An 80,985-nucleotide genomic window follows, 5' to 3' on the forward strand; every position below is an offset into this window, starting at 1 on the left:
GCCGATTTCTGCTGATTCGGGAGCGCGAGGGTCAGCAAGGAACCGAGCTTTCGGGCTACTGGGTTGCGCTCAAGGAAGAACGCGCCATGGGCCAGCCCTACCTGCAGTCCTTCGATGCTTGGGCTGGAGGCAAGGGTGAAACCACCGCCGTCTCCTACGCCGCGAATGAACTTGCCCTTTTCCTCCATCGAGCCGCGCTTCATGCGGAGGCCGAACCCCTTTATCGGCGCGCCCTCAAGATCGATGAAACGAGCTACGGGGAGAACCATCCGAACGTCGCCGCTAGCCTCAACAACCTGGCGGTTTTGCTCCAGGTCACCAACCGGCTCGCGGAGGCCGAACCCCTGATGCGCCGCGCCCTCAAGATCGATGAGCAGAGCTACGGGGAGAACCATCCGGACGTCGCCGCTAGCCTCAACAACCTGGCTCAGTTGCTTAAGGCCACCAACCGGCTCGCGGAGGCCGAACCCCTCATGCGGCGCGCCCTCAAGATCGATGAAACGAGCTACGGGGAGAACCATCCGGACGTCGCCATTCGCCTCAACAACTTGGCGGGGTTGCTTCATACCACCAACCGGTTCGCGGAGGCCGAACCCCTGATGCGGCGCGCCCTCAAGATCGATGAGCAGAGCTACGGGGAGAACCATCCGGACGTCGCCAGAGACCTCAACTACCTGGCGGCTTTGCTCCAGGTCACCAACCGGCTCGCGGAGGCCGAACCCCTGATGCGCCGCGCCCTCAAGATCAATGAGCAAAGCTACGGGGAGAACCATCCGAACGTCGCCGCTAGCCTCAACAACCTGGCTCGGTTGCTTGAGGCCACCAACCGGCTCGCGGAGGCCGAACCCCTTTATCGCCGCGCCCTCAAGATCGCTGAGCAGAGCTACGGGGAGAACCATCCGGACGTCGCCAGAGACCTCAACAACCTGGCTCAGTTGCTTCAGGCCACCAACCGGCTCGCGGAGGCCGAACCCCTCATGCGGCGCGCCCTCAAGATCGATGAAACGAGCTACGGGGAGAACCATCCGGACGTCGCCATTCGCCTCAACAACTTGGCGGGGTTGCTTCAGGCCACCAACCGGCTCGCGGAGGCCGAACCCCTGATGCGCCGCGCCCTCAAGATCGATGAGCAGAGCTACGGGGAGAACCATCCGGACGTCGCCAGAGACCTCAACAACCTGGCTCAGTTGCTTCAGGCCACCAACCGGCTCGCGGAGGCCGAACCCCTGATGCGCCGCGCCCTCAAGATCGATGAGCAGAGCTACGGGGAGAACCATCCGGACGTCGCCAGAGACCTCAACAACCTGGCTCAGTTGCTTAAGGCCACCAACCGGCTCGCGGAGGCCGAACCCCTGATGCGCCGCGCCCTCAAGATCGATGAGCAGAGCTACGGGGAGAACCATCCGGACGTCGCCAGAGACCTCAACAACCTGGCTCAGTTGCTTCAGGCCACCAACCGGCTCGCGGAGGCCGAACCCCTGATGCGCCGCGCCCTCAAGATCAATGAGCAAAGCTACGGGGAGAACCATCCGAACGTCGCCGCTAGCCTCAACAACCTGGCTCGGTTGCTTGAGGCCACCAACCGGCTCGCGGAGGCCGAACCCCTGATGCGGCGTAGCGTGGAGATCGTCCTCAACTTCACCCGTGCCACGGGCCATCCACACCCGCACTTGCGGGGCACGTTGGGCAACTACGCCAACCTACTTAAAGCGATGGGCAAGCCGGAGGACGAGATTCTATCCACAGTGGCAGAATTGACCGAGCGCTACGGGGTCGATCTTGGAGGAGCAGGCGAGCAGACCGGAAGCGGCCCCTCGCCCAAACTGCTCGCCGTGCTTAATGAGATCATGCGCGATCAGTCAAAGCTGCAGGAGATCGCCGCTCGACTCCAACGCGACGATCCGGCCCTGTTCCAGGAACTGCTCGCGTTCATCAAGAGCCAGCAGAATAGAAAAGGCCTTGTCGAAAGAAGGAGAAAATCATGAGCCTTTGGAGACACTTTATCGGGCGCAACGAACCGGACACGGCTACACCGCGTTCTAATCCGGCACCCGCCGATCCATCAACGCCGGCTTCAGCTCAATCCCTGTCCCCGGTTTCGCGCCCGGCCGCCGCCGCCGACCCGGGAGCGAAAGCCGCGGCCGCCAAGGACCGCGTCGTCCGCGTGTTTGTCTCCTCCACCTTCAAGGACATGGTCGAGGACCGCAACGAACTCATGGCCCGGGTCTGGCCGGCCCTGCGGAGGATCTGCCGAGGACGCGCAGTGGAATTCGTCGAGGTGGACCTGCGCTGGGGCGTGACCGAGGAGCAGTCGCAGCGCAATGAGACCCTGCGCCACTGCCTGGCGGAGATCAAGCGCTGCCGCCCCTTCTTCATCGGCCTGCTGGGCGAACGCTACGGCTGGACTCCCGGCCCGGAAGCCTTTCCCCCGGCGCTCCTTGATGAAGAAGATTGGCTGAAGAACGAGGTCGCCAAACACAGCGTCACCGAACTGGAAATCCTTCACGGCGTGCACAACGCCCCCGAGATGGCCGGGCGGGCCTTCTTCTACTTCCGCGACCCGCAACACGCCGCGTCCAAGGGCGGCGACTACCTATCAGAGGACACCACCCGGCCCACCCGCCAGGACGCGCTGAAACAGAAGGTCAAGGCGGTCTGCGCGGCCAAGCAAATCCCCCTGCGCGAGAACTACGCCGATCCCCGTGCCCTGGCGGACCTCGTGCTCACCGACCTCACAGCAGCCATTAACGCTGCGTTCCCGGCCGACCAGGTGCCCGACGTCTGGTCGCGTGAAGACCGCGATCACGAAGCATACGCCAAGAGCCGCCGCACTGACTTCTATGTCGGGCGCGATGCCTATTTCGACCGGCTGGACGCCTATGCCCGCGATGGCGCGCGAGGCTGCGCCCTGACCGTTCTGGGCGCGTCGGGCGGCGGCAAGTCCGCGCTGCTGGCCAACTGGGTAGCGCGCTGGCGCCAGGCGCGCCCCGGCGACTTCGTTTTCCAGCACTACATTGGCAGCTCCGCCATGAGCGCGGCTCACCTCGCCCTGATGCGCCGGCTGATGGTGGCCATCATCCGCTGGTGTGGTGCAGACGATCCATCCGGGGCACGAGTTTTGGAGGAAGAAGAAAGGAAGATTCCCGCCCATGCCGATGAGATCATCAAGGTCTTCCCCGACTACCTTGGTCGCCTTGCCGTAACAGCCAAGCAGAAAGGCGTTGGGGCTGTCCTTGTACTCGACGCACTCAACCAGCTCGAAGACCGCGACCGCGGCCGGCTGCTGGCCTGGCTGCCGCATCGCCTGCCCGGCGAACTGCGACTGATCGTCTCCACCCTGCCCGGCGACACCTTCGACGCCCTCCATCCGCGCGGCTGGCCCGCGTTCACCGTTGAGCCGCTCACCCCGGACGAACGCGTCGAGTTGATCGCGCGGTACCTCAAACACTTCGCCCAGGGCCTTTCCAATGATCGCGCGCGCAGGATTGCCGGCGTCGCGGCGGCCTCGAACCCGCTTTATATCAAGACCCTGCTTGACGATCTGCGCGTCACCGGCGACTACCAAAAGCTCGACCAGCAAATCGACTATTATCTCAAAGCCGCCGACATCCCCGCCTTGCTGGGCAAGATCCTAACCCGTTTCGAACACGACTACGAACGCGACCGCCCCGGGCTGGTCCGCGAGGCGCTGTCGCTGCTCTGGGCCGCCCGCCGCGGCCTGACTGAACCGGAACTGCTGGAGGCATTGAAACCGGCCGGACAGATGCAGCTGCCTGCGGCGCTCTGGTCGCCGTTACGCTGCGCGTTGGAGGATGGCCTGGTGGACCGCGACGGCGTTCTGGCCTTCGCGCACGAACACCTGCGCACGGCTGTGCAGCACAGGTACCTTTCCAAGCCCAAAACCGTGTGTGCCTTGCGCTTGCGTCTGGCGGACCTTTTTGAGGCCCGTCCAGTGGATATCCGTCAAGCCGACGAACTTCCCTGGCTGTTGTCGAAACTCGAAGCCAGAGATCGCCTGCGTACCTGCCTTCTCGATGTTGGCCGCTTCGTGCTTCTGTTTGACCTCAACGAAGACGAACTGCGACGCTACTGGACAGTAACCTTGCACGACGACAACACGCTCGCCCAGTCCTATGTTCACGCCTTCAACGTGTGGCTGAAAGCACCCAAGCCAACGGTCACGCGCGCTGCCTATGTGGCTAATCAACTTTCCCTGTTTCTGTCCTCTCTGGCGTTCCATGGGGAGGCGGAATTGTTGATGAGGACATCCCTGGAGGAGTACCGTCAAGAGTTCTCGCCAACGCACCCGAACGTCTCTCTGCGTTTGAACAATCTGGCGATCATCCTGCAGGATGCCGGTCGTCTAGCCGAGTCTGAGACGCTCATCAGACAGGCTTTGGCGATCGACGAGGTAAACTATGGCCCAGCACATCCAGCGGTTGCCAGGTGCGTCAGCAATCTCGCGATGTTGTTGCTGGAAATGGACCGCGCTTTGGATGCCGAACCATTGATGCGCCGGGCGTTGGAGATTGAGACCGCTTACTATGGCTTATCGCACCCCAACGTGGCGATCCGCCTCGACAACTTGGCCGGGGTACTTGCAGCCCTGAACCGAAGTGCGGACGCTGAGGATCTGTCGCGGCGTGCGCTGGCCATCAACGAAGTCTGTTGCGGCCCCGATCATCCTTCGGTCGCCACCGTGCTTGGCACGCTCGCCCAGTTGGCCCAAGATAATTTCCGCCTCACGGAGGCCGAAGCCATGATGGGACGCTCATTGCGGATCACGGAACGCAACTTCGGTACCGAGCATCCAAGAACCGCGGAAGACCTTCTTCGTCTCGCGACAATTCTTCAGGACATGAACCGTGGCCGGGACGTCGAGCCGCTCGTGCAGCGTGCGCTGGCGATCAATGAACGGTTCTACGGTTCCGACAGTCCCAAGCTTGCTGTCGCTCTTCTGAGGATGGCGGACCTCTTGCTTGAGGTGGATCGCGTCCAGGAGGCCGAGCGATTTGCTCAGTCGGCGTTGGCTGCCTTCAAAAAGACATACGGTGACGTCCATCCGCACGTCTCTCGCGCACTCAACACGATGGCACAGCTACACCAGCGCGCAGGCCATTTCCATGATGCCGAAACACTGTTGCGTCGTGCGCTCATGATCGATGCGGAGTCTGACAGGATCAACCGCACTGTCACTATTGGTGCGTTGTGCAATCTAGGCGTTCTCCTCAAGTTGGCAGGGCGTCTGGAAGAGGCGGAGCCCATGCAGAGGAAGTGCTTAGCGGTTCTCCAGACGCGCTTCGGCCCCATGCATCCGAAAGTTTCGATCATGCTCACCAACTTGGCGCAGCTGTTGCAGGCTACGAAACGCATTCCCGAGGCGGAGAAATTGATGCGCCAAGCCTTGTCGATCGACAGGCAGCGTCTGAACCCCAACCACCCCCAGACAGCGGTTTCCCTAAACAACCTGGGCCAACTTTTGAGGATGACTGACCGGGTCGTTGAAGCCGAGCCTCTCTTACGGCAATCGGCTGAGGTTTTGGAGAGTTGCTATGGGGCTGTGCATCCGAAAGTGGCCATCGCGTTAAACAATCTGGGCGCTGTGCTCATATCCCTGAACAGGATGCCGGAAGCTGAAGCGCTCATTCGGCGTGCCTTGAAGATGGACGAAAGCCAATCTCCGCCGAACCTGATGAACATGCCCTACAAGTTGCTGCCGCTTTCCTTTCTCCTGCACAAATCGGGACATACGCACGAATCCGAACTCTATGCTGAACGCGCCTTGTGCACCTCGTTGGAATTCTCACGTCAGGCACGGTGCTCTCATCCATGCACGAGATCGGCTGCTGATAACCTTGCCGGCATTCTTCATGCGAACGGCGTCTCAAGAGTCGACATCATTGAGAGGCTTCGTACGACATATGAGCGGTTTGGGTTAAATTTTGACGCCTAAGTCCGAGCAAAGGCCATCCGCAGGCGACCGTCTCCGTCCCTCACGCCCCTGCCAGCAGCGTCCCCAGCAACGCATCCACCCCTCCGGCGCGCCCGTATGTGGTTCAACTCGGGCTCGTGCAGCCGAGACGCGTCGCATATCTCATTCAAGCTGCCCGAGCGGGTGATCTGGCCATAGAGCAGGGCCAGCACGTGGATTGTGCAGGCGAACGACCTGATGTCCGCCTGCGCCTCCCGCGCGATCTGGTCGGGTAGCCCCACTGGACGATCTGCCACAGGGGGGTTAAAGCTCATCTCGCAGGCCTCGCGGTAGTGTGGTCACGCGCCTTGGTTTGTATTCTTGCGCCTGTAGGCTACAGGCAGACGGCACCGATGTCAGTACTCGTCTTTTGCGGATTGCGCGGGTTGACACTCAAGCCCCTACCGTGTACAATGATGGCCAACGATGTGATGTTGGAGTGGTTCCGCCATCGCCTATGGGACGCTAGTGAAAGAAGGCAGGTTGTCATGAGTGGCTTGCGGTGTGACAAATGCGGTTCGTCTGACCGGATCTCAGGGATTGAGAATGTACCGGAAGACATGAGGCCGTTTGTGCGCGGCGAAGTCGTAATCACGATGAATCCGCTGGGCATTTGTGGTGAATGCTACGCGGTCCTTTGTGGCAAATGTGCTGACCACGGTAAGTGTTCCGTGTGCGGCGCGCCCTATCCGCTCCTTGGAGCTTGTCCATCAACTGCACCAGACGATCCTGCGAAACGGGCAAAGTGGAGGAAAGTCCGCGACATGCAATTAGGCGGTATAGGACGCCCAGATGATTCCGAAAAGAAGTGGTGGCAGTTCTGGAAGTGAGAATGCTGTATAGCTTCAGTCGAAACAGGACCACAAGCGGATTTTGCATGAGGAAACTTTCCTGCTCGCGGTTATGTTGAAAGGCGGAACCAGAGGAAGTCACCTGAACTGGCTCTGCAGATTCAGCGCCAAAGTGAAGTACGGTATCATCAAGAAAGCGCATCAGCCTGGGGGCAGCATCGCGGAACTGTGCCGTCGACACGGCATTTCTGCCAGCACGATTTATCGCTGGGAGGCTCAGCTGCGAGCAAGAGCGAAGGACGGACTCGTGGACAGGAGCGGGGGCAAGGAGAGGGCCGCCGAAGCCGAAATTGAGCGGTTACAGGCCGAATAGGCCAAGAATAACGCGGCTGGACTGGCAGATGGCCGACCAGGGCGTGGCTCACCTGAGCGAGTCGGCCGTCTACCGCATCCTTGACTCGGAAAACCTGCTCAGCCGCTGAGCGGCCCCCTGTCGCGGTACGGGCGATGCCCCGCCACCGCCAACTGCGCCGCATCAGAGGTGGCACACCGACATCATGCACCTGCGTGTGGGCAATACCTGGTACTTTCTGGTGAGCTTCATTGATGCCTACAGCCGTTACATCGTGCACTGGCGTCTGCTGCCAAACATGACCGCCGAAGAAGTTGCTCTGGTGCAGCTTGAGGCACTGGAGAAGTACCCCGACGTCAAACCCCAGATTGTCAGTGACCACGGCAGCCAATACACGAGCCGTGAGTACCGGAAACTGCTTGAACGCTCCGAACTGGAGCATATTCTCTGTCGCGTTGCCCACCCACAGTCCAACGGCATCATTGAGCGTTACCACCGCAGCACCCGCGCGGCCCTGCGCGAAGAGTTGCCACCACACTATCTGGCAGCCCTGGACGTCATTGCCGCCTGGGTCGACGACTACAATGAACGCCGCCTGCACGCCGGTCTGCGTTATATTGAGCCTGCCGAGTACTTTCGTGGCGATCCCAAACGCCGCATGGCGGAACGGCGAGCAAAACTCGAACGCGGCCGATTGTACCGCCGCCAAATCAACCTGGCCCGGGAGGGCCATGGCGTCAGATCATTGAACAAGTCAGAGTTACCCGCAGTCGGAGCCGCCGCCTATGGATAACCCTCGTCGCGCGACCAGGAGGTCTCCTAATTCAAAATGAGCCACTGGTCCTATTTCACTTGAAGCGCTACAGATAGCTGAAGTGGACCCCAAGTCAAGGACAAAAACGAACAAATTATCAGTGGGCTCATGGATTCACGCAGGCATTTGGCTGCGAAGCCGCAGGTCGCATCTCCGCAGGAGAGCGGCTGAGCAGCCCTAAATTGAAGTCCGCCCCGCAGGGGGCGGAAGTGTGCCACTCGTCCGGCGTCTGGTAGCCGAGGGCCTCATGCAGGCGGCGTTGGTTGTAAAAGTCTATGTAGTTGGCCAAACTGGCTTTCATGCTGAAAACATCCTTGAACGAGTGCAGATACAGCCATTCGTACTTGAGGCTGCGCCAGAAGCGCTCTATGAAGATGTTGTCGAAGGCCCGCCCCCGGCCATCCATGCTGATGGCGACACCGCGCGCCTTCAGGGCGGCAATGAAGGCATCCGAGGTGAACTGGCTGCCCTGGTCGGTGTTGAAGATATCCGGCTTCCCGTGCTCCCTGAAAGCATCCTCCAAAGCGGCCACGCAGAAGTCGGCATTCATTGTGTTCGAGCAACGGTAGGCGAGCACCTTGCGGCTGTACCAGTCGATGATGGCAACCATATACATGGTGCCGGGCGCGTGTGGGAGGTAGGTGATGTCAGTGCTCCAGACCTGGTTCGGACGCGTCACGACGAGGTTTTTGAGCAGGTAGGGGTAGACTTGGTGTTCCGGGTGGGGCTTGCTGGTCATGATTCCGGGAGCAATGCCCATGATGCCCATGATGCGCATCAGGCGCTGAACATGCTTGCGATTGACCACATAGCCTTCGCGCTGGAGCTGAGCCGTGATTCGCCTGCTGCCGTAAAAAGGCGTCTTCGTATAGATACGGTCAATCTCGAATACCAACGTCTCGTCCGCGGCGGAAAGCATGGTTGAGGCTTTGATGCGCTGCTCGTAAAAGCTGGAACGGGGTACGCCAAGCAACTCGCATTTGCGTGTCAGAGGCAGCTGCGGTTCGGACTGCTCCCCCTTCATAAGCTCACCTCGTTCTCGGACAGCCCCAACTGCATCGACTTTTTTTTGGCTCTTCAGGAAACTTAGTGGGTAGATTTTTCGACGTTTTGTGCTTAGAATCACGACAACGCCTTGTCACATGGGGCAATAAAGCCATCTAATCGTACGCATAAAATAGTGTAACTAATTGATATTCAACGATCAATTAATGTTCAAATTATGATGCCCGCCCAGCTTTCCATGTCAATTTGTATGGAAGGCAGTCGGGGCAATCTTCCGCTTCGGTGTTTCTTGTTATTGCAAGAATGCCTTCACTTTTGTTGCACCCGATCATTTTTGTGTTTCATTACCTCATGGCCACGCAATGCCCAGTCAATCACCTGACCTCGTCATTCACATTGAGCCATGGGAGTCCGCCATGAACTTGGAATCGTTTTATCAACGCGTGATTAATCCGCCATCGCCCTGGACTGTCTCCAAGGTCGAAATTTCCGACGACAGTACCCGTGTTGACGTCTGGCTGATCCATCAGGAGCATTATCGCTTTTCGTGTCATGCCTGTCGCACCCCATCACCTACTTACGACCATGCTCCGGAAAGAACCTGGCAACATCTGGACACCTGCGAGTGCAAGACCTACCTTCATGCCCGTATTCCCCGAGTTCAATGCCCCAAGCATGGGATCGTCAACAGCGACTTTCCTCTGGCTGATTCACAGATCTCAATTACATACAAGATGGAAAGCAAGTGCATCAAGACCATGCAGGCCTCCAATTTGACCGATGCGTCCGGACTAACGAGGGTGTCTTGGGACAGGTTGGAAAGTATCCGCGATCGGGCCGTCAAGCGAGGGCTTGAGCGACGTGGCGATACGACGCCGGTCATCATGGGACTTGACGAGAAGCAGGTGTTTTCCAGACATCGCTATTTCACCATTATCACTGACATTGGCAATGGGAGCGTGTTTGACGTGGTGGACAAGCGGCGCATTGATGACATCAGCCCCTGGTTTGAAAAACGCAAGGAAAGTTTGCAAAACGTCCAGATCGCGGCCATGGACATGAGTGCGGGGTATGAGCGTATCGCGTCAAACTTCATGCCCAATGCCGAACTGTGTTTTGATCATTTCCATGTGATGCAGGTCGTCCAAAAGGCAGTGGACAGCACACGAAAGCAAGAACAGGCCACGATGAGCGATGAGGACAAGAAAAGCATGTTCGGAGCGCGCCATGATTTTCTGTATGGCAGGGAGAATCTTCCTGACAAAAACAAGGCCAGGTTCGAAAAAGTTAGACAGATTGCCATGAAAACGGCGCGGGCATGGGCAATCAAGGAAAACCTTCGCGACATGTGGACAACTTGCCCCGACAAAGAAGAGACACCGAAGTATTTCAAACACTGGTACTGGTGGGCGACGCATTCACAAATTCCGGACATGGCAAAAGCCGCCCATACGCTGAAAAACCACTTCTGTGGCATAGTGGCTGCAATCGAACATGGGGTCAGCAATGCCCCGACCGAGGGGCTGAACAGCAAAATTGAGGCTGTCAAAAGAAGTGCTTGTGGTTTCAAAAACAAGGAATCTTTACGCAATGCAATTCTGTTTCATTGCGGGAAACTTAACCTGCTGCCAGAGGCCGCCAACTAGCACCCGCACTCAGATTTGCAACCCACGGAATTGCCTGAAGCACCAAAATTATTTTAGCCAATAGGCATGCCGATTTTTCATAAAATCGTGGGCGGTGTATAACTTAAATATGCTAAAAATGTAAGCAAGAGAGTTATATTTCTAACAAGGTAATGAAATTAGGGGCTGTTCGAAAATTACGTTTACAACTATACCCAGGCACGTTGAAAGCGTGCAACATACCAGCCAGGGGTTGCGTTGTGTGGCACCCCCTGGAACACGTCTTCCTTATCGATGTTATACGAAAGGGTGCGACAGTGCAAGCAAGAAAAGTGAGTTCCATTGCCTCTTTGGCCCCAGTCAGCTTCGCCGACTGGGACCAAAGAGGCCGAGGAACACGAGCGATAATGGCGCGTTACCCAGGGCGGCGCACGCTTTCAGCGTGCTTGCCCTGGGCTGGTATGTTTCGCGCTTTCAGCGCTTCTGCCGCTTCGCGGCCAGGGATACTGGGGGGCGCTTGCCGCTTCGCGGCCAGGGATACCGGGGCGCGCTTGGCTCCGCCTGCTAGCCTCATGCGACGACGCGCTTGGCCTGGTTCAATTTTCGGGGGACACCATGCTTGGCGTCTTTGGGGCTTCCCATTCGACGTTAATACAGTCAGTGAAGGCGCCGCCTTCATCCCCGATCTCGCCGTGGTAAGGCAGTGACGCATCCTGGGTGTAGGTGTTGTTTTTGAAAACGACATCATCGCAGTACTGAAGTCGGATGAAGCGTTTTCCGTTGAGTCTGAAGTCATTATTGATGATGGTGATACCGCTGTGAAAGCCTTTTCCCGCGTAGGTCCCAATAGTCGTCTTGTTAGAGATGACGGGGCCGCCTGTATACGCGCTATTGTGAAACCTGTTGTTGCGGATGAGCAGTTCGCGAACCGGACCGCTTTCGAAGTAGTTGATTGTTTCCCCAGTTAGCACAATAGCGCTCGACATATTGAAGAACGTGCAATTTTCCACAATCGCCCTTGGCGTGGCAATCAGAAATCCGCGTGGGCGGTTGTTGCCGGTTACACAGTCGTGAATATGCAGAAACGGCATCCGTGAGCGGTCTTCGAGCAGGACATCCTCAACACCCTCCGGCAACCCTTCTGCAAACTCCAGTTTGAGGTGATGTTGATCGGCTTGCGTTACGTGCGTGAGCATGTTGGCAGCGATCGGCACCAGGGTCTGACGGTTGATCAAGAGGATGGTGTCCCCCGGGTGATAGAACCGCAGGGCCTTCTTCGCGGGATAGTCAAATCTCACCAGGAGCGTGCGGGCATCGATTTTCCGCTCAACGACGGCATACACGCCATGCACATTCACGGCATCGTCGATCATGTTCATGAACGTGCAGTTGGCTATCTCAACTGTGCCACTGCAATTCACGAGGTGAACCGCATCGTCTTTCACCGCAAGCATACGCCCGGAGCCGTTGCGCACGACGGAGTTCACGTCATCGATGATGAGATTGTTCACGCCAATCCCCACAATGCCCATTGCAGTGGTGTTGTACAGATCGATATTGCGCAATTGAACGTCGGTTGAATGCCAAAGGAAGATGCCGCTATTTTTGCGGCTGGCGTGGGCGCAGACCCAATAGTTGCCGGCGGTGTGGGGGAGTCGGCCTACACTTCCTTTCAGGCGAATGGTCTTCTCGTTGATCTGTTCCGGTTCGAGCTGGCACATCATCCTGTAAAGGAAGCTGTTCTTGTCCGGTTCATTGAGGCAGGCGAAGTAGGGATTTTTTTGCGTGGGGGCGCCATCGGGTGAAAATTCCGTGACCAACGGGGCGCTCACGATGTTTTCCCAGCCGTCGGCCTCGCTGTAGAAAACAAAATTATTGTCGCTGATCCGGCAGAAGAACTCTTTCTGATCGAAGGTGATCTCGAACCAGTCATCCCCGACTGCACTGATGAGCGCCTGAGCGTAGAGTGGATACTCATAGTCAACGGAGAAATTGCGGAGGACGACTCCCTCGCTGTTCTCTATCGAGATCGGGGCAACATCGCCGTGGAAGATGAGGTCCGCCCCTTCGCCGTCGATGGTCAGATCTTTCTTGTTTTCAATTGAGATAATGGTGTACTTCTGTTCTTGCCCATAGAAAGGGTAATACCAGTCACGACGAGCGGCATGTTCCTGGTGAAAATCGATACGGCCGCCGCCCAGATACAAGGTGTCCCCCGCCTGACACGCGTGGAGTGCCTGGTTCATTGCCAGCGTGGGATTGCCGCAAGACAAGTAATCTTTCAGATAGACATTCATCGAAATCCTCCAAGCGGGATGGGTGTGGACAATGGACATTGCGCTCAGTGTTGTTCGTGGGTCCGGCCTGCAGAGCCGACTGCGGGCAGCATGGCAAGGCACCCTCAGGATGACAGTAGCTTATGACCTCCCTGAAGGCATTCAGGATGAAGCTCTCCGTAGCTGCAAAAGATATCTTCAGGCAATGTCGATCAATGCGCTGCGCTGCAATCCCTGCTGGACAACATCAGCGTGTCGCGCTAGGCAGGGTGAGAAGCAATCACCGGTGACACTATACCTCCTGAAGATGCCTTATGGTTGACGCCTTCTGCACATTTGCCGTGGCAAATTTTAACGGGGGGGGGGGCGGCCAAGGCGGTCAATCCAGGAGAAATTGATCAAAATTATCTGGTGTGAGAATATTGGTTACGGCGCTCGGATAGGCCTTCAGAAAAGAGTGTGGAACACGGGCCTTGCTATTTGTCCGCAACTTGATTTCCCAGGCATGTAGCTTCCCCTGCGCTACTTCGAGATAGTCGCTTCGCGGCGGTGAAAAACCTACCCGCGCGCTTGTCGGCGCAGGCGAGGCGCCAACTAGTGGTCAAAAGCATCTGCGGATAGCGCGGCTTACAGACGATGTCTGGCGTGGACCGCGCTGGGTGCCGCGTCCGTTTTGGCTATTGCCGCTGTCCCCGTGCCGTCTGCCTGCAGTTGAGCCAGAAAAGCGCGGACAGCCTCTTCGTGTTCGGGCGGAATCGCCATGGTCACGTTGTGGGTACCTGCCGCGGTTTTGCCCAACGACGCGTAGAAATCAATGACAGCGTGGTCAAGAATGAGGTCATCGGGCATGATTGGCCGGTCAACGCGCAGCGTTTGCAGCCGTCGGCAGCGTGACAAGGCCGTATAGAGCTGACCGTGGGCAAAACAGCCGGCGCCGAGGCGCAAATCGACGCAATCCAGGCTCAGTCCCTGCGCCTTATGGATGGTCACAGCGTAGGCGAGTTTCAGTGGAATCTGCACAAAAGTGCCTATTTCGCGCTGGCGGATGCGGCGCTGGCCACCCGCATGGTCAGCATCAATGACATATTCGTAGTTCGACCACGTATTGAGGCCGACGGTCACCGTCACGCCTTTATCGAGCTTGACCGTGACCGCCGGGCTGTCAAGCTGGCTGATTGCCATGATCACGCCGACATCGCCATTGACGTATTCGAACTCGCCGTCAGGCAGGTGTTTATTGCACAGCACCATCACTCGTGCGCCGGGTTTGAGATCTAGCAGCGCTTCAGTCGGAAAATCGGACTCGTTGAATCTGCCGGTGACCACGGCCTTGAACAGCGAGCTATTGCCCGCGAGACGCGCTTTCATGGCGCTGTTGATGGTCGCGGCTTCGCGATTGGTCGTGCAGAGACAAATGGGCGCGCCTGGCAGGCGATTGTTGCCCACGCAGCAACGGTTGAGAATCGCCAAAGCACTCTGCGGCTCGTTGGCGCCATCAACGACGATATCAGGCTCGCTGGGGCGGCCGTGGCGAATGTTGTTGAGCAGGTCCAGAAACAGCCGATCGTCTTGCTGACGATGGGCCGTGTGCAAGCAGATATTTTGGAAATCCGCTTGTCGCCACAGCTGCGTCTGAAAGGCGTAAGCGCCGCCGAGGCAGGACTGGAGGTAATCGCGTTCCGTCTCATTCTTGATGACCGGCGGCAGCTGGAAGAAATCGCCGACCAGGATCATTTGCTTCCCGCCGAAGGGCTTGAGGCTGTCGTTGCCCTGGGCGACTGAGCGCAGGCGGCTGTCAATGGCGGCAAAGACATCGCTACGCAACATGGAGACCTCGTCAACGACAATGGTCTTGACGCCGCGCAGCAGCGCCTTGCGCCGGGGGCTGCCGATGCGTCCCAAGTTGTCTGGCGTCAGCAGCCCCGGCTTCAGAAGAAAGAAACTATGCAGGGTGGTGCCATTGATGTTGATGGCCGCAACGCCCGTCGGCGCCAAAAAGACGCAGTCCCGCCCGCACTGCTGGCGGAATTCCCGCAGAATAGTCGATTTGCCGGTGCCAGCCTCGCCGGTCAGGAAAATGTTGCGTCCGGCCAGCATCAGGTCGAGGGCGGCTTGCTGTTCATCGTTCAGCTGAATCATGGTATCCCTCCTCCGGGCTTGTCCGGCTACCGGACAGAAAATCGGTTCAGGCGGCATGGTTTCAGGCCGCCAGCGCCTGGCGTCTTCCTTCGCCTGGGCTGCTAGCCGGCCATGTCCGCTTTGGTAATCCGGTCCCGTTTGTCCTTTGTTGGCGGTAGCGTTGTCAGTCCTTATTGCCGAGGGCGGCGAGTCGTTCGTCCTGACGTTGGAGGACATTATCGAGCGCACGACTGGCTTCTTCCCAAGCCCAGGCGGCGTTATCCATTTCGCGTTTGATGTCGGTCAGGCGTTTATTGAGGGCTTCGAAGTCGGTCCCGGGCTCGGCTTTGGCGAGGGTTTCATAGAGACCGTTCTGTTCTTCTTCGAGGGCCGTGATAGTGCCTTCCTGGAGGGCGACGGCCTCTTCCCAGCGACGGCGGTCCTTGCTGAAGAAGGCGCGGACTTGCGCCTCTTCGCGTTTACGGTCGCGGCGATTCAGGGTCGGCGCGGCAGCGAGCGCCGGGTCGGCGACGCTGGTAGCGCCGCTGTTGACCGCCTTTGCCAGCGTGGCAGTCTTAGCCTGCGCGGCCGCGGCCGCGGCGACGGCGGCCTGCTGTTTTTCGGCGGCGTCTTGTTCAGCGAGTTTCTGGCGGTAGTAATCGTAGTTGCCGAAGAAACGGGTGACGGCGCCGGGCGTGAGGGCGAAGATGGTGGTCGCCAGATTGCGCACGAAAGTGATGTCGTGGCTGACGAGGCACAGCGTGCCCTGGTAATTACGCAAGGCGTCTTCGAGAGCCTCGCGGGCATAGATGTCCAAGTGCGTGGTCGGCTCGTCAAGAAGGAGGAAGTTATTGGGACGCAGGAGCAGCCTGGCCAGCGCCAGCCGCACTTTTTCGCCGCCGCTGAGGACCTGCACCTGCTTTTCAATGGCGTCGCCTGGGAAGCCGAAGCCGCCGAGCATGCTGCGCAGTTCGCCTTCGCTGCGATCGGCGGAGACGGCCCGGACCGTCTCGTACACTGTCCGCTGCGGATCCATGGTTTCCGCGTAATCCTGCGACTGATAGCCGATGGTGACATTGTGGCCGATGACCAGTTTGCCGCTGCCTAGGGGCATTTGACCGGCGATGAGCCGCAACAGCGTCGTCTTGCCCATGCCATTGAGGCCGACAAAGGCCGCCTTCTCGCCACGGTCCAGGTGCAAATCGACATTATCGAGCACCTTGGTCTTGCCATCGTAGGAATAACAGGCATTTTCCAGGCGCACGACTTCCTGGCCGGAGCGCGGCGGCAACGGCAGGATAATGCGCGGCGGCTTCACCGTGATCTGCGGAATATCCACATCTTCCAGCTTATCAAGCATCTTCTGGCGGCTCTGCGCCTGGGCGGCCTTGGTGGCCTTGGCCTTGAAACGATCCACGAAGCGTTCGAGCTGTTCCTTGCGCCGGTCGAGGTTGCGTTTTTGAGCAATGAGCTGGTCGTGTCGCGATTCGCGATCCTGGACGTACTGCGCATAGTTGCCCGGGTAGCGCGTCACCCGCCCACCCATGACTTCCAGCGTCACCGAGGTCAGCGAATTAAGCAGATAGCGGTCGTGGGAAATCAGCAGCAGCGTGCCCGGGTAGTTCTTCAGGTAGTCCCGCAGCCATTCCACGGCCGGGACGTCAAGATAGTTTGTCGGCTCGTCCAGCAGCAGCACGTCGGGGCGCGACACTAGGATGCGCGCCAGCTCGGAGCGGATCTTCCAGCCGCCGCTGAAGGACGCGAAGGGGTCGTCAAAGCGGGACACCGCGAAGCCCAGGCCTGACAGCGTCGCCTCGGCGCGGTTGCGCAGTTCGTAGCCGCCGAGATGCTCGAATTCGGTCTGCAGATTCCCCAGGCGGTTGAGAATGCGCGTCTGTTCGTCACCGGTCGCTCCGGTCAATGCGTGTTCGAGGCGCGACATCTCGTCGTGCATCACATTCAGCTCCGGCAAGGCGTTCTCAGTGTAGTTGATCAGCGAGATGCCGGCGGGGACGTCATGGACCTGCTGATGTACGTAGCCCAAGCGCAGGCTGGACGGATAGCTCACATCGCCCTTGTCCGGAACCACGTTGCCGGAAAGCATCTCGAAAAGCGTACTTTTGCCGGCGCCGTTGGGACCGACCACGCCCACGCGTTCGCCGGGATGGATGGTAAAGGTCGCTTCTTGAATAACCTGCTGGGTTCCGAAGGCCTTGCTTACTTGGGTAAATTGTATCATGATTGGTCGTGTTCAGTCATAGCATTGACGCGGTAGCCGCGCTGGTAGCGGAGTTCAGTAAATGGTCGCGTTCCCTGGCTGTCGTGCTCGGCCCTTGCCCTGCCCTTGCCAGTATGAGGGCAGCCAGCAGCGCCTGTAAGCCTTAACGTTTCCTGATTGTCGGCGCCTAACACGCCGGCTCGACCAGGTCCACCAGTGGCGGGACAGTTGGAGCGGACTATGTAAATGGGCGAAACGCCTAATATAAGTAATCGGTCAGTGATTGATATCGGATGCACGACATTCCCCTCTCCGGCGCGGTGAGATTGGACATGCTAGCCAATGTGGCGCCCTCCGGGCGCAATTCTATGTTATTGTCATACCCCGGGTTGCGGCGCCCTCCGGGCGCCTCACCCGGGGCTATGCATAGTACGGCCCTCCGGGCCGAACTTGGCCGACCTGACGACTTGCTTTGTCAGGTTCGGGCCGAAAACTACCATCATTCACTATCCATGTTTTTGCGCCGTAGGCGCTTAACCATGCTTAACCCCAGGCTTTAGCCTGGGGACGCAGCCTGCCAACAGACAGTGCCTCGTAGAGGCACCACAGTATTGGTTATCAATGACTCCTATGAAACACGCTGCCGCAAAGGTCGGCGGAAATCAAGGTCGGATGGCTGGGCGGCGACTGGCCGTGGGTTTCCTGCAAATTGTCCCAGCGAAGCGCCGGGGTGTACACTGACCGATTACTAATATAAGTCTATTTATGCTCAGTGCACCTTGTTTTTTTACCCCCGGGCGGCAAATTAACACGGCTTGACGAGGGAAGTGGGCGGGACCGCCAGCACTATTGCCGCACTCGCCCAATTTTATTCAGCGAAGCGCCCAAGCCCGGGCATTGTCCCCTGCCCTCAGCCATGACAACACCAGCCGGCAACGACAGCCATCACCCCCCAGACGCACATGCCGTTGCGGGCCTTGACAAAGCAAGGCTGCTAGCCAACGCGGTCATGATCAAGGCTGCGCGCTCCATCGGCGACGCCGATGTCTACCGCGCGGAACAGCCCGGTGCCACGTCGTTACTGGTCAAGAGCTACCGCCAACGGCCCCTGTTTATTCGCTGGCTCTTCGCCCGTCGCTGCTTGCGCAACGAGTACCACAAGCTCGCATTTCTTCGCGACCTGGGGATCGTACGCGTGCCGCAGCCCGTCGCTCTGCCTGACAAGGACACGCTGGCCATGGAATTCCTGACCGATGCCGTGCCCTTGAACACCACTTGGCGTACAGACAGACAGCCGCCGCAGGAGTTCTTCAGTAAACTGAACGACATCATCACAGAACTGCATCGCCGTGGCTTTGCCCATGGCGATTTCCGCAGCACCAACGTCATGGTCACCCACGATGGGGAGCCCTGCCTAATCGATTTCGCCACCGCTGTCTGCCGCAACCCAGGTTGCTCCTGCGTGGAGCAGGCCCTCTTCCCCTTCTTCCGGCGAACCGATCTCTTCGCCATGGCGAAAATAATCGCCAAATTCCATCCGGAGATGCTCAGCGGACCACAAACCCAGCGTCTGGGTTCACCACCGTGGTATCTGCGCCTCGGGCGCTTCCTGCGCAAAAATGTCTATCGCCGCTACCTCAAGCAGAGCTTCGAAGGCTGAGTACGCCACCACGACACGTACCCAGCGCTTAGTCCAGCGTCTTATTTGCGCAGATACCACTTCTTGATGGCCGGCAGGGGCGCCGGTGGCAGGTCGTCCATCAGGCGTTTGTGAGCGGGTTTCTTGCTCTTATCGCTGGCATTTTCCGGTTTGTGGGCGTCCTTGCCGGCGCTATCAGGGCGTCGTGGGGCGGCGCCATGGGCGGCATGATCAACGTGCCCTTCTGTGGCGTGGTCGCGTTTCTTGGGCGGCCAATATTCAGCCGGAAGCTTCGGGCGTTGTGGGGGGCGAGTGGTGCCGGCAGGCGCCCTGTCCTCCCGCTGCGGGGCGGCGCCGTGGTCAGCGGCTTGCGGACGCGGTGCCTGCTCGTGAGCCGACGCTGGCCGCATAGCGCCATCGCGGCGCCCACCACTGCGTTCGCCGCCAGCGGCGAAGCGTTCGGCATCTCGCGGGTGGAACCTGCCAGTGCGGTTGTCCGGTCGGCGTGGGGAGCCGCCGTAACGGCCGCTGCGGCCACCGCGTTGTTCGCGAGGCTGAGGGGCCAAGATTCTGTCCAGGCGCTGCCCCGCAATGCCGATATGCTCCGGGCCGAGATCACCGCCACCGGCCAGCTGCCGGCTGAGCAGTTTCGCCAGCAGAACCAACAGGTCCTGGTTGGTGCTCAGGGTTTGGACCTGGTTGAGAATATCCACATCCAGTTCTTCCTCCAGCAGATCGCGGAAAATCGTCTTGAGGCGGCGGGAGGTGACTTCGGTCCGCGTTGGAATCAGGCGGTTTTCCAGCTGCGCGCCGACATTCGTCCGGATCGCCTCCAGCTGTCGCATCTCCCGGGGGGTAACCAGGGTAATCGCCGTGCCGGCGCGACCGGCGCGGCCGGTCCGGCCGATGCGGTGCACGTAGCCACGGGAATCAAAGGGCATATGGAAGTTGAACACGTGCGTAACGTCGTCCACGTCCAAGCCGCGGGCGGCGACATCCGTCGCCACCAGGATGTCAATTTCGCTGCGGCGAAACGCCATCATGACCCGGTTGCGAGCCGCCTGTTCCATGTCGCCATGGAGGCAGTTCACACTGAAACCACGTCCACCGAGGACGATATTCAGCGAGTCGGTTTCCTCGCGTGTCCGACAGAAGATGATTGCCTTGCGCACATTTTCCGCATCAATCAGACGGATGATGGCATTGACGCGCTCGCTGTCTTCAATCACGCAGAACAGCTGCTCAATGTCGTTGTTCGCAGTTTCATTCACCCCCATGGTGATATTGACTGGATTAATTAAGACGGTCTGCGCCAGATTCACCACCGGTCGCGGCATGGTCGCGGAGAACAGCATGGTCTGCCGCGGCCCCGGGAACGCTTCGAAAATCTTCTTGACGTCATCCAAAAAGCCCATGTCGAGCATTTCGTCGGCTTCATCCACCACGACGAACTGGGGATTGACGCCCTTAAAATGCCCCGATTCAAGCAGATCAATCAAGCGTCCGGGCGTCGCCACCAGCATATTGATGCCTTGCGCCAGCATCTGCTCCTGCCGGGTGTAGGATTGACCACCTGTGAAAGCCGCGGTCTTGACGCCCGTATAGCGTCCTAGACGATACAATTCCGAACTGACCTGAGCGGCCAGCTCGCGGGTCGGCACCAGCACCAGCAGCTGCAGGCCCTTCTGGCCGCGGATCTTCTCCATCGCCGGCAAACCAAAAGCCGCCGTTTTGCCCGTGCCCGTCAACGCCTGGCCAATCAAGTCACGACCGGCAAGCAACTCGGGAATGGCCTTCGCCTGAATCGGCGTCGCCACGCTGAAACCCGCTTCGCGAACGCCGCGCATCAGCTCGTCACAAAAACCAAAACGCGCAAAACCGTCCTCGGGAACAGCCGCAACCGCCACCTCTTCGCCGGTGGCAGCGTCTTCGTCCACGACGGCTCCGGCCGCAACGGCCTCGCCACTTTGCACAACCACAGTCCCGGCAGACGCAAGCTCAGCATCAGTTTCGCTCACAACATCGGCAGACGCAGTCGGTTCAGACATCGTCTTCTCATCTTTTTCGTCAATCGCCACCAGGGCCTCGCTTTCATCCAAAACAACTGCACTCGCTGCAACCTCAACCGCTGACGCGGCCTTCGCTGTCGTCGCCAAAGCCGGGTCCTCCGCAAAGGCATCCGGCACATCAATGATTAGTTCGGCGGGATTCCCCGCCATCTTCACACTATCAGCCATTCTTTCACCAGTCGTTGTCTGCGCCATACGCTCCTCTACTACTTCATTTTCTCGGCGCATCACCCCTCACAGGCAGAACGCCACGGCCACTTTATCCCTTAAAAATGTTTTATAATCTACTTGACAAACAAGAAATAGCAAGGAAAGAATACGTAAAGAGATGACAGGATATGACAAACAGCATGCGAACCCACACCTTTTTCCCAAGCCACGCACTTGCATGCGGCCAGCATGGCGGTATTGTATCGCCGTTTCGCTTCATTGGAACAGAGGGCGGCGGGTATTGGTGCAAGAAGCAACTGTGGGTGAGAACGCAACCAGAAGAGGATTTACACCGTGATTTTACCTATTCGCAACGTGTTGACTGTGGCGGCTGCCCTGGTCCTATCCCTGCCGGTTTTGGCAGATCGGGTGTACGACCTGGACGACGGTCTGAAGTTGAGTCTTGGCGGCGATGTGCGCCTGCGCTGGGAGATCATTGATCGCAATGTTCCGCGGCCAAATGTCCATGACGACGGCCCCGACATTCAGTATTTACGAGTTCGGCCGCGCGTGTGGGGCAGTCTTGAATTGCTTGATCCGCATGTCAAGTTGAATTTGCGTTTAACGAACCGGATGCATTTCACGTCCAGTCGTCCAGGCGACAATGAAAACGGCGCCGCGCACTGGGAGTTTCCGGATGAAGTCGTGCTTGACATGGCCAATATTGAGTTGATTGACATTCTTGGTGACAACAGCTGCTTGAAGATCGGCCGGCAGGATTTGGGGTTTGGTTACGGCATGATTCTCTCCGAGGGCACGCCATTTGACCAGGGGCGCACGGTCTATCACGACGGCATCACCTACCGCTACACGCATGAGAAGCACAAGGTCACGCTATTTTCTTTCTACGATTCCTGGAAGGACCACTCGGTCTTCATCAATGATCAGAACCGCCGTCTGGCGATTGGCGACATTTTCACGGCCGGCGCCTATTACACCTACAGCCACGATCCGAAACTGAATCTCGACCTGTACTACATGTACAACGATGTGGACGATGACTATCCGACGCAAGCCATTAACAGCTGGCCGACGGACAGCAACCTGAGCCTGCACACCATCGGCACCCGCCTGTTCGGCCAAGCCATGCCGCAACTCGGCTACAGCGTGGAAATGGCCAAACAGGGTGGTTACAACAATCTCGGCGAGGACAATCAGGGCTTCATGTTCGACGCCCGCATTACCCTCAGTGCCCCCAAAGACACGCCGATGAAACCCGCCATCGGGCTGGAATACATGTTCCTCAGCGGCGACCGCAATGACAGCGGCAAAAACGAAGGCTGGTTCCCGCTCATGAGCGCCGCGCCGCTCTGGGGTGATGACCTCCTGGCAATCCAATACAACGGCTTCTGGAGCAATATGCACATGGCCTCCAGCGAGCTTATCTTCTTCCCCATTGAGGACCTCAAGGTGCAAATTGGCGCCGCCTTCTATCAGGCCGACACCACCAAGTCCACCCTCGCCACCCACGATCCTACCAATGACGGCGACAACATCGGCATGAGGCTTTTCGCCTTCGCCTACTACACGGTAAACAAACACCTCAGCTTCGCCACTGAAATCGCCCATTTCGATCCCGGCGACTACCACCACAATGGCCATAAGAGTCTCTGGGCGCGTTTCCAAACCGTCCTGACCTTCTAAACGGCGCAAACACATCCGCCAGTAAAAGAGCGCCGTAATCGTTCCGTGATTGATAACCGCCGGTCCCAGGAGACGCCTGAGACCGGCGGAACCCCTTCTAGCGACGCGCCTGGGAGCCCACCTTGATCGGACGGATCGGACGGATCCGTCTGATTGATCCGTCCGATCGGTCCGATCGGTCCGAAAAAGCCATTCAGTGCCGCAAAGGAGTCCCCACGATCCCGTGCGTCCCCTATATGCGGCTTTTTTCCATCACTCCTATGAAACACGCTGCCGCAAAGGTCGGCGGAAATCAAGGTCGAATGGCTGGGCGGCGGCGGGCCGTGGGTTTCCTGCAAATTGTCCCAGCGAAGCGCCGGGGTGTACACTGACCAATTACAAACGCCCGGCTTTTTTCCTTCTACGTGGTTGCGTAGGAGAGGAAAAACGATATAGTATGGAGCTTTTTCGCGTTGCAACGCCTGCATTGGTCAGGCAAGCACCCGTTCCCGGGCCGTGGCGCGAACACTCAACGGCATGACGTTTCGAATCCAGCTGGGGAACAGCCCGTATAGGCGGCGGCTGGTGGGTAAAGCGTCAGGTAACACAAGAAAGGATCTGGTTCCGTGGCAAACATTAACATCACTGATCTGTTGGAAGCCGGCGTGCATTTCGGTCACAAAACCAAGCGCTGGAATCCCAAGATGAAGCCGTACATCTACGGTACTCGCAATGGCATCACCATTTTTGACCTGACCATCACCATGAAGCAGCTGTCAGCGGCTTGCGATTACCTACACGACATCGCTGCCCAGGGCGGCCAGATCCTTTTCGTGGGTGCCAAACGCCAGGCACAGGAATGCGTCCGTGAAATCGCTGAAAACCTCAACATGCCCTTTATGTGTGACCGCTGGCTGGGTGGCACCCTCACCAACCAGAAAGTCGTTCTCAGCCGCGTCAGCTATATGAAAAAACTGCAAACACAGGATGCCGACGGCAGCCTGGACAGCCTGCCCAAGAAGGAAGTCGCCGGCCTGCGCCGCGAACTGGGCAAGCTGCAGACCGCCCTTGGCGGCATCGCCAACATGAAGGGCCTGCCCAACGCCGTCGTCGTCATTGACGTCGACCGCGAGCACATTGCCGTGCAGGAAGCCGCCAAGCTCGGCATTCCCGTCGTCGCCCTCGTCGACTCCAGCTGCAATCCCGACCAAGTCGAATACGTCATCCCCGGCAACGACGACGCACTGCGCTCCATCAAGGTCATTATGGACGCCATTGCCACCGCCGTCGCCGATGGTCTCAGCGTGAGCAACAAAAAACGCGAGAACAAGGCCACCAAAGAGGCCGCACCGGTCGCCAAGGAAGGCGATGATGACGAGGATAGCGCCGACAAGGCCTGAGGCGGAACCCCATGCCGCCCTGCCCGTGCCGCACAATGAGCCGCACGGGCCGTCCACGACCTACAGCACAGCATATGAAGGAGTTTTCCAATGGCCAACATTTCCGCATCACAAGTCAATGAGCTGCGCCAGAAAACCGGCGTTGGCATGATGGATTGCAAAAAAGCCCTTGTCGCCTGCGACGGCGACATGGAAGGCGCCATTGAGCACCTGCGCAAGACCGGCATGGCGAAAGCCGAGAAGAAGGCCGGCCGCAGCGCCACCCAGGGCATCTTCGTGTCACTGGTCAAAGGCAACGTCGGCACCATTATTGAGCTCCTCTGCGAAACCGACTTCGTCGCCAAAACCGATGCCTTCAAGGCCTTCGGCGCCGGCGTCGCCGAAAAGGTCATCAATGAGTTCGCCGACAACGGCGATATTTCCGAGAAGTTGGCCACCACCATGCAGAACGAACTCAAGGAACTCATTGCCAAGATTGGCGAGAACATGCATCTGCGCCGCGCGGTCCGCTGGGTCAGCAACGGCAAAATCGGCAGCTATCTGCACACCGGCGTTGCCTACGGCGTGATGGTCGATGTCGAAGGCGAATGCGACGACGAATTGCTCTCCAGCATCTGCATGCACGTCACGGCCTTCTCGCCCCGCTACATCGTGCCGGCGGATGTCCCCGCGGACATCGTCGCCAAAGAACGCGAGATTGCCGCCGCCCAGTTGGCCGGCAAGCCCGCCAACATGATTGAGAACATCGTCAACGGCAAGATCAACAAGTGGTACAGCGAAGTCTGCCTGACCAAGCAGCCCTGGATCAACGACCAGAAGACCTCCCTCGAGAAGGTCGCGCCGAAACTCACCGTGAAGCGCATGGTTCGTTGGCAGGTCGGCGAGGAAATCTGACCACGCTGTCATTACCGGCAACAGCCACAGCCGGTCTGACAACTGGCTGACTCATGCCTCTCAGGGCAATTGCACGAGCATTGACAGCTCAGCAATTGCCCTTATTTTTGCCCGCATCAGGCCAAGACCGCCCGCAAGGACGCACGCGGCCGATAGTAGTTAATGTTTTCGTGCGGCCGTCCGCCCGCCTCAGCGCAACGCATCACAGCATGGAGAGAGACAATGACATCCCAACCGCACTTCCGGCGTATTCTGCTCAAACTCAGTGGCGAAATGCTCAAGGGCCCATCCGGTTTCGGTATTGACAGCACTGCCACCATGGCCGCCGCCAGCCGCATCAAGGAGGCCGTCGCCTCCGGCAGCCAGGTCGCCATCATCATCGGCGCCGGCAATCTCTTCCGCGGCCAGGCCGGCAGTCGCCAGGGCATGGACCGCTCCTGCGCCGACAACATCGGCATGCTCGCCACCTGCATGAACGCCCTGGCCATGCGCGACGCCCTTGAGGGCATCGGCGTCCGCGCCGAAGTGCAATCCGCCATGGCCATCACCGGCGTGCTTGATCCCTTCGACCAGCGCCGGGCGGACCAGCTGCTCAACGCGGGCGTCGTCGTCCTCTTCGCCGCCGGCACCGGCCATCCCTACTTCACTACCGATACTTGCGCCGCCCTGCGCGCCTGCGAAATCCACGCCGATGCCGTTTTCAAGGGCACAAAAGTCAACGGCGTCTACTCCGCCGACCCCATGAAAGACCCCACGGCCACCCGCTACGAACGCGTCAGCTTCCAAACCGTACTGGCCAAGCGCCTGCAGGTCATGGACGCCACCGCATTCTCGCTCTGCCAAGACAACCGCCTGCCAATTGTCGTGTTTAAATTTGGCGAAGAGGGCGTTTTGAACGATATTATGCGCGGCAATTTCAGCGCCGCCACACTCGTCAGCGTGGACGACTGAGTCCTGCTAGAGCTGTCATTCACCAACCACCAACCTGGAGGACATCCGCTATGGCTAAAAGCAAACCGGCCAGCAACGCCACCCCGGCCATCACCAGCATTGTCGAAGACACCAAGGCCACCATGCAGCAGGCGTTGGACATCATGCAGAAGGCCTTCGGCACCGTGCGCACAGGCAAAGCCTCACCGGCTCTGGCCGAGGGCATCATCGTCGAGTACTATGGCACCCAGACCCGCTTGAAAGACATCGCCAGCATCACCGCGCCGGAGCCGCGCATGCTAGTCATTCAGCCGTGGGATCAGGGCGCAGTCAAGAGCATTGAAAAGGCCATTCAGGGCTCCGAACTCGGCATCAGCCCTGTCAGCGACGGCCGCATTATCCGCCTGCCCATACCCGAACTGAGCGAAGAACGCCGCAAGGACATGACCAAGCTCGTCAAAAAACGCGCAGAAGAATGCCGCATCGAAATCCGCAATGCTCGCCGCGATGCCAACGAAGCCATCAAGAAGGCCCAGAAGGCCTCTGAAATCACCGAAGACGATCAGAAAGTCATGACTGACGACGTCCAGAAACTCACCGACAAAATGATTGAGCAGGTCAACAAGCTGCTCGAAGTCAAGGAAGCCGAACTCATGGCCGTCTGATTACCCCCTGCCCCACTCCCACAGCGCCAGCGCCAGGCTCAACCTCACTTGGCGTTATGGCGGCTGTGATACCACGAAGAGCCACCGGCACGCTTCTGCGCCACCGGTGGCTCTTCGTTTGTGGATATCGTAGTGTGGCGCAACGCCGACAGCGGCAATGTTCAGCGCAGGAGTTCGCGGCGGTAGTAGCGCAGTTCGGCGATGGACTCGCGGATATCGTCCAGCGCGCGGTGTTTTTCCTGCTTGCTGAAGCCGCCCATGATTTGCGGTGCCCAGCGTTCTGCGAGGATCTTGAGGGTGCTGACATCGAGATTCCGGTAGTGGAAATAGGCCTCAAGCATCGGCATGTACTGGTAGAGAAAGCGCCGGTCCTGCCCAATGCTGTTCCCACAGATGGGGCTCTTGCCCGCAGGGACGTACTGGCTGACAAAAGCCAGCGTCTGCGCCTCGGCCTCGGCTTCGCTGACGCCGCTCTGGCGCACCCGTTCCAGCAGCCCCGACTGGCTGTGGTGGGTCTGATTCCACTCGTCCATCGCCGCCAGCACCTCTTCCGGCTGGCGCACGGCCAGGACGGGGCCCTCGGCAACGACGTTCAGGTCGTTATCCGTGATCAGCGTGGCGATCTCAATGATGCGATCGCGCTCGGGGCGCAACCCCGTCATCTCCAGATCAATCCAAATCAGGTTCTTTTCATCAAGCATTGACTCACTCCCTACTCACTGCGACACAAACGAACGCGCCGGCCCGGGGTGGCGCCGGCGCAGTAATAACAATGAAGACGGTTTATTCCAGGCGGATAGTCCCGGCCTGCTCCACGCGCCAGGTCTGCGCGCCGGTGCCGGCCCACTGCAGCCACTGGCGCTTCTCGCGCCGGAACACGCCGATATTGAAACGAATGTCCGTGCCGGCGGCGGTCGGAATGGCCACGGCTGCCAGCGGTACCGTCCATTCCGCAGTCCAGCCTTGGTCATTCACTGTGGCGCGGAAAGACACCGCCGCGGCGAGCTTTGTCGACGCGGCTTCCGGCGCGCCGGCCTCAGTAGAACTTTCGCAGCCGCCGTCGGGAAAGCCATGAAGAACGAAGGTCGGGTGCTGCGCGTTGTTGTCAGCGTCCGCAAAACAGAGTTCGACGCCGTCGGTCTTGGTCCATTGACTCGGACCGTCCAACTGCGGCGCCTTGGTCAAGGGCACGTCGATTTTCACGCGCAGGACGCCATCGTGATGCGCCAACCAGGCCCGCGCGGGGGCGCCATCGGCCTTGCTGCGATCCTGGTTCTCCTGCACCAGCTCGGCTGCGGCCGGGAAGCCTTGGGGCAGCGACTTCACCAACAGGGGCGTCGTGCGCCGGGGCAACGGCGGGCGCTTTGGCGGCGTCGCCGCCACTGGCACCAGCCCCGGCCGGCGCGGCTCCATGCCCTTGACGATGCCGGCGAAGCTCACGTCGTCCACAAAGGCCTTGCCAGCACCGCTCTTGGTGATGGCGATGCGGTGCGCGCCGGGAGCGTCCGGGCTGCGATAGCGCAGGAACAGCTGCCGCCACACGCCATCAGCGCGGGCCTCGTCAGCCTGGGCAATGAGCTTGCCGTCTTCGTAGAGGGCGATGTTCAGCTTGGCACCGTCAACGAGTTTGAGCCAAGTGATGTATTCGTAGTCCTGATTGGGCCGCAGCGCCGGCAGCGCCTGTTCGACGCCGCTGGGCTCGTCGCCGGCAAGCTCCATGCCGGCGCCAACGATGGTGTCGCGAGTCGTGTAACTTTCGGTAATACCGCCCGGCCCCCAGATAATCTTGGCGGTCTTGGCGCCCGTCAGCTCCCATGGGCCGAGCTTGCCGTGGTAACGGCTCCACTGGAACGAGCCGTGCGCGACCAGATTGCGCAGGGGCGTGTCCGCCAAGCGGTATTCTGGATTCGGCGGATTGGCAAAGTCGTGACCGGCACGCCAGGTATCGCCCGGCTCATAGGCCCCGACGCCGGGCTTGTCGCCCGTGATCCCCGGCACCACGAGCCCCGCGCCCTGCCCGGCATGGAAGCCCATGAAGGTGTCAATGCCCAGCTGCTCTTTGGGAATGTCATAGCGGTTGGCGACGAAGATCGCGTTGTAGTGATCGGCTATCTTGCCGACCACGGCGTTGTTGATGTACGAGCAGTGGTACAGCCAGTCGCTGGCCCAGCGGCCCCAATTGCCGGCCTTGCCCAGCATGCTGTTGTTGATCACGTGGTTGTTCTGCCCCGGTCGGTTCAAACGGATGTCGCAGCCGTTGATATTCCACACGACATTGCGGTACACAAAATAGTTGCTGGTGAAGTTATCCAGGTAGATGCCCATGCGCGTGCCGTGGGCGGCGTTGTCGTGACACCAGTTGTAGCGGAATTCCGTGCCACCGCCGTCCGATGCGCAGACGTAGGTAGCACCGAGATCGTGGCATATCCGTCCCATGCGGTGGATATCGTTGTACTGGATGATGTTGGCCTGCCCGCCTGGCAGCATGCAATCCCGACCGGTGTCATGCAGACTGCAATGGCTCACTAGGTGCTCCTGGCCGGCAAGACGAATGGGCGTGTCGTAGCTACCCGTGTAGTCCGTGTGATGGATCCAGCAGTTGATGATACTGTTACGGGTACCCGACACCGACACGCCATCGCCCGCGCAATACGCTATTTCGCTGTCCCGCAGGACATTGCGCGAGCCACTGAGTTGGCTGCCCACTTTCGCTCCCAGCCCATAGCTGGTGTCGCCGCCACGCAGATTGCCCTGATGCAACACCCGGAGCCCCTTGAGCACGCAATCTTCGCTGCCCAGGACATTGACAGTCGCCGCCACTACCTCAATGCCGCTGATAAGGACGTGCCGACAGCGTTCCAATGTCAGTCCACTGCGGCGACGCTGGAACTCAATGGCTAGCGCATTGGCGTCGGCGCCTGCCGGCACCTGCAGATACAGCGCCTTCTCCCCGTCGTCGTAGAACCACTCGCCAGGCGCGTCAATCTCGCCCTTGCCGCCCTTGAGGTAGAAATAGCCGCCCTGCGGGCGCGTCAGGCCCATGAAGCGCCAACCGCCCCGGGTGGCCTTGCCGGCATTGGGAAAAGACAGCGTCTTGGTGGCCGCGTCGTAGTTTTCGACGACGACGCTCCACGATGTCCACTTGGCCCCGCCCATCACCCACAGTACCGCGCCCTGCCAGTAGCCGTCGGGACGGTCAGGTAGTTCGGGACATACAAGGGCGTCTTCCTGCTTGCAGGCCTGGAAGGTCTGGCCTTCCCAATCCAGCAAGTCGTCATTGCTCTTGTTGGGCCAACGCGCTTCCACGCCGGGCTGGCCATTAAGCAACAGCTGATTGAATTCGCCCAACGACCAGTCGCAGCGCGCTTTCCAAATATCGCCCTGTACCCTCTGCCAGCCCGTCACCGCGTCGCAACCGCTGAAGACCGGCGTTTCGCCCGGCCAGGCCGCAAAGCTCAGAGGCTTCTCAGCCGTACCGGCGACATCCTTGATCACCACGGCCTCGCGGTAGGTCCCGCCACGAATCAGGCAGCGGTCACCGGGCTGCATCACCGTGGCAGCGTGGCCAACGCTGCGCCACGGCGCAGCGACACTGCCCGCTGCCGCGTCATCGCCCAGCGGCGATACCACGTATTCAGCCGCGCCGGCGATCGTCGCCAACGCCACGGCACTACAAAGACTCAGCAGACTACGGGTCGTCGTTATCATCTCGTCTTCTCCTCGTCTGAATGGGTGATTGGATGTCGCCGGGATAATGCCGCGCCGCTGGCGGCCGGCACGTCAGCTGCCGCTACCGCCATGCTGCCGCGTACGTCAGCCTGCGGCGTTGGGCAGGAATGCGCCCATGCCAAGCAGGCGCCGCTGCAGTTCGGCGACCGCGAAGCCGCGCGTGGTCGTCTGCTGTTCGATGGCGATGGCCGCGGCCATGCCAGCGGCCTGGCCCGTGATGTAACAGCCTGGCATTACCCGGATGGATCCCTGGATCTTGCGGTCACTGCTGATGCAGCGGCCGGCGACCAGCAAGTTGTCCATGCCACGCGGTGTTAGGCAGCGATAGGGAATGCCGTAACTCTCGCCCTTGCCGTAGCGCAGGGTCTTGCGGAACTCTTCTTCAAACTCGGCGTACTTCGTGGTGTCGGGCTTGGACGGATGGATGTCCACCGGGTAGCAGTAGCGCCCGATTTCGTCAGCAAAAACCGCACGGGCAATAAAATCGTCCACATTGAGGACGTAGTCGCCCTGCACACGCCGGCTCTCGCGGATGCCCAGCAGCGACCCGGTCTGCACCAGCACCATCTTCTCGTAGCCGGGAATGTACTTCTTGTAGAAGGCCTCGAATTCAGGCAGGCGCTGCCGGCCTTCAATGAGGAATTTGGTCAGCGAGCGTTCGTCAGTGGCATCCACGCCAAAAGCATGGCCGATATTGCCGCCCATGATGTGCTCGCCGACGCGGAACATGCCCGGGTGATGGGGATCGTTGACGGTGAAGAGCTTGTCTTCGGCAAAGACCTTCATCAGCGTTTCCTGCACCCGCACGCCGGAGTCGCGGAAACGATCCACGTCAATATCCGTCCAGACGCTGCAGAGGGTACCGGGCATCATGCTACCGTCCGTGTCGCCCTTCTCGTAAGGCGCACCAGCCCAGGCTGCCAAGTCGCCGTCACCCGTGCAGTCAATGAAGACTTTCGCCTTGACCGCGAAAAAGCCGCTCTTGGCATTGCAGATCGCGGCTTGTACCACGCCACCATCGTGAAGCACATCCACGACCTGGGTGTGAAAACTGAACTCGACACCCGCCGCCAGCAACAGCCGGTCATAGACCCGCTTCAGCAGCTCCGCCGGAATGCTGTTGTCGCCGCCAGGAAAATTCGGCCCCTTCTCCTTGCTCAGCTCTTCGCGGACCTCACGACCAATGCCATCGGCGAGAAAGTTGACGCCATCGCCGAACATCATGAACACCGGCACCAGCCCGGCGGTGCCCATGCCACCCAAGCAGGAATGGCCCTCGGCCAAAAAGACCTTGCGCCCCTGCCGCGCCGCAACCAGCGCCGCCGCCACGCCAGCCGGACCACCGCCCGCGATAAAGACGTCGACATCGTGGCGGACCGCTACGCGCTTCTGATACTCAATTTGCTGTGACATGACTATGTTCCTTCTTTCTGTTCTTTGTCGTGCATGACCATAGCGGCCAGTTCCCAAAGGGCTCAGCCTTCGGCGAATTTCGCCTTCAGCTGCGCCAGTTTATCCAGATAATAGGGGATATTTTCGTCCCGTTGCTGCTCGTCGGCCTCTTCGAGAAGCCGGGCATTACCGACGACGGACACGTTCTTTTTGTCGCCGGTGACATAGAATTCGACGGAGTCGCCCTGCAGGTATTCCTTTTTGGCCTGCAGCGCCAGTTCGTAGGCGGCGCTGCGCTTGGTGGCTTTCGCTGCAAGTTTTTCGGCGTATAGGCGCGGCGCCATGGACAGAATTTCGCGCTTGGCGAAGTCCTTCAACGGCAGGCGATGCTCACGGATGTCTGTTTCGAAACGTTCATAGAGCGCCGGCAATTCCGCCTCGCGCCCCGTCAGCAGCATAGTGAGGTGCTCCATCATGTAGCGGCGTTGGAAGGGCTCCAAGCCGCGGGATTTGAGGGCGGCGCCGGTCACACTCACCCGGCCATCCCAATCCAGCAGGGCGTAATTCTTGCTCTTGTAGCCATACATGGCCTGATAGGACGCATCAAGTTCGACCTCAATGCCCGGCGGCAGGATGGCCTGCACCCGCCGTTCCATTTCAGCCTGATCGGTCATCCCAGGCGGCGGCGTGAAGTAAATGCCGTCGGTATCCATTTCTACGATGATCGCACCGGCGTCCTGCAGGAAATCGCGCATGCTGCCGAGGATTTCCCGGCCCTCGCGCGTGATGGCATTGGCCATGACGTAGTCGTTGAAGGTGCCCTGCGAAAAGGCCGTGTAGCCATAAAACGAATTGATCAAAATCTTGAAACTGCCCTGCAGAGCGCTGTAGTTTTCCTTCTCGTGGCCACTAGCCTCGCGCATGGCGTCCTTCGCTGCGAGGCGGAAATTGCGCAGCTCGCCGAGAATACGCCCGAAAGCCCGCTCGCTGTCCCCAGCCGGACACATGCCCCGCGCCAAAATGATGGACGGATACAAGCTGCGCACGTCAACATGCCAGACATTCTGAAAGACGCCGCTGTGTTGCGCTTCCGTCAGCGCGCCCTGCAGGGGCTGCGCTTGCTGCGGGATGGGCAAACTGGCGTTAGCCTGCATGTACTCGGCGCAGAGCAAGGCGTCAATGCGCGTGGCATTGCCGCGAGTAATGCAGCTCTGATAGCTGTACGGCACCAGCTGCGCTTGGTAGAAATAGCTCGGAGAAAGGATGCGGCTGAGCGCGTCGGTCTCCCGGACGTCGTCCATGCAGTACTTCATCAGCGTTTCGGGGTCTTCCTCGAAAATCCGCGTGATGTCATTGCCGGCGACGTAGGTGCGGTTTTCGGCGGCGACGCCGAAGTACCTGGCGGCTGGCTTCAGGCCATGTCCGTCCATGTCGCGATGGGCGACGTCGTACAGCTGCACGAGGTGCCAGGTGTCCACCACATGCCGCCCGTAGATGTCATAGCGCTTGTAGGTCGCCGTGCGCTCACCCGCCGTAAAACGCGAGCTGCGCGCAAAGGTCGGTCGCCGGCTGCGCCCGAGAACAAAGGGGATCTTGTGGCGCTTGCAGCGCTTGTCCAGATAATCGAGGTCGAAATTGAAGATATTGTGGCCCTCAATGACGTCTGGGTCGCGCTCCTGGATCAGCTCAAGCATGCGCTTGAGCATGGCGGCTTCACCAGCCTGGGCCACCGACAGGCAGCACTCCCAGCCCGTGCTGTCCTTGAGTGAAACCAGCAGCACTTCGTCGCTCGCGCGCAATGCGTCGGGGAAATGAAAGCCATCGGCCGTGCGCGTCTCAATGTCGAGCTGCATACGGCGCAGATCCTGGAAGGCCATACCGCGGAACAGCCGGGCAGGCAGCATGGTCAGGATCTGCTGCGCCTTGTCAGTAAAAAGCCGATACGGCGCCAGCGGCGCACTGGGATTCATGCCCGTGAGATCCTTGAGATCCTTCACCGCGTCCTCATAGGCACTCCAGGACGGAAAGGACACCCGCACGCGATGCATGCCGTCGCCGCGCAGCGGCGTTATTTCGCTCGTGTCCTTGAGTGCTCGGGCCAGCTCCGGCCCCGACACCAGCAGCCACGGTTGAAAGGGCATGATTTCGCGGGTCACCACGTCGTCCGTGCCACGGCGGAACAGCACCGCCCGGCCAGCCGAGTCCGTTTCCACCGCCACCACGCGATCATAGTCGCTGCGAACCAGTCGGCTGATGTCCATAGTTGCCATTGTCATCACTCTTTCTTCAGCGCGACCGGGCCGCAGCACGCGCACCGTTTATCGCAGTTTCACAATTAGGAGAATCAAGAGGGGCGTCAAAAAGCCCTGAATCAGCATGAAACGCACCAGCACCTGCGTGTCCGACCAGTTACGGTTCTTCCGGCAGTGGTCGTGCAACGGAAAACGCACCCGGTGCGCCAGCCGAACCAGCCCGAGCTGCTTCTTCACGTCGTCGTCCGAAGCAAAATTTTCCACCCGCTGGGGATTGACGACATTGCGCAAGGGCTGCCGCACATCGAAGCCCAGGCGTTTGAGCGTCCGCAGCATGACCAGCTTGACCAGGCCAGTACCGCCATTGATCAGGAGCATCGGCGCGGCCACCAACACCAGGACGGGGTTGCCTGACGCCAAGGCCGACATGCCCAGCAGCAAGCCCAGGAAGCGGGACCCGGCATCACCCATGAGCACCGAACTGGGCTTGGCGTTGTGCCAGAGATAGCCGCCCAGACTGCCCACCACGCAGGCGATCAGCACTGCCCAGCGCGCACCATCCGCGTAATGCGGCAAAAGCAAGTACTTGGAGATGTCAATATGACCAGTCACCGCATACAAAAACGCGCCCATGGAGAACAGGGCCAGCATGGTCAGGGAGCCCGCCAAGCCGTCCACGCCGTCGCTGCAATTGACCGCGTTGATGCTTAGCCACAGCAACGCCGCCGCTCCGGGAATGTACAGCCACGCCGGCACCAAAAAACCGCCGCCGACGGCGCTGCCCTTGATCAGCGGCAACCAAATGACCATGCTGTCGCACTGGCAGTATATCGCCGCTGCCGCCAGGGAAATCACGAAGTCCAGCAGGCCCTTCTTCATTTCGCTCCAGGGCTTTTCGCTGCAATCATCGCCAAAACCGGTAAGCATGACCAGAAACAGGCAGACGGCCATTCCCCACATCCGCCAAGTGCCAGGCATCAGAAAGATCCACAGCAGCAGACTAATGCCCACCACAATGCTGCCTGCACCCGTCGGCTTGCCCTTCGCCTCCTCGGAATTCTTCACAAAGGGCTTGCCCTGATCTCGCGGCATATAACGCCATAAGCGCGGCAGCAACAGCCAGTTGGCTACAGCACCCGCAAAAGCGCCCATGCTCAACAACACCAAATACGATCCGAAAAGCCGGAAGGGGCCCCAAATCTCAAGCAAATACTCAGACAAATACGGAAACATCAAGGTCTCCAAAAAAACACAACCCAAGCCGCTTATTACTAACCCGCATCCGGCACCCGACGGACAGGCCAACTAGCCCTGTTTCTTGCCATAATCCAGAAGGAAGAACAGAACCGTCCTTTAGTATATTGTCTCTTTCCCGCTTGGCCCTCACACCAAGCCCTTTTTTTCTCCACCGATCAGACCGATCAGACCGATCAGACCGATCCGTCCGATCCGTCCGATCCGTCCGATCAGACCGATCAGACCGATCAGACCGATCAAATCGACGATCCGTCCGATCCGTCCGATCCGTCCGATCCGTCCGCGACAAAAGACCAAAGATCAGACCGATCAGACCGATCAGTTCCATACGTCCCATACGTCCCATACGTCCACAAAAAAACACCCGCCCCACGAAAAAATCATTCAAAAAGCTATTTTAAACTTTTGTTTTAAAATATTTGTTTCACTCCTGCGTTTCTCTGCTGACTGCCGGCCGGGCGCTCTACTGCCCATTCCGGCCCACGTGATGATGGAAAGGACTGTTTCATGGCCAAAGAGGACAAAGCCCCCGATGTCAAAGAGCGTCTGTTGGCGGCGGGTTTGAAAGTATTCGCCAGCAAGGGCTACGACGGCTCAACCGTCCGGGAGATCTGTGAAGAAGCCGCCAGCAACATTGCCGCCATCAACTACTATTTCGGCGACAAGGCCGGCTTTTACCAGGCCGTGCGCGACTACGCCCGCCAGGTCCGCCGGGACAGCATGCAGCGCTGCTGGGACTTCATTGAGCGTGATCCCTGGCAAGCTCTGCGCATCCACATTGACATTTTGTTGGACAACACCTACAACAGCACCATGTCGCAGATCAACTGGATGCACATGCGCGACCTGGTGGACACCCAAAATCACCATCTCATCCCGCAGATTCCCGACCGCGAAAAGCTCATCAAAAGCTACGAAGATCGCATGACCAGCATGCTCTCGGCACTGCTTGGCCCGGCCGCAACGGAGGCCAACATCAGCCTAATCCGTTATACCTACCACAGTCTCTGTCTCTTCCTGCCCATTCAGACCCAGGTCGAACAGCGATTCTTCAACGGCAAGGGCCGCTTCAGCCTCAGCGCCAACCATGACAAGACCTTCCTGACCAATTACATCCTCGACATCGTCCACCGCGCGGTAGACGACATGAAGGCCAAACAAGAAACCACAACGTCCCGACCCCAGGCATAAGGCCCATATCCATATGAATAACCGCAGCATCGTCTTCGCTTTCGCCCTTCTTGGTAGCCTCTGTCTGCTGGCCCAAACCGGCGTCAACAGTCAGGCGCTGGCCTCTCCCCTGCAGTCCACCGCCGCGCCATCCGCCGCCGCACAGCAGGGCGACAAGCCCCCGGCGACCTACCGCTGGACCCTCGCTGAGGCCAAAAAGCTCGCCCTGGAGCGCAGCCCGACCCTCGCCCAAGCCAAGGCTCGCATCGACCGCGCCGTCGCCGAAGTCGATATCGCCCACGCCGCCTACTGGCCGACCCTCGATGTCGTCGCCAGCGCCACGCGCAACCGCGACAAGGCCACCAGGCCCAACCGCGACTACGACAACAACAGCACCTACCGCGCCGGCCTCGCCAGCGACTGGCTACTCTTTGACGGTTTCCAACGTCGCTTCAATACCCTCAGCGCCAAGTACGGCCTGAACTCGAGCACCGAAACCCACCACGACGTCCAACGCCTGCTGCTCCACGCCGTCTCCAGCGCCTTCTACGCCGCACTGCTCGCCCAGGACAGCATGGAAATCGCTCGGCAGGACGCCGACTTCAACCGCGTGCTCCTCGAAGACGCCCGCAAACGCCTCGCCGGCGGCGTCGCCCCACCCAGCGAAGTGCTTAACTTCGAACTGCAGGTCGGCAATGCCGAAGTAGATTACATCGCCGCCGAACGCGCCTGGCGCCAAGCCACGGTCATTCTGGCGTCACTGCTGGCCGTCAGCGAAGACGACATCTGGACCAAGGTCGAGCTCATCCCCCCGCCAGCCGAGCTCCTGCACTACCAGCTTTCGCTGCACAAACTGCTGGACCTCGCCCTCGCCCGCCGCCCAGACCTGCGCATCACCGACAACAATATCGCCCTCGCCCGCGCCGCCATCCAAGCCGGCCGAAGCGGCTGGTATCCCCGCCTCAGCTTCTTCGCCGACTACGGCTTTGAAAGAGACGACTCGCTGCGCTTCAACGAGCACCTCGACCGCAATGTCAGCTACGGCCTCAATCTCACGTGGAATCTCTTCAACGGCAAAAAGACCCTCGCCGCCATCAGCTACGCCTACGCCGAGCTGGACGCTGCCACCCAGGCAAAACAAGACCTCCTGCTCGAAATCGACGCCGAAATCCGCCAGAATGTCCTCGCCTGGGACTCCAGCCGCCGCCAGCACGCGTTGCAGGAGAATATCCTGGCCACTGCCACGCGCATCCGCGACCTGGTCTACCAGGAATACCTCGGCGGCACCACCACCATCACCCGCCTCAACGAGGTGCAAAGCGACGTCACCATCAGCGCCGCCGCCCGTTCACGCTCCTATGTTCAGGTGCTTAACAACCTCGAACAACTCGCCGCCAGCACCGGCCTGATCCTCAACTCCGACTACCTCCGCGAACTCGGCGAAGCTCCGGCCGCCCCACAAAACAAACAAGAGTAAATCGCCACCTAAGCATTGTCATTTCCCAGCACAAGGACGCATCCGTACATGAAAAAAGTCATTCTTCCCGTATTGACCGCCTTGGTCGTGGTCGTCATCCTCGCCGGCAGTATCTACGGCATGATCACCGTACAAAAAAAACACAACGAAGCGCAAAAGGCCAAAGGCGGCCGCCGTGACAGCGCCATCGCCGTCCAGACCGATCGCATCGGCAGAGCCCGCATCGATGAAGTGCTCACGTTCAACGGCGATATCCAAGCCATGCAAGCCGTCGATATCAAACCAAAAATCTCTGGCCGCCTCAGCACCCTCGCCGTCGAGAACGAAGTGCTCGTTTCCGAAGGCACCCGCGTCCAAAAGGGCCAGCTGATCGCGACTATCGATGACCGCGAATGGAAGTCGCAACTGGCAAATGCCAAGGCCGCCCTAGCCGCCGCCCAAGCATCCTTGGCCGCTGCCGAAGCCGACGTGCTCAGCAGCAACGCCGGCCTCATCAACGCCAAGGCCAATACCGAACAGCAACGCGCCGCACTGCTCAGCGCCAGCGCCGCGCTGGCATCCGCAAAGGCCGCCCGCACCGACAAGGAACGCGAGCTGGCACGGCAAAAGAACCTCCTCGAAAAGCAGGCCACCACCCAACAGAACTACGACCAGGCCGAAACCGCCGCCGACCAGGCACGCGCCGACTACGACAAGGTCGAGGCCGCCGAAAAAGCCGCCGAAGCCCAAATCCGCTCCGCTGAGGCCGCCATTCAACAGGCCCAAGCAGCCATTGAGCGCAGCAAAGCCAGCGTCCAACAGGCCGAAGCCGCCCAGCAACAGGCCGAGGCCACACTCCACCAGGCAGAAATCAGCCTCTCGGAAACCAAGCTGTACGCGCCCATGGACGGCGTCGTCAGCAAAAAATACGTCGATCCCGGCGCGATGGTCTCGTCCACCACGGCCATTGTTACCATCTTAGCCATGGACCAGGTCAAGGTCATTCTCTCCGTGCCCATGAATCACCTGCCGCGTGTCCGTGCCGGCAGCACTCGCGCCCGCCTCCGCACGGTGTCACTCCCCGGCGACGTCATCGACTGCGTCATCAGTAAAATTTACCCGGCCATCGACTTGGCCACCCGCACCGCCCAGGTCGAAATCGTCCTCGCTAACACCCCGGACGACAAGGGCAACTACCGCCTCAAACCCGGCATGTACGCCACCGTCGATATGCTCATCGAATCCCGCGACAATGTCGTCGCCATTGACACCGGCCTGCCCATCCGCAACCTCGAAAAACATATCGTCTACGTCGTCGACGGCGAGAAAGTCCGCGCCGTCGACGCCAAACTCGGCATCCGCTTCGCCAACAAGGTCGAAGTCCTCGACGGCCTCAACGAGGGCGACGAAGTCGTCGTTGTCGGCCAACACCGCCTCACCGACGGCGCCGCCATCCGCCGCATCGAAGGCAATAATCTCAAACTCCCCGGCGAAAAATAACTGTGGTGGACGCCAGTCCACCACCGCTGCATTCGTATCCATTCGTGTCCACTCGTGGCTCCTCTCCAGCTCTCCCCACCCAAAAATCCGCTGTGGTATACGCCAGTCCACCACCGCTGCATTCGTGTTCATTCGTGTCCATTCGTGGTTGTAAGCATTAACTAGCAGAATTACGGTCCACATCCCTATGAAACTACCAGAATTCGGCGTTAACCGCCCCGTTGCCACCGCCATGCTCTTCCTCGCCGTCCTCGCTCTCGGCATCATCTGCCTGATGAAACTCGGCGTGGACCTCACTCCCGAAATCGAGCCGACACGCGTCACCGTCGCCACCACCTGGCAGGGCGCGTCCTGCGAAGACGTGGAACAAAAAGTCACCCGCGTGCTCGAAAAACGCCTCGGGTCCGTCGCCAACCTCGACGAAATCCGCTCCACGACCTCCGAGGGCCGCTCGACCATCTCCTGTCAGTTCGCCTGGGGCACCAATATCGACGAGGCCAGCAACGACGTGCGCTCAAAAATCGACGCCGTCAAACGCAATCTTCCCGACGACGTCGACGATCCCGCCATCTACAAATTTGACTCGGCGTCCATGCCCGTCATGGTGATTGGCGTCACTGCCCGCGAAAGCATCGAAAAACTCTACGAGATCATTGACGACGAAGTCTTCCAGCCCCTGCAGCGCCTGGAGGGCGTCGGTGCGGTTGACGCCTTTGGCGGTCTGAAGCGTCAGATCAACGTCACTCTTTCCCGTGAACGCCTCGCCGGCTACGGCCTGACCCTCAACGACATTGAGAACGCCATCGCCAACGAAAACCAAACACTACCCGCCGGCAACCTCAAGATCGGCATCATCGAGTACACCATCCGCATCCTCGGCGACTATGTCAGCCCCGAACAAATCAAAGAGATCCCCCTCCTGCAAAAGGACGGCGCCATCGTCCGCCTCAAGGACATCGCCCTGATCACCGACTCCTTCGAGGAAATCACCCAGTATGTCGAGACCATGGGGCGCGACGGCATGATCATGATCGTCCAAAAACGCAGCGGCGCCAACACCGTCGAAGTCTGCGAGGCCGTCCTTGCCGAGCTGTCCCGCCTCGAAGCCGTGGTCCCCCGCGACATCGAGTTCTTTATTGTCAACGACTCCAGCACGTTCATCACGCAATCCATCAACAACGTCAAGAGCACGGTGTACTGGGGCGGCCTTTTCGTGATTCTGGTGTCCTTTTTCTTCCTGCGCAACATCCGCACCTCGCTGGTGATTGTCCTGACCATCCCCTTCTCGCTGATCATTGCCTTCTGCTTCATGTTCTTCATGGGCTGGACCATCAACATGATCAGTCTGTCGGCCCTGGCCATCGCCATCGGCATGGTGGTCGATAACGCCATTGTCGTCCTGGAGAACATCACCAGCCAGGTCAACCGCGGCGTGAAAGTGCGCGAGGCGTCCATGTTCGCAGCCTCGGAGGTGAGTCTGTCCCTATTGGCCTCGACGGCAACCACCATCTGCGTCTTCCTGCCGCTGGTCTTCGTCGAAGGCGCCTCGGGCATCATGTTCCGGCAGTTGGGCGGCCTGGTCACCGCGACGTTGCTGGCCAGCCTCGCCTGCGCGCTCACGCTCACCCCCATGTTGAGCTCAAAACTGCTCAAAACCATCCCCCGAAGCAAACGCGAAATCGACGAAGCCAGCAAAAAGCAATCATGGAACAGCCGGCTTTATCTGCGTTCGGAAGGCTATTTTCTCGCCTTCGAGCGCGCCTACGGCAATCTCCTTAGCTTCAGCCTGGCGCATCGCAGCGCCGTCGTTATTTTAGCTGCGCTGGTGATTGGCGCGGGCGTGCTGACCATCCCCTTTGTCGGCACCGAATTCACCCCCGATCAAGACACCGGTGAGATGACCATCCGTTTTCAGCTACCCGTATCCACCCGCGCCGAACTCACCGCCCACACCGGCCGCAAGATCGTCGACACTATTTACCAGAAAGAAAAAGAACTCATCGTCGCCCTCAACGGTCAGATCCCCCCAGATGAGTTCGGCCAGTCGCGTGACAGCGCGGTGCGTTTCACCAACTGGCGCGCCGGCCGCGCTTCCAGCGGCTGGGGCGGCCGCGGCTCCCACATCGGCCAAGTCAACATCAAACTCCTGCCACTGGAAGAACGTCCCTACGGCGTCGCCGAACTCGGCGAAGCCGTGCTCAGCGAGCTGCGCGGCTGGCCCGAATTCGACCGGGTGTCCCTGGCCACCTCCAACCGCCTGATGAGCCGCATCATGGGCGGCGACAACGAAAAGCCAATTGTCGTTCAAATCCTTGGCTACGATCTGGACACCACCCTGGATATCGCCCAGAAAATCCGTTCGCTGGCCCTGGACATCCCGGGCTGCAAAGATCCAATCATCACCTTCGATAGCGGCAACCGCGAACTGGTCATCAACATTGACCGCGAAGCCGCCGCCGTGCTTGGCGTGAACGTCGTCAACATTGTCTCGTCCATCCGCACGCTTTTCTATGGCAACGAAGCCAGTCAGTTCCGCGAAGGCGAGGACGAATACGAGATCTTCGTGCAGCTCGGCGAAGTCGAGCGCCGCACGGTCAACGACATCCTCAACAGCGAAATCAGCGTCAACGGCAACCGCATCCGCCTGGACTCCTTCGCGACCGTCACGGAGGAACTCGGGCCAGTCACTATCAACCGCACCGGCCAGGAGCGCGTGATCTACCTCCAACTCGATGTCTACGGCCGCTCTCTCGGCGAAGTCGGCGCCGACCTCAAACGGGCCATCGCCGACAATATCATTCTGCCTCCCGGCGTCGCCATTGACTACGACGGCCAGATCAAGGAGCAAGGCAAGGCCTTTGGCGACCTCACCCTAATGCTCATCCTCGGCGTCCTGCTGGTCTACATGATCATGGCCGCGCAGTTCGAGTCCTACCTGGCGCCTTTCATTGTCATGTTTTCCATCCCCTTCGCCTTTGCCGGCGCCATCTTCGCGCTGGCCATCACCGGCATGACCCTCAACATCATGTCTTTCATCGGTCTGATCATGCTGGTCGGCACCGTCGTCAACAACGCCATCGTGCTGATCGATTTCACCAACATCCTCCTTGCCCGCAAAATACCCGTGCGCGACGCCATCACCATGGCCGGCCGCCAACGCCTCCGCCCCGTGCTGATGACCACCCTCACCACCATCTTTGGCATGCTGCCCATGGCCATGTCCAGAGCCACCGGCTCCGAACTGTGGTCGCCGCTCAGCGTTGCCATCATCGGCGGCCTTGCTATCTCAACCTTGGTCACCCTGGTATTCATCCCCACTCTCTACAGCATCATGGTCAAAGACAAACAGCCCGCCGCCAGCACCGCCCAAGCCTGACCAACCACCAGGCAACGCAAGGAAATACCGTCATGAAAATGATCATCATTGTCTTCAATATCTCCATCCAGGAAGAAGTCCACGACGCCATCGATAAACTCGGCGTCACCTGCTACACCCAGTGGCCACGACTCGTCGGCAAAGGCGTCAGCAGCGGCCCGAAAATGGACGACAATGTCTGGCCAGGCGCCAACACCGCCCTCATGATCGTCACCGACGACGCCATGGCAGACAAAATCATGACCACCATACAGACCATCCGCGACGAAATCGGCACCCACGAGGGCATCAAGGCATTCCAACTTCCCGTCGAAAAAATGACCGGAGAGATCTGACGTTTTCAGCCTCTGATCGGTCTGATCCGTCTGATTTTCTTTTTCGCGGACCGATCGGACCGATCGGACTGATCGGACTGATCGGACTGATCGGACTGATCCGTCTACCTGGTCGGTCCGATCCGTCTGATCCGTCTACCTGATCGGTCTGATCCGTTGGCTTAACTGACTGTTTTTTCGCAGACCGATCGGTCCGATCCGTCGGATCCGTCGGATCAACAAACTGTTTTTCGTTGTCCATCCTGTCCACCCTATCGAAAACGACATCCCCATGAGTTCCATCCGAGCTGAATACATTCACGGGCCAGTTGGCACGACCATGTTGAAGACGGCCTGTGCCATGTTGGCGGGCACGCTGGCCATGTCAGGCTACAACATCGCCGACACCTTTTTTGTGGGCCAGCTCGGTGGCGAAGCGCCACTGGCCGCGATGGGCTTCACCTTTCCCGTCGTCATGTTGGTCGGCTGTATTTTCCACGGCACTGGCGGCGGCATCATGGCGACCATGGCCCACGCGCTGGGCCGCAACGACAGCAAACAAGCCGCGCTGCTGGTCAGCTCCGGCCTGCTCCTAGTCAGCATCATCGCCGTCCTACTGGCAGCCATCGGCATCCTCAGTGCCGACTGGCTCTTTGCGGCCTTTGGCGCCGAGGGCGAGACGCTCGTGCAAGTCCGCCGTTACATGGACGTGTGGTATTTCGGCTGCTTCACCGCCGGTCTGAGTATGGAAGGCAACAAAGCGCTCATTGCCGCCGGCAAGCCCAAAAGCGCCAGCAGTATGACCATCCTGGGCATGCTCGTCAACATTGTCCTCGACCCCCTCTTCATCTTCGGCTTCGGGCCCGTGCCCGGCATGGGCATCCGCGGCGCGGCCATCGCCACCGTGCTGTCGCAGATGGTTTCTGCGGTCGTCATCATCTTTATCCTCCGCCAAGCCGAGCTGCTGCATTTCCGCCGCATTGCCCTGCCGAGGCTGTTCGAGGCCTGGCGGACCATCATCCGCTATGCCATCCCAGGCATTCTCGGCATGCTGCTCTTCCCCATCGGCAACGCCGTCACCACGCGCATCACCGCGTCCTTTGGCGATGCCGCCGTCGCCGCCGTTTCTGCCGCCACCCGCCTGGAGATGGTCGCCTTCGTCTTCCCCATGGCCGTCGGCATCACCCTCATGCCCATGATCGCCCAGAATTACGGCGCGAAACTCTACAGCCGCGTGCGCCAGTGCCTCCGCTTCGCCATTGGCACCGCCGCGTTCTTCCTCATCGCCATGGGCGCCGTCTTCATCATCTTCGCCCCGAAGATCGTCGTCTTCTTCACGCCCGAACAGTCCGTTCAGGAGATCATGGTCATGTATCTGCGCATTATCCCCTACGGCCTGTTCATGGTCGAGATTTTCCGCTTCGCGGGTTTTGCCTTCACCGGCTGTGGCCGCCCCAGCACCGACGCGTGGCTCAAGGCCACGCGCATTATCGGCATGCACATCCCGCTGTCGCTGCTGGCCATGGTCCTCGGCAGCCTCCCCGGGCTCTTCTGGGCACGACTGGCCAGCGATATCCTCTCCGGTATCATCGCACTAATCCTCGCTTGGCGCTTCGTGCACCGCCTCCCCGCAGACGGCCAGGACATCAGCCCGGCATAATCAGGAGCACCCCGCATGAGCACCAAAGTCTTTACCACCATGCCCTCCCCCATCGGCACCCTAACCATCGTCGCCAGCAACAGCGCCATCTGTGCACTCGGCCTGCCTGGCGATGACGTCGCCCCCGACGCCTGCGGCGTTCGCGACGACCAGCATCCCCTGCTACGCCAGGCGTGTGCGGAGCTCCACGAGTACTTCACCGGCGCCCGCCGCATCTTCACCCTGCCCATCCAACCTGCAGGCACGCCCTTCCAGCTGGCCGTGTGGACGGTCATGCGCGCAATCCCCTACGGCGAAACCCGCAGCTACGGCGAGCTGGCCGCAGCAATCGGCAAACCCGCCGCGGCGCGCGCCATCGGCCAAGCCTGCAACCGCAATCCCATCGCCATCATCCAGCCATGCCACCGCGTCCTTGCCGCCCATGGCGCCCCCGGCGGCTTCCGGGCCGGCTTGGCTATCAAACGGCAGCTCCTCGCCCTGGAAGCGGCCAGCGGCCGCGACGCCTGAATGGCGGGTGTAACGCCCCTTCTAGGCGCTCATTCCTTTGGGACGTGATCTTGCGCCAGGCAGGCCCGGTAGCTCAGATCGACGGCCAGGGCGCCCAAAGGCGCCGTCAACAAGATAGCCACCACGGCTACCGCCAACACCAGCGGGCCGCAGGACAGGCCCATGCCCAAGGGCACCGCACCAATGGCCGCCTGCACCGTCGCCTTGGGAATGTACGACACCATGCAGAAAAAACGCTCCGGCGCCGCCAGCGGCGTACCCAGCAAACTGCACCACACGCCCGCCATGCGAAACACCAGCGCCAAGACCACCAACAGCACGATCAGCAGCCCGGCCGCCAGCGCGTAACGGATGTCCACCGCCGCGCCGACCAGCACAAACAACAGTATCTCCGCAGCCACCCACACTTTGCTGAATTTCACTGCCAGACGCCGCGCCACCGCCGGCTCCCGCCGCAGCAGGGTCAAACCCATGCAGATAATCGCCAGCAAGGCCGAAAATGGCGCAACCCCACGCTGCTCGAAGGCCATGCAGAAAAAAGCAATGCTCAACAGAATGAGTACCTTGAGCGAATCACGCAACTCCAGACGCCGAAACAACGCCGCCAACGCCAATCCCAGAACAATTCCGCCCGCAATGCCCGATGCCACCGCCAGCGGTATGCGGACAACGCTGCCCAGCGTCACCCCAGCGCCAGATGCCATCGCCACAAATGACGAAAACAGCACGATCACAAAGATGTCGTCCACCGACGCGCCCGCGACCAAAAGCTGCGGGATGCTTTTGCGCCCGCCGTAGCCACGGTCCATCAGCGACAACATGCGCGGGACAATCACCGCCGGCGACACCGCCGCAACCACCGCGCCGAGTATCGCCGCCTCCAGAATACTCACGCCCAAAAGCAACGGCGCCAGCCAGACAATGCCGGCGATCTCAAACAACGCCGGCAGCCAGCACATGAGAAAGGCCGGCCGGCCGACGCGCCGCAACTCGGTCAGTTGCAGGGACAGCCCCACCCGCGTCAGTATCACCACCAACGCCAATTGCCGCAAATCCGGTGCGATGGCCATGAGCTTCTCGTCGAGCAGCCCCAGCGCGTGCGGCCCCAGTGCCATACCCACCAGCAGCATACCCAGCAAACCCGGCAAACGCAGCCGCTCGCAGAGCTGCGCCGCGATTATTCCCAACATCAGCACCAGGGCCAAACTCAATAACATCGGTGTTCCTTATACGACATCACGGCCTTACGCGGCCTCGTTCTACCCAATCTGAAATAGCCGAGTTTCGCCGCGGGTCGTGGTCAGCGTGAAGGTGCGGAGGTTCTGGCCCAGTTCCTCGCCGCTGATGGCGTCGCGCACCGTCGCCGGTGCAGGAAGGGTAATCGCCAGGTCACCGCTGCACTTCGCGTGCACACTCAGCCAGCCCGGTCCCGCAAGTATCTGGTCGCCGCGACTGCCGTAGAGATGCACGCCGGCCTCGGCGGCAAAATGCGCCAGCAAGGCCGACGGCATGCCCGGCGAGCTGCTCCAAATGGAACGCCAGTCGGGCAGGCGTTTCGCCATCAGCGCGGCGCCATCGCCCGTACCGGGGGCGACAATGCTCGTGCCCTCGACATAATAGCCCAGGCTTTCGGCCGACGGGTCTTTGCCGCTCAGGCGCGGGAAGAGATTGCCGCTGTAGCCATAGACGACGCGCTGGCCGTCCAGCCAGGTCTCCGTCAGCATGGACGCCCGGCCCTGGTTGACAAGCGCGAAGTCCATGCCGGTCAGGGCCTTCACCCGTTCCACATCGCTGTTGCCGTCATGGACCATACACGGCGCATAGAACCACAGCACGGTCCGACCCTCTGCACAAAGCCGCTGACGCATGAGCCGCAGCAACGCGTCGTCCACCATGAATGCGTTGAGCACCACGCAGAAACGGTATTGCTGCAGACGGCCCTTCTTAACCAGCTCAGGCAGGTCCTCAATGCGATAAATGTCGTACGGCGCGCCAATCGCCGCAATTTCATGCAGCTGCTGTTCGATGAACAGCCCCGCAAAGCGCAGCGGATAGCCACGCATCGCGTGCTCACTGCGGTCACTGGCAAAGACCGCGATCGCTGCCGTGCTAGCACGCCGGGCCAGCGTCTCGTCAGCAAACTGCCGCAGGCGCGTGATTTCGGCCAACAGCGCGTCGTCGTAAAACCAGCCCTGCCCGCGCAGATCCATCCACCACAGCGACCCACCCGAACGCCATATGTCGAGAAAATTTCGCCGGAGGTTATTCACCGCGCCGTCCGCGTCATTGGCGACGTAGCCGTGGTGGGCGCTGGCCCGGTGCGTGCCGGTATCGTCCTCGCCGTAGTAGAGCTTGCCGTGCAGGCCGATGCTGCCGGGCAGCACCTGCGCGGTGCTGAAACCGCCAGGCTGCCGCGCCGCATAGCTGATGGGTGCGCAGATCATGTCGACATCCGGCGAGCTGAGCACCCGCTGCTGGGCGTTATGGCCAACGCCAAAATGCGCCGCGCTATTGGCCTCGAGGTTCATGTAGCCGTAGAAAGTGCTATAGACCTTGCGCCGCCCCAGCTTGGCCAGCGTCCGTTTGACCGTCTTGGCCTGCAGAATCACCGAATCGGCCATGGCCTCGGCCGTGAACTGCTGGAAATCCACCCGCCAACGGCTGCCCGCACCGAGCATCAGCGGCGACATCGACGTGGCGGCGCCCAGCACGCTCGCCGGCGGTGGGAATTCCACCGTGGCGAAATCCAGCGTAGGCTGTCCCCAGGCCGTACGCAACGCATCGACGCTGCCGTATTTGCTGCGCAGCCACTCGCGAAATGCCCTGAGCTGCGGCGTGCTGTAATCACTGACGACATTGCCCCAAAAATAGGCGTGTTCCGCGCAGTGCCCAAAGCCCGTGTGGTAGCCAATCACCCGGTCGCCCCAATGCGCCTCGAAGTACTCCACGGCCGCCACCAGCGCCCGTGTCGCATCGGCCAACCAGCGCGACGACGTCACCGCCGCCAGCGGCCCCCTCACAAACTCGCGTTTGTCCAGCGAATAATGCACCATCAACTCGCCCGGATGCGCCTGCTTCCACCACTCCGGTGGCACCATGCGAATGCGCGGCAGCACCAGCACGTCGGGATTACCGGCCAGCAGGGTCCGCATCGTCCGGTCAATCACCTCGGGCGTCATCGCCGGAAAAGGCGTCTGCACATCGCCATAGACCACCGGCTGGGATGGATCCGGACCGGCGCCCAGCCACAGCTGACCGATAAACGAGAACAACTGCACACCGCAGCGGCCAAAATTGGCCGCATCGACTTCCTCGACGTTCCATTTCCAGTGCATCAACCCGGTCACCGGCTGGCCATCAATGTGGAGGGTCGGACAACCATTGCAGTCACGTACGTCAGCGTCTCTCATGACAGCTCCTTCGTATGCCAACTCGGTGGGCAAAAAACATCATCTATCACTGGACCGCGGTCATGCCTGCGGCACGAGCAGCAGCGTCTTGATCTCATAGGGCTTAAATGACAACACCACGCCCGGTTCTTCCGCCAAGGGCCGCTCCCGTAAATCCGCCAGACGCCAGACGTAGCCCGGTTGCGCCGGCAGGCGCAAAGACGCCGCCGCTCCAGCACTTTCATAGCAACGCAACACGACCGCGCCGGCCTTCTCCTCGGCGATCTTCACCCACGACACAACCACAGTCGTGTCACTGCAATCCGGCAACACCGGCAAGGACAGGCCCGGCGCCGCGCCCGGCGCCGCCGGCTGGGACAGGCCCACGCCAACGCAGCGCAACGACGAATTCAGTTCGTGGCCACAACGGCCCGCCACCGGCGCCCCAGCATCACGGGGCTCCAGCCGGAACCGGAAGACGTAATCGCCGAAAGGCGGCCGCTGCACGCTTGTCTTGCTGCCGTCTTCGTTGATCTGCACGCCACCAGAGGTGCAACCGATGCCTCGCAACATGCAGCAGCTCGCGGTATTGCCATTGAACACCCACATGCGATGGTCGGCGCCGATGGTCACGCCACTCAGTGAATCCGCGCCGTCGACCCAGTCGCGCGCCAGGCGGATCGTGCTCACGTCGGTCACGTCCATCGCCTTGAACTGGCTCGTCGGACTAGGCGCGGCTGTTTCCGCTGGATGCGACCGGTAGTAAATGCTCTCGGGATAGCGCACTTGCCCAAATGGCACGCCATAGCACCACTGCACGTCTTGCGTGCTCTGCAGCGGAAAGCTCTGCTCTATGCGCACATAGCGGTGCTCGCGCCATTCAAGGCGGTTCTCCAGCTCAATCAAGGGCCGGTCAGCCCACAGCGTCAAACGTTGCGTGAAACGCTGATTGTAGATGCGCCCGGTAATCTCCACCACGGTGCTAAGCGCGTCATGCACGGGCCACTCCACGCCATCAATAATCGCTGGCATGACCCGGCCCGACAGCGGCATGCTGCTGATGTAATTGCCACGCCGCTCTTCGACGCCCACTATCGCCGCGTCAGTGACCAGCGGCCGCCCGTGGACTTTGTCGTGGATCGACACGCCGCCGCTGATGCGGTCGACCGAGAGCTTGAAAAAGTCGTTTTCAAACTCATCGCGACCGACCGGGCGGTTGCCGTGGCGGCGATCAAGGTCCCGGTCGTCATGGATAACACCCGCCGGCGCCGGCAAAGCCGCGCGCGCCGCCGCTTCGAGGTAGTACGCACGAGCCCCAAAAGCCGGGATGTCCTGCGCGAAAAATTCCACCTCGAAGGTATCGGCGACCATATTGAGATGGCGCACGAGCCGGCAGGGCACTTCCCGCCCCGCGTCGTCAATCAGCCTGACGGCGTTATGTGGCACGTTCGTGGTCCGGAAGGCGGCGAAGCTGTCGCCGTACACGGCTGTGCGCGCCCGCACGAGTTCGCTGCGGCGCCAAGACAGCGAGTTGAAAATGACGATTGGGAATGCATGCGGCCGCGGCGCCGTCGTCCGCGCGGCAAAACGCCGGCTGAGGGCCTCGAAGCACTGCCGGGCGACGTCCCGCGCGCTGGTTTTCAGCCGCAGCTTGTCTTCGTCGGCGATTTCGCCGCCGATGCCATTCTGGTTGTGGTCCATGCCGTCCAGCAGCCAGTCCCATGCCTGCCGCAAGCCCGCTTCGGGCCGATCGTCCCGCCCCATGAGGACATTGACGGCGGCCAACCACTCGGCGTCATGCAGCATCATCTCCGCCGCGATGTCCTGCGGCCACAGGTCTGGCCAGCTGCTTTCGATATTCGGCCACTCGCTGGGTATCTCGCCGTAAAGCTCTTTCACCGCCACGGGCGTCGTCTTGGCGAAGAACTCCTTGAAGGTAGCATAGCGCAGAGGCCGCGTGCTTTCGGCATTCCAGCTCTTGATGAACTGATAGATGTCCTCGGTCGGCGCGTAGAGGTCCATGCCCCAATGCATGATCTGCGGGTAGTCAACGGCTGCGCAGTAGTCCGCGAAGCGCTTGCGACCGGCCTCGCGCCGCTCCGCCTCCGGAAATGGCGAGAGCATGTTGGCGAGACTGGCGTAGTGCAGCGGATAGTACGCGTCCACCACTGTGCCATCCAGTCCGTGCCACCGCGCAAAATCCGTATGCACGGGGCAACCGCGAGACAACACCAGCACCCGCATGCCAAACAGCGCCGTCAGCTGCGGTAACTGCGGCGTCGCGCCGGGAATATCGGACATGCTCAGAATGTCCGGACTCACCCCCAGCAGCCGCTGGCATTCGTCCAAGCCATAGAGGACATTGCGGACGGTCGTCTCACCGCTGGGCAGATGCGAATAGATGATCGACCGCAGCGGCACCAACTCCAGGCGTCCCGCCTGCGCATAGCGCCGCAGGCGTTCGCGGTCCTCGGGAAAACAACTCAGGTGGTGCTCAAGAAAATTGGTCGACTCAATCATGAAGCGGTAGTCGTCATGCGCGTCCAACAGGGCCAGCGCCTGGCGGATGATGTGGCTACCGCGCGACAGGCATTCCTCTCGCGTACCCGCCCAAAAGAGATCCAAATGCGAAAAAGGAATGATGCTTAAGTCCGTATTGCTCGCCATGTGCTCCGCCTCGTGAATGCATCTCAATGATGCCATCGACAATGATCAATGACGACCTGGTAGGGCCTTTGCGCGCGCCCACTTCAAGGCAGCCGCGCGCCAAAAGCCCCGCCATCCGACGCACCACGCAGCCCCGGTGAATTCGGCGCCAGGCGGTAATCGCGCCGGGCCGGGTCCACAAAGACCGGCTCGGCAATCACCGAGTTGCGGTCAAAGCCAAATTCCTGCTGGTAGGCGGCAAAGTCGCCCGCCCCGAAAACGCCTTTTTTCTCGAAGCGCACCAGCGGCTGCCCACCGCCGTGCCAGAGATTGTAGTCAAGCAGCGGCAGCTCCTGCCACACATTCCACATGCGCATGCACACTTCCGTACTGTTCACAAAAATGTTGTCGCGAACAACAAAATTCTTCGTCTTAGCCGAGTTGTTGTAGAACATCAAGTGTGCGCCGTTGGGGTTGGGCCGCTGCGCATGCGACCACACCGTACCCGCATCCACGCAGGTGTTGTTGACAAAGATGATGTTCTCCGTGACGTCGTTGTTCCAGTACTCGAAGGAATACTCCGCATTCCAAATCACGTTGTTGCGGTACGTGATGTTGGTCTCAATGGAGCGGATCTTCTTGCCGTCGCCGCGCCCCTGGTTGGTCAGCGCCGCGTCGTAGATTTCCCACAGGCGGTTGTTTTCCACCAGGTGCTCGTCGGCATTGCCCCAGAATTCAATGCCGTTGCCGAAGCGCACCGGCCGGCCGTTCTTGGTGTATTGATGGCCGCCGCCAATGTAGTAGATGTCGCAGCCGCGGATGACAATGCGCTTGGTGTCGCCACCGCCAAAACCATGGGCCGCGCCGTAGCGCACGGCGAGGTTTTCGTACAGCACGTCATGCTTATTCCCCTGGTTGATGATGGTCGTGCGCAAGGCCAGCTCAATGCTCTTGTTCGCCGCGCCCGGGTTGCCGTCATGACGCAGATACACGCACTGACTGTGCGGCGAATAATAGTAATCGCCAACATTGACCAGATCGTCCTCCGACCACTTCTTCCAGCCGCAGGCCCGCCCGTGATCAAAGATGACATTGCCCACATCGACGGGCAAGGCCATGCCGCCCACACGCCGGCAGCTTTCCGCCCGCACGATCTGCAGCTCAATCGTCGCTTCCTCAGGCAACACGCCGCCCACCGACATGTGCAGCAGCCGTATGGTCGGCGCCGTGCCAATCACCCGCTCAAAGAAAATCTGGAAGTCCTGCCACTCGTCAGCCAACTTCACGTCCGTGCGGCCGTTGGCATAGCGTGTCCACGGCAGGCTATTCTGGCAGATGTTGATGCCCTCCAACCGCGTTGCCTTGCTGCTGCGCCCACGCATGTGCAATACCATGCATTCAGCGAACTCGGGCATTTCCGGCCCCCACAGCTGCACGTGGTTGCTGCTCACGCCGCTCGTTGCCACCTGCAGAGTCACCACATTCAGCCCCTGCTCATTGGCGGCATTGCTGATGGCCACGGCGGCGCCGCCCTCCTGGTGCCGTCCCCAGGGCTTCGTCCCCGCATCGGTTTCAATGGGCTGAAAGTCGGCCATGCGCACCGGTATTGTCCGCCAAACCCCGGGCCTGACTTCCTCCCAGTCGGCTGGGACATCCGCGGCAACAGACCCCTGCAATATGGGCAACGGCCCCTCGCCGTACTCCGCATAACGGACCGGCTTGCCAGGCTCGCCAGAACGCGGTGCGAGGACGCCACGCCAGAGCCCGCCACGCTTGAAAAGCACTTCGTCGCCAGGCACCAGGGGCGCGCTATTGACCCGCGTTAGCGATTGCCAGGCGCTCTCCGGTTTCAAGCCGTCATTGCCGTCATTGCCGCCGCTGCTGTCCACATAATAACAGGCCGCTGAAGCCACCAGCCCACTCATGGTCATCGTCACCGCCATGGTCAATACTCCCGTTAACTTCATGTTCGCCACCTTGCCGTTATTGTGAACTCGCCATGAAAGACACCCGGAACCAAGCGGCATAATATACGGGCTTTACCCCGTTTCCAAAATGCCCCCACAAGCAGAATAACGCCAGCCTAGTCATCGGTCAGTAACCACCCCGGTGGGGAAAACACCGGGGACAATTTGCAGGAAACCCACGGCCCGCCGCCGCCCAACCATTACCCATGGGTGGCTAACCAGGCAGCGGATTTCATAGGAGTCATTGATAATTGAGCCGTAGAGTAACAGGCGGCCCTTGGCGCACCGTCCTCCGACCGTGGTGCGGGCTTTTAGCCCGCCTGGAGTTTGGCGTTTTGCGGCGCGGGAAAACCTTCAGGCTCTGGTCGGTTTTGAGCCGGAACGGAGAAAAACTGGCTTGGCTTTGGTGCGCCGTAGGCGCACTACTATGCTTAACCCCAGGCTTCAGCCTGGGGTGGACAACCACCACAAAACAGTGCCTCGTAGAGGCACTACAGTTTTGGCGTCCACGTTGCCTATCGCTGCAGTTTTCGTTCATGGGGTGAGAGAGAAAATGGCTGATAGTAAGCCGTTTTTTCGATGTTCCAAGATGGGGCTCCGACTATACTGCCAGTTGGTACTGCTGGCGCAGTCGGTAGATCAAAAAGAACTTTTTTCAGAGTCCTTGGCGAAAGTCAGGCAAAGTAGTGCCTCTACGAGGCACGGATTCCGGGATGGAGCCATTTCCCCAGGCTAAAGCCTGGGGTTAAGCATGGTTAAGCGCCTACGGCGCAATGTCGAGTTTTGCCAAACTCCAGGCGGGCTTTCAGCCCGCGCCGTCGCCAGAGGCCAGCAGGCGGAGCCTAGCGCGCCCATTTCACCGCCGCTTCTAGCATGTGCAGCTGCCGACATTACCTTAGGCAAACGACACGACTTCAGCCCACCGACCTTCCCCACAATGGCGCCGAAATAGGACCCACACACATGTGGATTGACCGCGAATTCATCGACCCGTTTATGCAGGAAGACCCGTGCTTTTGGGTCAAAATCGAGCATCTCGGGCGTTATCTCTTCGCTAAAGACACGATCAACCAAATCCAAAACGGCACCTGCACGGTAGCGGATTTCGGTTGCGCCAACGGCTACGGCAGCGCCATCCTCGCCCAGGCCGCGCGGCAGGTCGATGCCTTCGATGTCAATGCCGATTACCTTAACGACGCCCGGACTAGCCACTGCGCGCGCAATATCGCCTACCGGCTTTTTGACGCCAACAGTACAGCCGCAGAGCCCCCCTGCGCGCTCGACCACTACGACCTCGCCGTCGCCTTCGAAATCCTCGAGCACGTCGACCATCCAGACGCCCTGCTGCGCCTGCTGGCCCGTGCCCTCAAACCGTCCGGCACCCTCCTCCTCTCGGTTCCCAACCCGCGCTATGAACGCACCGGCGACGACGGCGCGTCCACCAACCCCTATCACCGGCACATCTTCGCGCGCGACGCCGTCGAGGCGATGCTGGCTGCACACGGCTTCACGCTCAAGCGCGTCCTCGGCCAAGGCCTCTGCAATATCCTCTCCATCCGCGAGGCCAAGCTGGTGACCAAAAAACGCATCGACTTCAGCACCGCCAAAAACCCGCTCTTCCAAGACCCTATCGTCATCAGCCAGTTCGCCTACCTAGTCGCTTACCCGGACGACATGGCCATCAGCAAGTCGTACTCGCATCTCTTCGTGGCCGAGAAAAGCGGTGCACCAGTCTGCGGGAGTTGACCAGCTTCCCCCCCTGCTCACAAAAAAGCGCGGCCCCGCCTGACATCGCGCCAGGCGGGGCCGCACCTTTTGTACGTCCAATCACATCACTGTTGCGACTGATACAACCAGTAGCCACGGCCAGGCACGATCTGAGTGCACATCTGGTAGGTCTGACCAGTCCACTCCCAGGCAGCCTCGACTCCTTGCGGCAGGCCCGCCACCGGCAAGGCCGGACTAACAAAATTCCAGCCAGCGGGCAGCAACTCATTGAGGCCGCTATCACTCGGTGAATAGCCAAGTAAGTCAGCGGGCTCATCCGCCTCGGTGAATATCCAGTAGGCCTTGCCCACGGCGATGATGTTCGGGTGGACATATTGCCGGCCGGCGGCGTCAAAGCCGGTGAGACCTTGCCCAAAATTATCATACACCTGCTCTGCTCGCGGCTGCAGCGGGGCGCCGATGAGATCCCAGCCGCCAGGCAATTCGTAGTGGTACGCGTACAGCGCTCGATAGGTGGCGTCGGCAGTAATGACTCCCGGCTGCGGCTCCCATTCACGCAAAGTCCATGCCGGCCCGACTGTCTGCAGGTCCGGCGGGACCGCCATCTGATTTTCCTCCACAATCTGCTCCAAGGCGCCGCCGCCAACGCGTTGGGCAACCGCACCAATGTCAAACACCACCCGGAAGGTCCGCACCCGACCTTCAAGCTGATTGACGTACACATCCCACGAACCATCAAGAGCATCCCAACCGGGCTGCGTGACCCAGTAATAGAGCTTGCTACTCAGGTTGACCGGAAATGGCCGCCAGCCAATCTGGGGTGCTGGCCCCATGAACTCGACGCTAGCCAGGCTGGGGCAGTCCCAAAACGCAAAAGTATCAATCATCGTCACCGTCGCCGGGACAACAAAATTCGGCAGTGACTGGCAATAAATAAATGCATACTCGCCGATTTCAGTCAGGGCGCCATGAATCGTAACCTCCCGCAACGCTGAGCAGCCGTAAAAGCAATCGTAGGGAATGACCGTCACGCCGCGTCCCAACACCGCTGTTGCCAATCGCTCGCACTCAGCGAAAGCACCTTCACCAAGCTCGGTCACGCTGTCCGGCACCACAATCGCCTGCAACTGCACGCAGTTGTCAAAAGCGTCCGGGCCGATACTAAGCACACCTTCCGGAATAACGATTTGGCGGAGGCTGTAGCAGTCCTCAAACGCCGATTCGCCAATGACGGTGACACTCGGCGGTATGGGCACATTTTGCAGGGAATGGCAACTTTCAAAAGTGCTTTCCTCAATACGCTGCAAGCCCGCCGGCAGCGCCACCTCGCGCAAGGCCATGCACTCCGCAAAGGCCCCCACACCAATGGTCTGCACGCTGCTACCCAACTCAATGCCGCTCAAGCGCCAGCAACCCGCAAACGCGAAGGCCCCGATGTGGGTCACGCCAGCGGGGACGCTGTAAGCACCGGCCACCCCGCCGGGATACTGCAACAGCGCCGTGCCGTCCTTGCTGAATAACACGCCGCCCACACTGCTGAACTGCGCATTGGTCGCTGCGACGTTGAGCACCTGCAGCTCGTCACATAAGGCAAAGGCACCAGCGCCAATCGCAACGATCGTGGCACCGATGTCAATACTTTGCAGTCTTGCGGAATGAAACGCCCAGGGGGCAATGCCCGTCACCGAAGCCGGTATTGCATAGGGCCCTAGTCGCCCCGCCGGATATTGGATGAGCGTGGTCAGCGCCTTGTCGCACAACACGCCGTCAGCCGTGGACGCAAAAAAATCATTTTCCGCGTCAACAATGAATCGCACCAATGAATTACAGCCCATAAAAGCACCATCGCCAATGTACATTACCGGCGCTGGGATGCTCATACTGCCTAGCAGTGAACAGCCCGAAAAGGCGAAGTCGCCGATGTAATTGATCGTCGACGGCATGCTTACCGAAACCAGCCGCGAGCAGTCCAGAAAGACCTCGGGTTCAAGCTGAGCAACACCCTCCGGAATGTCTACATAAAGAAGGCTTTCGTTGTCCTCCAGTGCGTATTCGCCAATACTCTGCAACGTCGACGGCAAAATCACGGTGCGCAAATTCTCGCAGGTCGCCACGCTGCCACGGCCAATCTCAAGCAAATTCTCCGGCAAAATCAGCAGGCGGATTTCAGGCCGGTAGGCAAATAGGTCATTGCCCAAAATCACCACGGGCTTGCCGCCAATCGTTGGTGGCACATTTACATACAACGCACTGTCCCCAGAGCCATTGTATTGGGTAAGCGACACGCCAACGTTGGGAATCTCGTAGGTCTCAAAATCACTTTCCGGGGCATAATCAATTCTTCCCACGACCAAGCCGCCGAGCATTTCGCTAGCACTGTTTCCCCAACCAGGATTACCCTCCGCAAAACTACCCATGGCCGACGAGCCAAGGACGCCATCTGCCGTCGGCCGCCCACCCTTGAAAAAGATCGCCCCGAGATGGTCACAGTCCTTGAATGCCCCCACACCGATGCTCACCAGTCCTTCCGGCATCGCCAGCCACTCCAGACCCACGCAACCACGGAATGCCTCCGCGCCAATGCGCGTTATCGACGGCGGCATGACCACGTTGAACAACCACTGGTTGTCGGCAAAAGCGCCATCGGCAATGGCCGTCACCGGCACGCCATTGTAAGTCGCCGGCACCACCGCCACGCCGGCGCCGTCATAGCCCGTCACCGTCGCCTTGCCGCCAGCAATGGAGTAGGTGAAACCACCAAAGCCCTCTTCGCTTACTTTCACAAAAACACTGTAATTGACATCGCCATCGGCGTTATCAGCACAGACAATGACGTTCTTTGACGCATTCATCTGCCCGGAAAGAGGCGCGCCGCCGTCCAAAGGCATCATCTTGACCTGACCATCGCTATACACAAAAGATTTCAGACCGACGATATCACGCTCGCCGCGCCAGCCAGAATAAACATCGCCGCCTTCTTCAATATTAAAACGGCCATTGAGTGCGCCAATGCCCCGCGAGTAGCCAGCGTATTCCGGATCTAATGCAGCATCATCCATGCCATCCGGCCCGATCCACATCTGCGCCATCGCCCAGGTGCCGGCCAGATCCGCCCGGCTGTATGCCGCTGCCTGCTTGACCAACACCAGCAAATTCCAGTTCGCCTCGGCATCATTGGGCGCGCTCGTGCTGATGATGACATCACGACTGGCATTCATGTAACCCGTGTAGCTGAAATCCTCCAGCTCGCCACGAGCCCCCGTCACCGGCACCCGTACCGTCAACGACACCACGCCGGCAGCCGTAATCGTACTGCTCACGACCAGCTCCTTCTCAGCCGTCTCCATCGGGCTGTACTCCCAACGCGACGTCATCATGCCATTGAGGCTGCCCTCGGCTTTGCCGTAACCAACAAAAGCCGGTGCGCCAGGCTCAAAAAGCAAACGCCGGACATGCCAGCGCCCCCCCAAATCCGCCGCGCTGTGATTGGTCGCCGGCTGCACAAACAGCTTCAACGCCACCAACTCGTCTTCCTCGTCAACACCAATGCCGCCCATGACGTCCTCAGCCAAATTGCGGTACAAATTCCAGATTTCCTCGCCCCCGCCAACATCAACCGTCACCCCCCCGCGCTCATGAAAAACCGTCGTCAAGGGAACGGTACCGCTGCCATCATCATCGTCAGAAAGAATTTCCTCGTAATTCATTGTGCCATTGAGCGCACCTGATGCGTTGATCAAAGACGACCAATGCAGCATGGTGTCCACTTCATAGGCTAAATGCCGCCAGGTCCCATCAATCCCCGCCCAAGACCCAGCGGTCGCCAAGACAAACGCGACAACCATCAGCACGCAATGCCTATTCCTCTTCATGACGCACCATACCCTTTCACTTTTGAACCGCCCAAGGCCCGCTTGCTCAGATTCCACTCAACACGTCACCGTTCAAGAACTCAACCGAACCATACACTAATTATACGCATGAAGAAATCAGCGTCAAGCGCACAACAATATTAATTCCAATTAAAAATCAAATTGACCCAATTAATCTTGGCTGCCTGGTTTTCTTGCTGTATGGTAAGTGTGGTGTCTCTTTCCACCACACAAAACATGGAGCATACAATGAGAAAACCCGGGCCTCGCGTTATCATTACAGAAACCGAATTGACAAAGGCTAAACAAATCATTGATAATTTGCCATATCGTGATGACCTTCTCGTTGCCTTCGCCGTTGTACTGACATCTCAGGGTAAGCTTGACCAAGCGAATGTCGGTGAAGTTTTGGGGGTATCCCAATCTACCGTCAAACGAATGATCAAGAATTTCAAACAGAAAAGTTCCGCAGACGAAGAAATCAATGCCCCGGCTTGGGGTGGTGACAGGCGATCGGTTTTGACCTGGGAAGAGGAGAATGAAGTCCTCGATCAGATGACCCCTGAAGCAATTCAAGGACATGTCGTGACAGTCGGCGACATCCAAAGTGCCTTGGAAACCAAAGCTGGCCGCAAAATGAGTCAACAAACTGTCTACAATATTCTTTATCGTCACAGGTGGCATAAAGTGGTTCCAGACAAAGCGCACCCCAAAAATGACCCTGAAAAACTTGAGGAATTCAAAAAAAAACGTTTCCTGAAGCGATACACATGGCAACCATCCAGTCCAAATTGGAGGGAAAAAATCTTCGCGTAATGTTCCAGGACGAGGCTCGCTTTGGAAGATTACCAGTGATTCGTGCAGCGTGGGTTCCCTCTGGCGTCCGGCCATTAGTAGTAGCAGCTATTGAACGACAATTTAAATACATATACAGCGCCATAAGCCCGTTTGATGGGGACATTGACTGGAGTGTGACGGACATGATGAATACTGAAAACATGATTTTGTTTCTACAGCAAATTAGTCGCAAGTACCCTGATGATTACTTGTTAATGGTAGTCGATGGAGCCAGTTCGCATCGTTCAAAAGAGATGGAAATCCCAGCAAACGTCCATTTGCAACAGTTGCCTCCCTATTGCCCAGAGTTGAACCCTGTTGAACACCTTTGGGATTACACTCGCGAAAAGGCCTGCGCTAATCGTTACTTTGAAAATCTGAATGATGTGGTGGAAAAAGTTGAACACGAACTGGGCAAGCTGGCACAGGGAACATTGACGATGGTCAATAAAGTGTCCCAAATGTTTTGCTGGCCTTGGATGATTAGTGCAATTTGATTTTTAATTGGAATAATAACTCCTAGCTGGCAATCGGTCAGCCATTGATTCCAGCATTTCCAAGGAACGAATGGGACCGTGGAAAACAACGCCTCGAATTAAAGAAACGTTAATGTGCGAAATCTTGTGATGAAGACTTGTAGTTGCCTAGCAATGATTCCAGGTGCAAATAAGAACTATTCTCTTCTTATGGAGAAAACTTTTTACACTAACCTGCTCCCATGAAACCGATGCTCTTCACTTTACGGTATCCATGGCACTTGTTCAGCCAGGCAGCCTTTTCTCGTCGCGCATTTCCGCCGCGAAGCGGCAGAAGCGCTGAAAGCGCGACGCATACCAGCCCAGGGCAAGCGGCGCCGAAGGCGCGCGCCGCCCTGGGTGGCGCGCCATATTGGTCCGTGTTCCTCGGCCTCTTTGGCCCCAGTCGGCGCAGCTGACTGGGGCCAAAGAGGCAATGGAACTCATTGATTGCTGCGGCGGGCACGTTTGCGTGTGGCTGTTTGGAGGTCGGGTAAGGTCATGATCCCAGGCGACGGTGCGGGCGGGACGCCCGCACCCTGGACTTTGGACAATTTTTTTTGTTTAAAAATAAATCTAAAAATTAATTTGCATTCTACCTACTCCGTATTATGCTACCCGTAGCTTGAATGCTGGCGTGTCTGGTCACAACAAGGAAGGGCTACGGGTATGGCAAAAGAAATCAGCAGCAACGATCTCTGTAATGTCTTGGAAACAATGCTTGAATCCGGACTAAAGGCATTGCGCTCGGCCAAAGGTTTGGACGGTCGCCTGGAAGCGAACCGAAAGGCAGCCGGAAAAAGATCTAACATGTTACTAGTTAGCGATATACTCCGAGAAGCGGGGGAGCCTCTTCACATCAATGAGATCCTTGACCGCGTGCAGAAGCGCCATGGCGTGAAGCTGCGTCGCGAGTCCATCGTGTCGGCGATGACCAAGAAGGTTCTCGACGGACACACGTTCCGGCGTACAGGACGCAACGAATTTGCACTGCTGGACCAAGAGGAGGACGATTAGCCATGGAAAACAAATCGCTGCTTGTGTGGTTGCGTGCTTTTTTGGCGACTCTGAGCGTGGGCATCAAGGATGTTCGGTCACGAAAGCGATTTGTCACGATAGGCATCGGCCTTTTGGGCGCCAGTCATCCAAAAACCATAACCAGCGCCATTAACTTTCTAGATATGGTGTTCCACTGGAGCGCGTTCTATAAACTTTTCTCCCGGAGTAAATGGGACTGTGAAGGCATATTCGGGCCCATTATCCAGGAGGCCGTCAGTCTCTGCCCAGTCTACGACCCCATCATTTCCGCCATCGACGATACGCTCGTGCGCAAGACCGGCAAAAAAATCCCCGGTACTGCTTACGCCCGGGACCCTATCAGCCCCCCGTTTCATGTCAATCTGGTCATTGGCCAGCGCTATCTGGAAACGACCATCATGTGCCACGGCTCTGATCCCAACTCCAGTCGAGCCGTACCCGTGGCGTTCAGACACGCACCACCGGTCAAGGCTGGAAAAGTGACAAGTCCGGAGGAGGAACAGATACTGAAGGAAGAGAAGAAAAAGCACAACATGAGTGTGCGCGGTCGCCAGCAGCTTTTTTCCCTTCGTGGGGCAATCGACGCAATACCTGGCGGTTACGACCGTGTCCTTATCCAAAGCGCCGACGGCAGTTTTGCCAACAGCTGTTTCCTGACTGATCCTCCTCACAACACCGTGATCGTCGCGCGAGCGAGGAAGGACACGGTCTTTGTCGAGCCTCTTTGCCCCGAACAACGCAAAGGCAATCGCAAGTACGGCCAACGTCTGCCTTCACCCAAGGATATTCTTGCCAGCGACAACTACGAAACGCGGACCATGGAGGTATTCAAGCACGGACGTAAACTTGCCGTGCATTACAAGTGCGTCCAAAACGTCAGGTGGCCGGGTGCGACCCACGATCAGCCCTGTAATCTCATAGTCATTAAGCCTTTTCCCTATCGTCTGACCAAGAATGGGCGCACTCTCTATCGGCAGCCTGCCTTCCTGGTCGTAACCGGTGCCATAAACAAGATCACGATCGAACAGGCTATAAGGGCTTACTTGCTTCGCTGGGAGATCGAAGTCAGCTTTCGAGACCAGAAAGCAATACTTGGCATTGGCAAAGCCCAGGTGTGGAACAAAGATTCAGTAGCTAAAGTGCCCGCTTTCATCTCGGCTTGCTATGCCGCTTTGCTTCTGGCAAGCATACGACTCTACGATGACAAGCGAAACGAGGCATTCCCAACGCGAGAACGGTGGCGAAACGACCCGGTCACCCGTCCATCCCTGCGCGATCTGGTGCGTTTAATGCAAAGCGAGCTGGCGGAGGGAAAAAAATCAGCACCGGACGTTGCGTAGGAGTCCGTGCAAGATTGTCCAAAGTCCAGGGTGCGGGCGGGACGCCCGCACCACGGCCGCGAGAAACGCCCGCGCCCCAATCGGGTGTAATTTGCGCAAGGCTGCTCGGACGGCCTGCACGGAGCCGACCTCAGGCGACGGTGCGGGCATATTTGCCGCCGGGACGGCGGCGCTCCCAGGTTGGGGCCAAGGCGTCGCGCAGGTGGTCCAGGACCTCAGGCGGTGGCAGGGGCGAGACGTCCACAAAAGCCCCGGCAGGGGCGTCGTCATCGTAGCCCCGGGCAACGCCCGGGGAAGAGTTGATGATTTAAAAAGTGCCCTGGAGGGGCACCTCAACAGTCATTCTGCTAGGACTTACTAGCGGATTTGTTGAAATGCCCTTCCAGGGCATGCTCATGTGGTGGCCCTTTCCCCGGGCTGCGCCCGGGGCCTGGACTTTGGACAATTTTTTTTGTTTAAAAATAAATCTAAAAATTAATTTGCATTCTACCTACTCCGTATTATGCTACCCGTAGCTTGAATGCTGGCGTGTCTGGTCACAACAAAGAAGGGCTACGGGTATGGCAAAAGAAATCAGCAGCAATGATCTCTGTAATGTCTTGGAAACAATGCTTGAATCCGGACTAAAGGCATTGCGCTCGGCCAAAGGTTTGGACGGTCGCCTGGAAGCGAACCGAAAGGCAGCCGGAAAAAGATCTAACATGTTACTAGTTAGCGATATACTCCGAGAAGCGGGGGAGCCTCTTCACATCAATGAGATCCTTGACCGCGTGCAGAAGCGCCATGGCGTGAAGCTGCGTCGCGAGTCCATCGTGTCGGCGATGACCAAGAAGGTTCTCGACGGACACACGTTCCGGCGTACAGGACGCAACGAATTTGCACTGCTGGACCAAGAGGAGGACGATTAGCCATGGAAAACAAATCGCTGCTTGTGTGGTTGCGTGCTTTTTTGGCGACTCTGAGCGTGGGCATCAAGGATGTTCGGTCACGAAAGCGATTTGTCACGATAGGCATCGGCCTTTTGGGCGCCAGTCATCCAAAAACCATAACCAGCGCCATTAACTTTCTAGATATGGTGTTCCACTGGAGCGCGTTCTATAAACTTTTCTCCCGGAGTAAATGGGACTGTGAAGGCATATTCGGGCCCATTATCCAGGAGGCCGTCAGTCTCTGCCCAGTCTACGACCCCATCATTTCCGCCATCGACGATACGCTCGTGCGCAAGACCGGCAAAAAAATCCCCGGTACTGCTTACGCCCGGGACCCTATCAGCCCCCCGTTTCATGTCAATCTGGTCATTGGCCAGCGCTATCTGGAAACGACCATCATGTGCCACGGCTCTGATCCCAACTCCAGTCGAGCCGTACCCGTGGCGTTCAGACACGCACCACCGGTCAAGGCTGGAAAAGTGACAAGTCCGGAGGAGGAACAGATACTGAAGGAAGAGAAGAAAAAGCACAACATGAGTGTGCGCGGTCGCCAGCAGCTTTTTTCCCTTCGTGGGGCAATCGACGCAATACCTGGCGGTTACGACCGTGTCCTTATCCAAAGCGCCGACGGCAGTTTTGCCAACAGCTGTTTCCTGACTGATCCTCCTCACAACACCGTGATCGTCGCGCGAGCGAGGAAGGACACGGTCTTTGTCGAGCCTCTTTGCCCCGAACAACGCAAAGGCAATCGCAAGTACGGCCAACGTCTGCCTTCACCCAAGGATATTCTTGCCAGCGACAACTACGAAACGCGGACCATGGAGGTATTCAAGCACGGACGTAAACTTGCCGTGCATTACAAGTGCGTCCAAAACGTCAGGTGGCCGGGTGCGACCCACGATCAGCCCTGTAATCTCATAGTCATTAAGCCTTTTCCCTATCGTCTGACCAAGAATGGGCGCACTCTCTATCGGCAGCCTGCCTTCCTGGTCGTAACCGGTGCCATAAACAAGATCACGATCGAACAGGCTATAAGGGCTTACTTGCTTCGCTGGGAGATCGAAGTCAGCTTTCGAGACCAGAAAGCAATACTTGGCATTGGCAAAGCCCAGGTGTGGAACAAAGATTCAGTAGCTAAAGTGCCCGCTTTCATCTCGGCTTGCTATGCCGCTTTGCTTCTGGCAAGCATACGACTCTACGATGACAAGCGAAACGAGGCATTCCCAACGCGAGAACGGTGGCGAAACGACCCGGTCACCCGTCCATCCCTGCGCGATCTGGTGCGTTTAATGCAAAGCGAGCTGGCGGAGGGAAAAAAATCAGCACCGGACGTTGCGTAGGAGTCCGTGCAAGATTGTCCAAAGTCCAGGGTGCGGGCGGGACGCCCGCACCACGGCCGGGAGACGGGCGCGCGACGCATACCAGCCCAGGGATAGAGCCCACGACGCAGACAAAGGGTTCGGAACTACTGTGTCAAGTCTCTCTTTCTATCACAAGATTTCGCACATTACCAAAGAAACTGATTGCCCACCGTCCCGGCGGCATACGAACAGTGAAAACAAATAACTGCGGAAACACCAATATCAATGACTCCTATGAAACCCGCTGCCGCAAAGGTCGGCGGAAATCAAGGTCGGATGGCTGGGCGGCGACTGACCGTGGGTGTCCTGCAAATTGCCCCCGGGGTTTTCCCCACCGGGGTAGTCACTGACCAATTCCACACACACGAAGAATTTTTCACCACTCTCTTGCATTTGACATATTCTGACATACAATGTGACATAGACTGACATAAAACAGGCTTTTCCCTGGTTCGCTTTTCCACCAAGTGATTCTCCTATGAACGCATCCTTACGGGACAGATTATCGCACTCGCAGGAGGTCGCCTCCCGGATACTCCAGGAGGTGCGCAGCGGACGGCTGTTGCCTGGGGAGAAACTGGGTAGCATCCGTCAGTTGGCGGGGCGTTTTGGTGTCGGGCGGCAGGTAATTTTATCGGCGACGGAGATACTCTCCACGGAGTCGATCATCATCAAGCGAAGCCGGCAAGGCACGTACATCAATCCGAACTTGTCACCAGAGTTGGTGCGTGAGCGGACGAAGCGCATCGGCTTTCTCAATTGGCAGGTAAAACAACCCGGCTTGGGTGCCTTTTCGTTGCGAGTATACAACGAAGTGCTGCGCATGGCGCCTGCTCTGAATTGCGAGATATTCTGGCAAGGCATGGTCGACGATCTGGACCCCGTGAATTGGTTTGCAGGCATGCGCCTGGACGCGCTGCTGGTCACCGGCCGCATTGACGACGCCCTGGTCGCCCTCCTGCAACGCCATTCCATACCCCATCTGATTGTCGGCAACTACCAGTTCAAGCTCCCAGCCAACCAGCTGGAAAAGGCGCTAGCCGAGGACATTTCCGGGGCACTCCGCCACACATGCCAGATGAAACACTTCACCCGTCTGGGTACCGTCACCAATTCCCCCCAGCTGCAGTCCACCCGCTTGTATTTGGCCGGGGCACAGCTGGTGGCGAAAGAACTTGGCCTAGAGTATCCTGAGAAATGGTGCTACGCCGACGCAGCCGAAGATGGCTACGCCGGTCTGCAAAAACTACTGGTCAACGACCAAGACCGGCCAGATATCATCTACATGACCGCCCGGGCCTTCCCTGAAGCCGCCCGCTACTTCTTCGAACACCACCTTGTCGAACCGCAGCGGCGTCCTTTCCTGCTGCTGGATTACCTCGGCCACGCCGAACTCTATCCATACCTGGTCGACGCCACGGTGTACCCAGAAGAAGAACTCGGAAAAATCGCCCTCCCACGACTGTTGGACATTTACTACGGGCGGCGCCGCCAGCCCCACCATGAGCGGGTTGCGAGAGAATAAGTATCTGGTCAGCAAAGGCTAGTAAGAGACATTGAGGCGTTATCAGCACATGTTAATCAAGGAGGTCCGACAATGAAAAGAGTAGGGTTGTTCACGCTGATTGAATTGCTGGTGGTCATCGCCATCATCGCCATCCTCGCCGCCATGCTGCTACCAGCACTGGCCAAAGCTCGTGAACGGGCGCGAACCATCAACTGCATCGGCAATCTCAAGCAGATCGGCCTGATGCTGAGCATGTACAGCACGGACAACGTCGGGCATCTGCCGCTGGTCATGAATAACCCGGCGCCAACCGGCACCTCGAAAAACCGCATGTGGGCTCAATATCTGGCCCAGACCGGCTATGCCGGTTTCAACGCCGATGACATTAACAGCTTCTTTGCCACCCCAGCGGCATCCGTGTTCTGGTGCCCCTCCTACTCACATGTGCCCGTCTCCGGCGTGCAAAGCGCCGACAAGTGCGGCGTGTACGGCCTGAATGTAACCGGCATCAATAGCGACGGCAGCGACTCGGGCTGGAACAACTACATCTCAATCAATCTCCACGCACTGGCGGAGCCGAGCAGGCAGGTCCTGGTCGGCGACAGTAAACTGCCGTCCTCCCAAGCACAGCAAGTGTGGATCCGCCCGATGGGAAATGTCGGTGATACCGCCTGCTGCCTACACGCGCGCCATAACAGCAGATGCAACGTCCTTAAGGGCGACATGTCCGCCGAAGGCATGAGCTCCGGCGATCTGCGCTTCTCACTCGTTAAACGCCATATCCATTACGTCGGCGAATCAGACACCAAAATCTACTGAAACGGAAAGCCTTTTCCAGCCACGCCCAAGGAAAAACCATGTTGAAAGCACCAGGATGCCTCTTGTTTTCTGCCGCGCTGCTGTCATCAGCGCTTATCCACGCCGCGCTGCCGCTGGCATCGGCCGGCCAGCCGGTCGCCGAGATCATCTGCCCGGCCGACGCCGGGCCGGTGCTCGCCTACGCCGCCAAGGAATTGCAGGAGCATATCGCCATGATCTCCGGCGCGACCCTGCCGATTCTGCCGGCGCCCGGCCCCGCCGCCGGCCGCATCATACTGGCCGTGCAACCGGTGGGCTTCGCCGCCGATCGCGAGCAGATCGGCGACAGCGACGGCTTTGCCGTCCGCCAGCAGGGCGCGACCGTGACCGTGCTGGGCAATCAGCCCAAAGGCGTCCTCACCGGCGTCTACAAGCTGCTCTTCCGCAACAGCGACATCATTTGGGCGCGCCCCAACACCGAGTTCGGCACCATCTTTACGCCCAATGCCGACCTGACGCTGACCGACACCGATTTCATCGACGTACCCGCCACCATCCTGCGCGGCTGGCAGATGATCGGCCCGGGTCTGGAAAGCGACGTCTGGCAGTACCGCCAAGGCAGCAACTGGTCGTCACGCACCATGCGCGACGACCCCGAGACCAGCCACTTCGGCTGCGTCCGCGAATTCGGTGGCGGCCACAATCTCACCGGCCTCTACATCCGCGGCGACAAGTACTTCGCCGACCACCCCGAATTCTTCCCCTTCTTCAAAGGCGCCCGCCAGGACCCCCGGCAAATCCGCATGCGCACCCAGCTGTGTTTCACCAATGCGGACATGACTCGCGCTTTCATCAGCGAGCTGGACCAACTGGTGGCCGCGTCGCCCGACTACAGCACCTACCGCATCATGATCGAAGACGTCTGGCAGTGCTGCGAATGCCCGGAATGCAGCAAGCCCATCACCCTGCCCGACGGCACCAGCGTCGCACCTGCCGACGAGGATTTCCGCTCGACCCAGTTCTTCCTCTGGCTCAACCAGATCGCCCGGCACTTCCAAGCCCACTACCCCGGCAAGCGCCTCCTGACCTTCGGCTACTTCTTCACGGAAACGCCGCCACGCATCACCGTCGAACCCAATATCAGCATCTCTTTCTGCCCCATCAACAAAAACTCCAAGCGCGCCATCGACGATCCCGACAACGACGTCTACTACCGCCGTTTTTTGAGCTGGATGAAAAACACCACCGAGCTGACCTGGCGCGAGTACTTCGGGCTCTGCGGGCCCTTCCCACGCCCCATGGACGCTATCGCCATCGCCGACTGGCGCCTCGTCAACAGCTACGGCGTCCGCCGCACCTACTCGGAAATGTACAGCGACGCCGTCGGCCCACGCATGGACGGCGTCGCCAGCTGGAATGTCAACGCGCCGTACTTCTGGGTTATGGCCAATGCCAACTGGAACCCAAAGGTCGACGTCAAGGCCCTGCGCGATGAATTCTTCCGCCGCGTCTACGGCCCCGCCGCCGCCGACGTCAAGGCCTTCTACGCCATGATCGAAAAGGCCTTCCTCGCCGCGCCCGGCAACTCGCGCTGGAACGACCGCGCCGTGGGCAACTGGCGTCTGGCAGTCGTTGAACCAGGCATAGTCGAGCCCTGCCGCGAGGCCCTCACGCGCGCCGCACAACACCCACTGCACCCCAACAGCAGAAAAATGCTCGACGCTCTGCAACACACCTTCGCCGAGCAGATTGCCATAGCGGACAATGTCCCCAATCTGCGTGTTGGCCGCTGCGCAACAGAACAAGACCTGTCCCTCGACTTCTCAACTCCTGCTTGGCAGGCAGCGCCCGCATATACCAACTTCATTGAACTGAACAAGTCAAAGCCCGTCCCCCATCCCACCACAGTGCGCTTTCTGTACGACGACGTCTATCTCCACATCGCACTGCAATGCAATTACCCGGACCCGACACAAATGGCCTACGAACGCAATCTCCACGGCATCAATCAGTTCCCGGCCGGCGAAGGCGCCGAATTCTTCCTTACCAGCGGCAAAGAATCGCCAGCCTACTACCAGTTCGTCGTTGACCCGGCCGGAAATCGCTTCAGCAGCGATGAAACAGCGCCATGGCAGGCGCGTACGGCCGTCACGGCAAACGGCTGGAACGCACTCATCAGCGTCCCCTGGTCAACCCTCGGCCATGACCCTGCCACCACCGATCGCATCCGTGGAACTGTCGTGCGTCTTTCCAAGGAACCTAACGACCGCCGCCGCTATTATCCCCTCTTCAACAGCGCCGGACACTCCGTCGCCAGCTTCTGCCCAATGCACCTCGAAAAATAGTGTTCATCCGCAATGCCTCAGGCGTTATGCGCCTGCCGCGACCGTTTTCATCCGGCTATCATTGGCCACAATTTAGACATGCCCGTTGCATATACAGCAGAGATACGTTCAGCCCACACCCTCTGCTGCTGACGCTCGGCGCCACAAGGACTACCATGCCCAGATTTTTACGCTCAGCCAGCCTTTTGCCTGTCCTCGTCCTGGTCTTCGCTTGCGGCTTTGCCACCCACGCCGCGCTGCCGCTGGCAACGGCCGGCCAGCCGGTCGCCGAGATCATCTGCCCGGCCGACGCCGGGCCGGTGCTCGCCTACGCCGCCAAGGAATTGCAGGAGCATATCGCCATGATCTCCGGCGCGACCCTGCCGATTCTGCCGGCGCCCGGCCCCGCCGCCGGCCGCATCATACTGGCCGTGCAACCGGTGGGCTTCGCCGCCGATCGCGAGCAGATCGGCGACAGCGACGGCTTTGCCGTCCGCCAGCAGGGCGCGACCGTGACCGTGCTGGGCAATCAGCCCAAAGGCGTCCTCACCGGCGTCTACAAGCTGCTCTTCCGCAACAGCGACATCATTTGGGCGCGCCCCAACACCGAGTTCGGCACCATCTTTACGCCCAATGCCGACCTGACGCTGACCGATACCGACTTCATCGACGTACCCGCCACCATCCTGCGCGGCTGGCAGATGATCGGCCCGGGTCTGGAAAGCGACGTCTGGCAGTACCGCCAAGGCAGCAACTGGTCGTCACGCACCATGCGCGACGACCCCGAGACCAGCCACTTCGGCTGCGTCCGCGAATTCGGTGGCGGCCACAATCTCACCGGCCTCTACATCCGCGGCGACAAGTACTTCGCCGACCACCCCGAATTCTTCCCCTTCTTCAAAGGCGCCCGCCAGGACCCCCGGCAAATCCGCATGCGCACCCAGCTGTGTTTCACCAATGCGGACATGACTCGCGCTTTCATCAGCGAGCTGGACCAACTGGTGGCCGCGTCGCCCGACTACAGCACCTACCGCATCATGATCGAAGACGTCTGGCAGTGCTGCGAATGCCCGGAATGCAGCAAGCCCATCACCCTGCCCGACGGCGCCGTGGTCGCGCCTGCCGACGAGGATTTCCGCTCGACCCAGTTCTTCCTCTGGCTCAACCAAATCGCCCGGCATTTCCAAGCCCACTACCCCGGCAAGCGCCTCCTGACCTTCGGCTACTTCTTCACGGAAACGCCACCACGCATCACCGTCGAACCCAACATCAGCATCTCCTTCTGCCCCATCAACAAAAACTCCAAGCGCGCCATCGACGATCCCGACAACGACGTCTACTACCGCCGTTTTTTGAGCTGGATGAAGAACACCACCGAGCTGACCTGGCGCGAGTACTTCGGGCTCTGCGGGCCTTTCCCACGCCCCATGGACGCTATCGCCATCGCCGACTGGCGCCTCGTCAACAGCTACGGCGTCCGCCGCACCTACTCGGAAATGTACAGCGACGCAGTCGGCCCGCGCATGGACGGCGTCGCCAGCTGGAATGTCAACGCGCCATACTTCTGGGTGATGGCCAATGCCAACTGGAACCCAAAGGTCGACGTCAAGGCCCTGCGCAATGAATTCTTCCGCCGCGTCTACGGTCCCGCCGCCGAAGACGTCAGGGCCTTCTACGCCATGATCGAAAAGGCCTTCCTCGCCGCGCCCGGCAACTCGCGCTGGAACGACCGCGCCCAGGCCAACTGGAAGCATGTCGTCATTGCCGGCGACTTGGTCGAGCCATGCCGCCAGGCCCTCACGCGCGCCGCACAACACCCGCTGCTGCCCAAGCAACAGCGCATGCTCAGCGCCCTGCGCGACCAATTCGATGCCATGATCGCCGACGTCCTCGCCATGCGCGTCTTCGCCACAAAAGTCGCTACGCCGCCGACCTTCGACCCCACTTTCGCAACGGAGCCATGGCTAAAAGCCAAGGTGGCCGACGCATTTGTGCTGTCGCGAGGCGAAAAGCCACACGAAAACCGCACGGAACTCCGCGTCCTCTACGACGACGAGCGACTCTACTTCGGCATCCGCTGTTTCCACCCCGACCCGGCCAACATGCCCTACCGCAAGGACGTCGCCGCCGGCAATCGTTTCCCGCAGGGCGAGGGCTTCGAAGTGTTCCTACAGGGCGACTGGGATGAACAAAAATCGCCCTTCGTGCAGATGGTCATCGATCCGGCCGGCAACCGCTACGCCGGCGCCCGCGCCGGAAAATCCTGGCAGGCCGAAAGCCGCATCCTCGCCGATGGGTGGAGCGCCATGCTCTCGCTGACCTGGGCCGAAGCGCGCCTAGAACCGCCTCTGCCCGGCGCCGTTCTCCGCGGCGCCTTCATCCGCCAGTTCATGCCATCGCCACAAGAAGGCATCGCCCCCAGTAACTACGCCGCACTCTACGGCTCAACCAGGCATCGCACGCAGGGCTTCTGCGATATCGTCCTCGAATAAGAGGCACCATCATATGATCAAGTTACGATTGTCTTTTACAAAGTTCTGAAAGAACATGATAAAATAAATCGGCAAATAAATGATTTTTCCTTTGCAAGTTATTTTCCGATTATTTGACAGAACATATGCCTTTTTTATATGATAATCCGCATTGGCAACAAAGTTATTCAATGCGCTGTGAATAGAATAATCCTTGCCCGATTTTACTTCTATCGGGATCGCCGATAAACTGTCAAAGTCATCAATCAAATAATCCACCTCACCCTTGCTGCGGTTGTCATAATAAAACAGCTTGTGTCCATGTGCAAGCAATTCCGCCGCAACAACCGTTTCATAAACCGACCCCAAGTTAATTGATCGTACGTCATCCAGTATCGCCCGAGCATTGTTGCCGTAGAGAATGCTGGATAAAATTCCGACATCGTTCAGATACATCTTCAATAAATTTTTCCCTTCCGACTCGGCAAGAGGAAAAACCGGATTCGATATAGCCTGTACATTCATGGCAATTCCAGCACTGACAAGATATTCGAACTCGTCCTGATAATTGTCAAAAGTCTTTCCCCGCTTACCTTCAATATCCTGTGCAAAAATGCGCTTCTTTTTATTCTCCATGTTGGATGGGATCAAATCGTAAATACGGCGTATTTTCAACTTGCGCTCATCATCATATTTAGAGGCATCAGCGGCATAATAATCATGGATTTCGTTTTGGATTTCCCGGACGCGCTGAATGTTGTGGCTGTCTAAAAAAGCATTGACGGCATCCGGCAAACCGCCGGTTAACAGATATTTTCTAAATAGCCCCATCACTTTATTGTGTTTCTCTTCATCAAGCGATTCCAGTTTCTGAAATTTGCTCTGAAGCATCGAGATAACCATATCGTTCATACCGTTAGCATAAAGGAATTCTTCAAAGTCCAGAGGGAACATCCGCACTTTGCGGATGCTGCCCATGGGAATGGATGTCGTTTGCGCTAACGTGATGCCAAGCAAAGAGCCGCTGGCGATATACGTGTATTTATCGTCTGACACAAGGAATTTCAACAATGTCAGCAAGTGCGGATAGGCCTGAATTTCGTCAATAAAAATCAGGGTATCTTCTTTGGCTTTCATCTTGTTTCCAGCAAGCATACTGATTTGAAGATAAAAATCTTCCACAGTTCTGGTATTGGCAAACAAGCGCTCCCCTAGTGAATCCTCCACCATGTTGACTTCAATAAAATTATGAAACAACCGCTGCCCGACATGGCGGATGATGTACGTCTTGCCAACTTGACGCGCGCCGTCAATCAACAGGATCTTTGATGAACCCGAACGTATATGATCTTCGATCAGATGCTCAATTTTGCGGAACAGCATGGTTGCATCTCCTCGCTATTGTTGACTTTTCAATAACAATATAACGAAGAATAAACGACTTTTCAATATATATTCCATGCAAAAATAGTTACTTTTCAATAAATCCATACCCGAACGGGAGGTCCTCAGCCCCCTCGGGCAATATTTGTCTGTCGTGATCGCTTGCGCCAAGCCTTCTTTTGGCAATAAAATAGACATGCCCGCAGCCTCGGCGGAAAAAAGTCCAGCCCATGCCCGCAGCTTCTTACGCTCAGCATCCTGCGGCAATCGCTTCGCGATTGCCGCAGGATGCTGAGATGAAAAGGGATAGTTGGATTTTGCGAACAAAGCTCACCCCAGCAGCGCCGCCAGTTTCGCGGCCAGGTTCTGGCCCATGAGGCCATGGCCGTAAATGGACGGGTGCAGCAAGTCCCAGTTCAGGCCGGTGAAGTCGTCCAGGATGTCCGCGCCTTCAATGAGGAAGACGTTGCGGTCACGCCATTTTGCCGCGGCTTCGCGGACCACGTCGCGAAAATGCGTGGCGGCATTTTGCGGGTCGGCTACGGTTAAATTGAGATCGCGCGCAAAGGGGAACATGGTCAGCAGCACGATGGGCTTGCCGGGCTGCCGGGTGGTCATGGTGTCGACCATGTAGAACACCCGCTCGCGGAAGGTCTCCACCGGCATGCCGAGCATGTTGATGCCCAGCTCCAGGGTCGCGAAGTCCCAGCTGCCCATGTTCGCCATGTAGTCGGCCATTTCGTGTTCGGCATGGCAGGAGCCGCTCAAGCCCAAGTTCAGCAGCTGCACGCCCAGGCGCCGCGCCGCCACCAGGGGATAGCCATCCAAATGGGAATGGGTGATCGACGAGCCGTAGGCCAAGTAGGTCTTCGCAGGCTTTTCATCCGCCATCGGTGGCCGCCACGGCCAGCCCAGGCAGTCCATGCCGCAGTACATCGCCGTCCCACGCCAACACTGCACCCGCCACACATTCGGCGCAAAGCCCTTCGGGCGCAGCCCACCCTGCGCCCAAGCGGCCCGCATCTCCGCCGGTGGCGTCAACACCACCGTGTTCACCTGGCCGGGAACCAACACGGGACTCTGAAACGGCGATAAATCAAAATTGCCCAGGAATATGCGCAACGGCAGTGTCGCCGCAAACTCCGGCGGTGCACAGGCCAGACTGAGCCGGATCTCGGGCGCATCAGTGACAAAACGCATCTCGCAGCCGATCGACTCGGCGCCGGTCTTGCGCGCCCGCTGATTGAGCTGCCAACGCAGCGCCCGCGGCAGCCGTGCCAGGCAAAGGCCGTTCAAACCCACCGCCGGCTCCAAGGCGCCGACGTTGTGAAACTCGATATTGTCATGAATCATCATCAGCTTTGCTCCTCAACTGCTCGTACTCAACATGATTACCTCAGCTTGTCGCCCCGGGTCACAACAGCCAGCCGTCATCGCCGCCCGCAGCAGGCTTCGGCAGGGGCGCGTGCTCCCGCCGCTGGCGGAAAAACTCGCCAGGATCGTCCGCTTGCACTTGTATGGCCACCGGCTCCACGCGCATCGCCCGGACCGGCCGCACTGGGCAGGGATACTCGCAACTGCCGCAACCAATGCACAAATCGGGATTCAAGGACGGTATGCGCCGGCCAGGCCCGTCGTCCTTCATTTGCAGGGCGCCCGTCGGACAATGCTCCGCGCAGGCCCCACAGTCAACGCCGTCCTGCACTGCGATGCATAGCGAGGGATCGAAATGCGCCATGCCAATCCGACAGCGCTGCTTCGCTGGCAGCGTCATGGGCCGCAGTGCCCCCGTAGGACAAATCGAGCTGCAGCGCATGCAGTTGAACTCGCACATGCCACGGTCAAAAACCAGGTGAACCAATCCCGGCCGGCCATCGCCAGCCGCACGCAGGACATTTCCACGGCAATTCCGCACACACAGCTGACAACCCGTGCACAAGGCCGCAAAACGCGCCGCTGAACCCGCGCCCGGTGGATAGATCGCCCCAGCGCCAGCGCCGGCGCGCAAAACGCCCCCCGGACGCAACAACGCCGCGCCCGCACAGGCAGCCGCGCCAACGCCCGCAACACCGACCAAGACCTCGCGGCGCGTCAATTCCCCCTGTGGCAAAGCGCCGTCCCGCGCATCGGCCGCAGCTGCCGCAGCCGGCTTTGCGGTGCTCTCGCCGGCGGCCAGCGCTTTTTCGCCGGCCGCAGCTGCCACCGCGGCGGCCTTGGCTGGCCGGCGGCCCCACGCCACGGCCTCAAAACAGCAGGCGTCCAGGCATTTCAGGCAGCGCAGACAGCGCTCGTTGTCAATGCTGCCCTGGGCAATGTCGATGCAGCCAGCGGGGCAGACTTTTTGGCATTGGCCGCATTTGACGCAGGCGTCCGTGAGACGCAGCGGCAATCGCGTGCATTTGGCGACCAGACCCAGTGCGGTCCCCACTGGGCAGAGTGTCGTGCAGAACCAGCGCCGGCGCCATAGCACCAGCGCCGTCAGCAGCAGCAGAGGCAGCACGCCGAAGATGAACAGCGTCGGCAAAGCCAGCGGGCGCACGATCAGCATGTCGTCGGGAAACAGGCGGTTATAGAGCGCCGTGTACCATGGCGCCACCAAGGTCGCGACCATGCCACCAAAGCGCGACGCCGGGTCCAGAAGCCGCAAACACAAACTCCACCCAAAGAGCAGCAGCACAATCGTCACCACGGCGATGCCATAGCGCAGTCGCGGATGATTCCCCGGCGCCGCACCGCGCCGCCGCGTGAGCCAGCCGATAAACTCCTGCAAAATGCCCAGCGGACACAATACGCTGCAGTACACCCGCCCCAACACCAGCGTCAAGACCAGCACCAGCAGGGCCACACCGGCGCCCGCCGGCGAAAACAACTGCCAGGCACGGGCCACCGCCGGCCCGAACTGTACCTCCAGCCAGTACTCGCCAGCGGCAACGCCGTGGCAGATCAGCGCCAGCAGCATCAGCATGGTCAATGCCGCCAGCGCGACGCGTCCGTAGCGCAACCATCGCAACCGTGACGTCGCCATTAGGCCTCCAGGCGCTTCACAGTGATGCGAGAAAAGTCTGCAACCCCCAAGCCGGCAGTGGCAGCCAACGCGATGTAGGGCACGTCGGCAAGCTCGTAGCCGATGACCTTCGTCGCCATGGCGTCAATCGCCACGATGTCGCGCGACAGCAGCTGATAGCGCAGCTCGCGGATGTCCTCGGCCACTTTCCCGCGCGGGCCATTGGCCACCACAATCCGGTACGCGTCAACCACATTCAAGTCCGGCCGGCGATACAACGCGCAGTCGGCGATGCACTGCGGCAAGTTGTTCTTGTGCATGAAGGACCGATCCCAGAAAATCCCCAGGAAGTTCTTCATGGCGGCGGTCATTTTGGCACCGCCGTGGTGTTTGAGCACCGGCACATTGATGAACACATCGGCATCAATGATCGCCTGGTGAATCTTCGCGGTCTTCAAGCTGACGGCCTGCGGGCAGCTCTTTTCCACGTAGTGCAGTTTTTCGTCGTGTGCGGAAAGCATCTTACCGCCGGCAGCGACCACGGCCGCCTCGATGCCGCTGTTGCGGTAGCAACTCTTCCATTCGTTGCAGGTGTGATCAAAGACCTGCACCTGCGCGGCACCAGCAGCGATTGCCTGGCGGACAATTTCGGCGACCAGCTCGGGATTCGTATTGGCGGCCTGCTCGGGTGTGCGATCCCAACCGATGTTCGGCTTGACCACCACCTTTTGCCCCGGCTTCACAAAAGCCGTCATCCCGCCCAGCGCCTCAATGCCCTTGCGGAACATCGCCACGGCACTGCCGTTGCGTACCGCAACCACCTCCGAACCGCCATTGCCGCCGTCAGTCTTGGCCTCGTCAGCCCGAGCCGGTATAGTTGACAAATCCGCCAGCACCGCCGTGGCAGCGGCAGTCGCCACACCACTTTTTAGAAAATTGCGTCTGTCCATGTATCCTCCAAAAGATCTGATTGTTGCAGCTTATTCACTCGCAGCCGCTCATTCGCGGATAAGTTCGATGTAGATGCTCTGGGTGTCCTTATCCAGCGCGAACCGCTCCAGGCCATCAGCGCGAGTAACGGCGATCTCCGCCCGACGTTCACCGCTGAGGCTGTCCAAGCGATAGACACGCAGCGGCGCGTTTCCGGGCAGAATCGGCATGGCGATAGTCGCCAGCACCGGCTCGGCCAGCACGGGGCCTTTCCGGCCCATGTCCATGATGAAACGCCCCTCGATTTTGGTGTCGGCGTTGCGAGCATTGCCTACCGCGCATAAGAGCATCCGTTTTGCACTGCGGATGGGCTCGTCGCTCAAACTGCTGAGGGTGATGGTGGCAAAGTTGCTCGGGGATTCGATCTGCAGATCCTGTGGCTGCCGCGCACCGTCCAGCAGCGTGTGCAGGCGGCCCGTCACCATCTTGCTGCGCGGCGTATCAACCACCAGCAGCCCCGCCGCAGGATAACGTACGACCTCGCCGGTATCGCCAGTCACCCGCTCCAATGACACGCCCTCGACACCGAGCTTCGCAGCCGCTTCCAGTAGGCTGTTCTTGGCTTGCTGTTCGCGGGGCGCATTCATCGGCCACGCGTCCGCTTCGGCGGGAGTCAGCGTCGTCTCCACTCGTGCTAGCGCCGCCAGGAAGGGCATGCGCGCGGCAATGCTCTGATTGGCCCACACGGCTTCGGGCCCGTAGGACAATGACACGACCTTCGCCGACGGCCGGATGTCGCCGCGCCGGAACGCCAGCGCACTGGCCTGGCTCAGCCCCCAGGTGGCCGGGTCGGTCTGCTGCGAATGCACCAAAATTCCCGGCGCGTCGTGAAAACGCGACCAGCGACCAGAATCGAAAGACCCCGTGGCGCAGTAGAACAGCAGCGCGTCCCAATCCTGGAAAGAGCTGTAAGCCGTCATGAATGGCAGGCCCTCGCAACGCGTGTCGTTGGGATAGCAGTAATTCCACTCGCTGGCCACCACCGGCTTGCCTGCGATCTTCGCCCGGCTGAAGCTCGGGATGATGCTCAGCTGCCAGGCCGCCTGCGTCACGCTGCAGCCGTTGTTGTAGGTCATCGGCTTGGCGCTCACATTGGGGTGGTCGGCGTACGCGTGGTCGTTCATGTAGTCCATGTTCGTGCTGGACCACAACTCGCCCAGGGTGAAGGTGATATTGGTGCCGCTGATCGGCGCCTTGCCGCCCAGACTGTGATAGTATGCCTTCATTTCCTCCAGGTGGGCCCGCTGCAGCTCGGCGGCAAAGCGCATGCCCGTCGGGCCGACAGCCGTGAAATCCCGCGGCAGCGGCAGCAGCTCGGCAATACCCTGCCGACGCTGCCAGTCCAGCCACAGCACCTCCAGTTCGTCGCACCATTCGGCCGCCACGCGCTCGCGCAGTGCGCCCCAGTTCATCACCACGGAATTCTCGTTGGTGACCTCGTACATGCACACCGCCGGATCGTCAACCATGCGCAGGCTCGTGTAGGGATTGACATGAGTGAACAACGACTGGGCTAGCTTCTTGCTCGCAGCAATCAACTCGCGATTGAACAACGCCGCAAATTTGGCGCCCTTGCCGCCGTCCGGCAGCGGCTTGCCCAGCAGGCGTTCAAAGAGCATACCGTCATTCCAATCCATGAAAATGTAGACGCCGTTCTTCTTCAGCTCGGCAATGAAGAACTCCATCTTGTCCAACGCCTCGGGATTGAGTGACCCGTCCTCAGCGATCAGCGTGTCCCGATATACCGCGTAGAGATGAATGCGCAGCAAGTTGACGCCCTGTCGCGCCAGGCAACGCGCAATCCCGGGCGCATCGGCCTTTTCGGGATAGGGCCCGTACAAGGCCGCGTTCGTTCCCCAGAATTTCACTGTCTCGCCAGGCTTGTCGGCAAAAACGAAATGGCCATTGGCGGCGACTTTGAGCCAGCCGTGCTTGCCCGCTGGGGCGTCATTGAGGAACGACACGTCCAAGGCGCTGCCGGGCGCAATGCCGTCCAGCCAGGCTATCGGGCACTCATACCAGCCGTCGGTGCTGACATCCGTCCGTGGCCGGTCGTTGTAAATCTTGTCCAGCGCCTCCAACTGGGCAGCCGTCAGCACGCCGCGCTTGAGCGCGGTCAGCCCGAGGATCACCGGCACTGACGGCGTCTCCAGCGACCGCACCCGCAGGCTCTTCAATGCCACGTCCGGCCGAGGATTCTTCCACTGCAGGTGCTGCAAAGCCACGGCGTGCTCGGAATTGTCCCCCTGCCAGGCGATGCGCGCCACCAGCGGTTCGTTTTCGTTCCACCAGTCGTTGGCTTCCATGCCGTAACGCACCGGTATCTCCACGACCTGGCCGTCGGCATAGGTGACCTCATACACCAAGACCGTCTCGCGAAACGCCGCATTCCACACCAGCGTGTGCACAAAGCCCAGGCGCTCAGCCTGAACGCCGTCCAGGCTAATTACCGGCGATGCCACCGGAAACGCCGGCCGGGCCTCGCCTTTGAGCGCAATTACTTTGTCGCCAATGGCAAAAGGCACGCCCTGCGCGTTGATGGTTCCGGGCGTAAAACAGCTCAGGTCATTGGTGCCTTGGTCCGTCCAGCCGCCCTGCCCGTCGTCGGCCACGTCGTCCCGCAGACCGCGATTGCCATGGCCAGCCAACGGATAGGTCCGGAAAGCGCTCAGCGTCGACGGCGTGCTCTTGATGCGCAACACGGCCTTGACCTTACAGCCGTCCTCCTTGCTGTAGTCCGGCGCTACGCGCAGGCGGAAGCGCTTGGACCACTCCGCTGCCCGCAGGTCGTCCAAAAACCAACTGTGCGACGAGCCGTTGACATCGAACTCGATATCGCCGAAAAAACTCTCGACGTGAATGATGCCGTGCTGCTCGTGGCTGGCGATGGACGGCCGTTTCGGCGGCCAGTGATCCAGCACATACGCCGGAATGCCCAGGCACAGCTCAACCTTGCCGCCCCTCGGCGTGCCCTTGATGTCGATGTCCCACGTGGCCTCGGCAAAGCCATTGCGGTTCTGCACGGTCTTGACCACAGTGATGAATTCCGTCTCGCAACGCGCCGTCTGCACGCCGTCAACCATGGACATGGCGTAGCCCTTGGCGGTGTCAAAACCACGGTATTCGTCATCCATCAACAGCAGCGAGTCGCCTTCAATCACATTCACGCCATGGTAACGGTAGATGAAATGGCCGTTGCTAGCAAACTCAGCCTGGCCCCACACTACACCGGTCAACGCCAGCACCACCGCCACCAACCAACAACGAAGTGTCTTACCCATGATCAGGTCCTTTCTCCTTGCGTTCCCGGGCTGAAGGCGCTTGCGCTGTCCAGCCGGAATTTAGAAACTCATGGCCAGGCGCACAAAATAATTCCTCCCTGGAGCATAGAGCCACTCCCGGGCGTAGCTGTAGGTCTTGTCGCTGATATTTTCCACCCCGGCGCCAAGGCGGACGACCTGCCGGGGCTTTTCCGGCCGCGGCACCCAGCGGCAAGACACTTCGAGGTTGTAGGTTGTCCACCCTGCGTAGCGTTCCATGTCGCCAGTGATGAGGCTGAGCGAATCGGCCTCCGTCGCCATGCGGGCATAGAGATCGACGCCCCAGCTGAAAGGCCGCTGGTCGTCGCTATCCGCACGCAGGCCCATGCGGCCGCTCCAGTCCGGAAAGCCGA

General features: G+C 59.4%; 51 protein-coding genes and 1 pseudogene (1 of these 52 running past the window's edge). 29 read left to right on the forward strand and 23 right to left on the reverse strand.

The window, feature by feature from the left end:
• The 4 genes and pseudogenes from J3R75_RS19510 to J3R75_RS19520 all read left to right on the forward strand — a co-directional run.
• A protein-coding gene (locus J3R75_RS19510) for a tetratricopeptide repeat protein (protein ID WP_307265350.1) crosses the window boundary here: on the forward strand, nucleotides 1-1,985 show its end. 2,011 nt of this gene lie to the left of the window's left edge; only the last 1,985 of its 3,996 coding nucleotides appear in the window; its start codon lies off the left edge, out of view; it ends in the stop codon at nucleotides 1,983-1,985.
• On the forward strand, nucleotides 1,982-5,953 hold the full coding sequence (locus J3R75_RS19515) for a tetratricopeptide repeat protein (protein ID WP_307264562.1): 3,972 nt from the start codon (nucleotides 1,982-1,984) through the stop codon (nucleotides 5,951-5,953). The genes J3R75_RS19510 and J3R75_RS19515 overlap by 4 nt, the downstream gene beginning before the upstream one ends.
• A 921-nt stretch (nucleotides 5,954-6,874) precedes the next feature.
• Nucleotides 6,875-7,135: a transposase gene (locus J3R75_RS19960; protein WP_370882412.1), complete on the forward strand. Its 261-nt coding sequence runs from the start codon at nucleotides 6,875-6,877 to the stop codon at nucleotides 7,133-7,135.
• Between the two features lie 163 nt (nucleotides 7,136-7,298).
• Nucleotides 7,299-7,907 (forward strand): annotated as a pseudogene (locus J3R75_RS19520) (transposase); the annotation flags it as partial.
• A 127-nt stretch (nucleotides 7,908-8,034) separates the two neighbouring features.
• Here J3R75_RS19520 and J3R75_RS19525 read toward each other — a convergent pair.
• Complete coding sequence (locus tag J3R75_RS19525) at nucleotides 8,035-9,054, reverse strand: IS3 family transposase (protein WP_307265352.1); 1,020 nt, start codon at nucleotides 9,052-9,054, stop codon at nucleotides 8,035-8,037.
• Between the two features lie 241 nt (nucleotides 9,055-9,295).
• Here J3R75_RS19525 and J3R75_RS19530 point away from each other — a divergent pair, with 241 nt between their 5' ends.
• Entirely contained in the window at nucleotides 9,296-10,579 is a 1,284-nt protein-coding gene (locus J3R75_RS19530) for an ISL3 family transposase (RefSeq protein WP_307265355.1), read from the forward strand.
• 575 nt (nucleotides 10,580-11,154) lie between these two features.
• Here the strand turns inward: J3R75_RS19530 and J3R75_RS19535 are convergent.
• From J3R75_RS19535 to J3R75_RS19545, 3 genes are all read right to left on the reverse strand, one after another.
• Nucleotides 11,155-12,855, reverse strand: coding sequence for a right-handed parallel beta-helix repeat-containing protein (locus tag J3R75_RS19535; RefSeq protein ID WP_307265357.1), 1,701 nt, complete (start codon nucleotides 12,853-12,855; stop codon nucleotides 11,155-11,157).
• Between the two features lie 606 nt (nucleotides 12,856-13,461).
• The gene (locus tag J3R75_RS19540; RefSeq protein WP_307265359.1) at nucleotides 13,462-14,973 is read right to left on the reverse strand and encodes an ATP-dependent DNA helicase; all 1,512 of its coding nucleotides are present in this window, start codon (nucleotides 14,971-14,973) and stop codon (nucleotides 13,462-13,464) included.
• Between the two features lie 163 nt (nucleotides 14,974-15,136).
• Nucleotides 15,137-17,191 carry an ABC-F family ATP-binding cassette domain-containing protein gene (locus tag J3R75_RS19545; RefSeq protein WP_307265361.1) on the reverse strand — a complete coding sequence of 685 codons (2,055 nt, stop codon included), beginning with the start codon at nucleotides 17,189-17,191 and terminating at the stop codon, nucleotides 15,137-15,139.
• A 988-nt stretch (nucleotides 17,192-18,179) separates the two neighbouring features.
• On the opposite strand from J3R75_RS19545, the gene J3R75_RS19550 reads away from it, so the two are divergent.
• Entirely contained in the window at nucleotides 18,180-18,830 is a 651-nt protein-coding gene (locus tag J3R75_RS19550) for an RIO1 family regulatory kinase/ATPase domain-containing protein (RefSeq protein WP_307265365.1), read from the forward strand.
• Nucleotides 18,831-18,871: 41 nt separating this feature from the next.
• Here the strand turns inward: J3R75_RS19550 and J3R75_RS19555 are convergent, their stop codons facing one another.
• Nucleotides 18,872-21,046 (reverse strand): DEAD/DEAH box helicase, encoded by a 2,175-nt coding sequence (locus J3R75_RS19555; protein ID WP_307265368.1) that lies wholly within the window; start codon nucleotides 21,044-21,046, stop codon nucleotides 18,872-18,874.
• 336 nt (nucleotides 21,047-21,382) lie between these two features.
• Here J3R75_RS19555 and J3R75_RS19560 point away from each other — a divergent pair, with 336 nt between their 5' ends.
• The 5 genes from J3R75_RS19560 (at nucleotide 21,383) to frr (ending at nucleotide 26,600) form a co-directional block, all read left to right on the forward strand.
• Nucleotides 21,383-22,732 carry an alginate export family protein gene (locus J3R75_RS19560; protein ID WP_307265371.1) on the forward strand — a complete coding sequence of 450 codons (1,350 nt, stop codon included), beginning with the start codon at nucleotides 21,383-21,385 and terminating at the stop codon, nucleotides 22,730-22,732.
• Between the two features lie 605 nt (nucleotides 22,733-23,337).
• A complete protein-coding gene (gene rpsB, locus J3R75_RS19565; RefSeq protein WP_307265375.1) occupies nucleotides 23,338-24,111 on the forward strand; it encodes a 30S ribosomal protein S2 in 774 nt (257 codons plus the stop codon).
• 90 nt (nucleotides 24,112-24,201) lie between these two features.
• Nucleotides 24,202-25,005 (forward strand): translation elongation factor Ts, encoded by an 804-nt coding sequence (gene tsf, locus J3R75_RS19570; protein WP_307265378.1) that lies wholly within the window; start codon nucleotides 24,202-24,204, stop codon nucleotides 25,003-25,005.
• A gap of 222 nt (nucleotides 25,006-25,227) precedes the next feature.
• Complete coding sequence (gene pyrH, locus J3R75_RS19575) at nucleotides 25,228-25,956, forward strand: UMP kinase (RefSeq protein ID WP_307265380.1); 729 nt, start codon at nucleotides 25,228-25,230, stop codon at nucleotides 25,954-25,956.
• Between the two features lie 89 nt (nucleotides 25,957-26,045).
• Nucleotides 26,046-26,600 carry a ribosome recycling factor gene (frr, locus tag J3R75_RS19580; protein WP_370882413.1) on the forward strand — a complete coding sequence of 185 codons (555 nt, stop codon included), beginning with the start codon at nucleotides 26,046-26,048 and terminating at the stop codon, nucleotides 26,598-26,600.
• Between the two features lie 161 nt (nucleotides 26,601-26,761).
• On the opposite strand, the gene orn is transcribed toward frr, so the two are convergent.
• The 5 genes from orn to J3R75_RS19605 all read right to left on the reverse strand — a co-directional run bounded on the left by orn (nucleotide 26,762) and on the right by J3R75_RS19605 (nucleotide 35,206).
• On the reverse strand, nucleotides 26,762-27,301 hold the full coding sequence (orn, locus tag J3R75_RS19585; RefSeq protein WP_307265386.1) for an oligoribonuclease: 540 nt from the start codon (nucleotides 27,299-27,301) through the stop codon (nucleotides 26,762-26,764).
• 82 nt (nucleotides 27,302-27,383) lie between these two features.
• On the reverse strand, nucleotides 27,384-30,308 hold the full coding sequence (locus J3R75_RS19590; RefSeq protein ID WP_307265388.1) for a right-handed parallel beta-helix repeat-containing protein: 2,925 nt from the start codon (nucleotides 30,306-30,308) through the stop codon (nucleotides 27,384-27,386).
• Between the two features lie 105 nt (nucleotides 30,309-30,413).
• Nucleotides 30,414-31,742 (reverse strand): FAD-dependent oxidoreductase, encoded by a 1,329-nt coding sequence (locus J3R75_RS19595; RefSeq protein WP_307265390.1) that lies wholly within the window; start codon nucleotides 31,740-31,742, stop codon nucleotides 30,414-30,416.
• Between the two features lie 62 nt (nucleotides 31,743-31,804).
• Entirely contained in the window at nucleotides 31,805-33,991 is a 2,187-nt protein-coding gene (locus tag J3R75_RS19600; RefSeq protein WP_307265393.1) for a DNA polymerase domain-containing protein, read from the reverse strand.
• Between the two features lie 48 nt (nucleotides 33,992-34,039).
• On the reverse strand, nucleotides 34,040-35,206 hold the full coding sequence (locus J3R75_RS19605) for an MraY family glycosyltransferase (protein ID WP_307265396.1): 1,167 nt from the start codon (nucleotides 35,204-35,206) through the stop codon (nucleotides 34,040-34,042).
• A 531-nt stretch (nucleotides 35,207-35,737) separates the two neighbouring features.
• Between J3R75_RS19605 and J3R75_RS19610 the strand changes: the two genes are divergently transcribed.
• From J3R75_RS19610 to J3R75_RS19640, 7 genes are all read left to right on the forward strand, one after another.
• Nucleotides 35,738-36,421, forward strand: a complete 684-nt coding sequence (locus J3R75_RS19610) for a TetR/AcrR family transcriptional regulator (RefSeq protein ID WP_307265399.1) — start codon at nucleotides 35,738-35,740, stop codon at nucleotides 36,419-36,421.
• A 13-nt stretch (nucleotides 36,422-36,434) separates the two neighbouring features.
• Nucleotides 36,435-37,877: a TolC family protein gene (locus tag J3R75_RS19615; RefSeq protein ID WP_307265404.1), complete on the forward strand. Its 1,443-nt coding sequence runs from the start codon at nucleotides 36,435-36,437 to the stop codon at nucleotides 37,875-37,877.
• A 48-nt stretch (nucleotides 37,878-37,925) separates the two neighbouring features.
• Nucleotides 37,926-39,356, forward strand: coding sequence for an efflux RND transporter periplasmic adaptor subunit (locus J3R75_RS19620; protein WP_307265406.1), 1,431 nt, complete (start codon nucleotides 37,926-37,928; stop codon nucleotides 39,354-39,356).
• A 187-nt stretch (nucleotides 39,357-39,543) separates the two neighbouring features.
• Nucleotides 39,544-42,732, forward strand: a complete 3,189-nt coding sequence (locus J3R75_RS19625; protein WP_307265408.1) for an efflux RND transporter permease subunit — start codon at nucleotides 39,544-39,546, stop codon at nucleotides 42,730-42,732.
• Nucleotides 42,733-42,764: 32 nt separating this feature from the next.
• Nucleotides 42,765-43,067, forward strand: coding sequence for a PG0541 family transporter-associated protein (locus tag J3R75_RS19630; protein WP_307265411.1), 303 nt, complete (start codon nucleotides 42,765-42,767; stop codon nucleotides 43,065-43,067).
• Between the two features lie 271 nt (nucleotides 43,068-43,338).
• Nucleotides 43,339-44,706 carry an MATE family efflux transporter gene (locus J3R75_RS19635; RefSeq protein ID WP_307265413.1) on the forward strand — a complete coding sequence of 456 codons (1,368 nt, stop codon included), beginning with the start codon at nucleotides 43,339-43,341 and terminating at the stop codon, nucleotides 44,704-44,706.
• Nucleotides 44,707-44,721: 15 nt separating this feature from the next.
• The gene (locus tag J3R75_RS19640) at nucleotides 44,722-45,213 is read left to right on the forward strand and encodes a methylated-DNA--[protein]-cysteine S-methyltransferase (protein ID WP_307265416.1); all 492 of its coding nucleotides are present in this window, start codon (nucleotides 44,722-44,724) and stop codon (nucleotides 45,211-45,213) included.
• 29 nt (nucleotides 45,214-45,242) lie between these two features.
• Here the strand turns inward: J3R75_RS19640 and J3R75_RS19645 are convergent, their stop codons facing one another.
• From J3R75_RS19645 to J3R75_RS19660, 4 genes are all read right to left on the reverse strand, one after another.
• Nucleotides 45,243-46,430, reverse strand: a complete 1,188-nt coding sequence (locus J3R75_RS19645) for a cation:proton antiporter domain-containing protein (protein WP_307265419.1) — start codon at nucleotides 46,428-46,430, stop codon at nucleotides 45,243-45,245.
• 42 nt (nucleotides 46,431-46,472) lie between these two features.
• Nucleotides 46,473-48,623, reverse strand: coding sequence for a beta-galactosidase (locus J3R75_RS19650; protein ID WP_307265422.1), 2,151 nt, complete (start codon nucleotides 48,621-48,623; stop codon nucleotides 46,473-46,475).
• Between the two features lie 60 nt (nucleotides 48,624-48,683).
• Nucleotides 48,684-51,269, reverse strand: coding sequence for a glycoside hydrolase family 38 N-terminal domain-containing protein (locus J3R75_RS19655; RefSeq protein ID WP_307265424.1), 2,586 nt, complete (start codon nucleotides 51,267-51,269; stop codon nucleotides 48,684-48,686).
• An 83-nt stretch (nucleotides 51,270-51,352) separates the two neighbouring features.
• Nucleotides 51,353-53,215 (reverse strand): right-handed parallel beta-helix repeat-containing protein, encoded by a 1,863-nt coding sequence (locus J3R75_RS19660; protein ID WP_307265426.1) that lies wholly within the window; start codon nucleotides 53,213-53,215, stop codon nucleotides 51,353-51,355.
• 963 nt (nucleotides 53,216-54,178) lie between these two features.
• On the opposite strand from J3R75_RS19660, the gene J3R75_RS19665 reads away from it, so the two are divergent.
• Complete coding sequence (locus J3R75_RS19665) at nucleotides 54,179-54,961, forward strand: class I SAM-dependent methyltransferase (protein ID WP_307265427.1); 783 nt, start codon at nucleotides 54,179-54,181, stop codon at nucleotides 54,959-54,961.
• 86 nt (nucleotides 54,962-55,047) lie between these two features.
• Here J3R75_RS19665 and J3R75_RS19670 read toward each other — a convergent pair whose 3' ends face one another.
• Nucleotides 55,048-58,815, reverse strand: coding sequence for a leucine-rich repeat domain-containing protein (locus J3R75_RS19670; RefSeq protein WP_307265430.1), 3,768 nt, complete (start codon nucleotides 58,813-58,815; stop codon nucleotides 55,048-55,050).
• 249 nt (nucleotides 58,816-59,064) lie between these two features.
• Here J3R75_RS19670 and J3R75_RS19675 point away from each other — a divergent pair, with 249 nt between their 5' ends.
• From J3R75_RS19675 to J3R75_RS19700, 6 genes are all read left to right on the forward strand, one after another.
• A complete protein-coding gene (locus J3R75_RS19675) occupies nucleotides 59,065-59,631 on the forward strand; it encodes a helix-turn-helix domain-containing protein (protein WP_307261928.1) in 567 nt (188 codons plus the stop codon).
• The gene (locus J3R75_RS19680; protein WP_307265434.1) at nucleotides 59,586-60,149 is read left to right on the forward strand and encodes an IS630 family transposase; all 564 of its coding nucleotides are present in this window, start codon (nucleotides 59,586-59,588) and stop codon (nucleotides 60,147-60,149) included. The genes J3R75_RS19675 and J3R75_RS19680 overlap by 46 nt, the downstream gene beginning before the upstream one ends.
• A 687-nt stretch (nucleotides 60,150-60,836) precedes the next feature.
• A complete protein-coding gene (locus tag J3R75_RS19685; RefSeq protein WP_307259070.1) occupies nucleotides 60,837-61,184 on the forward strand; it encodes an HTH domain-containing protein in 348 nt (115 codons plus the stop codon).
• A 2-nt stretch (nucleotides 61,185-61,186) separates the two neighbouring features.
• Entirely contained in the window at nucleotides 61,187-62,545 is a 1,359-nt protein-coding gene (locus J3R75_RS19690; protein ID WP_307259069.1) for a transposase, read from the forward strand.
• A 560-nt stretch (nucleotides 62,546-63,105) separates the two neighbouring features.
• Nucleotides 63,106-63,453 carry an HTH domain-containing protein gene (locus J3R75_RS19695; RefSeq protein ID WP_307259070.1) on the forward strand — a complete coding sequence of 116 codons (348 nt, stop codon included), beginning with the start codon at nucleotides 63,106-63,108 and terminating at the stop codon, nucleotides 63,451-63,453.
• Nucleotides 63,454-63,455: 2 nt separating this feature from the next.
• Entirely contained in the window at nucleotides 63,456-64,814 is a 1,359-nt protein-coding gene (locus tag J3R75_RS19700) for a transposase (protein ID WP_307259069.1), read from the forward strand.
• Between the two features lie 243 nt (nucleotides 64,815-65,057).
• On the opposite strand, the gene J3R75_RS19705 is transcribed toward J3R75_RS19700, so the two are convergent.
• Nucleotides 65,058-65,228: a hypothetical protein gene (locus tag J3R75_RS19705; protein ID WP_307265437.1), complete on the reverse strand. Its 171-nt coding sequence runs from the start codon at nucleotides 65,226-65,228 to the stop codon at nucleotides 65,058-65,060.
• Nucleotides 65,229-65,313: 85 nt separating this feature from the next.
• Between J3R75_RS19705 and J3R75_RS19710 the strand changes: the two genes are divergently transcribed.
• From J3R75_RS19710 to J3R75_RS19725, 4 genes are all read left to right on the forward strand, one after another.
• Complete coding sequence (locus tag J3R75_RS19710) at nucleotides 65,314-66,360, forward strand: GntR family transcriptional regulator (RefSeq protein WP_307265438.1); 1,047 nt, start codon at nucleotides 65,314-65,316, stop codon at nucleotides 66,358-66,360.
• 72 nt (nucleotides 66,361-66,432) lie between these two features.
• Nucleotides 66,433-67,161 carry a DUF1559 family PulG-like putative transporter gene (locus J3R75_RS19715; protein WP_307265440.1) on the forward strand — a complete coding sequence of 243 codons (729 nt, stop codon included), beginning with the start codon at nucleotides 66,433-66,435 and terminating at the stop codon, nucleotides 67,159-67,161.
• Between the two features lie 38 nt (nucleotides 67,162-67,199).
• Nucleotides 67,200-69,485, forward strand: a complete 2,286-nt coding sequence (locus tag J3R75_RS19720) for a DUF4838 domain-containing protein (RefSeq protein WP_307265443.1) — start codon at nucleotides 67,200-67,202, stop codon at nucleotides 69,483-69,485.
• A gap of 155 nt (nucleotides 69,486-69,640) precedes the next feature.
• Complete coding sequence (locus tag J3R75_RS19725; protein ID WP_307265447.1) at nucleotides 69,641-71,956, forward strand: DUF4838 domain-containing protein; 2,316 nt, start codon at nucleotides 69,641-69,643, stop codon at nucleotides 71,954-71,956.
• 9 nt (nucleotides 71,957-71,965) lie between these two features.
• Here J3R75_RS19725 and J3R75_RS19730 read toward each other — a convergent pair whose 3' ends face one another.
• From J3R75_RS19730 to J3R75_RS19760, 7 genes are all read right to left on the reverse strand, one after another.
• On the reverse strand, nucleotides 71,966-73,318 hold the full coding sequence (locus J3R75_RS19730; protein WP_307265449.1) for an ATP-binding protein: 1,353 nt from the start codon (nucleotides 73,316-73,318) through the stop codon (nucleotides 71,966-71,968).
• A gap of 15 nt (nucleotides 73,319-73,333) precedes the next feature.
• Entirely contained in the window at nucleotides 73,334-73,645 is a 312-nt protein-coding gene (locus tag J3R75_RS19735; protein ID WP_307265451.1) for a hypothetical protein, read from the reverse strand.
• Nucleotides 73,646-73,648: 3 nt separating this feature from the next.
• On the reverse strand, nucleotides 73,649-74,674 hold the full coding sequence (locus J3R75_RS19740) for a GDSL-type esterase/lipase family protein (RefSeq protein ID WP_307265454.1): 1,026 nt from the start codon (nucleotides 74,672-74,674) through the stop codon (nucleotides 73,649-73,651).
• Nucleotides 74,675-74,732: 58 nt separating this feature from the next.
• Nucleotides 74,733-76,343 (reverse strand): 4Fe-4S binding protein, encoded by a 1,611-nt coding sequence (locus J3R75_RS19745; protein ID WP_307265456.1) that lies wholly within the window; start codon nucleotides 76,341-76,343, stop codon nucleotides 74,733-74,735.
• Nucleotides 76,343-77,272, reverse strand: coding sequence for a DUF362 domain-containing protein (locus J3R75_RS19750; RefSeq protein ID WP_307265459.1), 930 nt, complete (start codon nucleotides 77,270-77,272; stop codon nucleotides 76,343-76,345). Before J3R75_RS19750 ends, J3R75_RS19745 begins: the two co-directional genes overlap by 1 nt.
• 48 nt (nucleotides 77,273-77,320) lie before the next feature.
• On the reverse strand, nucleotides 77,321-80,593 hold the full coding sequence (locus J3R75_RS19755; protein ID WP_307265462.1) for a glycoside hydrolase 5 family protein: 3,273 nt from the start codon (nucleotides 80,591-80,593) through the stop codon (nucleotides 77,321-77,323).
• A 60-nt stretch (nucleotides 80,594-80,653) separates the two neighbouring features.
• Nucleotides 80,654-80,985, reverse strand: a 332-nt coding sequence (locus J3R75_RS19760; protein ID WP_307265465.1) for a TonB-dependent receptor, incomplete at its 5' end; no start/stop codon positions are given.

This window comes from Oligosphaera ethanolica (assembly GCF_030814695.1).
Taxonomy (GTDB): domain Bacteria; phylum Verrucomicrobiota; class Lentisphaeria; order Oligosphaerales; family Oligosphaeraceae; genus Oligosphaera; species Oligosphaera ethanolica.

Bases quoted from the DNA above. Each gene is read 5' to 3' on its own strand.
- J3R75_RS19515 (WP_307264562.1), top strand. From the start codon at position 1,982: ATGAGCCTTTGGAGACACTTTATCGGGCGCAACGAACCGGACACGGCT.
- J3R75_RS19960 (WP_370882412.1), top strand. From the start codon at position 6,875: ATGTTGAAAGGCGGAACCAGAGGAAGTCACCTGAACTGGCTCTGCAGA.
- J3R75_RS19530 (WP_307265355.1), top strand. From the start codon at position 9,296: ATGCCCAGTCAATCACCTGACCTCGTCATTCACATTGAGCCATGGGAG.
- J3R75_RS19535 (WP_307265357.1), bottom strand. From the start codon at position 12,855: ATGAATGTCTATCTGAAAGATTACTTGTCTTGCGGCAATCCCACGCTG.
- J3R75_RS19540 (WP_307265359.1), bottom strand. From the start codon at position 14,973: ATGATTCAGCTGAACGATGAACAGCAAGCCGCCCTCGACCTGATGCTG.
- J3R75_RS19545 (WP_307265361.1), bottom strand. From the start codon at position 17,191: ATGATACAATTTACCCAAGTAAGCAAGGCCTTCGGAACCCAGCAGGTT.
- J3R75_RS19550 (WP_307265365.1), top strand. From the start codon at position 18,180: ATGATCAAGGCTGCGCGCTCCATCGGCGACGCCGATGTCTACCGCGCG.
- J3R75_RS19555 (WP_307265368.1), bottom strand. From the start codon at position 21,046: ATGGCTGATAGTGTGAAGATGGCGGGGAATCCCGCCGAACTAATCATT.
- tsf (WP_307265378.1), top strand. From the start codon at position 24,202: ATGGCCAACATTTCCGCATCACAAGTCAATGAGCTGCGCCAGAAAACC.
- pyrH (WP_307265380.1), top strand. From the start codon at position 25,228: ATGACATCCCAACCGCACTTCCGGCGTATTCTGCTCAAACTCAGTGGC.
- orn (WP_307265386.1), bottom strand. From the start codon at position 27,301: ATGCTTGATGAAAAGAACCTGATTTGGATTGATCTGGAGATGACGGGG.
- J3R75_RS19590 (WP_307265388.1), bottom strand. From the start codon at position 30,308: ATGATAACGACGACCCGTAGTCTGCTGAGTCTTTGTAGTGCCGTGGCG.
- J3R75_RS19595 (WP_307265390.1), bottom strand. From the start codon at position 31,742: ATGTCACAGCAAATTGAGTATCAGAAGCGCGTAGCGGTCCGCCACGAT.
- J3R75_RS19600 (WP_307265393.1), bottom strand. From the start codon at position 33,991: ATGGCAACTATGGACATCAGCCGACTGGTTCGCAGCGACTATGATCGC.
- J3R75_RS19605 (WP_307265396.1), bottom strand. From the start codon at position 35,206: ATGTTTCCGTATTTGTCTGAGTATTTGCTTGAGATTTGGGGCCCCTTC.
- J3R75_RS19610 (WP_307265399.1), top strand. From the start codon at position 35,738: ATGGCCAAAGAGGACAAAGCCCCCGATGTCAAAGAGCGTCTGTTGGCG.
- J3R75_RS19615 (WP_307265404.1), top strand. From the start codon at position 36,435: ATGAATAACCGCAGCATCGTCTTCGCTTTCGCCCTTCTTGGTAGCCTC.
- J3R75_RS19620 (WP_307265406.1), top strand. From the start codon at position 37,926: ATGAAAAAAGTCATTCTTCCCGTATTGACCGCCTTGGTCGTGGTCGTC.
- J3R75_RS19625 (WP_307265408.1), top strand. From the start codon at position 39,544: ATGAAACTACCAGAATTCGGCGTTAACCGCCCCGTTGCCACCGCCATG.
- J3R75_RS19630 (WP_307265411.1), top strand. From the start codon at position 42,765: ATGAAAATGATCATCATTGTCTTCAATATCTCCATCCAGGAAGAAGTC.
- J3R75_RS19635 (WP_307265413.1), top strand. From the start codon at position 43,339: ATGAGTTCCATCCGAGCTGAATACATTCACGGGCCAGTTGGCACGACC.
- J3R75_RS19640 (WP_307265416.1), top strand. From the start codon at position 44,722: ATGAGCACCAAAGTCTTTACCACCATGCCCTCCCCCATCGGCACCCTA.
- J3R75_RS19645 (WP_307265419.1), bottom strand. From the start codon at position 46,430: ATGTTATTGAGTTTGGCCCTGGTGCTGATGTTGGGAATAATCGCGGCG.
- J3R75_RS19650 (WP_307265422.1), bottom strand. From the start codon at position 48,623: ATGAGAGACGCTGACGTACGTGACTGCAATGGTTGTCCGACCCTCCAC.
- J3R75_RS19655 (WP_307265424.1), bottom strand. From the start codon at position 51,269: ATGGCGAGCAATACGGACTTAAGCATCATTCCTTTTTCGCATTTGGAT.
- J3R75_RS19660 (WP_307265426.1), bottom strand. From the start codon at position 53,215: ATGAAGTTAACGGGAGTATTGACCATGGCGGTGACGATGACCATGAGT.
- J3R75_RS19665 (WP_307265427.1), top strand. From the start codon at position 54,179: ATGTGGATTGACCGCGAATTCATCGACCCGTTTATGCAGGAAGACCCG.
- J3R75_RS19670 (WP_307265430.1), bottom strand. From the start codon at position 58,815: ATGAAGAGGAATAGGCATTGCGTGCTGATGGTTGTCGCGTTTGTCTTG.
- J3R75_RS19675 (WP_307261928.1), top strand. From the start codon at position 59,065: ATGAGAAAACCCGGGCCTCGCGTTATCATTACAGAAACCGAATTGACA.
- J3R75_RS19680 (WP_307265434.1), top strand. From the start codon at position 59,586: ATGGCAACCATCCAGTCCAAATTGGAGGGAAAAAATCTTCGCGTAATG.
- J3R75_RS19685 (WP_307259070.1), top strand. From the start codon at position 60,837: ATGGCAAAAGAAATCAGCAGCAACGATCTCTGTAATGTCTTGGAAACA.
- J3R75_RS19690 (WP_307259069.1), top strand. From the start codon at position 61,187: ATGGAAAACAAATCGCTGCTTGTGTGGTTGCGTGCTTTTTTGGCGACT.
- J3R75_RS19695 (WP_307259070.1), top strand. From the start codon at position 63,106: ATGGCAAAAGAAATCAGCAGCAATGATCTCTGTAATGTCTTGGAAACA.
- J3R75_RS19700 (WP_307259069.1), top strand. From the start codon at position 63,456: ATGGAAAACAAATCGCTGCTTGTGTGGTTGCGTGCTTTTTTGGCGACT.
- J3R75_RS19705 (WP_307265437.1), bottom strand. From the start codon at position 65,228: ATGCAAGAGAGTGGTGAAAAATTCTTCGTGTGTGTGGAATTGGTCAGT.
- J3R75_RS19710 (WP_307265438.1), top strand. From the start codon at position 65,314: ATGAACGCATCCTTACGGGACAGATTATCGCACTCGCAGGAGGTCGCC.
- J3R75_RS19715 (WP_307265440.1), top strand. From the start codon at position 66,433: ATGAAAAGAGTAGGGTTGTTCACGCTGATTGAATTGCTGGTGGTCATC.
- J3R75_RS19720 (WP_307265443.1), top strand. From the start codon at position 67,200: ATGTTGAAAGCACCAGGATGCCTCTTGTTTTCTGCCGCGCTGCTGTCA.
- J3R75_RS19725 (WP_307265447.1), top strand. From the start codon at position 69,641: ATGCCCAGATTTTTACGCTCAGCCAGCCTTTTGCCTGTCCTCGTCCTG.
- J3R75_RS19730 (WP_307265449.1), bottom strand. From the start codon at position 73,318: ATGCTGTTCCGCAAAATTGAGCATCTGATCGAAGATCATATACGTTCG.
- J3R75_RS19740 (WP_307265454.1), bottom strand. From the start codon at position 74,674: ATGATGATTCATGACAATATCGAGTTTCACAACGTCGGCGCCTTGGAG.
- J3R75_RS19745 (WP_307265456.1), bottom strand. From the start codon at position 76,343: ATGGCGACGTCACGGTTGCGATGGTTGCGCTACGGACGCGTCGCGCTG.
- J3R75_RS19750 (WP_307265459.1), bottom strand. From the start codon at position 77,272: ATGGACAGACGCAATTTTCTAAAAAGTGGTGTGGCGACTGCCGCTGCC.
- J3R75_RS19755 (WP_307265462.1), bottom strand. From the start codon at position 80,593: ATGGGTAAGACACTTCGTTGTTGGTTGGTGGCGGTGGTGCTGGCGTTG.